The sequence below is a fragment of the Exiguobacterium sp. s152 genome (genome assembly GCF_018618335.1).
GTDB lineage: Bacteria > Bacillota > Bacilli > Exiguobacteriales > Exiguobacteriaceae > Exiguobacterium > Exiguobacterium chiriqhucha.
In genome coordinates this window covers 1-112,655 of the sequence record NZ_JACSLX010000007.1, presented here as the reverse complement: position 1 = coordinate 112,655, position 112,655 = coordinate 1, and the positions used below count along the sequence as shown (strand labels likewise).

121 protein-coding genes and 2 riboswitches (1 of these 123 running past the window's edge) are annotated in these 112,655 nt (G+C 53.9%); of the genes, 40 read left to right on the top strand and 81 right to left on the bottom strand.

Annotated features, from left to right (window positions below; translation table 11 throughout):
• The 3 genes from KNP72_RS12535 to KNP72_RS12525 all read left to right on the top strand — a co-directional run.
• Nucleotides 1-1,027, top strand: the 3' portion of a protein-coding gene (locus KNP72_RS12535; protein ID WP_214719389.1) for a (Fe-S)-binding protein. It extends 236 nt beyond the left edge of the window; the window shows 1,027 of its 1,263 coding nt (coding positions 237-1,263); its start codon lies off the left edge, out of view; it ends in the stop codon at nt 1,025-1,027.
• A gap of 182 nt (nt 1,028-1,209) precedes the next feature.
• Nucleotides 1,210-2,334, top strand: a complete 1,125-nt coding sequence (locus KNP72_RS12530; protein WP_021066129.1) for an ABC transporter ATP-binding protein — start codon at nt 1,210-1,212, stop codon at nt 2,332-2,334.
• Nucleotides 2,331-3,917, top strand: a complete 1,587-nt coding sequence (locus KNP72_RS12525; protein WP_214833667.1) for an ABC transporter permease/substrate-binding protein — start codon at nt 2,331-2,333, stop codon at nt 3,915-3,917. Before KNP72_RS12530 ends, KNP72_RS12525 begins: the two co-directional genes overlap by 4 nt.
• A 63-nt stretch (nt 3,918-3,980) precedes the next feature.
• Here the strand turns inward: KNP72_RS12525 and KNP72_RS12520 are convergent, their stop codons facing one another.
• From KNP72_RS12520 to glyA, 10 genes are all read right to left on the bottom strand, one after another.
• Nucleotides 3,981-5,141 (bottom strand): GGDEF domain-containing protein, encoded by a 1,161-nt coding sequence (locus KNP72_RS12520; protein WP_251129002.1) that lies wholly within the window; start codon nt 5,139-5,141, stop codon nt 3,981-3,983.
• 156 nt (nt 5,142-5,297) lie between these two features.
• The gene (upp, locus tag KNP72_RS12515) at nt 5,298-5,927 is read right to left on the bottom strand and encodes a uracil phosphoribosyltransferase (protein ID WP_021066126.1); all 630 of its coding nucleotides are present in this window, start codon (nt 5,925-5,927) and stop codon (nt 5,298-5,300) included.
• Nucleotides 5,928-6,070: 143 nt separating this feature from the next.
• Complete coding sequence (locus KNP72_RS12510) at nt 6,071-7,420, bottom strand: glycoside hydrolase family 191 protein (RefSeq protein WP_214833664.1); 1,350 nt, start codon at nt 7,418-7,420, stop codon at nt 6,071-6,073.
• A gap of 359 nt (nt 7,421-7,779) precedes the next feature.
• Entirely contained in the window at nt 7,780-9,009 is a 1,230-nt protein-coding gene (locus KNP72_RS12505) for a hypothetical protein (RefSeq protein ID WP_214833661.1), read from the bottom strand.
• 128 nt (nt 9,010-9,137) lie between these two features.
• Nucleotides 9,138-9,866: a hypothetical protein gene (locus KNP72_RS12500; protein WP_251129001.1), complete on the bottom strand. Its 729-nt coding sequence runs from the start codon at nt 9,864-9,866 to the stop codon at nt 9,138-9,140.
• A 116-nt stretch (nt 9,867-9,982) separates the two neighbouring features.
• Complete coding sequence (locus KNP72_RS12495; RefSeq protein ID WP_214719340.1) at nt 9,983-11,221, bottom strand: sensor histidine kinase; 1,239 nt, start codon at nt 11,219-11,221, stop codon at nt 9,983-9,985.
• Nucleotide 11,222: 1 nt separating this feature from the next.
• The gene (locus tag KNP72_RS12490; RefSeq protein WP_214719339.1) at nt 11,223-11,900 is read right to left on the bottom strand and encodes a response regulator transcription factor; all 678 of its coding nucleotides are present in this window, start codon (nt 11,898-11,900) and stop codon (nt 11,223-11,225) included.
• Between the two features lie 72 nt (nt 11,901-11,972).
• Complete coding sequence (locus KNP72_RS12485) at nt 11,973-12,242, bottom strand: hypothetical protein (RefSeq protein WP_214719338.1); 270 nt, start codon at nt 12,240-12,242, stop codon at nt 11,973-11,975.
• 108 nt (nt 12,243-12,350) lie between these two features.
• A complete protein-coding gene (locus KNP72_RS12480; protein WP_214719337.1) occupies nt 12,351-13,277 on the bottom strand; it encodes a hypothetical protein in 927 nt (308 codons plus the stop codon).
• Nucleotides 13,278-13,280: 3 nt separating this feature from the next.
• Complete coding sequence (gene glyA / locus KNP72_RS12475) at nt 13,281-14,534, bottom strand: serine hydroxymethyltransferase (RefSeq protein WP_058764822.1); 1,254 nt, start codon at nt 14,532-14,534, stop codon at nt 13,281-13,283.
• Between the two features lie 128 nt (nt 14,535-14,662).
• On the opposite strand from glyA, the gene KNP72_RS12470 reads away from it, so the two are divergent.
• A complete protein-coding gene (locus KNP72_RS12470; protein ID WP_214833658.1) occupies nt 14,663-15,448 on the top strand; it encodes an alpha/beta hydrolase in 786 nt (261 codons plus the stop codon).
• A gap of 35 nt (nt 15,449-15,483) precedes the next feature.
• On the opposite strand, the gene KNP72_RS12465 is transcribed toward KNP72_RS12470, so the two are convergent.
• The 9 genes from KNP72_RS12465 to rho all read right to left on the bottom strand — a co-directional run bounded on the left by KNP72_RS12465 (nt 15,484) and on the right by rho (nt 22,403).
• Nucleotides 15,484-16,026 (bottom strand): TIGR01440 family protein, encoded by a 543-nt coding sequence (locus KNP72_RS12465; RefSeq protein WP_214833655.1) that lies wholly within the window; start codon nt 16,024-16,026, stop codon nt 15,484-15,486.
• Nucleotides 16,023-16,463: a ribose 5-phosphate isomerase B gene (gene rpiB, locus KNP72_RS12460; protein ID WP_021066115.1), complete on the bottom strand. Its 441-nt coding sequence runs from the start codon at nt 16,461-16,463 to the stop codon at nt 16,023-16,025. Before rpiB ends, KNP72_RS12465 begins: the two co-directional genes overlap by 4 nt.
• 4 nt (nt 16,464-16,467) lie before the next feature.
• Nucleotides 16,468-16,962 (bottom strand): low molecular weight protein arginine phosphatase, encoded by a 495-nt coding sequence (locus tag KNP72_RS12455; RefSeq protein ID WP_251128999.1) that lies wholly within the window; start codon nt 16,960-16,962, stop codon nt 16,468-16,470.
• 40 nt (nt 16,963-17,002) lie between these two features.
• Nucleotides 17,003-18,001 (bottom strand): L-threonylcarbamoyladenylate synthase, encoded by a 999-nt coding sequence (locus KNP72_RS12450; RefSeq protein ID WP_021066113.1) that lies wholly within the window; start codon nt 17,999-18,001, stop codon nt 17,003-17,005.
• Nucleotides 17,967-18,839, bottom strand: a complete 873-nt coding sequence (gene prmC / locus KNP72_RS12445) for a peptide chain release factor N(5)-glutamine methyltransferase (protein WP_214719386.1) — start codon at nt 18,837-18,839, stop codon at nt 17,967-17,969. The genes KNP72_RS12450 and prmC overlap by 35 nt, the downstream gene beginning before the upstream one ends.
• Nucleotides 18,839-19,909 (bottom strand): peptide chain release factor 1, encoded by a 1,071-nt coding sequence (gene prfA / locus KNP72_RS12440; protein WP_214833652.1) that lies wholly within the window; start codon nt 19,907-19,909, stop codon nt 18,839-18,841. Before prfA ends, prmC begins: the two co-directional genes overlap by 1 nt.
• Before the next feature lie 79 nt (nt 19,910-19,988).
• On the bottom strand, nt 19,989-20,600 hold the full coding sequence (locus KNP72_RS12435) for a thymidine kinase (protein WP_214719325.1): 612 nt from the start codon (nt 20,598-20,600) through the stop codon (nt 19,989-19,991).
• 137 nt (nt 20,601-20,737) lie between these two features.
• Nucleotides 20,738-20,980: a type B 50S ribosomal protein L31 gene (locus KNP72_RS12430; RefSeq protein ID WP_021066109.1), complete on the bottom strand. Its 243-nt coding sequence runs from the start codon at nt 20,978-20,980 to the stop codon at nt 20,738-20,740.
• An 82-nt stretch (nt 20,981-21,062) separates the two neighbouring features.
• Complete coding sequence (gene rho, locus KNP72_RS12425) at nt 21,063-22,403, bottom strand: transcription termination factor Rho (RefSeq protein WP_021066108.1); 1,341 nt, start codon at nt 22,401-22,403, stop codon at nt 21,063-21,065.
• A gap of 378 nt (nt 22,404-22,781) precedes the next feature.
• Here rho and KNP72_RS12420 point away from each other — a divergent pair, with 378 nt between their 5' ends.
• Together KNP72_RS12420 and KNP72_RS12415 are read left to right on the top strand one after the other, a co-directional pair.
• Nucleotides 22,782-23,480, top strand: coding sequence for a C40 family peptidase (locus KNP72_RS12420; protein ID WP_214719323.1), 699 nt, complete (start codon nt 22,782-22,784; stop codon nt 23,478-23,480).
• Between the two features lie 141 nt (nt 23,481-23,621).
• Entirely contained in the window at nt 23,622-24,020 is a 399-nt protein-coding gene (locus KNP72_RS12415) for a hypothetical protein (protein ID WP_214833699.1), read from the top strand.
• 10 nt (nt 24,021-24,030) lie between these two features.
• On the opposite strand, the gene KNP72_RS12410 is transcribed toward KNP72_RS12415, so the two are convergent.
• From KNP72_RS12410 to KNP72_RS12370, 9 genes are all read right to left on the bottom strand, one after another.
• On the bottom strand, nt 24,031-24,801 hold the full coding sequence (locus tag KNP72_RS12410; protein WP_131471449.1) for an ABC transporter permease: 771 nt from the start codon (nt 24,799-24,801) through the stop codon (nt 24,031-24,033).
• On the bottom strand, nt 24,791-25,717 hold the full coding sequence (locus tag KNP72_RS12405) for an ATP-binding cassette domain-containing protein (RefSeq protein ID WP_214719319.1): 927 nt from the start codon (nt 25,715-25,717) through the stop codon (nt 24,791-24,793). Before KNP72_RS12405 ends, KNP72_RS12410 begins: the two co-directional genes overlap by 11 nt.
• 101 nt (nt 25,718-25,818) lie before the next feature.
• Entirely contained in the window at nt 25,819-26,787 is a 969-nt protein-coding gene (glpX, locus tag KNP72_RS12400; protein WP_029594665.1) for a class II fructose-bisphosphatase, read from the bottom strand.
• Nucleotides 26,788-26,803: 16 nt separating this feature from the next.
• Complete coding sequence (gene murA, locus KNP72_RS12395) at nt 26,804-28,057, bottom strand: UDP-N-acetylglucosamine 1-carboxyvinyltransferase (RefSeq protein WP_214833649.1); 1,254 nt, start codon at nt 28,055-28,057, stop codon at nt 26,804-26,806.
• A gap of 26 nt (nt 28,058-28,083) precedes the next feature.
• The gene (fsa, locus tag KNP72_RS12390) at nt 28,084-28,734 is read right to left on the bottom strand and encodes a fructose-6-phosphate aldolase (RefSeq protein WP_214833645.1); all 651 of its coding nucleotides are present in this window, start codon (nt 28,732-28,734) and stop codon (nt 28,084-28,086) included.
• A 79-nt stretch (nt 28,735-28,813) separates the two neighbouring features.
• On the bottom strand, nt 28,814-29,644 hold the full coding sequence (locus KNP72_RS12385; RefSeq protein WP_214833643.1) for a hypothetical protein: 831 nt from the start codon (nt 29,642-29,644) through the stop codon (nt 28,814-28,816).
• A 98-nt stretch (nt 29,645-29,742) separates the two neighbouring features.
• On the bottom strand, nt 29,743-30,597 hold the full coding sequence (gene fba / locus KNP72_RS12380; RefSeq protein WP_214759561.1) for a class II fructose-1,6-bisphosphate aldolase: 855 nt from the start codon (nt 30,595-30,597) through the stop codon (nt 29,743-29,745).
• A 157-nt stretch (nt 30,598-30,754) separates the two neighbouring features.
• On the bottom strand, nt 30,755-31,117 hold the full coding sequence (locus tag KNP72_RS12375) for a response regulator (protein WP_251128998.1): 363 nt from the start codon (nt 31,115-31,117) through the stop codon (nt 30,755-30,757).
• Between the two features lie 80 nt (nt 31,118-31,197).
• Entirely contained in the window at nt 31,198-31,548 is a 351-nt protein-coding gene (locus KNP72_RS12370; RefSeq protein ID WP_214833640.1) for a YxeA family protein, read from the bottom strand.
• Nucleotides 31,549-31,660: 112 nt separating this feature from the next.
• Here KNP72_RS12370 and KNP72_RS12365 point away from each other — a divergent pair, with 112 nt between their 5' ends.
• A complete protein-coding gene (locus KNP72_RS12365; protein WP_214833637.1) occupies nt 31,661-32,083 on the top strand; it encodes a hypothetical protein in 423 nt (140 codons plus the stop codon).
• Nucleotides 32,084-32,120: 37 nt separating this feature from the next.
• Here the strand turns inward: KNP72_RS12365 and KNP72_RS12360 are convergent, their stop codons facing one another.
• On the bottom strand, nt 32,121-33,776 hold the full coding sequence (locus KNP72_RS12360; RefSeq protein WP_214833635.1) for a glycerol-3-phosphate dehydrogenase/oxidase: 1,656 nt from the start codon (nt 33,774-33,776) through the stop codon (nt 32,121-32,123).
• 262 nt (nt 33,777-34,038) lie between these two features.
• On the opposite strand from KNP72_RS12360, the gene KNP72_RS12355 reads away from it, so the two are divergent.
• From KNP72_RS12355 to KNP72_RS16040, 3 genes are all read left to right on the top strand, one after another.
• Nucleotides 34,039-35,154 carry an NADH-dependent flavin oxidoreductase gene (locus KNP72_RS12355; RefSeq protein WP_214751033.1) on the top strand — a complete coding sequence of 372 codons (1,116 nt, stop codon included), beginning with the start codon at nt 34,039-34,041 and terminating at the stop codon, nt 35,152-35,154.
• Between the two features lie 265 nt (nt 35,155-35,419).
• Nucleotides 35,420-35,632 (top strand): hypothetical protein, encoded by a 213-nt coding sequence (locus KNP72_RS12350; RefSeq protein ID WP_214833632.1) that lies wholly within the window; start codon nt 35,420-35,422, stop codon nt 35,630-35,632.
• A 114-nt stretch (nt 35,633-35,746) separates the two neighbouring features.
• Nucleotides 35,747-36,415: a helix-turn-helix transcriptional regulator gene (locus KNP72_RS16040; RefSeq protein ID WP_214833629.1), complete on the top strand. Its 669-nt coding sequence runs from the start codon at nt 35,747-35,749 to the stop codon at nt 36,413-36,415.
• 14 nt (nt 36,416-36,429) lie between these two features.
• Here the strand turns inward: KNP72_RS16040 and KNP72_RS12340 are convergent, their stop codons facing one another.
• From KNP72_RS12340 to KNP72_RS12315, 6 genes are all read right to left on the bottom strand, one after another.
• Complete coding sequence (locus tag KNP72_RS12340) at nt 36,430-36,978, bottom strand: GNAT family N-acetyltransferase (protein ID WP_214833627.1); 549 nt, start codon at nt 36,976-36,978, stop codon at nt 36,430-36,432.
• A gap of 42 nt (nt 36,979-37,020) precedes the next feature.
• The gene (locus KNP72_RS12335) at nt 37,021-37,851 is read right to left on the bottom strand and encodes a TVP38/TMEM64 family protein (RefSeq protein ID WP_214833625.1); all 831 of its coding nucleotides are present in this window, start codon (nt 37,849-37,851) and stop codon (nt 37,021-37,023) included.
• 133 nt (nt 37,852-37,984) lie between these two features.
• The gene (locus KNP72_RS12330; RefSeq protein ID WP_214833622.1) at nt 37,985-39,580 is read right to left on the bottom strand and encodes a CTP synthase; all 1,596 of its coding nucleotides are present in this window, start codon (nt 39,578-39,580) and stop codon (nt 37,985-37,987) included.
• Between the two features lie 236 nt (nt 39,581-39,816).
• Nucleotides 39,817-40,296: a DNA-directed RNA polymerase subunit delta gene (gene rpoE / locus KNP72_RS12325; protein WP_021066088.1), complete on the bottom strand. Its 480-nt coding sequence runs from the start codon at nt 40,294-40,296 to the stop codon at nt 39,817-39,819.
• Nucleotides 40,297-40,376: 80 nt separating this feature from the next.
• Nucleotides 40,377-41,273 carry a hypothetical protein gene (locus KNP72_RS12320; RefSeq protein ID WP_214833620.1) on the bottom strand — a complete coding sequence of 299 codons (897 nt, stop codon included), beginning with the start codon at nt 41,271-41,273 and terminating at the stop codon, nt 40,377-40,379.
• Nucleotides 41,242-41,634, bottom strand: coding sequence for an MFS transporter (locus KNP72_RS12315; protein WP_214833617.1), 393 nt, complete (start codon nt 41,632-41,634; stop codon nt 41,242-41,244). The genes KNP72_RS12320 and KNP72_RS12315 overlap by 32 nt, the downstream gene beginning before the upstream one ends.
• Before the next feature lie 224 nt (nt 41,635-41,858).
• On the opposite strand from KNP72_RS12315, the gene KNP72_RS12310 reads away from it, so the two are divergent.
• Nucleotides 41,859-43,157: a methyl-accepting chemotaxis protein gene (locus tag KNP72_RS12310; protein ID WP_214833614.1), complete on the top strand. Its 1,299-nt coding sequence runs from the start codon at nt 41,859-41,861 to the stop codon at nt 43,155-43,157.
• Between the two features lie 40 nt (nt 43,158-43,197).
• Here the strand turns inward: KNP72_RS12310 and KNP72_RS12305 are convergent, their stop codons facing one another.
• The 7 genes from KNP72_RS12305 to KNP72_RS12275 all read right to left on the bottom strand — a co-directional run bounded on the left by KNP72_RS12305 (nt 43,198) and on the right by KNP72_RS12275 (nt 50,286).
• Nucleotides 43,198-45,327: a (Fe-S)-binding protein gene (locus tag KNP72_RS12305; RefSeq protein ID WP_214833611.1), complete on the bottom strand. Its 2,130-nt coding sequence runs from the start codon at nt 45,325-45,327 to the stop codon at nt 43,198-43,200.
• A 90-nt stretch (nt 45,328-45,417) separates the two neighbouring features.
• Entirely contained in the window at nt 45,418-46,134 is a 717-nt protein-coding gene (locus KNP72_RS12300) for a hypothetical protein (protein ID WP_214833609.1), read from the bottom strand.
• Nucleotides 46,135-46,140: 6 nt separating this feature from the next.
• The gene (locus KNP72_RS12295; protein WP_214833606.1) at nt 46,141-46,656 is read right to left on the bottom strand and encodes a GNAT family N-acetyltransferase; all 516 of its coding nucleotides are present in this window, start codon (nt 46,654-46,656) and stop codon (nt 46,141-46,143) included.
• A 133-nt stretch (nt 46,657-46,789) separates the two neighbouring features.
• Nucleotides 46,790-47,218, bottom strand: coding sequence for a hypothetical protein (locus KNP72_RS12290; RefSeq protein ID WP_021066082.1), 429 nt, complete (start codon nt 47,216-47,218; stop codon nt 46,790-46,792).
• On the bottom strand, nt 47,215-47,634 hold the full coding sequence (locus tag KNP72_RS12285; RefSeq protein WP_214833603.1) for a YwiB family protein: 420 nt from the start codon (nt 47,632-47,634) through the stop codon (nt 47,215-47,217). The genes KNP72_RS12290 and KNP72_RS12285 overlap by 4 nt, the downstream gene beginning before the upstream one ends.
• A gap of 186 nt (nt 47,635-47,820) precedes the next feature.
• Entirely contained in the window at nt 47,821-48,480 is a 660-nt protein-coding gene (locus tag KNP72_RS12280) for a Type 1 glutamine amidotransferase-like domain-containing protein (RefSeq protein ID WP_214833600.1), read from the bottom strand.
• A 96-nt stretch (nt 48,481-48,576) separates the two neighbouring features.
• Entirely contained in the window at nt 48,577-50,286 is a 1,710-nt protein-coding gene (locus tag KNP72_RS12275) for a glycoside hydrolase family 13 protein (RefSeq protein WP_285800968.1), read from the bottom strand.
• A gap of 213 nt (nt 50,287-50,499) precedes the next feature.
• Here KNP72_RS12275 and KNP72_RS12270 point away from each other — a divergent pair, with 213 nt between their 5' ends.
• Entirely contained in the window at nt 50,500-50,964 is a 465-nt protein-coding gene (locus KNP72_RS12270) for a GNAT family N-acetyltransferase (protein WP_214833597.1), read from the top strand.
• Between the two features lie 47 nt (nt 50,965-51,011).
• Entirely contained in the window at nt 51,012-51,776 is a 765-nt protein-coding gene (locus KNP72_RS12265) for a MerR family transcriptional regulator (RefSeq protein WP_214833594.1), read from the top strand.
• A gap of 26 nt (nt 51,777-51,802) precedes the next feature.
• Here the strand turns inward: KNP72_RS12265 and KNP72_RS12260 are convergent, their stop codons facing one another.
• The 6 genes from KNP72_RS12260 to KNP72_RS12235 all read right to left on the bottom strand — a co-directional run bounded on the left by KNP72_RS12260 (nt 51,803) and on the right by KNP72_RS12235 (nt 57,642).
• Nucleotides 51,803-52,456: a hypothetical protein gene (locus tag KNP72_RS12260; RefSeq protein ID WP_214719290.1), complete on the bottom strand. Its 654-nt coding sequence runs from the start codon at nt 52,454-52,456 to the stop codon at nt 51,803-51,805.
• An 81-nt stretch (nt 52,457-52,537) separates the two neighbouring features.
• On the bottom strand, nt 52,538-53,095 hold the full coding sequence (locus KNP72_RS12255) for a polysaccharide deacetylase family protein (RefSeq protein ID WP_214833591.1): 558 nt from the start codon (nt 53,093-53,095) through the stop codon (nt 52,538-52,540).
• Nucleotides 53,096-53,114: 19 nt separating this feature from the next.
• The gene (locus tag KNP72_RS12250; RefSeq protein ID WP_021066075.1) at nt 53,115-53,699 is read right to left on the bottom strand and encodes a hypothetical protein; all 585 of its coding nucleotides are present in this window, start codon (nt 53,697-53,699) and stop codon (nt 53,115-53,117) included.
• 12 nt (nt 53,700-53,711) lie between these two features.
• Nucleotides 53,712-54,854, bottom strand: a complete 1,143-nt coding sequence (locus KNP72_RS12245) for a DegT/DnrJ/EryC1/StrS family aminotransferase (protein WP_214719282.1) — start codon at nt 54,852-54,854, stop codon at nt 53,712-53,714.
• A complete protein-coding gene (locus KNP72_RS12240; protein ID WP_214833588.1) occupies nt 54,851-55,693 on the bottom strand; it encodes an NAD-dependent epimerase/dehydratase family protein in 843 nt (280 codons plus the stop codon). The genes KNP72_RS12245 and KNP72_RS12240 overlap by 4 nt, the downstream gene beginning before the upstream one ends.
• Nucleotides 55,694-55,722: 29 nt before the next feature.
• The gene (locus KNP72_RS12235; RefSeq protein ID WP_214719276.1) at nt 55,723-57,642 is read right to left on the bottom strand and encodes a polysaccharide biosynthesis protein; all 1,920 of its coding nucleotides are present in this window, start codon (nt 57,640-57,642) and stop codon (nt 55,723-55,725) included.
• Between the two features lie 420 nt (nt 57,643-58,062).
• Between KNP72_RS12235 and KNP72_RS12230 the strand changes: the two genes are divergently transcribed.
• A complete protein-coding gene (locus KNP72_RS12230; protein WP_214833585.1) occupies nt 58,063-58,815 on the top strand; it encodes a homing endonuclease associated repeat-containing protein in 753 nt (250 codons plus the stop codon).
• Between the two features lie 37 nt (nt 58,816-58,852).
• On the opposite strand, the gene KNP72_RS12225 is transcribed toward KNP72_RS12230, so the two are convergent.
• From KNP72_RS12225 to speE, 4 genes are all read right to left on the bottom strand, one after another.
• A complete protein-coding gene (locus KNP72_RS12225) occupies nt 58,853-59,803 on the bottom strand; it encodes a sodium-dependent bicarbonate transport family permease (protein ID WP_214833583.1) in 951 nt (316 codons plus the stop codon).
• A 193-nt stretch (nt 59,804-59,996) separates the two neighbouring features.
• Entirely contained in the window at nt 59,997-60,365 is a 369-nt protein-coding gene (locus tag KNP72_RS12220) for a Na-translocating system protein MpsC family protein (protein WP_021066069.1), read from the bottom strand.
• Nucleotides 60,366-60,367: 2 nt separating this feature from the next.
• Nucleotides 60,368-61,249, bottom strand: coding sequence for an agmatinase (gene speB, locus KNP72_RS12215; RefSeq protein WP_214719267.1), 882 nt, complete (start codon nt 61,247-61,249; stop codon nt 60,368-60,370).
• The gene (speE, locus tag KNP72_RS12210; RefSeq protein WP_029594637.1) at nt 61,246-62,085 is read right to left on the bottom strand and encodes a polyamine aminopropyltransferase; all 840 of its coding nucleotides are present in this window, start codon (nt 62,083-62,085) and stop codon (nt 61,246-61,248) included. Before speE ends, speB begins: the two co-directional genes overlap by 4 nt.
• A gap of 205 nt (nt 62,086-62,290) precedes the next feature.
• Here speE and KNP72_RS12205 point away from each other — a divergent pair, with 205 nt between their 5' ends.
• Nucleotides 62,291-63,211, top strand: a complete 921-nt coding sequence (locus KNP72_RS12205) for an EAL domain-containing protein (protein ID WP_251128997.1) — start codon at nt 62,291-62,293, stop codon at nt 63,209-63,211.
• Between the two features lie 39 nt (nt 63,212-63,250).
• On the opposite strand, the gene KNP72_RS12200 is transcribed toward KNP72_RS12205, so the two are convergent.
• Nucleotides 63,251-63,388 carry a hypothetical protein gene (locus tag KNP72_RS12200; protein WP_214719266.1) on the bottom strand — a complete coding sequence of 46 codons (138 nt, stop codon included), beginning with the start codon at nt 63,386-63,388 and terminating at the stop codon, nt 63,251-63,253.
• A 138-nt stretch (nt 63,389-63,526) separates the two neighbouring features.
• On the opposite strand from KNP72_RS12200, the gene cls reads away from it, so the two are divergent.
• Nucleotides 63,527-65,050, top strand: coding sequence for a cardiolipin synthase (cls, locus tag KNP72_RS12195; protein WP_353048078.1), 1,524 nt, complete (start codon nt 63,527-63,529; stop codon nt 65,048-65,050).
• Here the strand turns inward: cls and KNP72_RS12190 are convergent.
• The 9 genes from KNP72_RS12190 to ypfJ form a co-directional block, all read right to left on the bottom strand.
• Nucleotides 65,026-65,559, bottom strand: a complete 534-nt coding sequence (locus KNP72_RS12190; protein WP_214719262.1) for a TVP38/TMEM64 family protein — start codon at nt 65,557-65,559, stop codon at nt 65,026-65,028. The two genes, cls and KNP72_RS12190, sit on opposite strands and share 25 nt — an antisense overlap.
• Before the next feature lie 61 nt (nt 65,560-65,620).
• Complete coding sequence (locus KNP72_RS12185) at nt 65,621-66,883, bottom strand: dicarboxylate/amino acid:cation symporter (RefSeq protein WP_214719255.1); 1,263 nt, start codon at nt 66,881-66,883, stop codon at nt 65,621-65,623.
• Between the two features lie 158 nt (nt 66,884-67,041).
• On the bottom strand, nt 67,042-67,545 hold the full coding sequence (locus tag KNP72_RS12180) for a YwhD family protein (protein ID WP_214719253.1): 504 nt from the start codon (nt 67,543-67,545) through the stop codon (nt 67,042-67,044).
• Nucleotides 67,546-67,602: 57 nt separating this feature from the next.
• Nucleotides 67,603-68,655: a DUF871 domain-containing protein gene (locus KNP72_RS12175; protein ID WP_214833580.1), complete on the bottom strand. Its 1,053-nt coding sequence runs from the start codon at nt 68,653-68,655 to the stop codon at nt 67,603-67,605.
• Nucleotides 68,656-68,709: 54 nt separating this feature from the next.
• Nucleotides 68,710-70,083 carry a PTS transporter subunit EIIC gene (locus KNP72_RS12170; RefSeq protein ID WP_214833577.1) on the bottom strand — a complete coding sequence of 458 codons (1,374 nt, stop codon included), beginning with the start codon at nt 70,081-70,083 and terminating at the stop codon, nt 68,710-68,712.
• Nucleotides 70,084-70,095: 12 nt separating this feature from the next.
• On the bottom strand, nt 70,096-70,989 hold the full coding sequence (gene murQ / locus KNP72_RS12165; RefSeq protein ID WP_285800967.1) for an N-acetylmuramic acid 6-phosphate etherase: 894 nt from the start codon (nt 70,987-70,989) through the stop codon (nt 70,096-70,098).
• 163 nt (nt 70,990-71,152) lie between these two features.
• On the bottom strand, nt 71,153-71,608 hold the full coding sequence (locus tag KNP72_RS12160) for a GNAT family N-acetyltransferase (protein WP_214833573.1): 456 nt from the start codon (nt 71,606-71,608) through the stop codon (nt 71,153-71,155).
• Nucleotides 71,605-72,453 carry a MurR/RpiR family transcriptional regulator gene (locus KNP72_RS12155; protein ID WP_021066056.1) on the bottom strand — a complete coding sequence of 283 codons (849 nt, stop codon included), beginning with the start codon at nt 72,451-72,453 and terminating at the stop codon, nt 71,605-71,607. Before KNP72_RS12155 ends, KNP72_RS12160 begins: the two co-directional genes overlap by 4 nt.
• A gap of 107 nt (nt 72,454-72,560) precedes the next feature.
• Complete coding sequence (gene ypfJ, locus KNP72_RS12150; protein ID WP_214833570.1) at nt 72,561-73,418, bottom strand: KPN_02809 family neutral zinc metallopeptidase; 858 nt, start codon at nt 73,416-73,418, stop codon at nt 72,561-72,563.
• Between the two features lie 164 nt (nt 73,419-73,582).
• Between ypfJ and KNP72_RS12145 the strand changes: the two genes are divergently transcribed.
• Complete coding sequence (locus KNP72_RS12145; RefSeq protein ID WP_012727443.1) at nt 73,583-73,771, top strand: 2-hydroxymuconate tautomerase; 189 nt, start codon at nt 73,583-73,585, stop codon at nt 73,769-73,771.
• A 42-nt stretch (nt 73,772-73,813) separates the two neighbouring features.
• Here the strand turns inward: KNP72_RS12145 and KNP72_RS12140 are convergent, their stop codons facing one another.
• Together KNP72_RS12140 and KNP72_RS12135 are read right to left on the bottom strand one after the other, a co-directional pair.
• Entirely contained in the window at nt 73,814-75,400 is a 1,587-nt protein-coding gene (locus KNP72_RS12140) for a Na/Pi cotransporter family protein (protein ID WP_214833568.1), read from the bottom strand.
• A gap of 23 nt (nt 75,401-75,423) precedes the next feature.
• On the bottom strand, nt 75,424-76,719 hold the full coding sequence (locus KNP72_RS12135) for an HD domain-containing protein (protein WP_214833566.1): 1,296 nt from the start codon (nt 76,717-76,719) through the stop codon (nt 75,424-75,426).
• A gap of 100 nt (nt 76,720-76,819) precedes the next feature.
• Here KNP72_RS12135 and KNP72_RS12130 point away from each other — a divergent pair, with 100 nt between their 5' ends.
• Both KNP72_RS12130 and KNP72_RS12125 read left to right on the top strand, forming a co-directional pair.
• Nucleotides 76,820-77,668, top strand: a complete 849-nt coding sequence (locus KNP72_RS12130) for a lipoate--protein ligase family protein (RefSeq protein WP_214833563.1) — start codon at nt 76,820-76,822, stop codon at nt 77,666-77,668.
• Nucleotides 77,669-77,672: 4 nt separating this feature from the next.
• Nucleotides 77,673-78,518, top strand: coding sequence for a DegV family protein (locus tag KNP72_RS12125; protein ID WP_214833562.1), 846 nt, complete (start codon nt 77,673-77,675; stop codon nt 78,516-78,518).
• A 51-nt stretch (nt 78,519-78,569) separates the two neighbouring features.
• On the opposite strand, the gene KNP72_RS12120 is transcribed toward KNP72_RS12125, so the two are convergent.
• Complete coding sequence (locus tag KNP72_RS12120; RefSeq protein ID WP_214833559.1) at nt 78,570-80,519, bottom strand: glycoside hydrolase family 3 protein; 1,950 nt, start codon at nt 80,517-80,519, stop codon at nt 78,570-78,572.
• A 326-nt stretch (nt 80,520-80,845) separates the two neighbouring features.
• Here KNP72_RS12120 and lipA point away from each other — a divergent pair, with 326 nt between their 5' ends.
• Both lipA and KNP72_RS12110 read left to right on the top strand, forming a co-directional pair.
• Nucleotides 80,846-81,745, top strand: a complete 900-nt coding sequence (gene lipA, locus KNP72_RS12115; protein ID WP_353048459.1) for a lipoyl synthase — start codon at nt 80,846-80,848, stop codon at nt 81,743-81,745.
• A gap of 18 nt (nt 81,746-81,763) precedes the next feature.
• Complete coding sequence (locus tag KNP72_RS12110; RefSeq protein WP_214833553.1) at nt 81,764-82,594, top strand: lipoate--protein ligase family protein; 831 nt, start codon at nt 81,764-81,766, stop codon at nt 82,592-82,594.
• Between the two features lie 56 nt (nt 82,595-82,650).
• Here the strand turns inward: KNP72_RS12110 and amyS are convergent, their stop codons facing one another.
• The 5 genes from amyS to KNP72_RS12085 form a co-directional block, all read right to left on the bottom strand.
• On the bottom strand, nt 82,651-84,168 hold the full coding sequence (gene amyS, locus KNP72_RS12105) for an alpha-amylase (RefSeq protein ID WP_251129007.1): 1,518 nt from the start codon (nt 84,166-84,168) through the stop codon (nt 82,651-82,653).
• A gap of 198 nt (nt 84,169-84,366) precedes the next feature.
• On the bottom strand, nt 84,367-84,894 hold the full coding sequence (locus KNP72_RS12100) for a DUF2812 domain-containing protein (protein WP_214719227.1): 528 nt from the start codon (nt 84,892-84,894) through the stop codon (nt 84,367-84,369).
• Nucleotides 84,891-85,223 carry a PadR family transcriptional regulator gene (locus KNP72_RS12095; protein WP_214833547.1) on the bottom strand — a complete coding sequence of 111 codons (333 nt, stop codon included), beginning with the start codon at nt 85,221-85,223 and terminating at the stop codon, nt 84,891-84,893. The genes KNP72_RS12100 and KNP72_RS12095 overlap by 4 nt, the downstream gene beginning before the upstream one ends.
• Nucleotides 85,224-85,337: 114 nt before the next feature.
• Nucleotides 85,338-86,465 (bottom strand): YfbR-like 5'-deoxynucleotidase, encoded by a 1,128-nt coding sequence (locus tag KNP72_RS12090; protein ID WP_214719224.1) that lies wholly within the window; start codon nt 86,463-86,465, stop codon nt 85,338-85,340.
• Nucleotides 86,465-87,496 (bottom strand): ion channel, encoded by a 1,032-nt coding sequence (locus tag KNP72_RS12085; protein WP_214833544.1) that lies wholly within the window; start codon nt 87,494-87,496, stop codon nt 86,465-86,467. The genes KNP72_RS12090 and KNP72_RS12085 overlap by 1 nt, the downstream gene beginning before the upstream one ends.
• Nucleotides 87,497-87,599: 103 nt before the next feature.
• Here KNP72_RS12085 and KNP72_RS12080 point away from each other — a divergent pair, with 103 nt between their 5' ends.
• From KNP72_RS12080 to KNP72_RS12055, 6 genes are all read left to right on the top strand, one after another.
• Nucleotides 87,600-88,058 carry a hypothetical protein gene (locus tag KNP72_RS12080; RefSeq protein WP_021066042.1) on the top strand — a complete coding sequence of 153 codons (459 nt, stop codon included), beginning with the start codon at nt 87,600-87,602 and terminating at the stop codon, nt 88,056-88,058.
• Nucleotides 88,055-88,420 (top strand): hypothetical protein, encoded by a 366-nt coding sequence (locus KNP72_RS12075; RefSeq protein WP_214719221.1) that lies wholly within the window; start codon nt 88,055-88,057, stop codon nt 88,418-88,420. Before KNP72_RS12080 ends, KNP72_RS12075 begins: the two co-directional genes overlap by 4 nt.
• A complete protein-coding gene (locus tag KNP72_RS12070) occupies nt 88,417-89,640 on the top strand; it encodes a glutathionylspermidine synthase family protein (RefSeq protein ID WP_214719220.1) in 1,224 nt (407 codons plus the stop codon). The genes KNP72_RS12075 and KNP72_RS12070 overlap by 4 nt, the downstream gene beginning before the upstream one ends.
• Nucleotides 89,637-90,050 carry a DUF350 domain-containing protein gene (locus KNP72_RS12065; RefSeq protein ID WP_021066039.1) on the top strand — a complete coding sequence of 138 codons (414 nt, stop codon included), beginning with the start codon at nt 89,637-89,639 and terminating at the stop codon, nt 90,048-90,050. The genes KNP72_RS12070 and KNP72_RS12065 overlap by 4 nt, the downstream gene beginning before the upstream one ends.
• Before the next feature lie 61 nt (nt 90,051-90,111).
• Nucleotides 90,112-90,621 carry a hypothetical protein gene (locus tag KNP72_RS12060; RefSeq protein WP_214719218.1) on the top strand — a complete coding sequence of 170 codons (510 nt, stop codon included), beginning with the start codon at nt 90,112-90,114 and terminating at the stop codon, nt 90,619-90,621.
• A 22-nt stretch (nt 90,622-90,643) separates the two neighbouring features.
• Nucleotides 90,644-91,192 carry a hypothetical protein gene (locus KNP72_RS12055; protein WP_214719216.1) on the top strand — a complete coding sequence of 183 codons (549 nt, stop codon included), beginning with the start codon at nt 90,644-90,646 and terminating at the stop codon, nt 91,190-91,192.
• A gap of 61 nt (nt 91,193-91,253) precedes the next feature.
• Here KNP72_RS12055 and KNP72_RS12050 read toward each other — a convergent pair whose 3' ends face one another.
• Entirely contained in the window at nt 91,254-92,354 is a 1,101-nt protein-coding gene (locus KNP72_RS12050) for a globin domain-containing protein (RefSeq protein WP_214719214.1), read from the bottom strand.
• Between the two features lie 190 nt (nt 92,355-92,544).
• On the opposite strand from KNP72_RS12050, the gene KNP72_RS12045 reads away from it, so the two are divergent.
• Entirely contained in the window at nt 92,545-92,985 is a 441-nt protein-coding gene (locus KNP72_RS12045; RefSeq protein WP_214719212.1) for an RrF2 family transcriptional regulator, read from the top strand.
• Between the two features lie 22 nt (nt 92,986-93,007).
• Here the strand turns inward: KNP72_RS12045 and KNP72_RS12040 are convergent, their stop codons facing one another.
• Complete coding sequence (locus tag KNP72_RS12040; RefSeq protein ID WP_214833542.1) at nt 93,008-93,940, bottom strand: ring-cleaving dioxygenase; 933 nt, start codon at nt 93,938-93,940, stop codon at nt 93,008-93,010.
• A 119-nt stretch (nt 93,941-94,059) separates the two neighbouring features.
• On the opposite strand from KNP72_RS12040, the gene KNP72_RS12035 reads away from it, so the two are divergent.
• From KNP72_RS12035 to KNP72_RS12010, 6 genes are all read left to right on the top strand, one after another.
• Nucleotides 94,060-94,269, top strand: coding sequence for a helix-turn-helix transcriptional regulator (locus tag KNP72_RS12035; RefSeq protein ID WP_214833539.1), 210 nt, complete (start codon nt 94,060-94,062; stop codon nt 94,267-94,269).
• Nucleotides 94,266-94,730, top strand: coding sequence for a hypothetical protein (locus KNP72_RS12030; RefSeq protein WP_021066033.1), 465 nt, complete (start codon nt 94,266-94,268; stop codon nt 94,728-94,730). Before KNP72_RS12035 ends, KNP72_RS12030 begins: the two co-directional genes overlap by 4 nt.
• Before the next feature lie 133 nt (nt 94,731-94,863).
• Nucleotides 94,864-96,192, top strand: a complete 1,329-nt coding sequence (locus KNP72_RS12025; protein WP_214833536.1) for an MATE family efflux transporter — start codon at nt 94,864-94,866, stop codon at nt 96,190-96,192.
• Nucleotides 96,176-98,458 (top strand): bifunctional glutamate--cysteine ligase GshA/glutathione synthetase GshB, encoded by a 2,283-nt coding sequence (gene gshAB, locus KNP72_RS12020; protein WP_214833534.1) that lies wholly within the window; start codon nt 96,176-96,178, stop codon nt 98,456-98,458. Before KNP72_RS12025 ends, gshAB begins: the two co-directional genes overlap by 17 nt.
• A gap of 64 nt (nt 98,459-98,522) precedes the next feature.
• A complete protein-coding gene (locus KNP72_RS12015; protein WP_214833532.1) occupies nt 98,523-98,852 on the top strand; it encodes an ArsR/SmtB family transcription factor in 330 nt (109 codons plus the stop codon).
• Nucleotides 98,852-99,352, top strand: coding sequence for an SRPBCC family protein (locus KNP72_RS12010; protein WP_214719199.1), 501 nt, complete (start codon nt 98,852-98,854; stop codon nt 99,350-99,352). The genes KNP72_RS12015 and KNP72_RS12010 overlap by 1 nt, the downstream gene beginning before the upstream one ends.
• Before the next feature lie 47 nt (nt 99,353-99,399).
• On the opposite strand, the gene KNP72_RS12005 is transcribed toward KNP72_RS12010, so the two are convergent.
• Genes KNP72_RS12005 through KNP72_RS11995 form a run of 3 tightly spaced genes read right to left on the bottom strand, consistent with a single transcriptional unit; the run spans nt 99,400 to nt 101,982 of the window.
• The gene (locus KNP72_RS12005) at nt 99,400-100,458 is read right to left on the bottom strand and encodes a threonine aldolase family protein (protein ID WP_214833530.1); all 1,059 of its coding nucleotides are present in this window, start codon (nt 100,456-100,458) and stop codon (nt 99,400-99,402) included.
• Nucleotides 100,459-100,507: 49 nt separating this feature from the next.
• A complete protein-coding gene (locus KNP72_RS12000; RefSeq protein WP_214833528.1) occupies nt 100,508-101,488 on the bottom strand; it encodes a zinc-binding dehydrogenase in 981 nt (326 codons plus the stop codon).
• Nucleotides 101,489-101,490: 2 nt separating this feature from the next.
• A complete protein-coding gene (locus KNP72_RS11995) occupies nt 101,491-101,982 on the bottom strand; it encodes a lactoylglutathione lyase family protein (RefSeq protein ID WP_214833526.1) in 492 nt (163 codons plus the stop codon).
• 117 nt (nt 101,983-102,099) lie between these two features.
• Here KNP72_RS11995 and KNP72_RS11990 point away from each other — a divergent pair, with 117 nt between their 5' ends.
• Nucleotides 102,100-102,405 (top strand): winged helix-turn-helix transcriptional regulator, encoded by a 306-nt coding sequence (locus KNP72_RS11990; RefSeq protein WP_128123565.1) that lies wholly within the window; start codon nt 102,100-102,102, stop codon nt 102,403-102,405.
• A 28-nt stretch (nt 102,406-102,433) separates the two neighbouring features.
• On the opposite strand, the gene KNP72_RS11985 is transcribed toward KNP72_RS11990, so the two are convergent.
• The gene (locus KNP72_RS11985; RefSeq protein ID WP_214719186.1) at nt 102,434-102,814 is read right to left on the bottom strand and encodes a VOC family protein; all 381 of its coding nucleotides are present in this window, start codon (nt 102,812-102,814) and stop codon (nt 102,434-102,436) included.
• A gap of 79 nt (nt 102,815-102,893) precedes the next feature.
• Between KNP72_RS11985 and KNP72_RS11980 the strand changes: the two genes are divergently transcribed.
• Nucleotides 102,894-103,379 (top strand): GNAT family N-acetyltransferase, encoded by a 486-nt coding sequence (locus KNP72_RS11980; protein WP_214833524.1) that lies wholly within the window; start codon nt 102,894-102,896, stop codon nt 103,377-103,379.
• Between the two features lie 9 nt (nt 103,380-103,388).
• Here the strand turns inward: KNP72_RS11980 and KNP72_RS11975 are convergent, their stop codons facing one another.
• Genes KNP72_RS11975 through mtnK form a run of 5 tightly spaced genes read right to left on the bottom strand, consistent with a single transcriptional unit; the run spans nt 103,389 to nt 109,016 of the window.
• Nucleotides 103,389-104,390 (bottom strand): ABC transporter permease, encoded by a 1,002-nt coding sequence (locus KNP72_RS11975; RefSeq protein WP_214833522.1) that lies wholly within the window; start codon nt 104,388-104,390, stop codon nt 103,389-103,391.
• A 1-nt stretch (nt 104,391) separates the two neighbouring features.
• Nucleotides 104,392-105,765 carry a sugar ABC transporter ATP-binding protein gene (locus KNP72_RS11970; protein ID WP_214719179.1) on the bottom strand — a complete coding sequence of 458 codons (1,374 nt, stop codon included), beginning with the start codon at nt 105,763-105,765 and terminating at the stop codon, nt 104,392-104,394.
• Complete coding sequence (locus tag KNP72_RS11965) at nt 105,765-106,841, bottom strand: sugar ABC transporter substrate-binding protein (protein WP_214833521.1); 1,077 nt, start codon at nt 106,839-106,841, stop codon at nt 105,765-105,767. The genes KNP72_RS11970 and KNP72_RS11965 overlap by 1 nt, the downstream gene beginning before the upstream one ends.
• A complete protein-coding gene (gene mtnA / locus KNP72_RS11960; RefSeq protein ID WP_214833518.1) occupies nt 106,834-107,868 on the bottom strand; it encodes an S-methyl-5-thioribose-1-phosphate isomerase in 1,035 nt (344 codons plus the stop codon). The genes KNP72_RS11965 and mtnA overlap by 8 nt, the downstream gene beginning before the upstream one ends.
• Complete coding sequence (mtnK, locus tag KNP72_RS11955) at nt 107,865-109,016, bottom strand: S-methyl-5-thioribose kinase (RefSeq protein WP_214833514.1); 1,152 nt, start codon at nt 109,014-109,016, stop codon at nt 107,865-107,867. The genes mtnA and mtnK overlap by 4 nt, the downstream gene beginning before the upstream one ends.
• An 81-nt stretch (nt 109,017-109,097) precedes the next feature.
• A riboswitch (SAM riboswitch) is annotated at nt 109,098-109,200 on the bottom strand.
• Nucleotides 109,201-109,405: 205 nt separating this feature from the next.
• Nucleotides 109,406-109,507, top strand: a riboswitch (SAM riboswitch).
• 69 nt (nt 109,508-109,576) lie between these two features.
• Between mtnK and KNP72_RS11950 the strand changes: the two genes are divergently transcribed.
• Genes KNP72_RS11950 through KNP72_RS11935 form a run of 4 tightly spaced genes read left to right on the top strand, consistent with a single transcriptional unit; the run spans nt 109,577 to nt 112,542 of the window.
• Nucleotides 109,577-110,734 carry a 2,3-diketo-5-methylthiopentyl-1-phosphate enolase gene (locus KNP72_RS11950; protein ID WP_214833511.1) on the top strand — a complete coding sequence of 386 codons (1,158 nt, stop codon included), beginning with the start codon at nt 109,577-109,579 and terminating at the stop codon, nt 110,732-110,734.
• Nucleotides 110,731-111,381 carry a 2-hydroxy-3-keto-5-methylthiopentenyl-1-phosphate phosphatase gene (locus KNP72_RS11945; RefSeq protein ID WP_214719169.1) on the top strand — a complete coding sequence of 217 codons (651 nt, stop codon included), beginning with the start codon at nt 110,731-110,733 and terminating at the stop codon, nt 111,379-111,381. Before KNP72_RS11950 ends, KNP72_RS11945 begins: the two co-directional genes overlap by 4 nt.
• A complete protein-coding gene (locus KNP72_RS11940; RefSeq protein WP_128123584.1) occupies nt 111,378-111,995 on the top strand; it encodes a methylthioribulose 1-phosphate dehydratase in 618 nt (205 codons plus the stop codon). Before KNP72_RS11945 ends, KNP72_RS11940 begins: the two co-directional genes overlap by 4 nt.
• A 13-nt stretch (nt 111,996-112,008) precedes the next feature.
• Complete coding sequence (locus KNP72_RS11935) at nt 112,009-112,542, top strand: 1,2-dihydroxy-3-keto-5-methylthiopentene dioxygenase (RefSeq protein ID WP_138858691.1); 534 nt, start codon at nt 112,009-112,011, stop codon at nt 112,540-112,542.
• The last annotated feature ends 113 nt before the right edge of the window (nt 112,543-112,655 follow it).

Here is a 112,655-nt window from a genome sequence, read left to right as displayed (position 1 = left end):
CGAACATAAACGTGCGACCGGGCAGATGCCGGTCCGCGAACGTCTCGTCCGCAAAGTCGTCTTTGACGGGCTGTTCTTGAATAAGGCGAAGATGGAGACGGCGACGGGCTTTCTCCGCTTCTATCAACAGTCTGGCGTCCAGACGCTCACTCACAAGCTCCGCATCCTCGATTGGTTCCCGGACCAGCTCCAGAAGATGGAGACGATTTTACCGACGGTCCCGCCGAAGACGGAGCGACGTCGACGTCCAGAGCGAATCCCGGCGACGGGAGCGACAACGGCCCGAGTCGCCTTCTTCAGCGGCTGTTTGATGGACACGATGTTCTATGAGACGAATGCCAACACGATTAAACTGCTCCAAGCGGCGGGCTGCGACATCGTCATCCCGAAAACGCAACAGTGTTGCGGGGCCTTACATGGTCATGCCGGTGAACAGACGGGCGCCGTCACGCTCGCCAAGCAGAATATCGCAGCGTTCGAGGCCGAGGACGTCGATTACATCATCACGAACGCCGGCGGTTGCGGTGCGTTCCTCGTCGGCTATGACCATCTGTTAAAGCACGACCCGGAATGGGCCGAACGCGCGGAACGGTTCACGGCCAAGATTAAAGACTTCGCCTCGACTTTGATTGAGGTCGGCTTCCTCGACCGCGTACCGCTCTCCCTACCGGAGCAGCTCATCACGTACCAAGACTCGTGCCACCTCCGCAACGTGCAAAAAGGGGCACTCGCCCCACGGGTGTTGCTTCAGGCAATCGAAGGCGCCGTCTATATCGAACAGAAGCATGCCGACCACTGCTGTGGCTCGGCCGGCGTCTACAATCTATTGCAACCGGTGATTGCGAACGACATCCTCGAGATGAAGATGGGTCACGTGAACGCCACGGCGGCACAAACGATTGTGACATCGAATCCGGGCTGCCACATGCAGATGCAGCTCGGCATTCAAGAACACGGGACCGACTCGATGCGCGCTGTCCATTTGGCAGATTTACTCGTCGAGGCGATGGATATTCATGTAAACTAACGTATTGAGAGGAAGACACTGGCTACACGTGTCCTCCTCTCTTTTTCATTTCGAATAAAAATGACAATAATAATCCCCGCTTTATCAGAGGTTCAAACTCTTTTTTCGAAAAAAATGTTTACAATCATCTAACAACGGGCATATAAGATTATGTGAAAATAATTATTGAAAAGGGTGACTGCATGATTGAGTTTAAACAAGTCAAGAAAACGTTCAAACAAACGACCGTCTTGAAAGAGATGAATCTCACAATCAACAAAGGTGAGCTCGTCGTCTTTATCGGCCCGTCCGGCTGTGGGAAGACGACCTCGTTGAAAATGATTAACCGCTTGATCGAGCCGACGGAAGGCACGATTATCGTCAACGGCCAAGACACACGCAAAATGGATCCGATCGAATTGCGGCGCCAGATGGGCTATGTCATTCAACAGACCGGCCTCTTTCCGCATATGACGATTCGCGAAAACATTCAATTGATTGCGAGCCTCGAAGGACATGCCGAACAAGACATGGACGCACGCACCGAACACCTTCTCCGTATGGTCGGCCTCGACCCGGACCAATTCATCGATCGCTATCCGAGCGAATTGAGCGGCGGTCAGCAGCAGCGTATCGGTTTCGCCCGTGCCCTCATGAACGACCCGGAAGTCATTTTGATGGATGAACCGTTCAGCGCCCTTGACCCTGTCACTCGAAACGATCTCCAAGAAGAGCTGTTCAATCTTCAAGAAGAAGTGAAAAAGACGATTGTGTTCGTCACCCATGATATGGATGAGGCGATCAAGCTGGCCGATCGCATTTGTATCATGCGCGACGGGGAAATCGTCCAATTCGATACTCCGGAACAAATTCTCCGGAACCCGAAAGACGAATACGTCGAGTCGTTCATCGGGAAGAATCGGATTTGGAACAGCCCTGAATTCATTAAAGCGAAAGATATCATGATCACCGATCCGGTATCAATCAGCGGGAAACGGACGGTGCTTCAAGCGATTGAAATCATGCGTTCACGTAAAGTCGACAGCCTGTTGATCACCGACCGTGATCGCGTCCTCCAAGGACTCATCAAATTGAAGGACGTCCACAGCATTCAAGACAAGACGAAGCGACTCGAGGAAGTCATGAATACGAATTACGCCTTCGTCTCAATCGAGGACTCGCTTCTCGACATTTTAGACGTCATGAACACGAGCGACCAAGGGTACCTCCCCGTCGTCGACGGTTCAATACTTCACGGCTTGATTACACGCAGCAGTTTGCTTTCCGTCCTCAGTGAGCAATTCATGCAAGAGGAGGAAACGCTATGAACGCCATTCAATCATTTTTCGATTACTTCACGAACAATACCGATCAAATCGGGACGCTCTTGCTCGAACACTTACAACTAACGGTGTTCGCCGTCTCACTTGCGGTCCTGTTAGGGGTACCGCTCGGGATTCTCATCTTACGGATTCCGCGCCTCGCGAAACCGATTCTCGGGCTGACGAGCGTTGTCCAAGCCGTACCAAGTTTGGCTCTCCTCGGTTTCCTCATCCCGTTCATCGGAATCGGGTCGACGCCGGCCATCATCATGGTCGTCTTATACTCGCTCCTCCCGATCGTGAAGAACACGTACACGGGCCTCTCGAGCATCCCGGGTGATACGCTCGAGTCAGCTAAAGGGATCGGCCTAACCGACCGTCAGATTTTGAGTAAGATTCAGCTCCCGCTCGCGCTCCCGATCATCATGGCCGGGATTCGCATCTCGGCGGTCACGGCCGTCGGACTCATGACCATCTCCGCGTTCGTCGGAGCCGGTGGTCTCGGCTATCTCGTCTTCGCCGGGATTCAGACCGTTGACAACAACCAAATCCTTGCCGGTGCCATCCCGGCCGGTCTGCTCGCACTGTTGATTGATTTCATCGTCAGCCGCATCGAGTACAAGGTCGCACCGAACGGCATCGTCCTCGCGGATGGCCGGATGAAGAAAAAGACGCGTCGTTCGGCGAAGAAAGTCACGAAACCACTCATCGTCATCGCGACGGCGTTCGTCCTACTCCTCGCCGGTTCGATTTATGCCTTCACCCGTGAAGATGACACGATTGTCGTCGGATCGAAAAACTTTACCGAGCAATTGATTCTCGGGAACATGGTCGCCGACTTGATTGAAGACAAGACAGACCTCGATGTGAAACGTCAATTGAACCTCGGCGGGACCCAGGTCGCTTTCAGCGCCCTACGGACCGGTGAGATTGATACGTACGTCGAATATACGGGCACGTTGTTCGTAGATGTATTGAAGCAAGAAGTCGAGAACGACCCGGACGTCGTCTACGACAAAGTCGTGACACAAGTGAACGAACGTTTCGATATCCGCACGCTCGATCCAATCGGCTTCAATAACACCTACGCCATCGCCGTCAAACAAGAAGACGTCGATAAATACGGTTTAAAGACCATCTCAGATCTCGCTGCGGTGAGTGACGAGCTCGTCTTCGGTCCGACAATCGAGTTCTCGAACCGTGAAGACGGATACCTTGGCTTGAAAGAAGCGTATCCGTTCAACTTCCAGGACGTGAAACCGGTCGACGGCGGACTCCGCTATACGGCACTCATGAACAATGAGAGTAACGCCATCGACAGCTTCTCGACCGACGGCTTGCTTAAACGCTTCGATTTGACCGTCCTCGAGGACGACAAACAGTTCTTCCCGCCGTATTACGCGGTCCCAATCGTCAGTGAAGAGACGCTCGCCGAGCATCCTGAGCTCGCGGACGTATTGAACTTGCTGAGCGGGAAAATCACGGACGAGACGATGCAAGAGCTCAATTATCTTGCTGACGTCGAGAAACAACGTCCGGAGAAAGTCGCCCGCGACTTCCTCATCCAAGAAGGATTGATTGAACAATAAACCTATACGAAAGACGACCCTCCCGTTTGAATCGGGAAGGTCGTCTTTTTTCTGTGTCCGCTTTTAACCTACGTTCGTCGCCTGGCCGACCGAGACGCGGTTGCGCCCACTCTGCTTCGCCTGATAGAGGGCTTGGTCGGCCGCCTCAATCAAGTCGGTCTTATCGCCACTTGGCGTTGGCGCATGTTCGGCGACGCCGATGCTGACACTCACTTTTCGCAACGGGGTGTACATTTCGTGCACGATGTTCAGTTTGAGCACCGCCTGCCGAATCCGTTCCGCGATTTCTTTCGGTTGGCGCGCGTGACGTGGCCGCAGGAGCACCGCGAACTCTTCGCCTCCATAACGTGCCGTCATGCCGTCTTCCCCGACCGCCTTGTCGATCGCGTTCGCCACCCGTTCGAGGCAAGCGTCTCCGGCCAAATGGCCGTATGTGTCGTTATACGTCTTGAACGCATCAATATCAAGCAAAAGGAGCGCAAGCACGTCTTCGGTATCGGTCGCTTCGTCCCACATCCGTTCTAACTTCTCGTCAAAAGCTCGACGATTCCAAATCCCGGTCAAGGCGTCATGGAGCGAGCGATGGATGAGCGCTTGTTTGCTGCGCTCGAGCCGGAACGTATGCATGAACGTCATCAACAGCAACAATGCGATGCCGACGACGATGAAGATGACCCATTTCGCTGAATTCGAGGCAGTTTCACTCCGAAGCGTGGCTTGTTGGATGATGTTGTCGATGTCTTCACGAAGGGCCGCATCGACGTCTCGGAACTGGTTGATATAATCGATGCCACTATAGCGACGCGCGTTCGCGGGGATGACATCCCCCGCCTCGATGAGTTCGATTTGCGACGCATGAAACGCCTCCATTTTTTGAATGAGCGGCAACGCCTCGTCTTGAATCAATTCCTGCATAATCGGATGACGCTCGTCGAGTTCACGAATAATACGAATCGTCTCCTCCAATGATTGTTTCGTCGCCTCATACTGTTCGAGCGACTGCGCGTCTTGGTTATATGTATAGCCCCGAACCGATAGCTCTTGGTCGAGCAATAGCCGAAACAGCTCCGAGACAGCGTTCGAAATCGGGATGGCTTCCTCGACAATCCGTCGATTTTCCTGCTCGATGTCCTGAAACGCGCTATAGCTCCAGACGCTCGTCAAAAACAACGCCATCAAGGAGATGAGTAAGTATCTTTGCAGTAGCGAGAATTTAGTCTTCATCGTGTCTCTTCCCTTATCCCGACGTCGGACCGACTTACGGTCTCTTCCTCTTCTACTATCGGCCGTCTCTTCGATCGTCTCAACTAATTTGAATCGATTGGTGCACATTCCCACAAAAAAGAGAGGATCACCAGGATCCTCTCATCGGGTTCATGCTTATTTCGTTCCGAACAGACGGTCACCTGCGTCACCGAGTCCTGGTACGATGTAGCCGTGGTCGTTCAACTTCTCGTCAAGTGCGGCGAGATAGATTTCGACGTCCGGGTGTTCGGCTTGAACACGTTCCACACCTTCAGGGGCTGCACAGAGGCAAGCGAGCTTAATCGACTTGGCACCGTGCTTTTTAAGCGCGGCAATCGCGTCGGCTGCTGAACCGCCTGTCGCGAGCATCGGGTCGACGACGATGAAGTCACGTTCTGTGACGTCCGTCGGCAACTTGAGATAGTATTCGTGCGGCTCGAGCGTCTCTGGGTCACGGTATAAACCGATGTGACCGACTTTGACGTTCGGCATCATTTTGAGGAAGCCATCCACCATGCCGAGGCCTGCCCGTAAAATTGGGACGATTCCCAATTTTTTGCCGGCAATCATCTTCTGTGTCGATACAGAGACCGGTGTCTCGATTTCCACATCAGTAAGCGGAAGGTCGCGTGTAATTTCATATGCCATGAGTGACGAAACCTCGTCTACGAGTTCACGGAACTGCTTCGTCCCCGTCTCTACTTTACGCATAATCGTCATCTTGTGCTGAATCAATGGGTGGTCATAAACGTGTACTTTGCCCATCATGCTTCACTCCTCTCTCAATCTCTCTTGAGCATTGTACCCTAACTTTTCTGAGAAAGGTAGGGTCAACTTCTGTTTTTTAAGAGGTCAGACGAAACCCGAAGGAACGAAATCGATCCCTCGGAGTTCAGGTGACACATGGTTTAGAATTTGAAGAAATTTAAGAAACCGGCCGTCTTGTGTTTCACTTTTCCGCACATGTTTCCTTTGGCGGCGTGATGGTCGTTAGACGAGCTGTGCTTGCCGGCATGCTTTTTAGCATGTTTTTTGGCATGCTTTTTCGCCTTCTTCTTCTCTTTTTTGTCTTTCTTCTCTTGCTTCCAGTCAGCTTTTTCTTTTTCTTTCGACTCGGTCGGTTTGTCCGTCGAGGCATCTGCTTTCGGAGCTGAGACTGGCTTTGTGACAGGCTTTGTCGCCGTTTCTGTTACAGGCTTCGTCGTTGTCGTCGCAGCCGGTTTCGTTGCTGTCGTTGTAGTTGGCTTCGTTGCAGTCGTTGTAGTTGGCTTCGTTGCAGTCGTTGTAGCTGGCTTCGTCGTTGTCGTTTCAGCTGGCTTCGTCGTTGTCGTTGTAGCCGGTTTCGTTGCTGTCGTTGTAGTTGGCTTCGTTGCAGTCGTTGTAGCTGGCTTCGTCGTTGTCGTCGCAGCTGGCTTCGTCGTTGTCGTTTCAGCTGGCTTCGTCGTCGGTGCTACTGCGACCGGTGCCGGCGTCGTATCCTGTGTACGCGTCACGAGACCTGCGTTCCAGTTCACGTAAGCATCCGCTTCGTGGAAATGGATGAACCCAGAATCTTTGGCGAGCTTGTGGCTGTCCGCGCTAAGACGTGTCGAAATCGTGAGCGTCTTGACCGAATGCTTCGCGTCGACTGCTTGTAATTTCTTAATCATGTTTTGTGACCAAGCGTCGCTCTTGATCGTGTCGGCGTTGAAACTCTCCCACATGATGCCGTCAACGTAAGGTGCCGTTGACGTTTCTAACGTGTCAAAGCCCCAGTTTTGGACCATGGCGATCTCACCATAGCGGGCCCGTGCTTGCTTCAAGAAGTTGACGAGTCCGTCACGTTGCTGCTTGAGCACGGTCGGGTTATTCAAATGTTCGTTATCGATATCACCGACCGTATCCATGAACACGCCATCGATGCCTTTGGCGACGACTTGGTTCTGGATTTCCGTGAGGAGCAACCCTTGGAAGTGCGGTGAGGCGATGTTCGTCAAGTATGAATCCCATTCCGAGTAATGGACACGTTGTCCGTTACGCGTAAAGAAGTCACCTGACTGAAGTTTTGACATGAGACCTGTGTTCCATGTCGCGACTTCCATGACGCTAATATATCCGAGTACTTTTGTCCCGCGTGCTTTGATTTGCTCCACTTGCGCTTTCGTGTAATGAAGCGGTTCAATAATGACGAGGTCATAGTTTTGCATATCTTTCAAAATCGCTGCCGTTGGATGGCCATAATACACTTGATAGTTCTTCACACCGTCGAGTGGGTTCATGGTTTGTGCCCCCGTTTTAGACATGTTCAGACTAACAATCAACAACACTACCATTAGAGACATAATTAACTTTTTCAATTTCACTACCCATTCCTCTCCTGATGACTGACAAAACGTGGTGACGGACGATGATGGTTGAATGGAGTTGTGTCTCGTGGCTCCCCCTTTTCTTATATTCAAATGACGAGAAGGTTAGTGCTGTGTGTTTTATGGATGTATCGGATTCGTGTATGTAATGTTGAACCTTCGCAAAAAAAATTATAGGATAGTTTTTTACGAAAACATAGTGTCAATTTGAAAACAAAAACCCGTCTCACGACATGAAAGTGTCATGAAACGGGAAAAAAATAGTTTTTAGCTTATATGTAAGTGTCCAGTAATTCCTCTAATTCCAGTTGATCAATCAAATAAACCCGCTTCGTCTCGACGTCCATCAGTTGAAGGGTATCTTTCTCTTCCTCGATCCAAACGTCGAACCGTTGCTCGGTCAACTGCTCATATAACGCGAGCGTTCCCCGGCGTTCGCCCGTCGGTGCGGCAGTCGTCGTCTTCACGCGGGACAACAGTTCGAACAGTTCACGCGTATTCGGGCCACCAAGATGAGCCGTCTTCGTCTCCGTCTCGTATGTCGCCAAACGCATCGCATCTTTTTGCTCCGATGTGATCGTCAATTCACCGGCGCCTGGCCGTTGGACGGCCACCCATACCTCAATCACGGTATCATAACGAGTCGATAAGACGGCAGAGTCCTGCTCCGAGACGTCTTCGATCGGCTCATCTGCGAGCACGATTCGCTTCAAGAGCCGCCGTCCTTCGGCATCTAAATTAAAGACGGCTTCCATCGAGTCGATTTGCACGTACTCACCCGAAAGCGAACTAGGTAACACGGTTCGGTCCCGCGCCTGTTCTGTACCCATCTGGAGCGTAATCCGTTGATCGGCCAACTGGGTCAAGAACGCCACGCCTTCATTCTTACCGCTCTCGAAGACGAACAGTCCCGGCTCAATAAACTGTCCCGTCTCGGCACCGTCTTTATAGACGTGATAGGTGACATGAAGCGCGCCACGGTCCGGTGTGTGGTACCGGAATACCGAACCGGGAACAATCGTCTCATGCGTCTCGTTGACCGCGAAGGCGCGCGCCACGGTCGTGACGTCTGGTTCAGGAATGAACGATAGCGTGTTGCCGACATCGACCTCCCTCGGTTCTGACCCCGCCGCGGACTCGAACGCCTCAATGGCATCGGTACGGAAGACGCGCTCATTTTGTTCGTTGCTGTTCAAACAAGAGACGTAACGCTCGTCCCCGCTCCGCCAATATTTGACGGTCTTACTACCTAATTCGTCATAGAAGGGGTGGCGGAATGTGATAGCCGCCAATTCGGCCCGACGCGTCGGCAACACGTCTGTCGGTTGCCGCTCACAGTAATTCAACAATCGCGTCTTCAACGCAGACGTCAACGGAATGTCTCGGTCTTGTTGAATTGCATACGTCGACAGCGGTCGTAAATTGAGCGCATTGATTTCATTCGCTCCGCAGCCACTTAATAGTACGGCAGCCAAACTTATCAGACCAATTGCGTTTTTCATCCCGCCCCCTCCTTTCACATTTATTTGGATTGAATCGCCTAAATTTTTCTTTTTCACCTTATCATACAATAATAATTATTGACCTAGTTAGAAGATTAAACAAAAAATGCCACTTTCGTGGCATTTTTTTAGTCGTCGTCGCGCTCATCATCTTGATCATCGTCACGGTCGTCATCTTGGTCGTCATCATTTTGATTGTCGTTTTGATCATCTTGATTGTCTTGGTCATCCCGGTCATCGTCACGTTCAATCTCTTTCACTTGCTGTTGAAGGTTCAACTCGAGTTTGACACGGTCACCGGCTTTTGGCGCCTCGTCGTCAAGCTCGTAGCGGCTCGCGAGTTTAAACGTCTCTGACTCGCCGTCACGTTCGATTGTCACGTCACGGTCCGACAGGCTGACGAACGTGCCATAGATGTCGAAGTCGTCACTTTCACGGTCGACTTCCTTCACTTCCTCGTTTTGATTGAATTCCAATTTGACACGGTCCCCTGCTTTCGGTGTGTCGTCGTCAATCTCATGACGGGCCGCGAGCGGATACGTCGATTCTTTACCGCTGAAGCTGATCGTCACATCACGATCCGATAAGCTGACGAGGGTACCATACAATTTATAATCATCGTCATCGACCGAACGGACCGGCGTATCGTTCGATGCTGATCCTTCTGACGAAGTGGCTGCTTCTTGACTCGCATCATCTTGCGCATCGTCTGCGGCATCATCGGTTCCGCTGTTCACGCTATCGACCGCGCGTGGAACGATGACCGTGTCCGTCTTGTCGTTCGCGACATACAACCCGATTCCGGCGACGGCTAGTACCGCCAACCCGACTCCTAAAATCCATCCGATTAATTTCATGATGCTTCCTCCTCGTTTCATGTGGTGAACTTGTTCTACATCTTCATCATAGAACGGTGACCTTAGAGCACCACGAGGATTCCATTAGAAAATGATGAGAATCTGCGAAAGTTTTGTCATTTTGTGACGTAGAAGACGCTGCCGTCCGGCGCGTTCGCATAACTGCCGACCGTCCACCCGTTCAAGTCCGCCACTTCCTTGGCGATGGCGAGACCAAGTCCGCTGCCGCTCCGGTCCCGTGCCTCATCGAGTCGATAGAACCGGTCAAATAACCGTGCCCGGTCCTCCTCCTTGAGCGCCGTCCCATGGTCGCGTACTTCGATGCGGTCCGGCGTCATCGTCACGCGTGTGTCAGTCGCATACTTCAAGCTGTTATCGATGAAGATGACGACGAGCCGTTGCAACGAATCGCGATGACCGTGCCACTCCCCCATCGCCTCGATCGGAACATGGATACCGTGCGATCGTTCGAACCGTTCGGTCAATTGTTCGGCCAGCTCAGTCAATCCGATCGCCTCGGTCTCCACTTCTTTGAGCGAAGAGAATCGGCTCAGTTCGAGCATCGGTTCAATCAAGTCCTCGCGCATTTGCCGCGATTCGGTCAAAATGTGGTCGATGGCCTCGTCACGAACGGCCGGGTCGCTCTGTCCCCAGCGCCGGAGCAGTTTGGCGTACCCTTCGATGACGGTGAGCGGCGTCTTCAGTTCATGTGAAACATCGGCGACGAAGCGTCGCTGTTGCTCCATCGATCCTTCGACCCGGGCAATCATCTGGTTGAAGCCGGTCGCGAGCGTCGAGACCTCGTCTCGGTTCGTCCCGACATCGATTGTCTCGAGCGTACCCGACTCGGTGATCCGTTCCATCGTCGACTCGAGACGGCGGAGTGGATCGAGCCCTTGCCTGACGATCCATAGGCTACCGAGGAACGTCATCGCCACCGCAATCAAGAAGATGACGAGAAAAATCGTGGCGAGCGTCTGGAGCGTCTCGCTCACGGCCGCGTCTTGAAACGCGTAGCCGAGCCCGTTCGACGTCGCGATGACGAACCAATCATCGACGAGCGCCGGTTCTCCAAAGTTGACGGGAAAACGCAAACTCTCTTCGGCCTGTCCGCCGATGATGCCCCAATCGCCGTTCGCTTGCCGTTCGAGCACGACACTGTCCTCGTGCAACGACAAGACGGCTTGTTGGTTCCGCTCGTCTTCCTCGAGCAAGCTGAGTGCCTGGCGCAAGACATCATAGCGGGCGTCGACGATCTGTTGACGCGAGACGAGCCAGGCTACACCGAACGAGGTGATCAGGAGGAACAACATGAACCCCGCCATCGCCAAGGCAATCTTCGTCCGTAGCTTCATCTTATTCACCACGCTTCAACATATAGCCGACGCCTCGGACCGTCTGAATCCAAGAACCCCCGAGTTTCTTCCGGACATAGCGGACGTACACATCGACGACGTTCGTGTCCCCGTAATAATCGAAGCCCCAGACGTGCTCGACGAGTTGGTCGCGTGTGAGCACGCGTTCGGGATGTTCGAGCAGATAGACGAGCAAGTCGAACTCACGTCGGGTCAAGTCGACTTTTTGCCCCTCGCAGATCACTTCATGGCGATTGACGTCGACGGTCAGCCCTTCATAAGATAAAACCCGTTCGCTCGTATCGATTTGGACGTGTTGCCGCATCCGTAAGAACGCCCGAATCCGCGCGAGCAACTCTTCCATCTCGAACGGTTTCGTGATGTAATCGTCGGCCCCGAGGTCGAGACCGCTCACTTTGTCGTAGCGGTCCCCGCGTGCCGTCACCATCAATACCGGGAGGAGCGGTTGCTCTTCTTTGACGCGGCGCACGACTTCAAGTCCGCTCATCTGTGGCAGCATGACATCGAGCAACATCAGGTCAATCCCACCGGTGAGCGCCCGGTCGAGCCCAGCCTGCCCGTCATGGGCGACCTCGACTTCGTAACCGGCATGCATGAGTTCAAGTTCAAGTAATCTGGCAATTTTAGCATCGTCTTCAACGACGAGAATCGTAGGCATTCCATTCATCCTTTCTTAAAAAAAACGCCGAGCAGTCCGCCCGACGCATCATTCTAAGTGTTCCCGGATTCCTCAGTCAAAAAACGGACGAACTGCCTCTGGAATCGCTTGTTCGATGCGCAATTCGAGTGAATCGCCCATCCGGTCAAACGTCGTTTCAATCCCTTCCGCCTGAAACGCCAAATCAGTCCCGACTTGAGCGATTTGGTCGAGCCAGGCGTTACCGGTCAAGGTGAATAATAAGAACCCGGCGACACCTGCCGACATGAGTGTCAATGCGAGCGCACCGACGGCCACTCCTCGAATCAATCTTCCAATCTTTCCTCTGCTAGTTGAGCGCATATGTCCCTCTCCCTTATCCTTTTTCTTTACTGTACGGGAGCGAGCTGAGAAAGAGCGGTGAAATTGATTAGAATTTGATGAGAAAAAGGTCACAGCACGGCTGCGACCTCATTCTTCCTCGAGCACCGATTTGGCAATCGGGGCCCAATACGTCCCGTCCATGGCGGCGACTTCGGCGAGCGTCGTCCGGTATGTGTCGTCCCCGGCCTTCTTCTCGGCGATGCCTTTCATCCATAAGACGTCCGCCTTATATCCCGACTCTGGATACGTGTCGACATAGGCGGCATAATCGGCGATCTCTGCTTCGCCAAGCTTGTTGTCGACGAGCAACCGATAAAACCCGACGGCCTGTTCCTGACCGGCTTTCGCCTTGCCGATGAGGAGCGCATCGGCTTCCTCGTACTGTTTGTCCGAGACGAGCGTTTCGACTTCGCCGAGCGGGATGACTTCCGGTGCCTCAGGAGCTTCGGTCGTCTCGTCCTCGGTTTGGAGCGCCTTGTTCGCTTCCTCGAGTCGAGCAACTTCTTGCTCGAGCTCTTCTAACCGTTTCGCGAGCGCCTCGTCCTCCGTCACCGTTTCGACCCGTTCGTTTGATGCGGTCGGCGTCACGGGCGGCGGCTCCGAATCCGGCCAAAAGATGAGTGCGACCAGACCGAGACCAACGACGAGCGGTAGACCGAGCCACGATTTGTTCCATTTGAAGGCGTTACGCCAAGCCGACAAGTCCGCATGACCGGTGACAGCCGGCGAGAACGAACGAAAGCGGCGCTTGGCCGCCTTCTTTCCGTTCGCCTTCACTTCGAGCGCAAGCCCGAGCCGATGAAACGCCGCCGGCACTTTCATTCCGAGAAGCGGTACAATCCGTTCACTTGCCTCGATATAATACCCGTGGTCGAGTAGCGTCGTCACGACCCCGAACTCGTTCGCGACGAGGCGAAACGTCGGGTCATGCTCGCCTTTTCGGACGAGCCATTCCGTCATATCGATGAGCGGCAGTTCCGCAAGTTCCCGATCTGCGAGTGTCCGTACGTCCATTCGTCAGCCTCGTTCAGGATAGAGCGAGAACTTCGACGTCAACGCGCGGACTGCTTCGTGCGCTTCCGCGAGCACTGCTTCATCTTCATGGTTCGTCAAGACGCGTCCGATCAAGCGAGCGACTTCACGCATATCGTCTTCTTTCAATCCGCGCGTCGTCATCGCGGCCGTCCCGAGACGAATCCCGCTCGTGACGAACGGTGATGCCGGATCGAATGGAATCGTGTTCTTGTTGACCGTGATGCCGGCTGCGTCGAGCGCATGCTCGGCCGCTTTCCCGGTGATGTCGATGCCGCGGAGGTCGACGAGGAGAAGGTGGTTATCCGTACCGCCCGATACGATGCGGAGCCCTTCCTCTTCTAGCCCTTGCGCGAGCACCTGTGCATTCTTGATGACTTGTGCCTGATACTCTTTGAACTCAGGTTGGAGCGCTTCCCCGAACGCCACGGCCTTCGCCGCGATGACGTGCATGAGCGGACCACCTTGAATCCCTGGGAAAATCGACTTGTCGATCGCCTTGGCGAACTCTTCTTTACAGAGAATCATGCCGCCGCGTGGACCGCGAAGCGTCTTGTGCGTCGTCGTCGTCACGAAATGCGCGTGCTCGACCGGGTTCGGATGAAGACCGGCCGCGACGAGACCCGCGATGTGGGCCATGTCGACCATGAGGTAGGCATCGACGCTATCGGCGATTTCACGGAACTTAGCGAAGTCGATCGTCCGCGGGTACGCCGAGGCACCAGCGACGATGAGTTTTGGTTTATGTTCTTTCGCGAGGGCTGCGACAACGTCATAATCGATGTGTTCTGTCTCTTTGTCCACACCGTATTCGACGAAATTGTACTGAACGCCTGAGAAGTTGACCGGACTTCCGTGCGTCAAATGGCCACCGTGCGACAAGTTCATGCCGAGCACCGTGTCACCGGCTTCAAGGACTGTGAAATAAACGGCCATGTTCGCTTGGGCACCCGAGTGCGGCTGAACGTTGGCGTGTTCTGCACCGAACAGCTCCTTGGCGCGGTCGCGGGCCAAGTTCTCGGCCACGTCGACGAACTCACAACCACCGTAGTAACGACGGCCTGGATAACCTTCCGCGTACTTGTTCGTGAGCACGCCGCCTTGCGCTTCCATGACTGCTTCTGAGACAAAATTCTCCGAGGCAATGAGTTCGATGTTCTCGCGTTGGCGACCGAGCTCGTGTTGCATCGCTTCAAACAATTCCGCATCCTGTACTTTCAACTTCGTCGTGTTTACCATGTTGAAACCCCCTCTGAATGTCTAAAATCAACACCCCCATCGTAACATATGCTTCTTTTTTTGGGTATCGTCTAATCCACGGGCAAGTCGGGTATCATATGAAAGAAGACGATCAGAGGAGGCTACTTATGATTGAGACAAAACAAATTACCATCACCCCGTTCGAGCGCGAGCGGACGATTCGGATTTATACGCCGGCCGATTACGACACGACGGACAAACGTTATCCCGTGCTCTATATGCATGACGGACAGAACGTGTTCGCCGACGAGGAGGCGAGCTATAAGATGAGCTGGCGCGCCGGCGAGTATATGGACGCCTCGAAGCGCGACATCATCATCGTCGGCATCGACAGCGCCCCCGGTGAGATGCGGCTCGACGAGTACGGTCCGTGGGAGAACCCGTACATCGGCGAGAGCTTGCTCGGTCAAGACGTGACGCTCGGCGGACAAGGATCAGCCTACATTGAATACATCGCCCAAGAGTTGAAGCCGATGATTGACGCGAACTATCGGACGAAGCCGGACGAGACGGCGATGATGGGCAGCTCAATGGGCGGCTTGATTTCGATTTACGCCGCTTGCGTCTATCCCGACGTCTTCAAGCGCGTGGCTTCATTGTCCTCGGCGTTCTGGTTCAACCAGACCGAGCTCGAGCAATTGATTGACGCGAGTGATTTGAACGGCGTCGAACGTCTGTATATGGACGTCGGCCGCAAAGAAGTCGAACAGCCGTCAGCGGACGGTCCGACGAACGAGATGTATCTCGAGTCGAGCGAGCGTGTCTACGCCCTGCTGCGCGACAAGGTCGAACATATCCGCTTCGAGGTCATCGAGGAAGGTGTCCATAACGAGCTCGCTTGGCGCAATCGGTTCCCGATGGTCATCTCATATTTGTTCAGTGAAGAGTTATAACGCAAAAGAAAGCCGGTCGCGCAGACCGGCTTTCTTTATTTTGCTGGATAGTGGGCCCGTGGGCCGCCAATCAATTTCGGTCGCGTGATGGCGAACGTAACGTACGCCTCACCGAGCTGCTTCGCCGACAACCGGACCGGGATTGCGACCGGCTTCAAATGCATGCCGATCAGCGTCGATCCGATATCGATGCCGGCGTCCGCTTGAATCGCTTCGACGACGCACGGGGCGTCGAAACGCTCGTACGCCTTCTCGGCCATCGCCCCGCCCGCCGCGCGGACCGGGACGACCGTCACTTCCGTCAACCCGAACTGTTTCAAGGTCCGTCGCTCGATCGTAAGGGCGCGATTGATATGTTCGCACCCTTGAAAGGCGAGATGGACGCCGGTCTTGTCCCGAAACGCAAGGAACGCCTCGATCAAATCCGACGCCACATCAATCGAACCCGCTTTCCCGATCGTCTTGCCGACGACCTCGCTCGTCGAACAACCGATGACGAGCATCTTTTCCTCATCTAACGGAAACCGTTCATGCAACTCCGTCAATAAGTTCAAAAGCTCCGCCTTCATCGTCTTCACTTCGTTTCGTAAGCGCTCATCTTGTCGACACGGTTCGAGTGGCGTCCGCCTTCGAAGTCCGTATCGAGCCATGTCGCCACTAAGTCGAGTGCAAGACCCGGTCCGATGACGCGCTCGCCCATCGTCATGATGTTCGAATCGTTATGTTGACGCGTCGCTTTCGCGCTGAACGAGTCGTGCACGAGTGCCGCCCGGATGCCTTTCACTTTGTTGGCGGCAATGCCGATGCCGATTCCAGTCCCGCAAATCAAAATGCCACGGTCGAACTCGCCGGCCGCGACTGCTTCGGCGACTGGAATAGCTACGTCCGGATAATCGATTGACTCGGCCGAGTGTGTCCCGAAGTCCTTATACTCGTGTCCAAGCTCTTCCAATAATCCGATGATGTCTTTCTTCAAATTGAATCCGCCATGATCGGCGCCGATTGCGATTTTCATTCCGTCATTCCCCCGTCTTCTTTGGTAGGCGTCTCGGTGGTTTCGTCACCTTTGACCCGTCATTCGTCAATTTTAGCACAAGTCGATTCACGAGTGGTTCGAGTTCGTTTCGGACTTGGCGGTAGACGTTCATCGACCCTCCGAACGGGTCGTTAATATCGCGCTCGAGTCCCGTGACGAACTCATATAATGTGAATGTGCGATCGGTCAAATCCGGATACGTGTCCCGAATCTGTTCACGATGCGCCCGTGTCATCGTCAAGATGACGTCCGACCAGCGTCCGAGGACGTCGTCAAACGTTTGCGTCACGTGCTCGAGCTCAATTCCTCGTTCACGCAACACTTGGAGTGCATTTTCTGATGCGTCAAACCCTTGCATCGTCCGAAGCCCGGCTGAACGAATATCGAACTCGTCCCCCGTCACTTTCGAACGGAGCAGGGCCATCGCCATCGGGCTTCGGCATGTGTTCCCACTACATATGAATAATACGCGTTTCATCGACATCGCGTGATCCTCCTCTATGTCCTTAAGCCTCTTCCTATGGACGGATGACTTTACCGCCAGCCGCCTTGTAGAGGCGGTTATAAACGGCAAGAGCGACTCCCGTCGGTTCAATCCGATTCACGTAAATCTCTTCTACATCCGTCTCATCAAATTTACGCAACGCCTCGTATAGACGCTGGGCCGCCGTCTCCATCGAAGTGCCGAGAGAGAGGGTGACGTCAGCCGGGGTCGTCGCTTCATCGAACACGAGTGCGCCAACTCGCTTGCCCGCTTCCTGCCGCGCCATGACGACACGGACGAGGTCTTCACGTCCCCCTTCGACTAAATACAGGGGTGCGCTCGGGGCGTAATGGGTGTACTTCATTCCTGGTGATCGTGGCGCAGCTGTTTCATCGCTCAAGTTGGCATCGAGAATGACCGGGCCAATAACCGCTTCAATCGCTTCTTTCGTCACGCCGCCCGGACGTAAAATCGTCGCCGGTTCTGCCGTGCAATCGATTACGGTCGACTCGACGCCGATGCCTGTCGGTCCCCCATCCATAATACCCGCGATCCGACCGGTCAAATCATCTGCAACGTGCCGGGCCGACGTCGGTGATGGACGTCCCGAACGGTTCGCACTTGGTGCTGCCAGTCCAAGACCGGACGTGCGGATCAAGTCAAGTGCGGCCGGATGGTCCGGCATCCGCAATCCAATCGAATCCAGACCAGCCGTCACGAGTGACGATGCCCGACCGTTCGACGGTAAGATGATGGTCAAGGCACCGGGCCAAAACGCTTCCATCAAGCGTCTCGCGACCGGCGGGATGGTTTGCGCGAAATGTTCGGCCTGTTCGACCGTAGCGACGTGGACGATGAGCGGGTTATCCGACGGTCTTCCTTTCGCCTCAAAAATCTTTTTGATGGCGACATCGTTCGTCGCATCTCCGGCGAGTCCGTAGACAGTCTCCGTCGGGATGGCAATCACCTCGCCAGCCTTCAAGAGACGTACCCCTTCCTCAACTTCTGTCGGCTTGATCCATTTCGTTTCCATGCGCAATCCCTTCCCTTACGGCGTAGACGATTCGGTCTTTGCCGTTTATATCTTTTAAAATACCCGTTTCTGCTTCAGGATAACGTTCGGACAGGTACGATTTCACAACTTGTCCTTGATTATACCCGATTTCAAATGCAATCAATTGCCAATCGGCACACAGGACGCGCATCGAGTCGGCAATAATCGTTCGATAAAAGTCGAGCCCGTCCGCTCCGCCGAACAAGGCGAGGTGTGGCTCATAGCCCGCAACCGTCTCATCGAGCAGTTCGTCCGCTTCGATATAAGGTGGATTCGAGACGAGAATACGAATCGAGTCGTCGGCAATCGGCGCGAGGCAATCTCCTTCATAGAAAGACACATCCGCCCCGAGCGCGGCTGCATTACGCTCGGCGACAGCGATTGCTTCCCGGGAAATATCGACCGTTTTGACACGGACACCGAGCTCGAGACTGAGTGTGATGGCGATTGCGCCGCTGCCCGTTCCAATATCGACGATGTCATCGTCGGAGACATTATGCACATGCTCGACGACCCATTCAATCAATTCTTCCGTTTCCGGACGCGGAATCAAGACGTCACGATTGACCTCGAACATCCGTCCATAAAACGGGGCATGACCAATCAAGTGTTGGACCGGCTCGCCTGCCAAGAGACGCTCGAACCCGGCGTCAAACGACTTCGCCTCGTCCGTCGTCAATTCATCGGACAAACGGATGAGCAGTCCCGTCCGATCGACGTCAAGGACGTGCATGAGCCACCACTCCGCCATCGAGGCATCACGATTAGCGGCCTCGAGCTCCCGTTCCGCTTGTTTCAGCTTCGCCGCGATTCGCATCAATCGACATCCTCCATCAGACGGGCCTGTTCGTCCATGACGAGGGCGTCGATGATATCTTCAAGTTCCCCCGCGAGGACGCGGTCAAGCTTTTGGAGCGTCAGCCCGATGCGGTGATCGGTCACACGGCTCTGCGGAAAGTTATATGTCCGAATCCGCTCCGAGCGGTCTCCCGTCCCGACGGCCGACTTGCGTTGTGCCGACAGTTCTTGAAGGTGTTCACTCTGCATCTTGTCATACAGGCGGGCCCGGAGCACTTTAAGTGCCTTATCTTTGTTTTTATGTTGTGACTTCTCGTCTTGACACGAGACGACGAGCCCCGATGGGATGTGCGTCAAGCGCACGGCCGATTGGGTCGTGTTGACCGACTGGCCGCCCGGTCCCGATGATGTGAACGTGTCGACACGGACGTCTTTCATATCGATGTGCACTTCGACGTCCTCTGCTTCCGGCAACACGGCGACGGTCGCCGTCGATGTATGGATGCGTCCACCCGACTCGGTCGATGGGACACGTTGGACCCGATGCGCCCCGTTCTCAAACTTTAGTTTCGAATAAGCACCCGTCCCGTTGATGAGGAACGTCACTTCTTTGAAACCGCCGAGTTCCGTGTAGTTGGCGTCAATCAACTCTGCCTTCCAGTTCTGGCGCTCGGCGAAGCGCGTGTACATTTTGTATAGGTCGACTGCGAACAGTGCCGCCTCGTCACCTCCGGCTGCCCCGCGAATCTCGACGATGACGTTCTTGTCGTCGTTCGGGTCTTTCGGTAACAGCAAAACACGTAATTTCGCCTCGAGCGCCTTCACTTCCGGCTCAAGGAGTGACATCTCTTCTTTGGCGAGCTCGCGCATGTCAGGATCAAGCGTGCGGTCCTCGAGCATCGCTTTTGCTTCTTTATACGCCGTGCTCGTCTCTTTATAGTAACGGTACGCCTGCACCGTTTCTTCGAGCTGCGACTGCTCTTTTGAATATTGTCGTAATTTATTCGCATCGCTGAGCACTTCAGGGTCAGCGAGCATCTCATTTAATTGCATATAGCGTTCTTCTAATACGCTCAAACGGTCAAACATGATGATCCGTCCTTTCTCCGTCAAATCGAACTGTCTTCATTATAGCAAAAAACGAACCGCCAAGGGCGGTCCGTTGACGTCAGTCGGCCACTGTATGGCGGACTGGCCGTGGTTTATTAGGGACGTCATGGCAATGACGACAACGCGGTTCGTACGACTCGGAAGCGCCGACCAAGATGATCGGGTCCTCGAAACGGGCAGGCTCTCCGTCAATCAATCGTTGCGTCCGAGAAGCTGGCGCCCCGCATGATAGACAGATGGCCTGCAGCTTCGTGACGAACTCTGCACGCGACAACAGCTCTGGCATCATCGTGAACGGCTCACCTCGGAAGTCCATATCGAGGCCTGCGCAGATGACACGTTTGTCTTCTGACGCCAATTGCTCGATGACGTCGACGATCCCTTCGTCGAAAAACTGAACCTCGTCGATGGCGATGACTTGCGTCTCTTCACGCACCGCATCGTATAAATCTTGACTCGATTGAATCGGCACAGCCACGACTGAGTTGCCGCTGTGGGAGACGACGTTCTCTTCATGATACCGGTCGTCAATTGCCGGTTTGAACACTTGGACAGGGATTTTCCCGTAGTGCGCCCGACGGACACGGCGGATCAGTTCCTCCGATTTCCCAGAAAACATACTCCCACAAATCACTTCTATCCAACCGTAACGGTTCGTCACATGCATCATTCTACTTCGCCCTCTCCTTGGTTAATCGCTTCCCGATTATACCCATCTTTTTCTTGAAGAAAAAGGGTTGACTTCTATCTAGAAAAAATAAAAACCGCCAAGGGCAATCCCTAGGCGGTGTGCATACAAGTTGACGATTAACGTTGGTACTTCTTGTTGAAGCGCTCGATACGACCGTCCGCAGATGCGAATTTCTGGCGACCTGTGTAGAACGGGTGCGAATCAGAAGATACATCGACACGGATGAGTGGGTATTCGTTACCATCTTCCATCGTGATTGTCTCGTTAGAGTAACGAGTCGAACCAGAGATGAATTTGAACTCAGTCGTCGAGTCCATGAATACGACTTTACGGTATTCTGGGTGGATTCCTTGTTTCATTGCTTTTCAACTCCTTCTGCCCTAAGTATTCTTTCAACCTAGAGAAAGTTCACTAGAATATAATAGCACCCGGTTCAAGGATTTACAAGTCCGTTTTCGTTTTTTTCACCGGGCGTCGACTCTTTTTCTTATCGGCTTCAAGCGCCGCAAAAAAGTCGAGGTTCGTTTTCGTTTCGCGGACCCGGCGCAAGAACTGATCGACGAAGTCTGGCGACTCGTTCATCGTGCGACGAATCGTCCAAAGCGAGTCGAGTTCGCCTTTGCCGAGCAGCAATTCTTCCTTGCGCGTTCCCGAACGACGAATGTCGATGGCCGGGAAAATCCGACGTTCCGCCAGTTTGCGGTCGAGGTGCAGCTCCATGTTGCCCGTTCCTTTGAATTCTTCATAGATGACGTCATCCATGCGCGAACCCGTATCGACGAGTGCCGTGCCGAGAATCGTCAAACTGCCACCGTCCTCGATATTACGGGCCGCCCCGAAGAACTTCTTCGGTTTATGGAACGCGGCCGGGTCAATCCCGCCGGAGAGCGTCCGGCCGCTCGGCGGGACGGACAAGTTGTACGCCCGCGTCAGACGCGTGATCGAGTCGAGCAAGATGACCACGTCTTTCTTATGTTCGACGAGGCGCATCGCCCGTTCGAGAACGAGCTCCGAGATGCGAGCATGGTTCTCCGGTGTCTCGTCAAACGTCGAGTAGGCGACGTCTGCGCCAGGCACCGAACGTTGGATATCCGTCACTTCTTCCGGCCGCTCATCAATCAACAGAATAATCAACTCGACGTTCGGATGGTTCGTCGTGATCGAATTGGCAATCTCTTTTAAGAGGGACGTCTTCCCTGCCTTCGGCGGCGCGACAATCAATCCTCGCTGCCCGAAGCCGACGGGAGCAATCATGTCCATGACGCGGACCGACAAATGGTTCGGCTCCGTCTCGAGAACCATCTGTTGTTCCGGATAAATCGGAGTGAGCGCCGGGAAGTAGTCTCGGTTGCGCGTCGAGTCCGTCGTCTCGCCGTTGACCGCCTCGACGCTGAGAAGCCCTTGGAACCGTTCATTCTCTTTCGGCTTCCGGACTTTCCCCGTCACGAGGTCGCCGTTGCGGAGATTGAAGCGGCGGATTTGCGACGCCGCGATATAAATGTCTTCAGACGATTGCGAGTAATTGATGGGGCGTAGGAAGCCAAAACCGCCATCGTTTTGCGACTGTGGGTTAGGCGGAATAATCTCTAGGATTCCTTCGAGGAAATAAAGATCTTTTGATTCTGCCTGTGATTTCAATATCCGGAACATGAGCTCACGTTTACGTGCCTCTCGATATTGAGGCACGTTCACTTCTTTCGCAATCTCATATAACTCTTTCAACGTCTTCGTCTCGAGTTCCCGAAGCGTGTAGTTTTTAGCCGGTTCAGTCGTTTGACTCATTCAAGTCACCTGTCTTTCATGATTCTATATTTCAAAAGTAAACGTTCATTCCTCATTCATCTAATCACACTTCAGTCAAACCGTCACTGTTTGAAAAACGGCTTCATGTCAGTCTATTCCCCTGTTGTTGAAAACATAACAACCTTTTTACTATGTATGTAACAAATAAGTCTCTATTCTCGCATATTGTTTCAAATATGTTACAAGAAAACTGTTTTTGTCTTGTGATTGAAAAATGCCATCGGTCTTGCGCATGATATAGTTTATTTGCACAGGAAACCGGGTAATATCCGCAACTTGTGCTCTAATCTTGTTAACACACATCGATCATATACAGCCACTTAGGGTTTTATTTTAAAAAACGGAGGGAAATATACTATGTTAAAGCGTTTCGCATCTATCATCGTCGCTGCCACTCTCGCTTTCTCGGGTCTTGCTTTCACAACAGGTGAACAAGCAGAAGCCGCTTCTGGAAAATCTGTTTATTCAAAAGTGAATGGCTTGAACATCCGTACAGCACCATCGCTTAAATCGAAAGTATCGGCATCTATGAATAAAGGCCAACGCTATACATACCTCGGTAAAGTTGGTTCGTTCTACAAAATCAACTATAAAGGGACTCACCGTTATATCTCTGCTTCTTCGGCTTACACGTATTTGAAAGCAAATACAGCAACGGCTACTAAAAAAGCATCAGCACCTTCGGCTTCAAACGCTCGTACAAAGCTCGTCGCTGAGTCGAAGAAGTATCTTGGAACACCGTACCGTTACGGCGGAACGACAACTTCTGGTTTTGACTGCTCAGGTTACACAGGTCACGTTTACAAGAAAGCCATCAACAAATCGATTCCGCGTGATTCTCGTTCGCAATACGCAAATTCGAAAAAAGTATCGAAGTCAGCGATTCAAGCCGGCGACCTCGTCTTTTTCTCACACAATGGACGCACGATCCAACACGTTGGAATGGCACTCAGCAAAACACAAATGATCAACTCTGAAACAGGCGGCGTGAAATACGCGAGCTTCACATCAGGTTACTGGGCACCACGTTATGTCGGTGCAGGATCATACCTCTAATTTAAACGACCAAACGACCCGGTTCATAGGAACTGGGTCGTTTTTTTGCGTTCGTTCATCTTCCGTTCATCTTCCGTTCATCTTCCGTTCATCTGGCTTCGTTACGATAAAGCCATCACGTTGAAGGAGTTGTTCTATGCCATGGAAAAGATTTGGAGTCTTCGCTTGATTCGCCTCGCCGCGCTGTTCGGTGTCATCGGGACGGCGCTCGGGTCGCATATGTCGGGTGCCGGCAGTTATGCCTTTCGTCCGATTCACGCCCATATTCTGCTCGCCGGTTGGCTATCGGTTTTCGCCTGGGGAGTCTTCTATCGCTTATATGCGGTCCGGAACCAACTGCTCGTCACGATTCACGGATGGACGGCCGTCATCGGATCAATCGGATTGACGAGCGGGATGTGGTTCTACACGATGAACCCGTTCCAATGGAATGAGACCGTCACCCTTGTGTATTTCATCGTCGGGGGCACAGTCTCGTTAATCAGTTTTATTCTCTTTTTGATTGTGACGTTCATGATCGACCAGGACGAGCGGGACTGAACCCCGCTCGTCATTTTTGTTTCAAGGCACCGCGTGCGTTCGTCGCCGCGAACACGACCATGATGACGCTCATCGCCCCGGCGACGGCGAGTCCGGCCGATAACGCGCTCCAGTCGATCGTCGGTTGTGTCAAGACGGCACGCATCCCTTCAAAGATATACGTCGTCGGATTAAACGTCGCCGCTACTTTGAGCCATTCTGCCTCAATCAACTCTTTCGGGACGAACGTCGTCGACAAGAAGATGAGCGGGAAGAACAAAAGTGTCCCGGCTTGTGCGGCCTGAGCGTTCCGTGTCTTTAACGCGACACCGACCGAGTAGCCGGCAAAACCAAGGCCGAATCCGATGGCAAGCAGCACCGTGAACAAGAAGCCAGGCAGACCGACCGGAATCGACAAACCGAGCAAGAACGCCACCCCGAAAATGAGGAGCGTCTGGACGAGCAGTTGCAACATCCCCGCAATCATCGGGCCGAGCACGATCGCCGTCCGCGTCGCCGGAGTCAGAAGCAAGCGGGCGAAGTAGCCGCTCTCGATATCACGGACGAGCGCTTGTCCCGTCCCCCCGGCGCCACCGACCGCCCCGGACACGATGGAGACTGGCAAGATGAAGTTCAAATAGGCGCTCCCATCAAACTGAGGAAGCGACGCGACGCTCGACAATCCGCTCGTGTAAACGAGTAAGAAGAAGACGGAAATAATCAAGTTCGGGATGAACGAAAATGGATTCCGAATCGTCGTAATGAGGCTTCGTTTCGTGAAGAGCCATGTCTCAGTCCACATCGGGCACACTTCCTTCATATGACTCACCGGTCACTTTCAAAAAGACGTCATCGAGCGACGGTTGCTTCACGGTCAGACGTTCCGGTTGAAGCGACCGTTCATCGAGCTGGCGCACGACTTCCATCAGCGTATGATTGACGAGCTCGAACGCCACGTGTTGCCCGGTCGCCGTATGACCGAACAACGCAGCGGCTGCAGATGCTTCTTGATCGCTGCGGAACGTCATCGCAATCGTCTCGCCGCCGACGAGTCGTTTCAACGCTTCCGCTGTCCCTTCGCTGACGATTTTTCCATGATTAATGATGGCAATCCGGTCGGCCAGTTCGTCCGCCTCTTCTAAGTACTGGGTCGTCAAAAAAATCGTCGTACCGAACTCCTCGTTGAGCCGTCTTACCTCGTTCCAAATCTCGATGCGGCTCGCCGGGTCGAGCCCGGTCGTCGGTTCATCTAAAAACAAGACGGTCGGTCGATGGACGAGCGTGAGTGCCAAATCGAGCCGACGCCGCATCCCGCCCGAATATGTGCCGCTTCTCCGGTCGGCCGCTTCTGTGAGCGAGACGACACGGAGCAGTTCCTCGGCGCGCTTCTCCGCCTCTTGTTTCGTCATCTTGAACAACCGGCCTTGCAAGACGAGCAGTTCCCGGCCGGTCAACACTTTGTCGATGCCGGTCTCTTGCAGGGCGACGCCAATCGACAGGCGGACGTCTTTCTCTTGTTTGACGACATCAAATCCGTTCACCCGCGCTTTTCCCTCGGTCGGCCGGACAAGCGTCGTCAACATTTGCACGGTCGTCGACTTGCCAGCCCCGTTTGGTCCAAGGAAAGCGAAAATCTCTCCTTTCTGGACCGAGAACGAAATCCCATCGACGGCCGCCACGTCCCCGAACGTTTTGACGAGCGATTCCACTTCGATCATTTGTATACACCTCCTGACTCTCTATTCCCGTTCTAACGCATAATAAATATGTAGGAACACATCAAAAAAGCTGTGGACGTAATGTCCACAGCTCGAGAGAATTAAGGTTTCATGACCATTTTCGGTTTTTTCTTCAATGAGTGGATGCCTTCGACGAAGCGGACCGTTCCTGACTTAGCTCGCATGACGACCGAGTGCGTCTGACCACCTTGTCCGGTGAACTGGACGCCGCGGAGGAGTTCCCCGTCCGTCACACCCGTCGCTGCGAAGATGCAATCTTCACCTTTGACGAGGTCGTCTAACAGCAAAATCCGGCCCGTATCGGCGATGCCCATGTCTTGGCAACGTTTCTCTTGGGCTTCGTCTTCAGGAAGCAGGCGACCTTGGAAGTCACCGCCGAGACACTTCATCGCGACGGCCGCGATGACGCCTTCCGGCGCACCGCCAGAGCCGAGCAATAAATCGACGCCCGTTTTCGGGAACGCCGTATTGATGGCTGCGGCCACGTCTCCGTCGGGAATCAACTTGATGCGGGCACCTGTCGCTCGGACACGTTGAATCATCTCTTCGTGACGATCACGATGTAAAATCGTGACGACGACGTCTTCGACGTTCTTGTTCTTCGCCTTGGCGACGATGGCGATATTCTCTTCAATCGAGTTGTCGAGACTAATCAATCCGGCCGCTTCCGGACCGACGGCAATCTTGTCCATATACATGTCCGGCGCGTGAAGAAGGTCACCGGCGTCAGCGACAGCGAGAACGGCAAGCGCTCCCCACGTTCCCGTCGCGACGATGCTCGTCCCTTCGAGTGGATCGACAGCGACGTCGAGGCGTGAGCCATAGCCGTTCCCGACTTTTTCACCGATATAGAGCATCGGTGCCTCATCCATCTCGCCTTCCCCGATGACAACGACCCCTTTCATCGGAATCGTATCAAACACTTCACGCATCGCGGTCGTCGCCGCATCGTCCGCCTCTTCTTTCAAGCCTTTACCCATCCAACGAGCCGAAGATAGCGCTGCCGCTTCTGTGACTCGGACCAATTCCATTGATAAACTACGTTCCACCCGAATTCTCCCCTTTTTACTCGGACACCTCATCGACCCAGACGAGCGCGCCGAGTTGTTTTAGTTTGCCGACGAAATCGACATATGAATCGTTCAATTTTTCCGCATGGATCACCGTGGATTCGCCGTTCGCTTGAAGCCCAGCTAAGGTGAGGGCTGCCCCACTCCGTGCGTCTGCACATTCCATTTCCGCATTGGCGAGCGTTGTCCCGCCGCGAATGACGGCCGAAGCATCCTCGAGCGTGATCTGTGCGTTCATGCGCCGCATTTCCGCGATATGGCGGAACCGTTGGGGGTACAGCTTGTCGGTGACGATACTCGTCCCATCCGCTTTCAACAGTGCGGCCGACATGATCGGCTGCAGGTCGGTCGGATACCCCGAATAGTGGAAGACACGGATATCAATCGGTTTAAAGGCGTTCGCCCGCACCGTGATCGTCTCTTCCCCGACTTCGACATCAGCCCCGTAATCCAGTAGTTTTTGAATGACACCTTCTAAGTGCGTCGGAATGACGTTGCGTACCGTCACTTCGCCTGCGACCGCGCCATAAATCATGAACGTCCCAGCCTCTAACCGATCGGGAATGAGCGTGTGTGTACAGCCGTGGAGCTTGTCGACCCCTTTGATGCGAATCTCGTCGGTGCCCGCCCCGATGACGTGGGCCCCCATCGAAGTGAGCATCGTCGCGACGTCGACGATTTCCGGGTCGATGGCCGCGTTCTCGATGACGGTCGTCCCATCAGCGAGCACGGCCGCGAGCATGGCGCTCACTGTCGCCCCGAACGAACGGAGATCGAGATAAATTCGATTTCCTTCCAGCTTTTCGGCGTTCACATGATAAAGTCCCGACTCGTTCTCGACTTTAATGCCGAGACGTTCGAGTGCTTTCAAATGTAAATCGATCGGTCGTGGACCAATCGCATATCCACCGGGAAGCCCGACGGCTCCTTTCCCAAAACGAGCCGCAAACACCCCGAGCAAATAGACAGCGGCTCGGACTTTACGCGTCTCTGAGCCGAGCAGCGGCATGGCGACGGCATCTTTCGCATGAAGCGTCATCCGCTCCCCGTCCCGTTCAATCGCGACGCCGAGTTCTTGTAATAGACTGAGCATCACTTCGACGTCCTCAATGACGGGGACGTTCTCAATCGTCACCGGTTCTTCCGTCAAAAGTGCTGCGACGAGACAAGGCAAGGCGCTCTGTTTGGCACCGCTAATGTCAACTGTTCCTTCAAGTTTTTGCTGTCCTACGATATGGAGAATTTCCACGAAGATCAAACCTTTCTGCGACAAACTTATTTGGATTGAGCGTTGTTCCAATCCGCTAAGAATTGCTCGATCCCTTTGTCAGTGAGCGGATGTTTCATCATCTGTTCGATGACTTTGTATGGTACCGTGGCGATGTCGGCTCCAAGGAGAGCCGCCTTCGTCGCGTGGACCGGATGGCGAACGGAAGCTGCGATGATTTCTGTATCGATGCCATGGATGGCAAAGATATTGGCAATCGTCTCGACGAGGTCGAGACCATCTTGACCGATATCATCCAAACGACCGATGAATGGTGAGACGTATGACGCGCCGGCCCGAGCCGCGAGTAGCGCTTGGTTGGCGTTAAAGATGAGCGTCACGTTCGTCTTGATGCCGAGCTTTGAAAACGTATTGACCGCTTCCATCCCTGCTGGCGTCATCGGTACCTTGACAGTAATATTCGGCGCGATGGCCGCAAGTTCCTTTCCTTCTTCCACCATACCCGCTGCGTCGAGCGCAATAACTTCCGCGCTGACTGAGAGATCCCCGACGATCTCACAGATTTCGCGTAGCCGTGTATGGAAATCGACGCCTTCTTTGGCGACGAGCGATGGATTCGTCGTCACGCCCCCGATGACGCCCATCTGATGAGCTTTCTTGATGTCTTCCACGTTTGCCGTGTCAATGAAAAAACGCATGTACAATTCCTCCTCGAATGGTGTTGTGATCGCTTACACTTCTTATTATGAGGAAATTGTCATGGAATTGCTACACTCTTTACGTCAAGGCGGCGATGGCGAACATCGATCCGACGAGCAAACCAACGCCGACAAGCGTCCCCACTGCCGTCCATCGCTTCACGTTTTTTTGTTTTGTCTCATACGCTTGATACGGCCCTTCCTTCAAGCGCTCCGATCCATGCGTCTCAGTCCAAAGTCCGACCGCGGTCTCTTCGTCGGTCACGAGGTTGCCTGTATACGTGAACGGGATGATTTCTTCAGGTCGACGGAGCATGGCGAACCGCTCCCGCCGTGTCGCGATGTTCGCCCCGATCCAGTAGAGCCGTTTCGGTGTATAGAAGATTGGCACGCTATCTCCGATAAAATACTGAATCCACTGTTCGAACGCGGCGAGATCGCGTTGGTCGAACAAGATTTCCATTGAATCCTCCTCGGTCATGATGGCGAGCATCGGGCACAACTCGATTGTCCGTCGTCTATAGGGATGCGGCATGGCCGCTTCTGTCTTTCGGACGATGGCCGGGAAGAAGACGACTTGCTTGATGGCGTCGAGCGGGAACGATTGCTCGACTGACTCACCTGGCTCGTGCCGATACGTCGTCCCCTCAATATGTGTCGCGGTCACTTCATAGTACGACTGGTGCCGCTCTTTCCAGAACAGCTGGCGAAACAGTTGCAAGAACCGATACACGCCGTAACCGCCGAGGACGGTGAGTGACAACAGCGGAATCAACCACGGTTTCGGATTCATGAGGATGAGAATGACCGGCAGCGCAGCAAAGGCCAACGTCACACCAATTATAATGACGGGACCGACGATATAGAAAATGCGCCAAAATGATTCTGTCGAACGTTCTTGATACTTCATGCAAACTCCCCCTTTTCATCTATATACGGTACCCTAACCGCTTACGTTTCAATAAAAAAAGCCGGCTCTCGCAAAGAGAGCCGACTGATGTGACAGGATTATGCTTGGTTGCTTGAACCGAACTCACGCATTTTGCCAGTAACGACGTTGTAGATCGCTTCGACACCAGGGCCGATGACTTTACGTGGGTCATATACTTTCGAGTCCGTGTTGAGCTTCTCACGTACGGCACGAGTCCATTCTTGTTGGCACTCTGTGTTAACGTTGATTTTGCTGTGACCGAGCTCGATTGCTTTTTTGATTTGGTGCTCAGGAATACCTGAACCGCCGTGAAGAACGAGTGGAGTTTTAGTCGCTTCTGCGATTTCTTCCATCTCTTTGAAGCCAAGTTTAGGCTCGCCTTGGTATTCTCCGTGTACAGAACCGAGTGCTGCCGCAAGAGCGTCAACTTTCGCTTCTTTCACGAGGCGTACGCACTCGTCGAGGTCAGCGTATTGTACGCCGCCAACAACGCCATCTTCTTCGCCGCCGACTGTGCCGACTTCCGCTTCAACTGAAGCACCTTTAGCGTGTGCGTATTCAACGACTTGTTTCGTCATTTCGATGTTCTCTTCGATCGGATGGTGTGAACCGTCGATCATAACAGACGTGAAACCAGCGTCAATTGCTGCTTTACACTTGTCGAAAGATGAACCGTGGTCGAGGTGGATTGCAACTGGAACAGTGATGTTGTAGTCGTGCATGAGACCTTCAGTCATTTTAACAACTGTTGTGAAGCCACCCATGTACTTCGCTGCACCTTCTGATACACCGAGGATAACTGGTGATTTCTCGTCTTCCGCAGCGCGAAGAATCGCTTGCGTCCACTCGAGGTTGTTGATGTTGAATTGGCCTACTGCATACTTGCCTTCGAATGCTTTGTTAAGCATTTCTGTCATTGATACTAATGGCATAATGACATCCTCCTGTCTGTTCGCTATTGTGCACTTTGGGAAAAATGCCCCCGTGCAATTCGTTCCCATTATAACACACGTCGAAACTTGTGCCTATGCTATTCGGGCATAGAAATGGCTCTGCGCAAGCGTTTACATATGTCATCTTCGTGACGAATTACGTGATTTTGAGGACTTCCTTCACTTTTTCAATCATCCGATAAATATCGAATGGCTTTTCAAATTGCGCGGTAATGCCAAGTCGTTGCACTTCTTCGAGCGTCGATTTTTCCCCGAACGCGGTCATAATCATGACCGGGGTGTCGATGTTCCGTTGGCGCATGTTGCGTAGTACTTCATGGCCGAACATGCGCGGCATGTTCATATCAAGCAATACTAAATCGTATCTGTTCTGTTCGAGCTTTTCCCAAGCGTTCTGTCCGTCGTTCGCCGTGTCGACCTCGATGCCGAGGCTTTGGAACACTTGCGCTAACATCAACCGAATCCCGTCTTGGTCGTCTGCGATCAACATCCGTGACATCCATCTACCTTCTCTCCATAGTTTGCACTAATCTAACCATACCAAATCCGATTTCGTTTGGCGACGGACCTATTTTGAAATCAAGGCAACGGTATCGATACCGGTTCTTCGGTCTGTTCGTCCTTTAACTGGGCCGGTACTTCCGACTCAGGTACCGGCTCGTAGGCCGTCACCGTCCGCTCGTCTTTCACATACAGTTTCAAAAAATCGCCTTCGGCCAGCCGAATCGGCGCCTCGAACGTGATTGGTCGTTTCTTGCCATCTTCATCATAGCCAATCGTTTCATACGTATGTCTCTTTCCTTGGTCGGTGACGTTTGTGCTCGGTACTTTCGTATAGTAGACGTCGGCAAACAGCCGATTCGTATCGACGAACTGCCAACCGAGAAATAAGATGAGGACGACGCCACCGATTGCCCATGCTCGTTTCATCGTAACTCCCCCGCCTTTCTCTTTTCCATCTTTTTCAATACCATTGTCTCCCTATTTCTAAACACCCGGTGCGCTGATATACTGAAAACATGAAACGAACAGGAGCGAAAGCATGAAACCATATTTGTTATACATATTGTTCATCTTGACGATTGGAAGCATGGTCGGACTCGTGGTGAACGTCTTCAGCGAAGACCAAGAAGAGATACCGCTCGCCGCGGCCATCGAGACCGGTCTCGAGGAATTGCCGAAGACGTTCGGCGTCTTATCCGAGACGTTCGATGAGCCCATCGCAGACAGTGACATCGCCCGCATTAAAAAGTTGGTTTCTGATCCGGAACTCGACGAAGCGAACGTGCACGCCCTCGGCACAATCGATGTCATCTTCGAAGGACAACCAACCACACTGACACTCGAAACAGAAGTGGATCGTGAGGACGGCACGTATCTTTATCTGTATTTGTTCGGCGAACCGGACATCGTCGAGGCGCTCGACGAACGCATCATGGCGTATTATGAAGAATTAGGCATATGAAAAGGAACCTCGCCGCGGCGAGGTTCCTTTTATTTCGTTAGTCGACCGTGACAGGTACGACCGCGAGATCAATTTCTTTCTCGACCTCGGCCCGCTCTTCAGCGAGTCGGGCATCCGACCATTTGAAGACATCGGCCATGCAACGGAGCACGCCGTCTTTATGGTTGCGGACGAAGTCGATGTCGAAGAACATCGCTCCGGTGCGACGGACGAGGAAGTCGATGGCCCGAACGACCGACTCTTCTTCGATGCCGTAAATGAGTTGTGCGTAGACGATTTCTGGAAGGTCGTATGCGTTCGTATCCATACGCTCAATGACACGGTCGATGTTCGATCCGTATAGACGGACAAGTTGCTCCGCCTTGTCATCTTCGAGACCAAGGTTTTTCAGTTCAGCTTTCTTCTTCTCCAAGAAGTCTGCGAATCCCTTCGAGCCGCCGACATGACCGCCCGACATCGGCATATGCTTCGTCCGTGACGCAAGGAAGACGACGCCTTCTTCTTGCTTAATCAATTTCGCGACTAGGTCGACGACTGTCTCCGACATCTTCCGGTAACCGGTCAACTTCCCACCAGCGATTGTGATTAAGCCACTCTCTGACTGCCACACTTCATCTTTCCGTGAGATTTCAGACGGATCCTTGCCTTCTTCATAGATGAGCGGACGAATACCGGCCCAGCTCGACTCGACATCATCTGCTGTCACGTTGACGTCTGGGAACATATAATGAATCGCTTCTAAAATATAGTCCCGATCCTCGGTCGTCATGCGGGGATGCGCCTTGTCTTTATCGAAGAACGTGTCCGTCGTCCCGACGTACGCTTTGCCATCACGCGGAATCGCGAACACCATGCGTTTGTCCGGTGTGTCGAAGTAGATGGCTTGCTTGAGCGGGAATTTTGACTGGTCAATGACGAGGTGAATCCCTTTCGTCAAGCGGAGCATCTTCCCTTTGTTCGAGCCGTCTTGTTCACGGAGCACATCGACCCAAGGTCCCGTCGCGTTGATGACTCGCTTCGCATAAATCTCATACGTCTTGCCATCGAGTTGGTCCTCGACGTTCACACCGACGACTTTCCCGTTCTCATAGATGAGACCGGTCACTTTCGAATAGTTCATGAGGATTGCTCCATGGTTCGCCGCTTCCTTCGCGACTTCAATCGTCAAGCGGGCGTCATCGGTCCGGTATTCGACGTAATAGCCGCCACCGACAAGACCGTCTTTTTTGACGAGCGGTGCCTTTTTGATGACTTGTTCCGGCTTCAACATGACGCGGCGTTCGGCCCGTTTCACACCGGCTAAGAAGTCATACACCATTAATCCGAGCGATGTGGAGAACGGTCCAAATGTGCCGCCCTTATGCATCGGCAAGAGCATCTGCTCAGGTGTCGTCACGTGTGGTCCGTTCTCGTACACGATGGCACGTTCTTTCCCGACTTCGGCGACGAGCGCGACTTCGAACTGCTTCAAATAACGCAAACCGCCGTGGACGAGTTTTGTTGAGCGACTCGACGTTCCGGCTGCGAAGTCTTGCATTTCGAGCACGGCCGTCTTCATTCCACGAGACGCGGCATCGAGCGCGATTCCGGCCCCGGTAATTCCTCCGCCGACGACGAGCACGTCGTGACGTTCACCCGTTAACTGTTCATATCGTTTGGCACGTTCTTTTGCTGAGAAATTTCTGATTTCCATCTTGTCCCCTCCTATAATGAATCCGGTTCGATGTATGCAAAAAGAGACCACAACAAAACAAGGCTTCGCCCCCCATGTCGTGGTCTCTCTGTAGTCTCCAACCGGTTATCAACTTTTCTCCTGTATTATACCCCATTTTCTAGCATTCAACCATCGACCCGCTCACGGAGTATGCAACCTGCTCCTCAGAAAGCGTCCTGCTCGCAATTTTAAAAAGAGAAGACTAGACTTCAAGGTATCACCAACAAGGAGGAGTTTTTTTATGAAACGCATGTTACAACCTTTCCAATTCAAAAACGGCGTCGAGCTCCATAATCGGCTCGTACTTGCGCCGATGACCCATTATTCGTCTGAACCGACGGGTGAAGTGTCGGAACACGAACTCGCCTATTACCGAAAGCGGGCGAAGAACGTTGGCCTCGCCATCACGGCGTGTGCTTACGTGACCGAAGACGGCAAAGGGTTCCCGAACGCCTTCGGTGTGAATGACGACAAGTTCATTCCTGGGCTTCGTCAGCTCGCTGAAAGTTTGAGAGCGGAAGGCGCGAAAGCGATTCTTCAAATCTTCCATGCGGGACGCATGTCTCCTCCGGAACTCGTTCCGAACGAACAACCGGTAAGCGCCAGCGCCATTGCACCGGTCCGTGAAGGTGCCGCCACGCCACGTGCCCTTGAGACCGAAGAAGTCGAAGCTATCATCGAGGCGTTCGGCGAAGCGACACGTCGTGCCATCGAGGCCGGTTTTGACGGCGTCGAGATTCATGGGGCGAACACATATTTGATTCAACAATTCTTCTCACCTCACTCGAACCGACGCGACGATCGCTTCGGTGGCGACGTGAACGCACGCCTCACGTTCCCGCGTGAAGTCATCCGCTCGGTCAAACGTGCGGCTGAAGGCGCGGACGATTTCTTAATCGGCTACCGCTTCTCGCCTGAAGAAGTCGAAGAACCAGGCATCACGCTCGACGATACGGACGTATTGATCGATATGTTGCTCGAAGAAAACCTCGACTACCTTCACGCCTCGCTCTGGAACTTCAATATCGGTTCAATGCGGAACGAAAACGTGACGGAGCGGTCGATTGACCGCATTGCTAAACGCATCAACGGTGCCGTCCCGCTCATCGGAGTCGGACAGCTCCAGCGCCCAGGTCAAGTCGAAGACGCACTGAACGTCATCGACCTCGCCGCGCTCGGCCGCGAACTGATCATCGACCCGGATTGGCTAGAGAAAGTGAAAGACGGTCGTGAAGACGAAATCGAGACCGAACTCGACTTGAACAAACAAGCCGAACTCGCCGTCCCCGCTCCGCTCTGGAACGCCATCACAACACGTGCTGGCTGGTTCCCAATCAAAGACCAAGCCGTCAAATAAGTTATCAACCGCAGACTTCATGTCTGCGGTTTTTTGTGGTTTGTGCAATTCATCGAGTAGTATGAGAAATGGGATATGCTGCGGACACAATTTCGTCACATTTTTCATCTTTTTCACCACTTCTTTCGTGTTGACCTAACTTTCCAACCTTTCACCCCCTTCGTAAGCTAAGGACAGGAACCGTTTCCTCGATGAAACTGCGGGCCAAGCCTCGCTTGCACCGCGCCTGTCTGTTTGACCGTCTTTTGAAAGGGGCATATGATGTATGACGAAAAAGCCAATTGATCTCGATGCGTACAACAAACAACTCCATCAGCATCAACAGCGTACGAAAGAAGTCGCTGAAACGTATCGACAAAAAAGTAAGGAACTCGAACACCACCTCGAATCATCCACACGTTCCCGTGAAGAAGCAATCGCTCGCGAAATCGCCGAGTTGAAACAAGCGACCAAACGGAACGTTCCACGCGATAAATAAACAGTTCTGAACTGTACGACGAAAGAAGTGACTCATCCGGTGGAAAACAAAATCAAACGCCAATTTCTGAATCATCTGCATCGTGACAAAAATTTGTTCGATGATTTTCAGCATGTGGATAACTTTTATACACTCGATCAACAGATTGTGAGTGCGCTCCGCAGCGCCCATCCGATTCGGGCCGAGCAGCTGCTCGAGACGCTGACGCTCGACCTATTGAAGCTTCCGGTCTCCGATGAGTACATGAGTGTCCGTTTCTACTACCGCGGCCTCGTTTACCACGTCATCCGTCTGATTCCAGTCGATAACCCAAACGTCCAGACCGCGCTCATTTATGCGAGCGCTCTTCTCATCTTAATCGATGAACTGACGACGACACTCGACTTTATCTATGCCATTCCCGTCATCGTCGACCATTTGACGAAGATGATGGCGTTTCTATCCCCTCCCGTGTCGACAAACCCGAACGTCACGACGACCATCCATTTGATTGAAGACCATTTGAAAGAGTCGGAACTATCGCTCCCGTGGATCGCTCGACAAATCGGGTTATCGAACAATTATTTGTCGGCCCTGTTTAAACAGGAAGTCGGCGAGAGTGTACCTGAACGAATCCGGCGCCGCCGCATCGATGCGTCCATCGCCGATTTACTCGGAACGAATTTACCGATTTGTACCATCGGCGAGAAATATCGCTTCGCCTCGTGCACGGCTTATATCAACACGTTCAAGACGTACAAACAAATGACCCCGCTCCAATACCGCCAATTGTTCCACACGTGAAAAGCGCTAAGCCTCTACCGAGACTTAGCGCTTTTTGTCATCCATTCTTCCCGCAACACACCCATGCGAATCGAATCGTAACGCACGTCGTCGACGACGCGCACCTGACGAATCCGACCTTCGAGTCGCATGCCGATTTTCTCGGCCACTTTCATCATCCGCTCATTGCCCGACCACGTCGTCAATCCGACCCGGACCGTTGGCAACGTCTGAAACAGATGGCCGACCCATAGCTTGAGCGCCCGCGTGCCGATGCCACGATTCCAGCGGTCGGCTTGATGGAGGATGATCCCGACCTCGAGCCAGTTCTGTCCGGCGTCTTCATAATAGAAGGAAACCGTCCCGTAGACGGTCCCATCGACCTCGATGACCCACATGTCGTCACGGCCGACGTGTTCGCCCGCATTCTGACAGTATACCTCATACGTCTGCGCCCGATGTTCAAAATACGGCGCGTCCCATTTCTTGAATTCTGGCGCCTCATCCTTATACATCAATTCCCATAACCGATCCAAGTCGCGTGACTCAATCGGTCGAATCACTAACGCTTCATCACGAACCATACCCTCGTCCTCTCTATCTGTGCTGTCTACTCTTTCAAGCTGTCAGTTCGAATTCCCTTTTTTCCGCTTTCGCCAGACGAGCGCCAAGATGACGAGCAACAGACTCGCCGTCACCGAGACGACGGCGAACGGACTCGCGCCGGTGACGAACAGTTCACCGAGCGACACCGAATAGGCGAGACCGAACGACGTGATGAGCTTCGCGCCGATGGCAATCAAGACGAAGCGCGGGAACGGCACCCGGCTGAACCCGGCCGCGAGACAAATGACCTCATCCGGCAAAATCGGGATGATGAACAAGATGAGCAACACACCGAGTCCATATTTGTCGACGTAACGGTCGTACGTCGCGAGCTTGTCGGCGTCGATGAGGCGCATGACCCGCTCTCGTCCGAACCGGGCAATCCCGTACATGACGAGGATGCCGAGCGTCGTCGCGACGCTTCCAATCAAGGCGGCTCGGAGCGGTCCGAGCGCGACACTGCCAATCGGCACGCTGACCGCTTCCGGGACCGGGAGCGCAATCGGCTGCAGGAAACTGAAGGCAGCGAAGACGAGCATCGCCTGATCCCCATACTCGTCAAGCAGACGTTCGAGTCCGTACGAGTCGTATAAGAAGAGTCCGAATGAGACGTAATAGACGAAGACGAACAAGAGAAACAACGTGAACGTCACTTTGAGCATCTGTTTCAAATAGATGCCAGACCCTTCACGGATGGAACGCAACAACCCGATCGACAGCGCGAGCAACACGATTCCGGTCCACCCGAGCTGATATGGCAACAAGAGCGTCGGCAAAACAACGAACGGCAACAGGCTGAGCGTGATGAGCGCAGCCCCGTATCCTACATAAATCATGGTTCGTTCTCGCATGTCGCATCGCCCTCTCCCTGTTCTACTCTTAGTGTACCCAGATTCAGGCCTTCATGTATCCATCTGAAGCTGTTGCGCATATCAGCCTTTTGTCCGAGAAAAAAGGCCACAGTCATAGACTGTGACCTGCCACTCATTCGCCGAGTGAGGCTTGGATGAAATCGTGGAATAAGCGTTGCGGACGCTCTGGACGCGAAATGAGTTCTGGGTGGAACTGTGACGCGACGAACCACTTGTGCTCTGGAATCTCGATGATTTCAACGAGACGGCCGTCCGGGCTCGTTCCTGAGAACTTGAATCCTTCTGCCTCGAACGCTTCACGGTACTCGTTGTTGAACTCGTAACGGTGACGATGGCGCTCGTAGACGAGCTCTTGGTTGTAAGCCGCATGTGCTTTCGTACCTGGCTCGAGCTTACATGGGTAGAGGCCGAGACGGAGTGTACCGCCGAGGTCCTCGATATCTTTTTGTTCCGGAAGCAAATCGATAATCGGATAGTTCGTCGAAGGATCGATTTCGGCCGAGTGGGCACCATCGAGCTTCAAGACGTTACGGGCGAACTCGACCGTCGCGAGCTGCATCCCGAGGCAAATCCCGAAGAAGGGGACGTTGTTCTCACGCGCATAACGCGTCGCTTCGATTTTCCCTTCAATGCCGCGTTCTCCAAATCCGCCTGGAACGAGAATTCCGTCCGCGTCTCCGAGAAGCGTCTCGACGTTCTCTGCCGTCACGTCTTCCGCGTTGACCCAGTCGATGTCGATGTCGGCGTTGAAGGCGTAACCGGCGTGCTTGAGCGATTCTGCGACCGAGATGTACGCGTCACGAAGTTCGACGTATTTTCCGACGAGAGCGATTTTGACTTTCTTCTCGAGGTGCGTGACCGTGTGTACGAGCTCTTTCCAAGCCGTCATGTCAGCGGCCGGCGTGTTGAAGCCGAAGTAATCGTTGACGAGTTGGTCCATTCCTTGCTTTTGAAGGTTGAGCGGCACTTCGTAAAGCGTCGACGCATCTTGTGCCTCGATGACCGCTTCTTTGCGTGTGTCGCAGAACAAGGCGATTTTCTCACGCATCTCTTCTGGGATATCGTGCTCAGTACGGAGGACGATGATATCCGGCTGAATCCCGTAACTGCGGAGCTCCTTGACGCTATGCTGGGTCGGTTTCGTCTTCATCTCACCGGCGGCGCGGAGATACGGCACGAGTGTACAGTGAACGTACATGACGTTCTCTTTGCCGATATCGTTTTTCACTTGACGAATGGCCTCGATGAACGGAAGCGACTCGATGTCCCCGACTGTTCCACCAATCTCTGTGATGACGACATCTGCGTTCGTCTCGCGACCGGCGCGGAAGACGCGGTCTTTAATCTCGTTCGTGATATGCGGAATGACTTGGACCGTTCCGCCGTTATAATCGCCACGGCGCTCTTTTTTCAACACCGTCGAGTAGATGCGGCCTGATGTCACGTTCGCGTTTTGCGACAAGTTGATGTCGATGAAGCGCTCGTAGTGACCGAGGTCAAGGTCCGTCTCGGCGCCATCATCTGTGACGAACACCTCTCCGTGCTGATACGGGCTCATCGTTCCTGGGTCGATGTTGATATATGGGTCAAACTTTTGAATCGTCACGTTCAATCCTCGGTTTTTGAGTAGACGTGCGAGTGAAGCGGCTGTGATCCCTTTACCGAGTGAAGATACTACCCCACCTGTTACGAAAATATACTTTGTCATCATCATTCTCCTCTCTTGAATGCCACAACGGGAAACGAAAAAACAAAAAAAGCAAAAGTGCCCCCAACGAAATGGAGGACACTTTTGCTGCATCGTTACGTGCTAAACTAGCCCATGACTAATTTACGTCAGAGACGATGCAGTCGTCAAGTCATTATTTTTTTCTTTTTTTCAACTGTCAAAAAAGAAAAAGAGACACGCCTAGCCGGGACAAATGCCCGGCTTTTTGCGGTCTCTTATAAATCATCCTCGTCTTCTAAGTCGAGGTCGTCGTCCAAGTCTTCGTCCTCGAACTCGTCAAGGCCTTCCACTTTTTCGGCTTCATCCTCGGCATCGAACTCAGATGCGTCAAAATCTTCACCTTTTGCAAAGACGTCAAGGTCGTCTTCAATGTCGACGATGCCTTCATCCGTCTCATCGATCTCTTCTTCGAACTCATCGAGCTCACCGCGTTGGCGTGCTTCGATGACGAGATCTTCGTCTGACTTATCGAACGGATACCAAACACGAAGCGCCCAACGGTTAGCTCCCAAGTTGACGAATAGTCCGTCGATGTTCATGTCCGTGTAGAGTTGCGCGATTTTCTCGAGCTCTTCCTCTTCACTTGCGAACGTATAGTTTTGTCTGATCAGCTCACGAATCTCATCAAATGACACTGGTTGCTCGCCAGTCTTTTGAAGAATTTCGTAAACAAAATCGATCAACGATTTATTCATTAAAGGACACTCCTTTTCCGTCACTAGTTAAACATCACTCCTCATTATAAACAAAACCGATATGAAAAAGCTAGAGGAAATTATTTTGGATGTGAATCGGTCAACGGCTTGGCCTGCCACCCGTATAAGCGAACCAATCCGACGTTGATGGACCACGTCACAAGGAGCACACCGAACATCCAGTCACGCGGAATCGCGAACGATACACCCCCATTGATCGTCTGGCCGACGATCAACCCGTACGTCAATAACCCGATCATCAAGGTACTTTGTGCGACGACCATCCCGAACTTTTTCCATAGTTGCATGACGAGCGAAGCGAACTCCTTGTTGTCGCCATAGGCCGCATATAACTGGACATGCCCGATGCTCGAATACATCGTCTGGGTATACCCGCTGACGAACAGGACCGGGATGAAAGCGACCGGATGAAGCAATCCGAAAAAGAAGACGAGCGAGGAGACGAACAACACGACGTACGGATGGCTTGCCCACGTGAACGTCCGATTGAATAGAATCCAACCGAGCACCCCTGCTAAGAACGGCAGGAACACATAGAACACCAAGACATGGAACGAATAGAGGGCAAAACTCGTGAAGACGGCCCCAATCAGCGTCCAACCGCCGAACAAACCGACCGTATACGCTAAAAATTGAACTTGGCGCGTCTGTTTTGCCGTCACATAGGCACGGGTGCGTTGTTGCATCAACACCCAGCCCATATACCCGAGCATAATCAACAACAGGAGGAACACTTCCACAAATCCGCGCATCCCTTCGAGCAGACGAATGAGTCGACTCGTAAGCGTGAATAGCGTCACCACCACGAACGCCCGGACAAACAAAGGGGTCGACAGCGTCCACGTCGCGGTTTTCTCAAACGGCAAACGACGGACGAACCGCCAAGGCAAGAGGAGGCTCAGCAAAAACAAGAGGACGGCCAAGTTATACGAGCGAGACAGCGTATATGCGAACAAGCCGATCCAGGCGATGAGAACGACAACGAGCGGACCGGTCCCTCCCCTTTGCGCTTTGAGGCTTTCCTTCCTTCAATTGCGACAAAATCGTCGTCATGATGGACCCGACTCCAATCGAACCGACCCCGATGAGAAATGCGCTCCATTCAATCGCGGCGGCAAACGGGAGCAAGAAACAGACCAGTCCAATCGCGAGGACGATGAACGCCGTCAAGAAGGTCCGCCTAGAACCGAAACGGCCCATCATATAAATCCAGACCAATAGCCCCGACATGCTCGCCACATAAAAAATCATGAACGGGATTAAGCGGTCGACCCCGTCCCCGAACGCCATGACCGCTAAAAATAAGAGCTGAGGCAAGATTTAGCTGCTGAGCGCACTGACAATCGTCCCTACCACTACCATGTTCCTCATGCGGACACCTCTTTCGTCGAAGTGGTCATAATTGTTTCTCTTCTCCCCTTTCCCGATTCAGGTGGTTCGTCAACCGACTCGAATCGCACATCCGCTTCTCAGTTTTTTCACATTTCAACCGATATAAAGAAGAACGCAATTTTAGCTGTACGATAAAAGGAGAAAATGACATGGCACTCTTTCGTAACTCAAAACCCGCGACGTACGTCGCTTCCATCGCCTTCCCGGAGGTGACGACGATTGCTCGACCGACCGATCCGAATTTGGAGGGACGGGCCCACTATATGGGGTACACCGCTTCTCAAGTGAAGCGACTCCAGGAAATGGCGCCGCTCGTCGAGTCGGTATTAGATGACGTGTTGGAGAACGTGCTCGACCACTTGATGCTCCAGCCCGATATGGTCAAAATCGCCAACGTCTCATCGACGCGTGAGCGCTTAAAGAACGTGTTCGCCGCTTATTTCCGGAGTTTATTGACCGGAAAGATTGATGACAAGTTTCTCGCGATGCGCAAGCGCATGGGTCAGACCCATCACCATTACTCGGTACCGGTCGTCTGGTTCCTCGCGACGTACTCCGCTTTCAACACATTGCTCATCCCAAAAGTCGTCGAAGCGTATCAACACGACCCGGCCGCGATGACTGAATCGCTCTTGGCCCTGTCGCACGCGATGAACTTGGACGCCCAAATCGTCACCGAGCAGTACGTCGACGCCCGCCTCGATGAGATCGAATCGGCGAACCAGGCCCGGGCGGCGCTATTGAGCGATGTCAGCCGTGTCAGCACAGAAGTCGCCACGACGATGGAACAGACCGGCCACGCCATGTCTGAGACGAGCAAACGGGCCCACCAAGTGTTGTCCGAGACCGAGCAGACCGAGAAGATGAGCCGTCACTTGATGACGTTGACGCATACGAACGGCGAGCAAATCGAGCAGATGGAAACCGAATTCAAGCAATCGGCGACGTACGTCGACGCCTCGCTCACTCGCATCACGGCGCTCAAGGACGGCTCGCAAGAAATCGTCAGCATGACACGCAGCATCGAACAGATCGCCAACCAGACGAACTTGTTGGCGCTGAACGCGTCGATTGAAGCGGCCCGGGCCGGCGAACACGGCAAAGGTTTCGCCGTCGTCGCGACTGAAGTAAGGACGCTTGCCGAGAACGCGAAACAACTGAGCAGTCAAATCAACGTCCTCATCCATGAGAATGAAGCGAATATCGCTGCCCTGCTCGACCAGATGGGCCAGATGCATCGGACGAACGATGAGGCGATGCGTCAACTCGGCGCCGTCAAAGCCGGTTTCTCGACCGTCAAAGACGAGATGGGCAATTACGTCCTCTCGTTCGAACGCAACAAGCAAGACCTCGGCCAAATGGTCGAGACGATTTCGGCCATCAACGAGACGACACAAGGTTTATCGCACTTGACGTCTTCCTTATTGGCCACTTCCGAGATGCGCTAACGACAGAACAAGGCACGGTCCGCGGACCGTGCCTTGTTTTTTATTGGACGAGCGGTTCTGGTACTTCGAGCGGAGCGAGGGAGCGATCGAGCAGTTCGACGACATCGAACGTTCCGACCGTCTCATCGACTTCTTTCGCTTTCGTTCCGTCCGAGAGCATCGTCAAACAGTACGGACATGCCGACCCGATGACCGTCGGTTTCGTCTCGAGCAACTGCTCGGTCCGGGCCACGTTGACGCGCGTCCCGACTTTCTCTTCTTGCCACATGAGACCGCCACCGGCGCCGCAGCACATGCCGTTCTCTCGGTTCCGTTCCGCCTCGACGAGTTCGACACCTGGGATGCGTTCCAAGACGAAACGCGGGGCGTCGTAAATACCGTTATAGCGCCCGAGGTAGCATGAATCGTGATAGACGACACGCTCATTCACGGAGAAGTCCGGTTTGACACGGCCCGTATCGAGTAGCTCGGCGAGGAGCTCGGTATGGTGATACACTTTCACACCCGTGAGTCCAAAGTCCGGATACTCGTTTTTGAACGTGTTATACGCGTGCGGGTCGACCGTGACGATTTTCGTGACCCCATACTTCTCGAACAGTTTAATGTTCGCCTCGGCGAGCTCTTGGAACAACAGTTCGTTCCCGATGCGGCGCGGTGTATCTCCTGAGTTCTTCTCTTCATTCCCGAGGATGGCGAATGAGACGCCGGCCTTGTTCAAGACGCTCGCAAAGCTTTGCGCGACTTTTTGGCTACGGCTGTCGTATGAGCCCATCGCCCCGACCCAGAAGAGGAATTCGAATTCTTCGCCGGCTTTCTTCTTCTCTTTCGCCGTCGGGATGACGAGTTCTTCTCGGTCTTTGCGCCAATTCTCGCGCTCTTTCCGGTTCATCCCCCACGGGTTGCCTTGACGTTCGATATTGGCGACCGTACGCTGCGCTTCTGGATCCATCTTTCCTTCCATCATGACGAGGTAACGGCGCAAATCGATAATCTTGTCGACGTGCTCGTTCATGACCGGACATTGGTCCTCACAGTTGCGGCACGTCGTACATGCCCAAATCTCTTCTTCGGTGATGACGTTGCCGATCAACTCATCGGCGACGAGCATGTGTCCGTCTTGGGACGCGGCGGCAATCTCGGCCCCTTGCGTGTTTTGGAACAAGAGCGCCGGCGCCCATGGTGACTTCCGGGTGACGGCGGCCCCTTTCATGTTCATATGGTCGCGCAGCTTGACGATGAGGTCCATCGGCGATAGCATCTTGCCAGTCCCGGTCGCCGGGCAGACGTTCGTACAGCGGCCGCACTCGACACAGGCATACAAATCGACAAGTTGTTTTTGGTTGAAGTCTTCGATTTTATTGACCCCGAAGACGACTTCTTCGTCCGACTCCTCGGCCTCTTCCATCGCCGAGAAATCGACCGGGGCGAGACGACCGACCTGGTGCGTCCGTCCGAGCCAGACGTTGAGCGTCCCGGCGATCAAGTGGGCGTGCTTGCCTTGCGGGATATAAATCATGAAGCTGAGCAAGAACAAGAGATGGAGCCACCAGAAGACGACGAACAAGGCGAAGGCGACACCGCCTGGCACCCAAGCGAACGCCGAACCGATGAGCGTCGCGACCGGTTCACCCCACATCGGAAGTTCTTCCTTATAGACGAGGTAGAACCCGTTCCCGAACAAGACCGATACCATCAGCCCACCGATGAAGATGAGGGCGAGTCCGGCCAAGAAGTTTCGTTTCAACCGCACGAGCTTCTCGATGTAACGGCGGTAGAATCCCCAAACGACCGCGACGAGAATCATGAGCATGACGATTTCTTGCATGAACGTGAAAATCGGATAGAGCGGACCGAGCGGGATATGCGGGAAACGCGTCCCGACAGCAAGCCCTTTCCAGATGAAGTCGATGGCCCCGAACTGGACGAGGATGAACCCATAGAACATCATGACGTGAATGATGCCGCTCTTCTTGTCTTTTAACAATTTCTTTTGGCCGAACACGTTAATCATGACCTGTTCGAGCCGTTCCTTATTCGTTTGGCTCCACTCTGCCTGCTTCCCGAGCTTGATGAACGTATAGCGCTGATAGACCAGCGAGGCGAACAAATACAGTCCATAGCCGAGGACGAGCAAGAATAGAATCCAGTTGACGATTAAAAATGTAGACATCCCCAAAACTCCCCCTTATGAAAACGGATTCAATCTTGAATTCAGTATATCAAACAATGAATGAACAGTCATTCATTTTTATCGAAGGGGTCAAAAATTGAGCACATGCTTCAAGAATAAGAGGATGCCGCCATACCCGACGACCGCGAGGACGAACGTCCGGAAGTGGAGGTTGCGGTCGGATGGAAGTTCGAACTTGACGATATTCAGAATCATCGCCCCGGCGACGAACGCGAACAAGATGGCCTCGACGTGCGAGGCGAGATCGATGAAACGGGAAAAGAAACCGCCGATGAGGATGCCGCCGCTCAACAAATAACGTCCTTGCCGAATGTAGCATTCCCCGTAATGGCGATACAAGTCGTGACCGACGGCAAGGAAGTGGACGCCGAGTGCCGTCGCGTAGAAGCTACGGGCAACGAATGTGACGGATGATGCCGTAACGACGTAAGCCGAGAACGACATATAGGCCGTCAACAGTGTCACTTGGAGCCAGTACGATACGTTCTGGTCAATCGTTTCGTCCTTAAAGTAAGGCGTCCGGACGACACGCATCGTCCCGTAAAAGACGGTAAAGCCGAGCAAGCTGATCACATAAATCTCTGACGGCAAGGCCAGGTCGAGCCATTCGACCCGGAGCGTGTCTTGCCGCTTGTTCAAGGACGGCAAGAGATACATGAAAAAGTACGTGATGGCGATCCCGCTCGAAAATGAGAACCATTTTTGAGACGGTACCCGGTCTCGTGGAAACAGATAGATTCCCCAAAAATTGATCAGTGCTAAATAGACCACGATCCAATTCGCCATCTCACGTCATCCTTTCAGTTCAATCCAAAACCGCTCGACGATCTTCCCGCCTTCCGCTGTGAACGGTGTGTCCGGTATTCCTCCGTTATTCAAGATGACTTGGCGTGACGCCACGTTCGTCCGGTCACACGTAATCAACGCCCGCTCGATCCCGAGTTCCTTCGTCTTCTCGAGCGCGAGCTCGAGCTGTTTCGTTGCCAGACCGCGTCCACGTGCGCTCGGCTTGATGCCGTAACCGATGTGGCCCCCAAAGTTGAGGAGGTTGTCATTCAATTCGTGGCGGATATTCGCCGCCCCGAGCAACTCGTCCCCGTCCGTCAGCCAATACGTCGTGCTCGGCACCCAACTGACGTTGTTCACCCGTATCTCTTTATCACGGATCTGTTTGACGTACGACGCAAAGTCAGACGCATCGCGGTCGACCGCGTTCGGGACGATTGTCTCTTCCCGCTCCCGCCACTCCTGTAAAAATTCGAGTACTTGCGCTTGTTGCGCCATCGTTGTTTTGACGAGCTGTAGCATCTGACGTCCCCCTAATTGATTGGTCTCTTTTCATCATAACGAAGCTGATTCACGTTAAAAACAGACGTTCTAAAGACGAGATGTCGCCTTTTTTATAGAATCATCTAGCAAAAAACCCGCAATCGATTGCGGGTCAGTCTTCTAATCCTAGTCGTTTTGGCATCTGTGGGGCGAGCGTACGGGCCTCGTCTAAACGGCCAGCCTCGACGAGCGTGTGGAACCGTAAAAATTCCTCATGTGTCGCGTCACCGATGGCCGCCAAATAATCGATATAGCGTTCGTACACCGACTTGTCTTCCGGCCGCGCCTCGATCAACGCGACGTAAAGCCGGACCGTATCTTCTCCATAAAGAAGCGGGAACTCATCGTTCAACTGGAGCAACTTGTCGACCGAGTCCATATCGACACCGGTCTCGTTGTCATAGTGCCCGACGACCTGCTCAGCATGGTCCTCGAGGCGGCCACGCCACTCTTCATACTCGTCCTCGTTCGTCTCGAGCATCTCGAACCAATCCTCATTCAACATCTCTTCAATCTTTTTCACGCGTTCTGCAAAATTCATGCGAACTCTCCTCCTTCAAACGTCCATGTGACGTCGACGTCATAATTTCCCGCCACGTCTTCGTTCATCGATAACTCGTAGACGAAGCGGCAACGGCCGTCCGCGACATCGAGTCGCTCTGTCGTCGTCGCCATCGTCATCGACATATATGGGTTTTTATATAGGCTTTGCGTCAAACGTCCTTCGATAAAGGAATGATTCATCTCGATCGGTCCTTTACAGATGAGCGCGAGCCGGCCTGTCGTATATTTGATTGTCGTCGGAACGACACCGTCTTCCCGTTCTTGATCGAACGTCAAGATGAAGCCGGTCTTCAATTCATAATAGAACCCCTCGGCTTGCAGCTCGATCGGTTCCGCAATCTCACTGATCGTCGTCTTTTGGCGCACACGTACGCGTTTCGGTTCAATTGCCATGGTGATTCCCCTTTCCGCTGTCCCATCGTACCATATCTCGCGAACGGTCCGGAATCGGTAACTTTTTCTTTCCCGGTTCGCACGCGCTTCACACGTCGGGCCCGATCAATTTTATATTATGTGCGTGCAAGAAGTCCGCTTCAAGCAAAAGACCGCGGATGTGATCATCCGCGGCCGTTCGTTCCGTTAAAACTTCAGCCAATTCCCTTCCGAAATCACGTCTACACGCCCGTCGACGACTCGAATCGCCGTTTCGTCATCGATGGCATAGCTTGGTCCAGCCAACGTGTCTGCCCATTCAGTTGCATGCTTAGACGTGTTTTCTGGCAACATTTCGTGGTCAAGATGAGGGAAAATCGAGAAATCGACAAAACCTAAAGTCTCATCCCCCTGCTCGCCTGGTGCCTGCCACCCGACGAACTCCTCCCCGATTCGCGGCGTCATCACCATACTGCCGGCACTTAAACCGACATAGACACCCTTCCAGTCCGCCAACAGCCGCGCGACGCCAGACTGTTTCATCCAATAATGCAAGAACAGCGGGTCGCCCCCATTGACCAATAATACGTCCGCCTCGTCAAACGCCGGTCTCCAAATCGCTTCGTCGATACTTGGCAGGGCGCTCAATTCGAGAACCCCGACCGACTTCCACCCTAACTCACACATCGGCGTCGAAAAATCACCGTTGAAAAAGTTCCATGCATGATTCGTCCCGCCTGGCAACGCGTAAATCGCAGTCGGGATACAAAGGGCGTTACACTCCTCAATCGGTTTCCCTAGCAACTCGAGTAACGCTTGTTTAATCCGTTCATTTTTAATCCCGGCCGACGTCAGTAACAGTCTCATTCCAATACCTCCTCGTCTTTTCTATTTATATGAATTCGTGCTCTCTCTTCATTTCCCTGTACGCAAAAAAAAGACAGGGAATGTCCCTGTCTTGGATTAACTCATTTTATAGACGCGCCCCTCGAACGGCTTCAAGTGGACGAGTGTCGTCTCATCATGCGGCTCGAGCGGCATGTTTTGCAAGACGACGTCTTCCGAACGAAGCGTGAGCTCCGTCGCAAAGATGGCTTCTTTCCCCGTCAAGTTCGTCATGACGAGGTATTGCGAGTCACCAAGCGTACGCGTGTACGCGTAAATCTCTGGATGCTCCGGCAAGACGATGTCATACGTCCCGTAAACGAACGTCTCGTCTTGCTTGCGAAGACGAATCATCTCTTTATAGAAGTTGAGAATCGAGTCGTCGTCTTCGAGCTGGGCGTCGACGTTGATGTCCGTGTAGTTCGGATTGATGCCGAACCAAGGCGTCTCTGCGAACGTGAAGCCCGCATTCCGGGCATTGCTCCACTGCATCGGTGTGCGAGTGTTATCCCGTGACGAGTTCCACGTGATGTCCATCATCTCCTCATGGCTCTTGCCATGTTCGAGACCGATGTAATAGCGGTTTCGCGTCGCGATATCATCGTACTGGTCAATCGAGTCGAACTTCACGTTCGTCATGCCGATCTCTTGGCCTTGATAGATGAACGGCGTCCCTTGCATGAGGAAATACATCATCGCAATCGATTTCGCGCTCTCTTTCCAATAGCGCTCGTCATCACCCCATGACGACACGGTCCGTGTCTGGTCGTGGTTCTCGACATAAAGGGCATTCCAGCCGTCTTCTTCGAGACCTTTTTGCCATTTTGTAAGGACGTTCTTCAAATGGACGACGTCGAGCTTCGACTCGGCGTCTTCGCGCCAGAGACCCATGTGTTCAAATTGGAACACCATGTTCATCTTGCCTTCCTTCTCGCCGACCCAAAGATGGGCATCGTCAGGCGACACGCCGTTCGCTTCACCGACCGTCATGATGTCGTGCTTGTTGAACGTCTCATCGCGAAGTTCTTCCAAGTAACCGTGAATCCCGTCGACGTTCATGTGCATCTCGAACGATGGCACGAAGTCGAGGCCTTCTGGGTTCGGCAAATCGCCGAACGATGGATGTTTGCGGATGTGGCTGATGGCATCGACACGGAAGCCGTCAATGCCTTTGTCGAGCCACCAGTTAATCATGTTATAGATTTTCTGGCGCATCTCGGCGTTCTCCCAGTTCAGGTCTGGTTGTTTCTTCGAGAAGACGTGCAAGAAATATTGCTCCGTCGTCTCATCGAACTCCCAGGCCGACCCGCCGAAGATTGACTCCCAGTTGTTCGGTTTCGAACCATCTGGTTTTCCGTCGCGCCAAATATACCAGTCGCGTTTCGGGTTGTCTTTCGAGCTCTTCGATTCGATGAACCATGGGTGCTCGTCCGACGTATGGTTGACGACGAGATCGAGCAACAGCTTCATGCCGCGTGCATGGACTTCCGTCAACAGTCGATCGAAGTCTTTCATCGATCCGAACTCGTCCATGATGTCCTGATAGTCGCTAATGTCATAGCCGTTGTCATCATTCGGCGACTTATACATCGGACAAATCCAGATGACGTCGACGCCGAGGTCTTTCAAATAGTCGAGCTTATCGATGATGCCTTGGATGTCGCCGATTCCATCGCCGTTCGCATCGTAGAAGCTGCGCGGGTAGATTTGATAAGCGACGGCTTCTTTCCACCAGTTTCGTTTCAGTGTTTTCGTTTGTGTGTGTTGGTCACGTTGTAAAAGTTGCATGTCTCAATGATACTCCCTTATCCCTAAACTCACTGCGCATCCTATATACTAATATCAGTGCTGTTGTCTTTATATTGCATTAGCGCAATCGTTTGCACGATGCACTACGTTTATCTTAACAAAAATTCGAAATCAATACAAAGAGTGTTTCAACAGCTTACTCACCGTGTACCCTACACGAATTTGAAATGAAATGAAAGTGAGGCGACTTATATGATCCGTTTGGCCACACAGGCCGATCTTCCCGCGATCGATCAACTGATTTTAATGAAAGCCCAAGCATTTCGGGCAGCCGGAAAAACGCAATGGGTGAAATATTTGGAACCGAGCCGGACCGATTTCGTGACCCATGACGTCACGAACGGGACCGTGTATGTATATGAAACAAATGGAACCATCACCGGGTCGGTCAGTTTGATTCCGCCGACGTCATGGGATGAGAATTTATGGGACGACCCCGGGGTGGCCGTCTATTTGCATCGTCTCGTTGTCGACGACCAGATGAAAGGCCAAAAAATCGGCGAACAATTGATGCGTCATGCGCTCGCAGCGAAGTCGGACCGGATTCGCCTCGACTGCGTCGCCACGAACTCTTTTTTGAACGCCTATTATCCCCGCTTCGGCTTCCGGTACATCGGCGAACGGGATGGTTTTTCTTTGTTTGAAAAAGAGGCTTGACCTTGACGCGACGTCAACGTGTACGCTGAATCCAAGGAGGTGAGGACATGTATACGATTCAACAGCTCGCCACGCTCGCTGGCACGACCACACGGACACTACGGCACTATGACGCGGTCGGTCTGCTTGTTGCCGAGCGTGACACCAACGGGTATCGCCGTTACTCGTCACAGGACGCCGAGCGGTTGCAGACGATTCTGCTGTATCGCTCGCTCGACTTTCCACTCGAGACGATTCAAGTGTTACTCGAAGCCGAACCGTTCGATCGGACCCGTGCCCTCGAGGAGCAAGTGACCGCCCTACGCGCGAAGGCCGCCTATTTCGCGACACTCGCCCAGACGGCGGAATCGACGCTCACCTCACTGAGAGGAGGAATTCCAATGGAAGACAAATCGTTGTTCGACGGCCTGTCGTTTGACGAACTGAAAGCCCATGAAGCGAAACACGAGCCCGAGGTCGTGGAGCGCTGGGGCGAGAGCGAGGCGTACAAGACGTCACGTGCGCGCGCCGACAAGCGCTCGAAAGAAGACTGGGAAGCTCTCAGTCAACAGCAAGTCGACCTCGTCAAACCGCTCGTCGACTTGTTCACTGCCGGTGTCCCGGTCGAAGACCCGCGTGTTCAAGCCGCCGTCCAGGCGAATCACGCGTTCATCAACGATCAGTTCTATGACTGCTCGCTCGACATGTTCAGCGGTCTCGGACAAATGTACGTCATGGACGAGCGTTTCACCGCGTTTTATGACAAGTACGCCCCAGGACTTGCCGTCTACTACAACGACGCTATCCAACACTATTGCATCACCCAAAGCTAAACGGCCAAAGCATCGCGCTTTGGCCGTTATTTCGCCGTTCGACGGTCATACACATCCTCCTTTAACAGCAACTCGATTTGCCGTCTTAGCAGGGGCAATACGGTCGTGAGCTGTAAATACGGGTACGTGGCAAAATTATCCGTCCCGCCGATATAGAGCACGGCCCGGTCGACCACGGACCAGCCCCGCTCGGTCCACTGTTCGATTCGTGCCTCACAGACGTCCGGTTTGGCCCGGAACGCCCAGTATGCCTCAATTTGCCCTTCGGCGATCGTCGGTTTGACTGTCAGCACCGGACAGTCGAATCGGGCGAGGACACTCGGGTCAATCGGTCCCGTTTCATGGGTGACGATCAGTTGTGGATCGAGACGATCGAGCCACATCGTCGTCTTCGCATCGTTTAATGAAGTGACCCGCAGGATGTGATGGAACGGAATCGGCTCGTCGTTCAACGGATAGCGACCTTTCAATTCTCGAATCCGGGCCCGGCTGGATACGCGCATGAGAGGCGACATCGACCGGACATAGGCGTGCGTCAGCCAATGGTTGAGCGATTCGGGTCGATGCTCGCTCGGACCATCTTCTCGAATCACATGGGTCACCCCTAGGTTGCGAATCGCCTGATAGACGTAGGCGGATGTGCGATGTTCCCCGATAAGTAACACGATGGGTCGACCCATGGCGTTTCCCTCCTTCCATTTTCCTATCACAACGCTCATCCGTGACGCTCCTGCGTCGAGACGACGACCGGACGGCACCGGTCAGCCACTTCTTCCATCGATGCCGACCTCTTGAGCTGCCTTGAAATGCGCCGGACTCGATTGGTTACGTGGATAGACGATACTTTGAATCGGGACATCCCGCCGTGCCGCCACACGCTTCGCCGCCTCAAGGTCGGCCTTGAACGCCTCGATGGTCACACCTTCCTCGAGACAAGAGAGATGGCAATACGTATGAGTTCCAATCGTTTGGCCAGGGGTGGCGATGATTTGATCGACGAGTGACTTCCCGAAGTGATACGGATCGGTCGCCTCGTCCGCCCCGACGTGCTGCATCCAGTTGTACGAAGAATATTCGGGATGACGGTACGCCGGCTGAATCGTCGGCAAGTCTTTCAACAGTTCCGCTTTCGTCTCATAGAACAGGAAGCCGACGGTCGCCCACGTCACATGAATCTGATGCGCGGCGAACAAGTCGAGCAGGCTTGGAACGACTTGCCGTACTCCAAGTAGATTCTCGCCATACGCCTCGATCGTCGTGCCGTCAAACGTGCCCCAGTTCAATTCGAAATCTAACGAGATGACAAATGCTCCGTTCATCGCGATTCCTCCTCCATGTTCACTTCTTTCCATCACACGACTCACGAAGCTCCAACTCGGCGAGTGCCCGTTTCCAAGAGCCATACCGTCGCGATATTTTGGCAACACTCGGTCGTTTATGTTGTTTGGCCCATTTCTGATACGTGACGGCGTTGAATGGGACCACGACCCGGCTTGCTTCGAGTAACGATTGGACGATTTCTGCTTTTTCACGTTCTGGTTGGACGGTAAAATGGAGTTCTTCTAAACGCTCAACCGTTTTCACGGCCAGACTCCAAGACCCGAAGTGGGAAATAATATCACCTAGGGAAGGGGCGACTTGACCTTTGGCCCATTGTTGATAGTGGGTGCTCGTCAATCTCCCTTCCTGTTCAAGTGCGAGCCGAAGCGCTGCGATGAGTTCTTGTTGGGTATATTGTTTGCGGGATTCGACGAGCCCGGCCGCTTTTAACGCACCGGTCCATGACCCATAAAAATTGAGAACGTCGAGGAACGTCGGGACGTCTCGGTCTCGGCTCCAGAGCTGATATTGTTTGACAGTGAGGGTCGGAGTCAGAGATGCAGCGGCTCGAAGCGACTGGATAATCTCTGCTTCCCGGTTCATCGTTCGTCCTCCTCAGACACTTTGTTCGGTCACGATTGTACGTGTATCGAGTACCGTCTGGATGACTTGCTGTTGTTCTCCGAGCGTCAAATCAGATCCCGACGGAAGACAGATGCCGTTTTCGAAGAGTCGGCGACTGACGTCTTCTCCGTCGACCGACACGTATTCTGCATCGCGGTAAACGGGCTGTAAGTGCATCGGCTTCCAGACGGGACGCGATTCAATCCCGGCCGTGGCGAGCCGCTGCATCAATGTGTCACGATGCAATTCGGTTTGGTCCAATTGCATGGCCGTGAGCCAACGGTTGGCCCGTGAATATGGGACCTCTTGTTGATACGTCGTCCCAAGTTGCCGGAACATGCGCTCGTAGCGGGCAAAGACTCGACGTCTCGCTTGGACGCGCTGTTCAATCACTTCGAGCTGTCCCCGACCAATGCCGGCCGAGACATTGCTCAATCGATAGTTGTAACCGACTTGTTCATGCTCATAATGCGGCGCATCTTCCCGGGCTTGCGTGGCCAACTTGAGCGCTAACTGTTTCGTTTCCGCATTCGGCACCATGAGCATGCCGCCGCCTGAGGTCGTGATGATTTTGTTGCCGTTGAACGAATAGAAGCCGATGTCGCCAATCGTGCCCGTCATCTGCCCGTGCCATGTCGAACCTAGTGATTCGGCCGCATCTTCAATCAACGGGACACCATACTCGCGGCAAATGTGGCGAATCTCACCTATTTTCGCGACGACGCCGTACAGATGCACGACGATGACTGCTTTTGGAAGTTTCCCTTTCGTCGCCGCTTGGACGAACGCTTTCCGGAGCGCGTCCGGCGACATGTTCCACGTCGTCGTTTCCGAATCGATAAAGACCGGGATCGCCCCGACATAACGGATCGGGTTGACCGATGCCACGAACGTGAGCGATTGACAGAAGACTGTGTCATTTGTCCCGACACCGAGGGTAAGTAGCGCTAAATGGAGGGCGGCCGTGCCTGAGCTTGTCGCCAAGGCGTGAGGATGATCCGCATATGCGGCCACTTCCGCTTCAAACGCATTGACGTTCGGGCCGAGCGGCGCGATCCAATTGCTCGCGAACGCCTCTTCGATATAAGCCATCTCACGTCCGGACATGTGCGGCTTCGATAATAAGATGTTCATTTGATGCCCTCCTTCATCATGTTTTTATACGAGATATACCAGTCGACGACTTGCTCGAGCCCTTCAAACAGCGATGTACTCGGGCTAAAGCCAATCAAAGTATCGAGCGTCGGGATGTCCGACTGCCGGAGCACGGATGTGCGCATCGGCAATGACGTCTTGGCCGATTTGTTGAGGATGTGCCCAATATCGGACAGTAACGTTTGAACGATCACGTAGTCCGAGGCTGGAATTTGAAAGTAGCCGACGGGCGACAGCCCTGTTTGAATCAAACGCAATAGTCGAACGACCGACTCAACGACGTCATCGATATAGGAGACGTTGATGATATCCGTCGCATAATAACCGGAAAGACGGACGCCGCGGTCGACGGCGACAATCGCTTTGGACACGAGTGTCGAGGCGTCATCCCAAGGTCCGAAGACGTCTTCCGTGAATAAGTGGATGGCGGGATCTTCTTCGCTCACTTCCTTTACCGGGAGGTCGAACGTGATGAACGACTCGAGTGGGACTCGTGTCGTATGCAGCGCGATGTACCGCTTCATCAACTCGTATCGTTCGAGCGGGTCGTCGACGGTACGGGTCGAACATAGGATGATGTGGCGTGGTTCATGTCGCTTCAAGATGCTGCGCATGACCGTCTTGTTCGCGAGTGTCGTGCGAATCAACTGAAACTGCGGGTGCGTCAGGACGTAGAGACGTTGTTTGGCAATTCTCGTCTTGTGCCGCCCTTCATCGTCGATTCCGACGACGTCAAACCCTTCCTGTAACAGTCGACGTGCCAGATGGAATCCTTGAAAGCTGGCGACGCCGACGATGAGCACTGTTTGATCGACCATCGTTCTCCCCTCCTCGCTCGTAGTGGCGTTCAGTTCCCATCGGCGAGACGTGATGCGGCGATATGAGGACGCATCCGTTTCACCCCGTGTGTGAACAGCCGTTCGACGTCTCGATCGAGGTCGTCGCTGTTGGCGATGAACAGCAACAGATACATCAACGCGTCACGGTCATCGCGGAACGTTTCAATCAAATGCAAGACAGAGGAGACGGTCTTGAACGACCGGGTCCGACCGACGAAGATTTTTGGGAAGACGTTCGCTTCCGGACCGAGCTCACTTTCGGCCAACAGTTCTTCATACAACTTCTCACCAGGACGAATCCCAGTGACCTCGATTCCAATCTGATCGGTCGTGAATCCGCTCAACTCGATCATCTTTTTCGCCAAATCGATGATTTTGACCGGGTCACCCATATCGAGCACGAACACTTCACCACCTCGCGCTAAGACGCTCGCTTGAATGACGAGGCGACTCGCTTCCGGAATGGTCATGAAGTAACGGGTCATCTCGGGATCGGTGACGGTGACCGGACCCCCGCGTAAAATTTGTTCTTTAAACAGCGGGACGACCGAGCCACGGCTGCCGAGGACGTTGCCGAAGCGGACGACCGCAAAAATCGTATCACTGACACGAGCTTTCTCTTGGACGACCATCTCGGCAATTCGTTTTGTCGAACCCATCACGTTCGTCGGATTGACCGCCTTGTCCGTCGAGATCATGATGAAGCGATTCACTTTGTGCCGGGCCGCGACGTCGACCATATGTTTCGTCCCGTAAATGTTGTTTTTGACGGCTTCGAGCGGATTGTCTTCCATGAGTGGAACGTGTTTGTGGGCGGCGGCGTGATAGACGATGTCCGGTTTATACATCCGGAACACTTCTTCAAGCCGGGCCTCATCCTGCACATCACCGATGACGGGATAAAGCACTGTGTCCGTCCCGAGTTCGCGCAGCTCGCGTTCAATCAAGTAAATACTGTTCTCGCCGTGACCGAGGAGAATCATTTCAGCCGGGGCAAATTTGATGAGCTGACGGCACAGTTCCGAACCGATGGATCCGCCGGCACCCGTGACGAGTACCGTCGCTCCTTCCACATGACTAGAAATTCCAGATATGTCCAACTGGACCGGTTCTCGGCCTAGCAAGTCTTCGATTTTCACTTCGCGGATTTCACTGATGGAGACCTTCCCGGTCGCGAGCTCCGAGATCATCGGTAACGCATGGGACTCAGCACCCGTCTTCTCAATCCGCTTGAGCAAGGCAAGTCGTCGCGCATAGGACAGGCTTGGGATGGCCAAAATCACGACTTCAATCCCGTGCTCTTGGATGATGCGCTCTAAATCGTCCGTTACCCCGAGCACTGGAACACCGTGCACGTAAAGCGACTGTAAGTGCGGGTTGTCATCGAGTAGACCGACGACGCAGAGGACGGTCGTCCGATGTTCTTTCAACTCACGGACGATCAACTGGCCCGAATCACCAGCCCCGATGATGAGCGCTTTTCGTCCGGGATGATTGGAGTGCGGTTTGAACACATCGAATACGTGGTTGCGGGCCAAGAATCGCGTGAACAAAATCAAGTTGAAGGCGAGCAACCCTTGGACAGCGATGATCATGCCGAGCCCTGCCCCGAAGTGGAACTGGTTGTAGGCGTACAACACCAAGTCACTGCTCAGTAAGGCGATAGCGACTTGTTTCATCTCATGGACCGAGGCGTAACGCCAGTCGATACGATGGATTTTTAACACCGTCCCGACGAGACTGAAGCTGATGATTTTGATACCGACCATCATCAACATTTCGCTCGATTCGAGCGCCGCGTACGACGTAATCGTCGAGAACAGCAATTCAAACGTCGCATAGAGCACAAATGAGACGATCAAGATGTCAAGACATAAGAACAGCAAATTCCGTTGATTCTTCCGATACACGTTCACAAGTGTTGCCATGGTAGTTCGCACCTCCAAGAGTCTGAGTTGTTCGTTCGTGGTGTGGGTTGGAATGCGCAAAAGATGCGTCGATGCTAGTAAACTACCCGACTCTTCTCGACAAATTTAAAGATAAAACAAGCTTTTTCTCATGAACGACACAGATGGCAACAAAGGAGTTCACGAAATTATTATCATGATTTCTTTCATATAATGAATAATTGTCGGACAAACGGGAAATGGGAATATACATAACCCGAATTGGGTATCGTTTACATTATCTTGAATTTCGTCTAAAACATCATGTAAGGAGGGAAACATCGATCGCACGCATTCTTTTTGACTAGCTCGTTGACTCTTCAACCAATACAAGCTGTTCATTCACACCAAGAGACCTTCCGAGACGCTCGCTGCGTCTCCCTCCAAAGGAGAGACACCAAGATGAAAAAATGGACACGCCCTCAAATCGTACAAGCGTTGCAGTTAGCTGCTCAAGAACATGCCGAGCTCGATTCAAAACGGTACAGCGTTTGGTCGCAAACCAAAAACGTACCGTCCCTTTCCACCGTTATCCACCAGTTCGGGTCTTGGCGCGAAGCACTCGTCGCCGCCCAAATTCAAATGTCGTTCCATTACTATTCAGATGAGGATATCCTTCAGGCATTGAATCAAGCCGCTGAGGAACTTTCGCTCTTCACGAGCCAAACGTATCGGGAGTGGTCGAAAGTAACACGTTCCCCGTCGCTGACGTTAATCAGCAGCCGGTTCGGCTCTTGGTCAAACGCGCTCCGGGAAGCCAAACTTCAGACGACCGCGGCGAAAAACAATGAAGAACGAATTATCCAAGCGTTGATTGAAGCGACCGAGGAACTCGAACGTCTCACATCTCAGCATTACGCCATCTGGGCCCAAGAGCGCGGCTATCCGACGGTCGCAACCATCGCCCGGAAGTACGGGTCATGGAGCTACGCCTTATTCGTCCTCGATATCGCCCCACCGAAGCGGAAATGGGATGAAGAGGACGTCATCGAGGCGCTCCGCGTTGCTAAGCAAGAGTTATCACACTTCAGCATCCTCCATTATCGGAAATGGGCCGAAGGGCGTAACGTGCCGAGCACGTCGACCATCAATGCCCTATTCGGCAGCTGGACGGCGGCGTTGAAATGTATGGAAGAACAAAAAGTGAATCAATGAAAACAGGCCTGGTCTCGATTCGAGACCAGGCCTGTTTTCAGGTGACGATAGAAATGAACAATGGAATGCCGACGAGCAGATTGAACGGGAACGTGACAGCGAGGGCGAGCGTCAGATAAAAGGACGGCTCCGCCTCCGGAACTGACGCCTGAAGCATGGCCGGGGCGGCGATATACGACCCGCTCGCGGCGAGCGTCATGAAGAGGATCGTCCCCCCGTCCGATAGCCCGGCCATCCCGGCCGCAATGTAGCCGATGACGGCCCCAATGAGTGGGAACGTCATGCCGATGACCAAAAATTTGAGACCATAGGATGGTACCGCCTTCAACTGATGACCGACCTTGACGCCCAGACTGAGCAGGAACAACAGCAACACGCCTGGGAACAAGTCGATGAAGAACGGTTCGAGCGCCGATGTATCCGGCGTGACGATTCCGACGACGAGACCAGCCAACAACAGCAGAATACTCTTGGAGAGCAGGCTGTCACGGATGACCGTGAACGATTGGGTCGGGGCCGCCGTAATCCCGAGGACGCGGCTCTGGTTGTACAAGAGCAGCGCCACGACGAGACCCGGAATCTCGAGCACGACGACGAGCGTCGTCATGAACGGTTCATAGACGATGCCGAGACGTTCGAGCTGGGCCGTCGCGGCGACATACGTCACGAGCGAGACCGAACCGAACGTGGCCGCCATGGCGATTCGTTCCGGGAACGTGAACTTGAGCAGCGCGCCGAACCCGAAAGCGACGAGCGGCAAGATGATGCCGACGACGAGCGTCACTGCTAGCGGGAGCGCCAACTCGTCCATCGACACCGAGGCGAGCCCGATTCCCCCTTTCAACCCGATGGCGAGCAGTAAATACAAGTTGAGCGTGATGCTGAGCGACTCCGGGATTCGTAAATTTGATTTGCCTAGAGCAGCAATCACACCGGTCACGAACAGGAGCACCGGGGCGCTCGTCAATAAAAACGTCAATAGTTCCATACATTTCCTCCTAGACGACAAAAGCGCACACCAAAGAAAGGTGTGCGCTGCATGCCGACGGCTCGAACATGTTCGCTCCGTCTAGCCGACAACTGTCGGATGTGTAGTTGGTCAGCTCCGGGTCAGGACGAAGGGGATGTCTCGCGGACACCACCCATCCTGAACCGTCTCTGCTTCTAGTGTAAAAACGTCGTCACGGCTTGTCAATCCCGTTCTCCCACGGTGCATCGAGTCGAAAGACGATGAGGCGTTCCCCTGTCTTCGTGCTGATGTCCGTATGGAGCGAGACGAGTCGCCGCCCGAGTACGTCGTGCACGATGGCCTCGAGCTGAGGCCGACCGGATTCGACGAGGTTGTTGCGGTACTTCTTCAATTGCTCGCGTCCGGCCGATTTGGCGGCCAGTTCGTACTCGGCCGGGGTCAAGACGCCTTGGAGCGTCACGATCGCCAGGTCGCGGAGCAAATCTGCTTTACACGTCAAGGAACCGCGTCCGAGATACTCTTTCTCCCATTGGGTGATGCGAGCACTCAGCTCCATCTCGAGCTGACCTTTTTTCGGCATCGTTACTTCACGAACCCGATCATCATCTCGCGAAGAATCTTCGCGGCGGCGATGGCCGTCATGTCCGACTGATCGTACGCCGGTGACACTTCGACGAGGTCGGCCCCGATGACGTCGACGTCAGCGTTCGCGATGGCGTGGACCGCTTCAAGCAATTCTTTCGTCGTGATGCCACCGATCTCTTGCGTTCCCGTTCCCGGTGCAGAAGATGGGTCGAGGACGTCGATATCGATCGTGACGTACACTTTCTTCCCGGCGAGCGTCGGCAACACACGTTTGAGCGGTTCGATCACTTCATATTTATACATGTTATAGCCGACTTCTTTGACCCAGTCGAACTCTTCTTTCATCCCAGAACGAATTCCGAACGAGTAGCAGTTCGATGGCCCAATCAAGTTGGCCGCTTTTTTGAGTGGTGTCGAGTGCGACAACGGCTCGCCTTCGTATTCGTCACGGAGGTCCGTGTGCGCATCGAAGTGAAGAATGACGAAATCGTCGCCGTATTGATCATGCATCGCCTTGATGACCGGCCAAGTGACGAGGTGTTCCCCACCCATACCTAGTGGGAACTTGCCTGCTTGAATGACGTCCTTGACGAACGACTCGATCATGTCGAGCGACTTCTGAGCATTCCCGAACGGAAGCGGGATGTCACCAGCGTCATAGACGGCGGCTTCACTCAAATCTCCGTCCAAATACGGGCTGTACTCTTCAAGCCCGATTGAGACTTCACGGATTCGGTTCGGACCGAAACGTGATCCTGGACGGAAACTGACCGTCCAGTCCATCGGCATCCCGTAAAGGACCGTCTTCGCGTCTGCGACTTCTGGCAGGCTCGCGATAAACACTTTGCCTGAATAGGCTTCATCGAAACGTTTAATCATTTCGTCAAGTCCTCCACGAATTTAGGAAGGACGAATGCTGCATTGTGAAGCTTCGGCGTGTAGTACTTCGTCTCGATGTCGTGGAAACGCTCCGGAGCCACTGCTTCCGGGTCATACTGCTTCGAACCGATTGTGAATGTCCACATGCCGCTTGGGTACGTCGGTACGTTCGCTGTGTAGAGCTTCGTGATCGGGAAGATTTCTTTCACGTCACGTTGGACTGTCTGGATGAGCTCTGGCGTGAACCATGGGTTGTCCGTCTGCGCGACGAAGATTCCATCGGCTTTGAGCGCTCTCGAGATTCCGGCGTAGAATCCTTTCGTGAACAAGTTGGCCGCTGGGCCGACTGGTTCTGTCGAGTCGACCATGATGACGTCGTACTCGTTCTCAGACTCGGCGATATGCATGAAGCCGTCGCCGACGATGACTTCAACGCGTGGGTTGTCGAGTTCGCCTGCGATATTTGGTAAGTATTTCTTCGAATATTCAATGACTTTCCCGTCGATGTCGACGAGAACTGCTTTTTCGACTGATGGGTGTTTCATAATCTCACGGATGACGCCGCCGTCTCCACCGCCGACTACGAGCACATGCTTCGGATTCGGGTGCGTGAAGAGTGGGACGTGAGCCACCATCTCGTGATAGACGAATTCGTCCTTATCCGTCGTCATGACCATTCCGTCAAGTAACAACATTGTTCCGAACTCGTCCGTTTCGACCATTTCTAGTCGTTGAAACTCCGTTTGTTCGCTCTCATAAACGTGGTTTACACGGAACGTGATTCCGTAATCTTCTGTCTGGTGCTCCGTAAACCATAATTTTAATTTTTGGTCCATCGATAGAACCCCTTTCTGATTAAAAAGTTGTTCGTATGCGAGTGGCGTTTTGAGGCGCTTCTTATTCATACGATAGGAAGTATACAAAAACTACCCGCAATTTGCACGATTTTTTTATTTATTTGTCCTGCCATGTGAGTTTTATGTGAGTTTTATCCGATAAAGTATAGAGAGAGTACTTTAATCATTCGAAAGGAGGGATCTTATGTGGTCTCCGTGTACTGCCTGCTCTACGAACATCCCATTTTTTGAACGAGGCCTTGTCGTCGTCAACGACACTTTCCATCCGTATGAATCGTTAGATGAATTAACCGCACACCTTTCCACCGTCGAGGAGGACGTCTATTGCGTCGATCAAGTGACGAAATGGCAAACCGCAATCATCTCGGCCAGCAATCTGCTCGAACAGATTGCCAACCGCGATACGATCGAACTCATTCAACACGGTGAATTCGAGAGCCATCTGCAACCAATCGTCCATCTCGATACCGGTGAACGATTCGGTTACGAAGCGTTACTCCGCAGTCGCAATAACGTCTCTCCCGGAGAACTGTTCCGCGCGGCCAACCGTTTCGGCCTGCATTCCAAGCTTGACCAGCGCGCTCGCGCCGAGGCCATTAAAGCGACCTATCATGCCGTCGCCCCGCACGAAAAGACGTTCATCAACTTCTTGCCGTCGACGATTTATAACCCGGACTATTGTCTGCAACACACGTTCGAGATTATCGATCAATACGGGCTCAGTCCCGACCGTTTCATCTTTGAAGTCGTCGAGACGGAAAAAGTACAAGACGTGGCCCACTTGCAGCACGTGTTCTCTACATATAAGAAGCGCGGCATGAAAGTCGCCCTCGACGATGTCGGGGCCGGTTTCTCGACGCTCGATATGTTGAGACGCCTCAAACCGGACTATGTCAAAATCGATCGGTCGTACATCTCGTTTTGCGATCAAGATGCCGAAAAACGGACATTCTTGAAAAATGTACGTCAATTGACCAAATCGATGGACATCACGATTCTGGCTGAAGGCATCGAACGCGCCGAAGAAGTCGATGTCTGTCGTGAACTCGGATTCGACCTCGCCCAAGGCTATTACTTTGGCAAACCGTCCCCGTATTCGCTTTGACGCAATGAAGGCCTAGAGCATACGCTCTAGGCCGTTTTTTTAATCTTCTTCTTCATCCATATCTTCTTGCATTTCCGTATCTTCATTGTTCATCGGTTCTTCGTCTGCTCCCCCGCAAGCCCCGAGAATGATGCCTGTCGCCAAGAGCGACGCGGCCAATGCACCTTTCTTCTTCATCGCTAACACCCCTTTTACGTTGTGTCGTACAGTTACGATAATTCCCTTCGCCCATATCGTGAAACGTAATTTTAGATTAACAATGTGTAAACGGTGGAATGAATTCAGTGATGACAACTGAACAGAAAGAAGGTGTACGTGTTGAAACGACGCGTCTGGCAACTCCTCACCATGATTGTACTCGGCCTCTTCCTTCTCCTCGCCCTCTATTCTGTGGACGGATTGATCCCATTCCTGATTGGTCTTGCGATCGTGGCGCCGCTCCTCGTCGGCTGGCATATTTTATTCGACCAGGTCCAACCGCAGGCCAAGCTTGCTTGGCTACTCGCCGTCCTGTTCATCCCGTTCCTCGGCGCCCTCGCCTGGGTACTATTCGGACGGACACCGCGACGCCACCGTCGGATCAAACGGACCTCGACCGAGATTCGCATGTTCCGCCAAGCGATTGAAGAGGAGCGCGTCGAGACGTCCAACGACGTATCCGATCGTTATCCGCTCACGCGCACGCTCGAAAAACTCGGGGCGACCGGCGCGGATGGCCACACGTCGACGAAACTACTCGTCAATGGCGAGCAAAAATTCGATGCAGTGATTAAAGATATCGAGCAAGCGACCCACCATATCCACGTCCAGTATTATCTGTTCCGGACTGACGAGATTTCGATGAAAATTCGCGACGCCCTGATTAAGCGCTCCAACGAGAACGTCACCGTCCGCTTCTTATATGACGGGCTCGGCAGTCAGGAAATCAATGAAGACTTCATCGAACCGCTCCGCGAGTCGCGTGTCCACGTCCAAGCATTCGACCCGGTCGTCCATCCGCTCCTCGTGTTTAACGCCAACTTCCGTAACCATCAGAAGTTGATCGTCATCGACGGACGGATCGCTTATACGGGTGGCCTGAACGTAGGTGATGAATATCTAGGTAACAATAAAAAACTTGGCTTTTGGCGCGATACGCACCTGCGCCTCGAAGGGCCGCTCGTCCGCGAACTGCAGCGCCTGTTCGTCGAGAATTGGCTATATGCCGGCCATGAGGACGACAAAGAGACGTGGGACTTATTTGCCGACAGCAAACACTTACCGGAATACTTTATCGATGAGCCACAACAAGAAAACGGGGCGACGCAACTGCTCGTCACATCTCCTGGGAAAGACGTGACGATTCGAGACGGGCTCATGGCTCTGTTGATGCAGGCGAAGGAATCGATTTGGATGACGACCCCTTACTTGATTCCGCCTCCCGAAATGCTCGCGCTGTTAGAAGTCGCCGGCAAGCGCGGCATCGACGTCCGAATCGTCGTCCCCGGAAAAGGAGACGAATGGTTCAGTTTCCATGCGACCGAGTATTATTTTGAGCAATTGCTCAAACGGAACATCCGGATTTATAAATACAATCGTCATTTTATCCACGCAAAAACCGTCCTCATCGATGGCAAGATTGCGCTCGTCGGGACGGCTAACTTTGATTTTCGGAGCATGTATTTGAACCATGAGATGACTATCGCCCAGTTCGAGACGTCATCCATTCAAGAGTTGCACGAAGCGTTCTTGAACGACTTCGATGAATCGATTCTCGTCGACTGGTCGATGATGCGTAAGAAATCGAACGGCAAACGCTTCGTCGAAGCGTTCTGTCATATTCTCTCGCCGCTCCTCTGAGACAAACGCCACACGACGTATAAAACGGCGAGCACGGCGACGAGTACGAGTTGCCATCCGCTCGCCACGGTCAGGACGGCCGTGAAAGCGAGCGCCTCCATCAAGAGCGCCGGGACCTTCCCCACCGTGCTTGCCAAGGCGAACGACGGGAGCGACATCCGGCTGAAGGCGGCCGACAGTGTGACGAGACCGGACGGCACGAACGGTAGCAGCCGGAGGCTGAGGACGAGGAACCACGCCTCGACGCCTTCCGCCTCACGGAGACGCCTCAGCCGCTTCCCGTCCGGTGACGTGTAGCGATGGAGCGCCCGGCGATACAAGATGAAGCTGAGTACGGCACCGAATGCCTCACCGACGATAGAGACGGCGACACCCGGTCCGAAGCCTAGAATCTGGACGTTCAGCGCCGTTAAAAACGCGCTCGGTAACACACCGGCGATGGCTATGATGCTGTTTAAAATGATGCTGACCACGATAAACAGCGGGATCGGCAGAACTTCCCATTCCATTCGTTAAACCCTCACTTCATTTGAAAAGGCTGGCCCGGTATGAACCGGGTCAGCCTTTAGGTTATTTTGCGTCCACTTCATCCCACGAGTCTTCATCGACAGCAGGAAGATGCTTCTCTTCGAGTTTCGAGACGACGACCGCACACGCGGCGTCACCTGTAATATTGACCGACGTCCGGAGCATATCGAGGACACGATCGACACCGATGATCAGGGCGATCCCTTCGACCGGTAAGTTGACCGACTGCAAGACGAGCGCGAGCATGACAAGTCCGACACCTGGTACGCCCGCCGTCCCGATTGAGGCGAGTACGGCGGTGATGACGACCGTCACGAGTTCAGCCATCGTCAAATCGGTAGCAAACACTTGCGCAATAAAGATTGTCGCGACCCCTTGCATGATGGCCGTCCCGTCCATGTTGACCGTCGCACCAAGCGGTTGGACGAATGACGAAATCGAGCGCGGAACGCCGAGTTTCTTTTGAGCCACTTCCATCGACACCGGTAACGTCGCGTTCGACGACGATGTCGAGAATGCGAATGTCATCGCCTCGTAGAAGTTTTTAAAGAAAAAAATCGGATTCATTTTCCCGAGGAGGGCGACTGCGCCACCGTACACAACGACCGAGTGCAAGACTAACGTGAAGACGACCGCAAACATGTACCATGCCATCGCTTGAACGGCTGCAAAGCCGATGCCACCGATAGCCGAAGCGATCAAGGCGAATGCACCATACGGCGCGAGCTTCATGACCAAGTGAATCAAATACATCATGACTTGGTCGCCTTGTTTTACAAAGCGTCGCCAAGTTTTCGCTTTATCACCGAGTGCAATCAAGGCAAATCCGATAAATGCCGCGAAGACGATGATTTGAAGCATGTTGCCTTCTGCGAGCGCTTGAATCGGGTTTGTCGGAATCATGTTGACTAACGTCTGCACGATGTTTGATGACTCTTCCGAACCTGATGCATCGAACTCAAGACCTGTCGTCGGGAAATCGCCACGTTCTCCAGGTTTTACAATCGAGGCCACACCAAGTGCCAACACGATGGCGATTGCTGTTGTCGTTAAGAAGAACAAAATCGACTTCGTACCGACGCGTCCAAGTTCTTTCGGATCCCCGAGACCCATGACGCCAAGAATGATCGAGAAGAAGACGATCGGGACGACTAGCATTTTAATCAAGTTTAAAAATACGGTTCCGACCGGCGATAGAAGATACGTGTTCGTCACATCGTAAATGTTGCCTGGCAATCCAGCCAATCCTAAACCAACGGCCACCCCCAACAGGAGGCCAATCATAATTTTCTTAGTTTCACTCATCGTGTCACCCTTTCTCTTTTACACAGTGTGTTTAGTATAGCATAATGCTGAATATTCATACAATTACGCCAATGTCACAATTCTGTAACATGTTGGCGATAATGAGTACGTCTCAAACGAAAACAAAAAAGATTGGAGACCAGGACGGTCCAATCTTTTCACTCGGCTTGAAGACGCGCGAGTTCGGTCTGAAGTTCGGTCGAATGCTCCCAAATTTCCGGACGATGTGCTTGTAGGAACATCGCGAGCACGTTCCGTGACGGTTCGTCCATCATCTCGATGAGAATCCGGCCTTTCAGAGATTTATCCATTTGGTTGACGTGATACGGCAATAACTTGTAACCACGGCGCGCCTCGAGGTCAATCGACATGTCACAAGCCGCGACACCCCCGTAATAGAACCCTTCCGGCTTCCGCCCGACCGTCACCCAGACGATCCAGTACGGTTTACCATTCGGCACCGCTTCTGGATCCGTCAAAAATTTGATGCGTTTCTCGATCGCTGATTTAGCATGCATGGCTCCCATATCGATGACCGCGGTCCCCGCCTCGACATCGATGATGACGGGAGACATATTGTTCAAACTGAGCGAACCGACCCCAAAACCGCCGTGGCCATCGGTCGAATCGTCAGCGACGATGTTAAAATTAATCTCTTTCATGGCATTCCCTCCCTCTCTACTGTACACAAAGACGAGGGAATGTGGCAATCCGGAACGTCAGCACCACTCGATTCGAAACTTCGTACCCGGTCCAATCGCCTGGATGAGCGGCCGGTCTGCCTCGATGACGTGCCCCAGGACGTTGACCCGTTCGTCGGCCACTAAATCGTGTTTTGTGATTTGCAGCTCGCCGGCGTAGCGTCCGTACTTCGCATTATCGACCGTGATCGTTCCGAGCGGACGCGGTCTTGCTGCCATCGGCTCGAGCAAGCGGTCCCCCGGACGGCCATAGCCCCTCGATTCGACCGAACGGACGACGTCACGTGCCGGGTCCATCCGGTTCGTCTGGACACGATAGAAGGCGGCCTCAATCGTCGTCTCCGCTTCGGCCCGCAGGACGAGCATCTCGTCGGCGTGTGAGGCGAACTGTTCTATCGTCTCGTCGGCGAGTCCCGGATCGCCGATCAAGATACGGTCGACGGAATCCTCGAGATCTAAATAACAAGCGAACGTCGACTGCTTGCGATGGTCCTCGAGCGTCGGCAGCCGTTCGAACAGCGGTCCACGTAATGTCCCGTCCCCGGGAATGAACGCCTGGACGCTCAAACCTTGCCGCTTCAGCCAGTCGTTCTTGGCATCGAACCAGTCTCGGTCAAGCCCCGTTTCCGGTCGCGGATAGAAGTTGTGCCACGCCTCGACATTGTCCTTCACGAGGCCGTGTTGCTTCATCTCTATAAGTTCCGTTTCAGAGAGCGTGCTCGCGTTCAAGGCGACCGTCATCCGGGTCGACAAGTCGGCGACTTGTTTCGGGGTCACCCCGTAATCGACGCGCAGCCCCGTCACGCCCCATTCGGTGAGCGTATGGGCATCGTCCCACGTCTTGCCGAGCGCGGCGAGCGACATCGGTGCGATATCCGCAAACAGTTCCATGTCGAGTTTTCGTGCGAGCGTCCCGAGATCACGGAGCCGTTCCGTATACACCGACGTGTCGTCCTCGGGGATATGCAGTGACGTGAACATCGAGGTGAAGCCAATCTCGCGCATGCGTCCGATCCATATCTTGAACTGCGGTGTGAGCGGTTCGCTCAAATAAACCGATAATCCTTTCATCAGAAAACCCTCCTCATCAAATGAAAAGGCGACTCCAAAGAGCCGCCTCGGTTGTTAAATCCCGTCTGCCATTTCTTCTTTGAAGCCGAAGAAATACGTGAAGATGAAGCCAGCAGTATACGAAATGACAAGACCTGCGATGTACGTCAAGTACATGCCGTTGTCGATGAGCGGCGTGAGCGAGAGACCTGAGACCCCGATCCCGAGTGCTGCCGTCTTCATCGTCGCTTGGAAGGCACCGCCGACCGCGGCCCCCATACAAGCCGTCAAGAACGGACGGCCAAGTGGGAGGGTGACCCCGTAAAGGAGCGGCTCGCCGATTCCAAGGAATCCGACCGGGATGGCCCCTTTGATGATGTTACGAAGACGTTGGTTGCGCGTCTTCACGAAAATCGCGAGCGCTGCCCCGACTTGTCCGGCCCCTGCCATCGCCAGAATTGGCAAGAGTGCCGTGTTACCGACCGTGTTGAGCAATTCCAAGTGAATCGGTGTGAGTCCGTGATGCAACCCGACCATGACGAGCGGCAAGAAGAATCCAGCAAGGACAGCCCCTGCTACCGGTCCACCGACTTCAAGCACAGCGTTCAATCCTTGCATGATTCCGTCTGACAACACACCAGCGACCGGCATGATCGCATAGAGCGCCGTGAAACCGACGACGAGGACCGTGAGAAGCGGTGTAAAGATGATATCGACTGCCGTCGGCATGAAGCGACGCACGTGTTTCTCGATATACGTCATGAGCCAAGCGGCAAAGATGACCCCGAACAGTCCACCCCGCCCGACGACGAGCGGTTCCCCATAAATGGTGATGTCCGCGAGCACCGGGTTGAAGAGAATCCCCCCGGCGATGGCACCGAGTACCGGCGTCCCACCGAACTCTTTGGCCGTGTTCCAACCGACGAGGATGGCGAGATACGCGAACACTGTGCTACCGAGCAATAAGAGGATTTGCATCCACGTTTCGGTCGGGTCGACGCCGGCGTTCTTCGCGAAGTTGGCTCCCCCGTTAATGATACCTGAAGCGACAAGCCCTGGAATGAGCGGAATAAAGATGTTCCCTAAGCGACGCAAGAAGCGCTTGAACGGCGACTTCTGTTTGTCTTTCACTTTTTGACGTTCGATGGCCGCCCGTTCGTCCGGCGTCAAATTCGCATCGACCGACTCTTCCCCGATGGCGAGCCCCGTCTCACGGCTGAGATGGTCCGCCACGCGGTTGACCGTCCCCGGGCCAACGACGATTTGCAACGTCTCGTCATCGATGACACCCATGACACCATCGATTTGTTTCAATGCAGTGAGATCCGCTTTCGTCGGATCTTTGAGCGCTAAACGCACACGTGTCATACAGTGCGCGAGTTGACGAATGTTATCTTTCCCCCCGACATGCTCTAATATCGCATGTGCAAGAACCTCTTCTTTCTTCATCTCGAATCCCCCTTATAATGCGTCACGGACGAATCCGTTCGCACGCTCTAATCGCTCGACTGCCTCCGCATGCGGGACGTCGGCTAAAATCATGACAATCGCCGTCTTGACGTGACCACCGGATGAATCGAAATAACGCGCGGCCGTCTGTTCGTCGACCCCTGTCGCTTCCGCAATCATCCGTTTGGCCCGCACTTCCAACTTTTCGTTCGTCGGCTGCACGTCGACCATCAAGTTTTGATACACTTTCCCTACCCCAATCATCGACGCCGTCGAAATCATGTTGAGGACGAGTTTTTGCGCCGTCCCTGCTTTCAATCGGGTCGATCCGGTCAATACTTCTGGTCCCGTCTCGACTTCGATTTTAAACTCGGCGTGGTCGCTGATTTTTGAACCTTTGTTACACGATAGCGCGGCTGTCGTCGCGCCGACCTCACGTGCGTAATCGAGTCCGCCGATGACGTACGGTGTCCGTCCGCTCGCGGCAATCCCGATGACGGTGTCGAACGCATTCAAGTGAAGCGCTTTCAAATCATTGACTGCCAAATCCTTGCTATCCTCTGCTCCCTCGACCGCTTTAATCAACGCCCGTTCGCCACCTGCGATGAGTCCGACGACCATGTTCGGTGACACGCCAAACGTCGGCACACATTCCGCCGCGTCTAAGATTCCGAGCCGTCCGCTCGTCCCTGCGCCGATGTAAATCAAACGTCCGCCTTGTTTGAAGGATGCGATGGCACGCTTCGTCACTTCGGCAATGACCGACAGTTCTTCTTGAATGACGTGTGGGACCGATTGATCTTCCTCATTCATCACTGCGAGGAACTCCTCGACCGCCATCTCGTCCAAGTGCATCGTACGTTCATTTCGTCTTTCAGTAGCCAGTTTGTCTAACATCGCCACCATCCTTTCTTCTCTCTAATTTTATTGTACTAACTTGAAATTAAAAGTCAAACTTATTTAAAAAAATAAGGAAATAAAATTTCATTATAGGTCAGGCGTATACATGTATGCATATAGATTTGTAGACATCTATAGAAAAACGCCCGGCCCTATTGGACCAAGCGCTTTAGCTGATGATTTTTTTCAACACGTGGACGTGATCGCCCCGTGCCGTGATGGAATCTTTTTCATAGACGTAGCCTTGCCGTTCCCAAAAGCGACGCGCCCGCTCATTGTGAGGTAACACTCCGAGTCGGAACACGGTCTGGAACGGACGCATCTGTTCCCGTTCCAGCTGTTCATAGAGACGCTGTGCGAGGCCGGTGCCGTGGTGTTTCTCCTCGACGACAAATAGTCCGAGCCAAAGCGAGCCGTCGACCGGATGCTTCTTCAGCAAATCGGCGACCGCGATGACGTCCCCGTCCGTAAAGACGAGGCTGACGGTCTCTTCGGCTTCAAAGTCGGTCAGATTCTCGTCCCGAAACGTCTCGGGTGTCTGTCCGTTTAACGCGGCGAACGACCGTTGTCGCAAGAGGAACGTCGCCACCGCATCGCGCCACGTTGCGTCATAGACGTGAATCATCGGCGCAACTTCACCATCTCGTCACGCGCCTCGGCGTAGCGATCAATCAATCCCTCGCCTTTGCGGTGCAACAGCCCCATATAAAGTGTGTCGATAATCGTCAACTGCGTCATCCGCGACGCGATGCTCGCGATACGGAAGTCCCGTTCAACGCTCGGCGTGCAGAGTCGGACGTCCGCTTCCCGATAGAGCGGTGACTTATCGAGGTCCGTGATGGCGACGACCGGCACCCCTTTCTTCTTGGCGAAACGGACGAGTTCGAGCACGTCTTTCGTCCGGCCCGACGTGCTGATGGCGACGAAGACGTCGTTCGGTCCGAGATGCGGGATGAGCGACAACATGTAATGGAAATCTTGCGATGTCTGGGCCGCATAGCCGAGCTTCGTGAATTTATATTGCGCGTCGTACGCAGCCGTCGACGAGCCGCCGACTCCATAAAATACGACTCGGTTGGCTCGCGCGAACGTATCAATTGCATGCTCGAGCTCACGCTTGTCCATCGCCTCGGCACATGCCTCGATGGCCATCTTGTTCACATGGATGACTTTTTGGAACGAATCGTACGGTGTATCTTTCTGCTGCAACACGTTGAAGTCGGTGAGCGTCGTCTCGGTGATCGCCAAGTCTTTGACGAGGGCAAGTTTGAACGCCTTGAAGCTATCGATGCCGACGACACGCGCAAAGCGGACGATACTCGCCTCGGACACGTCCGTCTTTTGAGCGAGCTCTTTCGTCGTCATATTTGGGACGAGCGTCGAGTGGGATAAAATATAGTCGGCGATTTTTTTCTCCACGGACGTCATCTCGCTTTTGGCGAATTCGATTTTTTTGAGTAAGGATTCCATCGGGTCATCCCCTTCCTACTTCTAGTTTCTGTTTCCATGATAGCGGATTCTTTCTTCACAAGCCAACTTGGACATGGAAAAAGTCAAGCCATCGCTTGACCTCATGGTTATAAATTTTTGGCGTTGAACGTATCGCTGCCTTGAATCGTCCCGTTTTGGAACCCTTTATCGAACCAACGTTTCCGTTGCTCGGACGTCCCGTGCGTGAACGAATCCGGCGTCACATAGCCGCGTGCCTGTTTTTGAAGCGTGTCATCCCCGATTTGATGCGCCGCATTCATCGCCTCTTCGACGTCACCTGCCTCGAGATAGTCCATCCCTTGGGCGTGGTGGGCCCAAACTCCCGCATAGTAATCGGCCTGGAGTTCGAAGCGAACCAAATATTTGTTGAATTCGGTCTCACTCATCTCGTTGCGGAGCGGCATAATCTCGTCCGTCGTGCCAAGCAACGTCTGGACGTGATGCCCGACCTCGTGGGCGACGACGTACGCCATCGCAAAGTCACCCGGTGCGTTGAACTGTTGACTGAGGTCATCATAAAAACTTAAATCGATATACAGCTTCTGATCACCCGGACAGTAGAACGGTCCGACGGCCGACCCGGCAATCCCACACGCGGATTCGACTTGGTCTTTATAGATGACGAGCGTCGGCTCCCGATACGTCAATCCGTTTTCGGCAAAGATATCGGTCCACACTTCCTCGGTGTCCCGCAGCACGACCGACACGAAATCGGCCATCTCTTCTTCACGTGCTGAACCCTCATACGTTCCAGACGACTGTTCTGGTTCTCCGAGTCCGATATTGTTGACGATATCGCCCGGATTCCCTCCATTGAGCAATGTGAAGACGATAACTAAGATGAGACCGAAGCCCCCACCAATCCCTGCGATGCCTTTCCCTCCGACACGTTGTCCCCGTCGATCCTCGACGTTCCGACTTGCTTGTCTGCCCTTCCATTTCATGCGCCTGTTCCTCCTACGACTAGTCTGTCTTGTTCCTTACCCGGTTTTCACATATTTCGCACCTGCAAATTTAGGGGGCGTCGCGTACGGAGTCGACTTTATTCTTCCCAGTCTGCGCGACTTTCTCTAAAATGAAAGAGAACGAACTAAAAGGAGGAAATGTGATGCCATACGTAACTGTCAAAATGCTCCCAGGTCGCACGGTCGAACAAAAACGTGCGTTGATTGAAAAAGTGACGGACGCCGTCTCCGAGACGACGAACGCCCCGAAAGAAAACATCACCGTCTTCATTGAAGAGATGGACGCGACGCACTACGGTCAAGCCGGCGTCATGCACGCGGATAAGAAGTAAACACAGCGACCGCCCTTCCATCTCGGAGGGGCGGTCGCTTTTTCAGTCTTCCAAATTCACTTCAAACCGCTCGCTCGGGACAGTCGGTTTAATGAGATGACGCGTCGCACGCCAAATGTGATAGCCGATTCGGTCCAGCCAGAGGAGGGCCTGCACCTTTTGAATCGTCTGATCCATCTCGAGTTGATTAGCCGCCGTCTCCTCGAGCAGTTCGGCCCGGTGCGCCTTCCTGTATTCAGCTAGCTGTTTCGAGGCCGTCTTCCACTGCCGCGACTCTTCCGGGGGCGTGTGATGGTTAAGCGTCTCGACCATGTCGAGTTCATGCAAGACGAGCTGACGCGCGACCAGGAAGTCCGTATCGCGGAGCGCGTCGACCGGGTCGACTTCACGCATGACGAACAGCCACCGCTCCAAGTGGTCGATTGTATGGAGCAGCGACAGATGTTGGCCGTAATCGTTGCGTCCTCGCCCTTCTTCCAATTGAATCGTGCTCAAAAAGACCCGGACATCGCTAAGTGTCTTCTCGACGAGTTGGAGCTCATCGTCGCGTTTACGGGCCTCGGTCAGTAACAGTTGCGTCTCTTTGGCCAAATAGCGCTCAATCTCAATCAATGATCGCCGGGCCGCCTCGAGCGCAACCGTCGGGATGCGGGCCATATTCGGGTCGAGGAACCGGGTCAGCTTTTCCGCCCGGCTCGGGATCCACTTGAGCAATTGACGACTGAACGCCTGATGGAACGGCAGGAACGTGAACACCCCGAGCAAATGGAACGAGGTGTGGAACAAGGCGAGCCGCAACAGTTCGTTCCAATTGAGGCGATCGGCCACACCGTTCACGACACCGAACAAGAGCGGGAACGTCAGCCAGCCGATGAGTAAAATCGAGCCGTGGACGAGCACGTGCGCCAAGACGATGCGGCGGGCCGACTTCCAGCCTCCGATTGACCCGATGGCGACGACGAGACTCGTCCCGGCGCTTTGTCCAAGCACGAGCAGACAGGCTTGGGCGAGCGTCACCGTATCGGTCGCGAGCGCCGTCATCGTCAAGACGAGACCAATGCTCGAGGACTGTAATAGGACGGTCATCAGTAATCCTGTCCCAAGCAGTGCGAGTTGATGCAACGGTGTGTCCGCTTCCCAACCAGCGAATGAGAACGTGACGACGTCGCGCATCGCCTCTTGGAGCGTGCCGATGCCAACGAAAATCAAACCGAGTCCGACCATGAGCATACCGATGCGCTTGACGCGCCGTCCAATCAAACGTAGCGCCATACCGACCCCGATGAGCGGGAGCAACAGCTCGCGAATATCCACGTTATAACCTAAGAGCGCTACAATCCATCCGGTCGTCGCACTGCCCGCGTTCGCTCCGATGACGAGTGTGAGCGCTTGGGTGAATGTCAACAGACCGGCGCTGACGAAACTGATCGTCATGAGCGTCGTCACGGTCGATGACTGGAAGAGTGTCGTCATTGTGGCTCCGAGAAACGCACCTGACACCGGTCCCTCTGTCAACAGATTCAAGCGTTGCCGGAGCCGCTCCCCGGCCATGTTTTTCAACGTATCCGTCAACAGCATCATCCCGAGCAAGAAAATCCCGATCCCGCCGACCAATGTGCCAATCCCCATGGTGTCACTTCCTTTTCAACGATTCACTCTCCCCGTAACGTTGACAACATCCATGTTTTTTCTGACGCGTAATCTTTCAAATTGAGGAGCACGTCCTCAGGATAATAGATTTTCTCGTCTGACTGGCGCGAGTTCAAAATCGATTGGACGAGCATCGATACTTCTGAGATTTCGCGACGGTCGCCGTCGTTCATTTGCAGGTAGATGCCTTCGTATTTGCCATGCCCTTTATACAAGTCGTACGGCAGTTGACTGAGCTGGTCCTCGAGTAAGTAGTAGCGGGTCGGCAACCCGATTGACTCCATCGTCGAACGCAAGCGGTCCATGTAGCGGACGCGGTTCGCTTCCGGGAAATTCTTATACTTCAACAGGCGGCGGTTGACGAACCGGCTCGCGAGATCGGCCAAAATCGGGTCCGCCTCGTCCATCCATTCTTGGAAATAGAAATAGACGATTGTTTCATCAAGCTTCAAGTAATGCTCGAGCGTCATGTCCTCATGATTGAAAATCGGCAAGAAATGCTTCGGCGTCATCTCGAAGGCGTAGCCTGACTCGTACAGCTCTTGCGCCCGCTCGAGCACGGCTTTGAGCAACAGGTCGCTCGACCGCGTCGCCGGGTGTAAATAGACTTGCCAATACATTTGATAGCGCCGCATGATATAGTCCTCAATCGTATGCATGCCCGACTGTTTGACGACGACTTGGTCCTCATCGGGACGCAACACCCGAAGCATGCGCTCGAGGTCGAACTTGCCGTAACTGACGCCGGCGAAATGGGCGTCACGGAGCAGATAGTCCATCCGATCGACGTCGAGTTGCGAACTGAGGATATTGACGAGCAGTCGGTTCGGATGTGTCTTATTGATGATGGCCGCCACTTCTTCCGGGAAGCCGACCCCCATCTCAGACAGCACTTTGTTCACTTCCGTGTCCCCGAGGATGATCCGTTCGGTCCACACCTCGTGACGGACGGCGAAGACGTGCTCGAACGCGTGCGAGAACGGACCGTGTCCGACATCGTGCAGCAGCGCCGCCGCGAGCATCAACTCCCGGTTGCGATCATCCCACTCCGGATACTCATGGAACTGATCGATTAGCTGTCGGGCGATTTCGTAGACGCCGAGCGAATGATGGAAACGCGTATGCTCGGCCCCGTGGAACGTCAAAAACGACGTCCCGAGCTGCTTGACGCGACGTAACCGTTGAAACTCTTTCGTATTGATCAATTCCCAGACAAGATGATCATAGACGTATATATAACGGTGAACCGGATCTTTGAACACTTTCGATCCTGACAATTGACCTCGTGACGTATACATGACGTTGCCCCCTACGTTTCATTAATGATTGGATTCGACTTCTAGCGCGTCGTTCCTCCCATGTTATAATGGGAAGGAAATTATTTATTGAAAAGGAATTATGTATATGACCCATCCATTATTACGACAACCGACCTACCGTGTCATTGACCAGTCTTCTCTCGGTCCGGCGTTCCAAGCCGAGCAATCGTTCGCGACGGACGATACGCTCTGTGCCTCGACCGCGACGTCAGGTGCCGTCCTGCGGGCCTGGGTTCATCTAAACACGGTCGTGCTCGGAATTCAAGACGCCCGTCTGCCCCACTTGGCAGATGGCATCCGTTTGCTTCATGAACACGGCTTCCGTCCTGTCGTCCGCAATTCAGGAGGACTGGCCGTCGTCTTAGACGCGGACGTGTTGAACTTATCTTTGATTTTACCCGAGAAAGACGGGATTCAAATCGATAGCGGCTACGAGGCGATGACGTCACTCATCCAACTCATGTTCCAAGATGTGACGACCGAGATCGTGCCTGGCGAAATCGTCGGCTCATACTGCCCGGGCAGCTTCGATTTGTCGATTGACGGCAAGAAGTTCGCCGGCATCTCACAGCGCCGTGTCCGTGGCGGTGTCGCCGTCCAAATTTATTTGAGCGTCCGCAAGAGCGGGAGCGAACGCGCCGCCCTCATCCGTGATTTTTATGAGCGCGCCATCCAAGGCGAAGCGACGCGCTTCACGTATCCCGAAATCGTCCCGGAGACGATGGCGTCGCTCGAAGATTTGCTCGGGATCCCGCTCACTATCGATGACGTGTTGCGTCGCGTCTACACTGTCCTCGGTGGCGTGAGCCGGCTCATTCCAGGCTCGCTAGATGCGAACGAACAAACGACGCTCGCGACCCAGCTCGACCGGATGTGGAAACGCAACGAACCGATTCGCGACATTGAACAACAATTAGCAGAGGAGTGACCGCATGTTTAAAATCATAACCGATACCGGAGCCGATTTGACCCAAGACCAAGTTATCGAGTACGGCCTCGAGGTATTGCCGCTCGGCGTCATCATCGACAACGAGGAATTTTTAGACGGGGAAACGATTCAACCGAAAGACGTGTACGACGCGATGCGGAACGGCAAGACACCGAAGACGTTCCAAATCGAGGCGGCCCGACTTGAGCGTTGTTTCCGCCAACATCTCGAATCAGAAATCCCGTTCCTGTATCTCGCTTTCTCGGGCGAGCTCTCGGGTACCTATCAGACGGCCGTCATGGTCGGCAACCTACTTAAAGAAGAATACCCGAACAGCACGTTCCATATTCTCGATACGCGTGCAGCGTCCGTCGGCCAAGGGCTGTTCGTCAAGACGGTCGCCGAATATGGACAGGATCATACGTATGAAGAGACGGTCGCCTACGCGACGTCGCTCGTCGGCAAAATCCGGCATTTGTTCACGGTCGAATCGCTCGAGTATTTGATGCGCGGCGGCCGTGTCTCGAAAGCGAGCGCGTTCATCGGGGATTTGTTGACAATTTTACCGCTTTTGACAGTCGAAGACGGCAAACTCGTCCCAATCGAGAAGGTGCGCGGTCACAAGAAAGTGTTACGCCGCATCGTCGAGTGGATGACCGAGTCGAAACCGCTCGTCGAGGGTGGGCATATCTTCATCGGTCACGGGGACGACCCGGTCAAAGCCGATCAGTTCGAGGCGTTGTTACGGGAACATGTGAACCCGGCGAGCGTCACGAAGACGATTGTCGGTTCGGCCATCGGGGCGCACACAGGCCCAGGCCTTCTCGTCGTCGGCTATTTCGAGGCGTGACAATCAAACGAAAAACCGCGAGTACCCTCATGGGGCGCTCGCGGTTTTAGTTTACTTGTTCCAGTTGCGGAATCCGTCACCAAACTCGAGGTGCAAGTCGTCTCCGAACACGCCGTTCTCAAACGTCGGTACGTCGACCGGGAGTTTGCCCGCCGGTTTAACTTCACCGAAGATGGCGCGAATGCCGGCCGGGAGGTTCGGTCCTGCCGATTTGGCATTGCCCGCCTCTGAATCCGGTCCGTTCGGGTCACCTTTGAAGCCGTAGATGATGAGCTGGGCCGGTGCATCCGGCTGAACCGCCACATCGTACGGGTTACGCAGGCTGAGCAAGACTGACTTCTTGCCCGTCTCGTTGGCGTAACGGAACACTTCGGCCGGCACGTAGTTGTCAGCCGAAGTCGATTTCAGCTTGGCGCTGTTGTTCACGTTCGAGCCGACGATGATATAGTCGGCCGCGTCGAGTTTTTCTTTCAATGCCGGGTTTTGATCCAAGTGCTTCGTCGATGCCGTATAGTTCGCGGCGATGACATTCACGTCTTTCATGTTGCCGGCGTTCTTCTCGAGCGACTTGATCGTCTTGATCATGCTGTCCGTCTGGTCTTTCGCCGGTGACAAGACGAGGACCGTCTCACCTTTTTTCGGTTTGAACGGAAGCGTCTTGTCATCGTTTTTCACGAGCGTGACGGCCGCCTCGGCGATTTCACGTTCTTTCGCTTTATGTTCGGCACTGCCGACGACCGCATTCGCCTCAGCGAGTTTCGCCTCGAGCGTCGTCGTGTCGACCGATTCTTGCCAAATGCCGCGTTCCGCTTTGAGCGTCAAAATCCGCTCGACCGCTGCATCAATCTTCTCTTCTGACAGGCGTCCATCCTCGACGGCTGCCATGACGTCTTCAAAGATCGTCTCGAGCTTCACGACGTCCGCGTTTGACCGTAAAATCGTCGGCATGAGCGCGATATCCACGCCCGCATCGAACGTCTTGATGACCGCTTCGGCTTCCGTGAAGTTATCGGCAATCGCCTGCATGTTCAAGGCGTCCGTGATGACGATCCCGTCATAGCCCATGTCTTCCCGTAACACGCCCGTGATGACGTCGTCCGAGAGCGTCGCCGGGAGCGGGAACGTGCCGCGCGGTGAGTTCACGACCTCATCTTCGATTTGTGGCATCCCGATGTGTGCCGTCATGATCATGTCGATGCCTTCGGTGATGGCTCGTTTGAACGGTAACAACTCGAGACCGCGCAAATCTTCGAGCGATTTGTCGACGATCGGAAGTCCGTAATGCGAGTCGACCGCCGTGTCACCATGACCTGGGAAATGCTTCGCCGTCGCGGCGACGCCCTGGTCTTGGATTCCTTGTGTCATCGCCGAGCCAAGCTCGCCGACGAGTTCTGGGTCGCTCGAGAACGAGCGCACGCCGATGACCGGGTTAGCCGGGTTGTTGTTGACGTCTAGCACCGGACCGAAGTTGACGTTCACCCCGAGCGCGTTCAACTCCGAACCGATAATATTCCCCGCGTCGTATGCGTACTGGCTGCTCCGTGTCGCCCCGAGCGCCATGTTACCCGGCAAGTTCGTGCCCGTTCCGAGACGTGTCACGATTCCACCCTCTTGGTCAATCGTGATGAAGAGCGGTACGTCGTTGCTTTCGTCTTGTTTGACGACTTCTTGGAGGTCGTGGACGAGTTTCGTCGTCTGTTCGGTCTCGGTCACGTTTTCCGCGAACAAGATGACACCCCCGAGGTCAAACCGATCGACGACGCGCGCCACATCTGTCGCGAGTGCCGTATGGTTCGCCCCGTTCCATAATCGGAAGTCTGGCATGATCATTTGACCGAGCTTTTGTTCAAGCGTCATCGACGTGAGCTTGGCGTCCACACGCTGCTCGATTGATGGTGCTGGCGTCTCCTCCGCTACGACCGCAGTCGCCATCGGGACCGATGAGACGAGTAGCGCTGTCGTTAGCCCCAGTGTCGCCGTCCAGTTCAATGCTTTGTTCATGTTCCCCACTCCTTTTTTGAAAGTTTCCCCGACCCCCAAACAAAAAGGCATGGAGGAAGAAGCGTTGCCTCACCAACGCTCGTTCACCCCATGCCTGATCGTATCAGTTACATATGGTCCTTATTCAGGTGGTCAACATCAGTATAGCAATTCAAAAAATGGGAAACAACACTTCACATGAAAGCGTAACCATTTTGAAATATATATTCTGTTTTGAAACACATTCAAGCTGTATTGGCAAAGCCAATAATTTCGCTGGTTCGAATTCGACCGCATCTTTGGTAAACTCTTTTTGTTAGGGGTTAACTTTCAAAAAGGGGGAAATCATCTTGGCACGAGGGGAACTGCAACGAAAGCCGGAATGGTTAAAGATTAAACTGAACACGAACGAGACATACACTGGTCTCAAAAAGATGATGCGCGAGAAAAATCTACATACGGTTTGTGAGGAAGCGAAGTGTCCGAACATCCATGAATGTTGGGCCGTCCGCCGCACCGCGACGTTCATGATTCTTGGAAGCATCTGCACCCGCGCCTGCCGCTTCTGCGCGGTTACGACGGGCAAGCCGAACGAACTCGACTGGGAAGAACCGAAACGCGTTGCCGAGTCGGTCCGCCTCATGAACCTGAAGCACGTCGTCATCACGGCCGTCGCCCGCGACGACTTGAACGACTACGGAGCGACGGTATTCGCCGAGACGGTCCGCGCCGTCCGTGCCATGAACCCGGAGACGTCAATCGAAGTGCTCCCGTCCGATATGATGGGTGACTTCTCGGCGCTCCAGACGCTCATCGATGCCGGCCCGGACATCATGAACCATAACTTGGAGACGGTCCGTCGTTTGACACCGAGAGTCCGCGCCAAAGCGACGTACGACCGGACGCTCGAATTTTTAAAACGGTCGAAAGAACTGAACCCGGACATCCCGACGAAGTCGTCCATCATGGTCGGACTCGGCGAGACGAAGGAAGAGTTGATTCAAGCGATGGACGACCTCCGGGCCCATCACGTTGACATCCTCACGCTCGGCCAATACTTGCAGCCGACGAAGAAGCACCTCGACGTCGAGCGCTACTACCATCCAGATGAGTTCGCCGAGCTGAAAGAGATCGCGTTGGCGAAAGGCTTCTCCCACTGTGAGGCCGGACCGCTTGTGCGTTCCTCGTATCACGCGGACGAACAAGTCCACAAGGCACGTCGTCACACGATGTTGCCAATCGACTAAGAGAAAGAAGAGACGTTTATGATTGGAACGACATGGCATTTGCTTCATACCGCCCCGCTGTCCCCAGCCAAGAATATGGCTATCGATGAGGCCATCGCCGGCTGGGTCGCGCGCGGTGACGTAAAACCGACACTCCGTTTTTACGCCTGGGCCCCGCACGCCATCAGCGTCGGGCGCTTCCAACGGGCGACGCGCGATCTCGACCGCGACGCGCTCGCTTTAAATGGGATCCCGGTCGTCCGTCGTTTGACCGGCGGACGGGCCGTTTTGCACGCGGACGAGCTGACGTATAGCGTCATTCTCCCTGAGACGATGCCATCCTTGCCGACGAACGTCATCGAGAGCTATCGCCTCCTGACCGAAGGGGTGCGTCGCGGGTATCACGCACTCGGCGTCCCGGCCGAGTTCTCGGTGCCGTTGACCGAGGCCGACCGTGAGGCGCTTCGAAAACCGAAGTCGGCCGTCTGTTTTGACGCCGCCTCGTACTATGAGCTCGCCGTCGACGGGAAAAAGATTGCCGGGAGCGCCCAAGTGCGCCACCAAGGTGCCGTCCTGCAACACGGCTCAATCCCATTGTCGATTGACGATGACGTCTTGTTCGACTGCTTCAATCTCGAGGCCGATGCGAAGGCGGAGGCCAAAGCCCGCTTTGGTGACAAGGCCGTCTCCTTGAACGAGACGCTCGGTCGACCGGTCGCCTTCGACGAGGTCGCGGCGGCGTTCACGGACGGGTTCAGTGACGCGTTCGACTTGACGTTCGAACCGCTTACGTTCACCGAGGCGCAGCAACAAGAGATTCAGGAGCTCGTCGCCAAATATGAGAGTGACGAATGGGTCTGGAAACGCTAAATTCAAACAACACCCGATCGAAGTGAGGGGATCCTCTCTTCGATCGGGTGTTTTCGTTATTGTTGCGTATAAATCGAGACCGAGCCTCCGTTGACGAAGAACTGACCCCAGCCGTCAGCATTGATCGTGACGAGACGGGCGTTGTTGTTCGTCATGTCTTTCCATACCTCGCCGGCGTTCTGCTTGCCGACGTACATCCACTTCGAGCCGCCCGGACCGTCCGATAGAATCGTCGCGAGACCCGATTTGGCACGGTCGGTCACACCTTCACGTGTCCAGCCGATGACGTCCTGATGATCGAGGTAGTCATGCTGCGTCCCGTAGGCGAAGTCTTTTCGTGCCTTCAAAATCGGTTGGAGCGTGCCCGACATGTTCGGGATTTCGCGGTTCGTCGTCCCTTTCGTGCCGTAATAGTCTCCATAGAAGAGGGCCGGATAACCCTGACCGCGCGTCATGATCGTCGCGTAGGCGAGCGGTTTGAACCAGTTGGCGACCGTCGACTCGAGCGACTGGCCCGGCTGTGAGTCGTGGTTATCGACAATCGTCACGGACAGCGACGGATGCTGTTCGGTGACGGTGCCTTTCAGGATGTTGCGCATATCGTAATTCCCGCCGCCGTTACCAGCCGCTTGGAAGTTGTAATGGAGCGGCACATCGAAGACGGAATGCGTGTAGCCCGTCTTATACAGATAGTCGTTGATGGCACCGAGGTCGTTCTTCCAATACTCGGCGACCGTGAACATCTCTTTCCCGGTCGTCTGGCGCACGCTCGTCACCCACTCCTTCAAATACGAGTGGCTGATATGTTTGACCGCGTCCAACCGGAAGCCGTCGAGCCCGAGCGAGTCGGCGTACCATTTACCCCAGTTCTTCATCTCTTGGCGGACCTCAGGATGCTCGAAATCGACGTCGGCATACATAAGATAATCATAGTTGCCGTTCTCGTTCGACACGTCCGTGTCCCACGCCTTGCCCGTGCTCTTAAATTTATAGATGCGGCTCAAGCTGCGTGACTGATCCCAATCGGTGCCGTCAAAATGGTACCAGCGCCATTTGAATGGCGAGTATGTATTGTTGCGCCCCGCGAAGTTGAACCCGGTCCAGGCCGAGATGCCATACTCACCGGACGTTTCTTGGTTCCGGTTCGACGGATTGACCTCGATTGCCTGAACGGATTCGGTATAATCGGCCCCGCCCTTGTGATTCATGACGACATCGCCGTACACACCGATTCCTTTACCGCGCAAGTTCGAGATGGCGGTCTGGAGCTGCGCTTTCGTCCCGTACTTCGTCCGGGTCGTCCCTTTTTGGTTGAATTCGCCGAGATCGTATAAATCGTACGCCCCATACCCGACATCGTTCTGTGACGTGCCTTTGTACGCCGGCGGAATCCACACCGTCGTCACCCCGATGTCTTTCAAGTGCTGCGAGTCATTCGATAGTCGGTTCCAATGCAGCCCGTCGTTCGGGACGTACCATTCAAAGTACTGCATCATCGTACCGTTTTGCGGCGTCGTCGCCTGTGCGACCGGTTGCCCGGCGAGCAGTGCAATCGCGGTGACACCAGCCGTCATCGCTAACCCTTTCCGTCTTTTACCCATGCCCGTTCCTCCTCTTCAAAATGAATGCAAGCGATTTCATTAATTATCATGCCCGATTCTATTTTGGTTGAATAGAGGATTTCCATAAAACAGTTCTCTGCGCCTAACTATTTTTTTCTTGAATAGTTCAGTCGACCAAAACAAAACGGATGGCTTGTGCCATCCGCCTAGTCATTCATTCCGTTCCAAACGTTTTCGCTTCACGAGGTATCCGAGATAAGGGAGTCCGGTAAAGACGAGGCCGATGACGACCAGCGTCTGCAACACCAAGATGATGGCTTCCGCCGTCTGTGGCCAATCCAATTGCAACATGAACACGAATCCGAGTGATAGCAATAGACAAATGAGCGCCGCCCGGCCCATCGTCCGCTCGACTTGGCCGTATTTCTCTTCGGTCGTCTGGCGATCGGTATAGAGAGGCGTCGCGTCCGGACGACCTTTGAACACATGAATCTCTTCACCTGTCGACGTGACATGCTCCCAGCCGCTCGCGGCGAACAGCTCGAAATATTCCGCGTCCGGTTGTTTCCGATAATCGAGACTGTAGCGCACATCCATCGGTTCGCCTTCAACGAGCGTGTAGCCGAGCGGCGCGAACTTCTCTAAATGCCAGCCTTGAGCGGCCATCCGTTCCAATTTTTTCATTTCCCGTTCTTCGGCGAACGCCAGTCCCCAACTCGACATATATTTCCGTTTCATCGCTGTCCCTCCCCTTCTAAAATGAAGCGTGCATCATCGACGATCGCTTGCCTGCGTTGCAAGTCTTCCGCCACGAGCGCACGCCCCTGTGCCGTGATCACATAACGTTTCTGTTTCCCGTCCCCGTCAATCGGCTCGATCAGCTGTGCGTTCACGAGTTTCTTGATGATTGTGTACATCGACGCCGGCCCGATTTTAATCCGCCCGTTCGTCAACTCGTCGACGAACTGCATAATCAAATAGCCGTGACGCGCCTCGGTCAAGGCGAGCAGGATATAGAGCATGCTGTCGGTCAATTCGCCGAGCTCGATCGTATCATTACGCGGCATCCCGCCACCTCCTATATCATTCATTGATATATCTTACCCTTAATATATATCGTTGAATGATATATGTCAATGAATGATATAAAAAAAGCCGCAGACAATTTGTCTGCGACCTGGTTAACTGGTGACGTAATCTAAATCATGCAAGATGTACGCCAAGAAGAACAACATGCTCGGGTTCTCGTAACGCATCTGCACTTTACGGAGTTGCTCGCGATACGTGACCTCATATTCGGCCCCGTTCATCTTCCGCTCCATGTTCATCTTGATGAGCGCGTCGAGCTTGTCCATCATGTCGACGAGCATGCCTTCATACGTGTCATCTTTCGAATCGGCCATATAGCGCCGGAACGCCGGCTGCATATAGCCCGGGAGGAGCGACAAGAGCGCCTCGCTCTCGGCCCGTTCATACGCCTCGAACGCCGCACCGGTCTCGGCAGTTGAATGTTTCACCGGGCCGAGCACGTCCCCGGTCACCCCCTCGACGAGATCGTGACAGAGCAGGCGCGCTGTCAGCTCGGCGACATCGACATCGACGTCATATTTCTCACGCTCGAGCAATCCGCTGAACATCCCGAGCGCGGCCGCCCGGAAGCCATGGATGGCGTCGTTATCGTCAATCGTGTTGAATCGGCCTTTCCACCGCCGGACACTGTCCATCCGCATGACGTTCTCGATGAACGTCGCCACGTCTGTCTCCGCTTCGACTTGTTCATACAGCCAACGGACCGATTCGAGCGGATGTTCGCGCAGGGCCGCTTTCATCTCTTCTAGCTTGGCGACGAAATGGGGCGAGCCGTGGCCGACTTCCCGACGAACGAACAGCATCGCGTCGAACGAGTCGATTCCATCGACGAGCCGTCCTTCGAATGAGTCGTCCTCCGCTTCGACGAGGAAACGATAAAAATGCGGCCGGAGCGACTGCGACAACAACTCGACGAGTCCGAGACTCGCCGTCCGCTCCATCCGTTCGATATGTTCTTTGAGCGTCGGTTCTTTTTTCGTCCGGTGCATGATTGGACCGGTCTGCACTTCGTTCATATCATGGAACAGCGCCTTGCCGAGCACGTCGAGCAAGTTGACGTCCCGTCCTTTGTTCTCTTCGTAGTATGCCGCGATCAAGCTGAAGACAGCGACGCGGAAACTGTGGCTTGCCGCGTTGTCATGATAATGCGGCGCATACTCGTCCCATCGTTGCACGTTCTGCATGCGTGTCATCTTGCGGATAAACGTTCCGTTATACATCAAATTCCTCCTTGGTTCAGTCGCTCCCACGAGTCATCGTGACAGACGATGTAAAGCATATCGCTCGCCTGAAGCGGTGTATCGAGCACCGTCGCGTAATCGAGACGGTCGTTGACGGCGATTAACGTGACGCCTTGATGCAACAAACTTTCCGCAGCGTCCCGGATGGTCGTCCATTCCGGTTTCGGTGCGAGCGCCTGGATGTTGCCGCCTGACTGTTTACTAAGCAGCTGACGGAAAATCGATGTCGTCCCCGGCTGCAGCGTCGCTTTCGCCATGAGGAGTGACACCGAGTCGTTCGCGAGAATAAAGTCGTCGATTCGGACGTGTTTGAATTTCGAGATGTTCCGTTCCTCGCACACCTCGACGACCGTATGCAAATCGACGCCACGTTCAGACGAGAGCGCTTCGACCGCTGACGCGATGAGCAACGATTTCCCGTCAGCGAGGAGTGTCTCCGTGATGCGGGCATCCGCGAAGATGGCGACCCGGCGCGCCTTTAAAATATTGGCCTGCAAGAGTACGGCCTCATCCGACGCGTCACCGTGGACGAAGTGGACATTGTCGTGGTCGTACGCTTCTTCCTTCAACTGATCGATTAAGACGATCTCAGCCTTTGGCTCATAGACGAGCACTTCATCAATTGCCTTTTTCGTCTTCGGCGACCAGCCGATATAGACGTAATGCCCTTCTCCTCGATACACTAACTTCCCCTCCCGTTTTAACCGTTGAAACGTCGCGCCGACTTCAACGAGTTTTCCAATCAACGCCCCGATAATCCCGATCCCGAACAGGAACAAGAAAATCCCGAGCCAACGTCCCGCGACCGATGTCGGGAAAAAGTCACCGTATCCGACGGTCGTGAGCGTCGTCATCGTCCACCAGAATGAGTCGAACATCGACGGGAACGTCTCCGGCTCGAGCACAAACCCGAGGACGGTACCCGTCAAGATGATGACGAGCGATGCCAAGACGACGTTCAAAAACGATAATTTCGATAATCCGCGCCAGACACGAAAAAAGATATGCACAGAAAAACCCCTCCTTTTCCTATATACTAGAGACAACTTACTTGATTTACGAAACCACCTTACGTTCGGTTCCGTATAGAAAGAAAAAAGAAAGGACGACGTCATGAACTCAATCGTTTTGGAATATCGACTTTATAAAAATGAACTTTCATTCGAGCCACTCTACCATTATACATCGCTCGGCCTCGATGAAGTACTTGCCCGTCGCGAATGCGAATTTTTCGTCAAGGACGGCATGACCTACAAGCAACGCTCATCGGCGCTCGAAGGCGAGCAATACTTCTTGATTTACGTCGACCGTTACACGGAAGGCCCGGTCGACAAGCATGAGACGACCGACATCAAAGTCGAGATCCGGACGCTCGACGACCGGTTCGACAATCCGATGCTCGAGGCGTATTACGTCGACCGTCATCTCGACGCCCTTGCCATGCTCGGCAGCCAATATTTGTACGTCGCCGGCAAAGAATATGAACGTGACTCGGCCGAGACGGATGAGGATCGCGGCGTCTATGTCATTTACGTCACCCCTACAGGTTATACATTGGAGGAATCAACATGAAGACAAGCAAAAAAATATTGAGCGGTCTGTCGGCCGCAGTGTTAACCGCTTCGCTCGCGGCGTGTGGCACCGACGAAACCGAGCAAGCGACGTTACCGGAAGAACCGACGGGCTACGAATGTGACGATTGGGACTGGGATGATGAGACGGAGTCATATTACTGTGACGATGAGCGTTCTCCTCACTTCGGCAGCTTCTTCTTGCTCGGCAGCCTGTTCAATTCAAAGAGTGCATTGAAGAATTCCTCGTCTTATAAAAATTACCGTTCGAATGGCGGCGCCAGCAGCATCACCCCGAACAAATCGAACTCAGGCTCTAACTCGGGCCTCGGCAGTGGCTCAAAAGGCGGCTTCGGGGGATGAAGCGCGACGCGTTGTTCGGCCAAATCCCTTTCTTTTGGCCTGACTTGAACGACGAGGAGTACGCCCTTTACGACTGTCTCGCCATGTCGGGTGACACGGTGAGACAAATTCGGAAGGCGACGCGTGACGTCGATACGATTTTCCGCAAGGCGAATCGCCTGCTGCGCACGCTCCCGGACGACACGCTCCGTTTGCTCGGTTACCCTGAGGCGAGCTTGCCGTTCCTCCGGGACAAGTCACTGCCGCAAGAGACGATTATCGGTCGCTATGACTGGATCGTCAAAGACGGCACCATCAAGTTGATGGAATTCAATGCCGATACACCGACGTTCATCAAAGAACTGTTCGATGTGAATGGCTATGTGACGACAGAATTCGGGCTCGACGACCCGAACGCGGCGTCGACCGAAGAGCTCAAGGCCGAACTTCGAAAAGCCGTCATCGCAGCGTGGCAACGACTCGGTCGGGACGGGACACCGAAAATCGTCTTTACGGCCCACGATGACAACATCGAGGACAAATGGACGACGCGCTTCCTTCAAGAGACGCTCGATTTGCCGTCCGAATTCGTCCCGCTCGACCGATTGCTCGTCGAGGCGGACGGCGTCTTCACACCATCTGGGGAAAAAGTCGACGTGTTATATCGTCAGACGTACCCGATCGAGCATCTGGTCGACGACCAGGCACCCAATGGTGATTTGATCGGCATCCGCCTGCTCGAACTAAACGCGGCCAAACGCGTCTCGGTACTCAATCCGCTCTCGGCGTTTCTCATGCAGTCTAAAGGCGTCCAAGCGCTCATTTGGGAACTGTATGAGGTCGATACATATTTCGACGAAGCGGAACGTTCCATCATCGAGACTTATTTTTTACCGACGTATCTCGAGCCTGATCCGTTTATCGGCCAGAGCGCGTACGTGCAAAAGCCCGCCTTCGGCCGGGAAGGCGACTCGGTCATCCTCTATGACCAAGCCGGCGTCCCGTTCCATAAAGAGGCGCTCCAGACGTACGCGGACGAGACGGCGGTGTATCAACAGTTCATCGAGCTGCCGACCCGTCTGACGAACACGGTCAACGGTCCGCTCGAGACGCACTACATGGTCGGCTGTTTTTGTTTGAACGGCCATCCGTCCGCCCTCGGCGTCCGCGCCGGCAGCATGATCACGAACAACCAGTCTTACTACTTAGCCATCGGCACAACAAAGGAGAATAACTTATGACGTTCATCACGCTCGATTCCATCTTGAGCTTCCTCGCTCACCTCGGCACAGGGTTTGGCCTGATTTTAGCCGGACTCGTCGTCTTCGCCCTTACGACGAAGTATTCGGAACGTAAATTGATTAAAGAAGGTAACGTCGCCGTCGCCTTGAAACTTTGGGGGAAAGCAATCGGACTCGCCATCGTCATCTACACGGTGTGGGCGAACAGCGTCAACCTGCTCGACGCCTTCATCTGGGGACTCGTCGGGATTCTTGCCCAAGTGCTCGCCTTCTGGACATTTGAATACGTCCTGACACCAGGCGTGAACTTAGAGAAAGAAGTCGAGAACGGCAACCTCGCCATCGGGATTAGCCTCTTCTCCGCCTCACTCGTCGTCGGCATCATCGTCGCCGCGAGCTTGACGTACTAATCAAACAGCCCATGCGCTCAGGATTGAGGCATGGGCTGTTGCTATAGAAAGGAAGAGACAAATGTTCAAACGAAAAATTATCGGAGTGTTGCTAGCTTGTATCGCACTTATCGCCTTGATACAAAACGGACCTACATTTTTAGAGAATCGAAAGCTTGATCGCTATTTGGCTGATGACGGTTTTCACGCCTATACATTCGATCAATTTGATGAATCAAACCTCGCCCTGTTCACAAATGAGAACGAGACAATGCTTGGACTCGCCGAGATGAGTGGTGACGGGTATGGTGCCACAACTGTCGAGACAGTCGATGCAGCTCCGTTCGACTATATCGAGCTTGAACATGAAGGCACTTATTATTGGGGGGTGCGTCTCAACAACAACCCTCAAAAAGTGGCTTCTCTCCGCATCATCGGAGAGCGTATGCAAGGAGAACACGTCCTCAATCGTCCCGAAGAGGATACATTTTCTAAATATCATATCTTGAAATTACATAACGTCCCTCAAGAAGATTGGACGATTCAAACGTTAGACCAAAATGAGCAAGTCATTGACTCGATCGATTTCTGAAAACTGAACAAGGAGAGGCAAAATGTCAAAACGTAGACTCGCATTATTCCTTACAGGTATGATCATTATCATCGCCATTTCAGTCACGGCCGGTATCCGGTCTTATAACGACGAACAACGAAAACAAGCATCCGAACAGGTACAACAAGAATTGAACGACCAGATGACTGCCCAAGGGTGGTCTGCTTACGAATACCATAAATTAGAAGGATCGACCGTCACGCTATTCACGAACGCAGACGACACGATTCTCGGTCTAGGCATCATGAAAACGAACGGTGAGTTTAGTAGCTCGACCCGTGACACAATTGAAGAAACACCATTCGACTGGGCTCATCTTGGCAATGGAACAGACGAATACCTTGGGGTTCGGTTGAACAATCAACCCGAAGACGTCGTGTACTTGCGGTTACAGAATTCCGATTGGAGTAAAACCTACATGGTCAACGATCCTCGAGACGAAGGATATATCAGGACTTACTTGATTACTCTAGAGAAGACGCTACTTGGCGACTGGACAATCGAAACGCTCGACCGCGACAAAAACGTGATCCACGCTGAGCAACTATAAAAACCGCAAACCGATAACCGGTCTGCGGTGATACGACGACTGCTTTCGCGGTCGTCTTTTCTTATGCTTTGGCGAGTACGGCCGATGGACCGAAGAACTCGTAACGGGCTTGTGGAATTGTTTGGACGACCGTCTCCATCATCGCGGTCGGACCGCACGTGTAGACGTCGTGTCCGTCGACATCGAGTGCTTCGAGCTGTGTCGCACTCATGCAACCTGATACGTCATCGACGTGTGTGATGAGCTGGAGACCAGCGTTCACAAGTTCATCGAGCTCTTCACCGAGCGGACGGAGGCTCGTGCTGCGGACAGCATGGAGCAACGTGACCGAACGGCCTTGACCGAGTGCCGTCTTCGCCATGTTGAAGAGCGGCGTGATACCAATCCCGCCAGCGACGAGTGTGAGCGGACGATCCGATGCTTCGAGCACGAATTCGCCAGCCGGGGCACTCACTGGAATCTCCGTACCGACCGTCTGCTCGTGGAGCCAGTTTGAGACGAGCCCTTCCGCTTTCGGCGCAATCCAGTAACCGTCTTCTGTCGTTTCGACGACGCTATATTGACGGTGGTGCAAGATGTCTTCCCCAGCGATACGGGCTTGAACCGAGATGTATTGACCTGGGATGGCCGTCCCGACGACTCCGTCGTTCGCTTTGATGTGGAATCGTTTCACTTCCGGTGTGTCTTCAATCACTTCAGCAACCGTGAACGGTTTGAAACCGATCCATGGTGCATCATCGTACATTTGTTTCTCGAGCGAGATGAAGACGTCAGCGATGACACCGTATGCTTTCGCCCAAGCGTCGATGATATCCGGCGTCGCTGCTTCACCGAGCACATCTTGAATCGCTCCGAGTAAGTTCTCGCCGACAATCGGATAATGTTCTGGGCGGATGTTCAAGCTCTTGTGTTTATGGAGTGCCGGTTGGATGGCCGGAAGGATCGCTTCGAGACGATCGATATGGACGGCTGCTGCGTAAACGGCGTTGGCAAGCGCCTCTGGCTGCCGACCGCGTTTTTGATTCGTATGATTGAAAAATTGACGGACCTCTGGGTTGTTTTCGAACATGCGCTTATAGAAGTGACTCGTGATGGCGACACCGTGGTCTTTCAAGACCGGTGCGGTCGCTTTGACGATATCCATCGTTTGTTGATCTAACATTTTATTTCCCCCTTTTTGAAAGTTCATGTTCATTATGTGAGGTAAGTCACTTCAAAAGCAATATATAAAATACTTGTTTAAATACAAGTTCAAATTTCCGCCTTGAATCCGCCACGCTTTTTTCACATCTTCCATCGTCGCGCTTTCGCGAGATGTCTTGTACAATGAACGAATGAAGAGGTGAATCATCATGCGGCTCACGCAAACGTGCGACTACGCACTCCGAACACTCATGTATAGCGCCACGTTCTCCCATCGTCTTGTGACGATTCAAGAAGTGGCGGACCAATATCAGATTTCAAAGAACCACGTCATGAAAGTCGTCTATGAGCTCGGGAAGCACGGATATCTGGAATCGGTACGCGGCCGTGGCGGCGGCTTCCGGCTCGCCCGCCCGATGGAAGACATCAATGTCGGCGACGTCGTCCGGACGATTGAACCGCTCGAGCTCGTCGAATGTTTCGGCGAAGGACGATGTGTCATCGCCCCCGCGTGCGACCTGCGGAGCGTCTTGAACGAGGCGATGCTCGCGTTCCTGCACGTGCTCGACCGCTATACGATTGCCGACCTCGTCGCCAACCGGACGAACGAACTGGCTATGTTGCTAGGCATACAAAACCCGACGGACTGAAGTAGTCCGTCGGGTTTGTCTGTTATAGCGGTTTTAATTTGGCCTCAATCTCGGCTCGTCGCGGCTCGAGAAACGGCGGCAGCGCCAAGCGTTCCCCGAGTGACTCGACCGGCTCATCCGTCGCAAATCCAGGGCCATCCGTCGCCAGTTCCACCAAAATCCCGCTCGGTTCGCGGAAATAAATCGATTTGAAATAATAACGGTCGATTAGGCCCGAATGACTGATACCGAAAGAATCGAGCCGCTCGACCCAACGCGCCATCTCGTCATCATCCTCGACGCGAATCGCGACGTGGTGGACACTGCCCCGGCCCGGCCGCTCCGACGGTAAATCGGGACGGTCGACGAGATGAATCTCTGTAGCCACACCCCCGTCGCCCGTCTCGAACACACGAACCGATTGCCCGTTCCGTTTGAACTCAGACGCGAAGCGATAACCGAGCACGTCCGTCAGTACGCGTTCCGTCTTCTCGATTCGCCGCACCGTCCACTCGCTGAACCCGAGGCCGAAGATGGCGACGTTTGCCGGTACCGGTCCGTTTTTCCACGGCGTCCCTGACCCGCCCTCGACGAGACAGAGCCGTTGCCCCTCCTCGTCCTCGAAATAAAGAGTCGGACGACCGAGCACATCCTCTAACGGAGCATGGAGTACACCGAATTCGGAAAATCGTTCCAGCCAGTACGACAATGCGCCGTTCGGCACCCGGAGCGCCGTCCGCGAGATGCTGCTCGACCCTTTATACGTTTGCCCGAGAAAAGGCAGCTCGAAGAACGTCAAATCCGTCCCCGGTGTCCCCGATTCATCTGCGTAAAACAAGTGATACATCGATGGATCGTCTTGGTTGACAGTCTTTTTGACGAGTCGCATCCCGAGTACCTCCGTATAGAATCGCAAGTTCTTCGACGCGTCCCCTGTCATCGCCGACACGTGATGTTGTCCTAAAATCGCCTTCATCCGACTTCTCCCCTTTCAACTTTGATTATATTGTACCATCCACAAATAAGTAAAGTTAGCTTTACATTAAGTAAAGTTTACTTTACACTAAGGATAGAAACAAGAAATGAGGTGGCGGCATGCCATTAATCAATCGCGTCAAAGAGTTGCGGGCCCAGCATCAATTGACCCAAGGCGACTTGGCGGCCAAAGTCGGTGTGACGAGACAGACGATCATCTCGCTCGAAAAAGGGAGCTACACGCCGTCGCTTCTGCTGGCGATGCAAATCGCCCACGTGTTCGAGGAACCGGTCGAATCTATTTTCACAATCGAGGAGGAAACAAATTGAAACACGTCGTCATCCAATCCATCTCCAGCATCATCTTGTACGTCCTGATGGCATTTCTGTTCAGTTCGTTCTTGTCTGACGTGTCGACCGTCATCGAGACCGACCGATTTGAAATTGAGTTTAACTTATTGCCGCTCTTGCTGTTAGTCGGCTTCTTTATCATTTGGACAATCTATTCGTTCAAGACACGCCCGAACCAAAACTTAAGCTTTGGCCAATGGTCGGTCCGGATGACGGAATTTAGCGAAGTCGACGAACGCGAGCAGATCATCACGGCGAAAGCGACGAAAGCCGCCTACGTCTCGTTCGGGATTACTGTGCCGCTCCTCATGGCGTCATTCATGTTTTATCCGCTGTTCGAGAACGCGCTCCCCGCCTATCCGATTTACGCACTAGCCTCGACACTCATCATCTCGACACTCGTTTATATGACGACTTGGATCCGCGCCTATACCCATTAAGGAATTCACATCGAATTCCTTTTTTTGTGTCGATTTTTCGTCGAGTCGTTCCCTACGATTGCGAATTCAGTCACGTCGTGCTTATATATAACTAAACGGTTATATACTAAATGTATTGAAGGGGTCTTTCATCGTGAAAACCATCGATTTGACGACCGGTCAGGTTCAACGCGTCATCGTGGCGCTTGCCCTCCCGCTCGTCGGCAGTTCGCTTTTACAATTCACGTATAGTCTCGTCGATATGTTCTGGGTCGGTGCGCTCGGTAGCGACGCCGTCGCCAGCATCGGCGCGGCCAGCTTTTATATCATGCTCGGTCAGGCCATCCAATCGTTGATTGTGGTCGGCGCCGGCATCAAAGTGTCACAAGCCGTCGGACGGCGGGATCAGGCGTTGATTCAGCGCTACATCCGGGCTGGGAGGCGGATGAATCTTGGTCTCGGCCTGTTGTTCGTCACCGTCCTCGCCGCGTTCGGCCAGGCGCTTATCGGCTTTTTGAACATGGACGCACCGGCTGTCGAGCAGTTGGCGTACAGTTATTTGCTCGTCAGTGCACCGATGCTCATCTTCTCGTTTTTCAACTTGTTGTTCGCCCGACTGTTCAGCGCTTATGGCAATACGACGACGGCGATGCGCATCAACGCGACCGGGGTCACGCTCAATATGATTCTGTCGCCGCTCTTCATCTATCCACTCGGACTCGGCGTCGTCGGGGCCGGTCTGGCGACGCTCGTCGCGAACGTCGTCATGTTCGGCTTCTTCTGGTACCGGGCCCGCGTCTTGTTCGATTGGGAGGAGACGGTCGAACCGAATCGCACAGACTATAGAGAAATTCTTCGCCTCGGCTTCCCGATGGCGACCCAGCGCGTCTTGTTCACCGTCATCAGTATTTTCCTCGCCCGCATGATCGGTTCATATGGGACCGAAGCAATCGCGGCCCAGCGTATCGGGCTTCAAATCGAGTCGATCGCCTATATGATGATCGGCGGATTGAACGGTGCTATCGCAAGTTACACGGGGCAAAATCTCGGCGCCCGCAAAGTAGACCGGGTCCATGAGGGGTATCGGGTGACGACCCGGCTCGGCATCTTGTATACCGGGTTAATCACACTCGTCTTCCTCTTCGTCCCAGACGTCCTGATTGGGCTGTTCGTCGATGACCCGACAACGATTGAAATCGGTGCGAACTATTTACGGATCATCGGGATTTCGCTCATCTTCGCCTCACTTGAGATGATTGGGAATGGCTACTTCTCGGGACTCGGGCTACCGAAAATTCCGGCGACGATCTCAATCGTCTTCACCGTCGCCCGCATTCCGCTCGCGCTTGCCCTCGAGCCTTATCTCGGTATCGATGCCATCTGGTGGAGCATCGCCCTCTCGAGCATCATCAAAGGGCTCGTCTCTGCCTTCTATGTCCGACTAATGAAAAAGGAAGTGAGTTCCCTTGCAGAAGCAATTTAATCAACTAACTAAACAATTGTTGCACGGGCGCTTCGCCATCGAGCGTGAAATGCTCCGCGTGACACCCGATGGCACGCTCGCCGCTACGAAGCACCCGACAGCACTCGGAGACAAAGCGACGCACCCATATATTACGACCGACTTCTCGGAAAGTCAGATCGAACTAATCACCCCGACGTTTCCGACCGTCGAAGCGGCGCACAATTTCTTAGAAACACTGTACGACGTCACGGCACTGACCATCGGCGATGAACGGCTTTGGCCACAATCGATGCCGTGCGCGCTTCCTGACGGCGGGGTCATCCCGCTCGCAGATTTTGGAAGTTCAGGCCTTGAGGCCGGTCGCTATCGGGAGCATCTGCTCCAAAAATACGGGGCGAAAAAACAGCTCATCTCGGGTATCCATTTCAACTTCTCGTTCGCAGACGAGTTGATTGCCTCCCTCTATGAAGGGTCACCCGAACGATACGACCGTTTCAAGAACGACCTGTATTTAAAACTCGTCCGCAACTACTTACGGACACGCTGGCTCGTCGTCTATCTGTTAGGCGGGACTCCGGCCGTCCACACGAGCTATGAAGAACGCTGCGTCAGTCAAATGCAGGCGCTCAGCGAAGATGTGTATTCGAACACGACGGCGTTATCGTACCGGAATAGTGACTGCGGCTACACGAATGTCGAGCCGCTCTATCCGGACTATTCAACGCTTTCGGACTACACCGCGAGCGTGCGCCGCTTCATCGCCCAAGGTGACATCGCCAACCCGAACGAGCTCTACTCTCCGATTCGACTGAAGACGTCACGAGGAGGCAATGACTTGGAACGACTCGAGACGAACGGCATCGATTACATCGAGATTCGCAATATCGATTTGAACCCGTTCGAGAAGACCGGCATCGCCCTGTCCGATTTGAAGTTCTTGCACGTCTTCTTGCTCTACTTGACGTTGAAAGACGAGACACGATTTGCGGATTGGCAGGCTGAGGCGTTCCACAACCAGCAACGCGTCGCGAAAGAAGGGTTATCCCCGACGCTCACGCTCATGCGGGACGGCGAGGCGGTGGCGCTCCAGACGTACGCTCGCGATTTGCTCGACGAGATTGAAGCGTTCAATAAACATCACGACCTCGAGTTCGACGCGATTTTCGCCTCCGTCCGTGAACGAATCGACCATGTCGAGGCGACTTACGCGTCACGCCTCACCTCCGCTATGATGACGGATGGCTATACTGACTGGTCGCTCCGACAAGCGGAACTGTTTTATCAAGACGCGTACGCCAATCGGTTCCGGGTGCACGGCTACACGGATATGGAACTATCAACACAGATTTTGATGAAAGCAGCCTTGAAACGCGGTTATGCGGTCGATGTCATTGACCGCGACGACCAATTCATCCGCATCCGGCACGGCAACCAGACCGAGTACGTCAAACAAGCGACGAAGACGTCAAAAGATAACTACGTATCGGTTCTCATGATGGAAAACAAGACGGTGACAAAACACGTACTCGCCGAACATGGCATCCGCGTTCCCGGAGGGGTCGAGCTCCGCACTGAATCTGATTTACAGGACGCCTGGTATACGTTTGGGGACGAGCCGATTGTCTTGAAACCGAAATCGACGAACTTCGGCATCGGCATCCACATCTTCAAGGACGGGACGACGTTCGAGGAAGCGCTTGAGGCGTTCCATCACGCTCTTACGTTTGACGACGTCGTCCTGCTCGAGACGTTCCTGCCCGGAAAAGAATATCGTTTCCTCGTCATCGGTGATGAGGTCGCGGGCATTTTGCACCGCGTCCCGGCAAACGTGACCGGGGACGGTGTATCGACGATTCGTGAGCTCGTTGCCAAAAAGAATGAGGATCCGCTCCGCGGAAAAGGCTATAAGACGCCGCTCGAAAAAATTGACATTGATGACATCGTCGTGGCATTCCTTCGTCCACAAGGTAAGACGCCGGACAGTGTCCTTGCAGATGGAGAACTCGTCTTCCTTCGTGAGAACTCGAACATCAGCACCGGGGGTGACAGTATTGACTATACGGACCGGATCGCCGATTCATACAAACGGATTGCGGTCGAGTCCGCCCGAGCGATTGGCGCCACAATTTGCGGCGTCGACATGATGATTCCGTCGATCGAGCGTGAAAATGACTACGGTATCATTGAACTGAACTTCAATCCGGCCATCCATATTCACGCCTTCCCGTACGAAGGAAAGGAACGGCCAATCGGCGAGACCGTGCTCGATTTACTGTTCGATTAACCAATATTCCTAGTTTGGAATATTCTAAAATGGGAATATTTTAAGTAAGAGGACGGTGACGAGGATGGAAGAAAATTTGAGTCCGTTGTTTCACGCGTTGGCCGACCCGAATCGCTTACGAATCATCGAGTTGTTGAGGCAAGAAGCTTTAACGGTCGGTGCCATCGCCGAACGACTCGACATCAGTCAACCACAGACGTCCAAGCAACTGCGTGTGCTCTATGATGCCGGACTCGTTTCGGTGACCATCGAAGCCAATCGGCGGCGCTACGCCCTGAATCGGCAGGCACTTGCCCCGATAGATATTTGGCGTTCACGGCTCGAGGCAGAGACGGCTCGGCTCGATCGGTTGGAAGAGTTTTTGCAACAGTCAAAACGAGAGGGGAAATCCTAATGGAAACGCTCAAATCGTACGTCGAAGGCAACACGTTAGTCGTGGAACGGAGTTTTAACGCGCCGCGCGCGCTCGTGTTCGAGGCATTTTCGACACCGGCCCATCTTGAAGCATGGTGGGGACCCGCTGGATGGAAAACGGAGGTTCGCACGTTCGAGTTCGAACCCGGCGGCACGTGGCATTATTGCATGACGTGCGTCGACAAAGAGCAAGGCGACTATTACGGCATGGAATCCTGGGGCAAATCGACGTTCCTCGAGATTGACCCGCATCGTAAAATCGTCTATACGGACGCCTTCTCGGACGCGGACGGCCACGTCAATCCTGAACTTCCCGTCATGACCATCACGAACGAATTTGTCGACATCCCGAACGGCACGCTGTTCATCAGCCGCTCCGAATTCACGGACGCCGAGTCGCTCCAACAAGTCGTCGACATGGGAGCCGTCGAAGGTTTCGCCTCGCAGCTCGACCGTCTCGACGCCATCGTCTCCAGATAACAGCAAGCACCGCTCCTCGATTGAGGCGCGGTGCTTTTTCGAATTCTTCATCGCTCTAATTGTTCGAATAGTCGATCGAGTTGAGGTGCATCAATCGCCTTAAACGCATCTCCGACACTGATTTCGGTCGAACAATAGCCGTCATGGGGTACGAGGTAGCCCGTTATGCCGATTCCGGTCGCGTCTTGAACGGATTGAATCCGGGCCGAGACTGCCTCCACGTCCCCCTCAACATGAAGGTGGAACATATTCGTCACCGGGACGTCCGGTGTCGTCCACACCCTATCGATCGCATTGAAGCGGCGCGCCAGTTCCTTCGCCTGTTCGTAGTAGCTTGCCATCCGCCTTTTCCGAAGCTCATAGTAATAGTCGGCCGGGATAATGTACGGATACAGTCCAATCAAATCCCCGCCATAGCGACGTTTCCACACTCTCGCCTCGGCGCAGAACGCTTTCGGTCCGGCCAAGATGGCTCCGGCAATCCCGCCGATGCCTTTGTAGAATGAGACGTAGACGCTGTCGAACAGTGCACATACTTCTGCTGCCGTCTTCTCGTAATACGGGAGCGTCTCGAATAATCGTGCCCCGTCGAGATGCAGACGAATCCCCCGCTCCCGGCACAAGTGACTGATTGCCTCCAGTTCATCGAACGGTGGCAAATAGCCCCCGAGTTCCCGTTGCGGCAACTCGATCAACAGGCAGGCGATATCGGGCAACTCCTGCACTTCCTCGAGCGTCATCAACCGCTTGTCATCTCCAATCAAGATTGGCTCAAGGTGATGCAGCTCCTTCAATCCGTCCTGCTCATGAATCTCCAAGTGACAGAGCGGATGATAGGCGACGTTTCGATTTCCGGTCTCGTCCGCCCAAATCCGTAACGCAATCTGCTGCGCCATCGTGCCGCTCGGAAAGAAAATTGCGTCTTCCATACCGAGTTCTTGCGCCAGTTTTTGCTCGAAGCGCGCGATGATTTCACCCGTCCCGTAATGGTCGCTCGCCTGATTCGGGTCGACCTCGGCGAACGCTTGCTGCAAGACGCCGACGTTCCGTCGACCGTGGCCGTTCAATTGATGCGACGTCTGTTGATATGATGTCCGTAACTCCATGTCATTCCCTCCACAACAAGCCTCCTGTCCATAGACAGGAGGCCATCAGTTAGTCGCGCATGCGGACGATTAATTTGCCGCGTACTTTTCGTGTTTGGAGCTGTTCGAGACCGTCTTTCAACCGTTCAAACGGCAAGACGTCCGTGACGAGATCGTTCAACTCGCCCGCCTCGAGCAACTTCATTAATTCTTCAGCCATATACGCCAAATTGCGGATGGCACGCTCATCCTTACTCGCATGGGCCGCGCCGAGGGCGACCTCATGAATGGATGGCGACAACGTAAAGCCTTTCACGTTTGACGTATCCGGTGGACCGGCGATATAAGCGAGCTGTCCACTGAATGCGAGTCGATCTAAATCGGCCGTCGCCACATCGCGTCCGACTGTATTCAAAATCAGGTCGACACCACGGCCGTCTGTCTCTTCCATGATTTTCTCCGTCACGTCCTCAACGTTGTAGTCGATGGCGACATCGGCACCGAGTGATGTGACCCAGTCAAAGTTTTCCGGCGATGCTGTCGTGAACACTTTAAGCCCAAGTTTTTTGGCAAGTTGAATCGCATAGCCACCGACTCCGCCCGCACCAGCATGGACGAGAATCGTCTCTTTGTCGCGCGTGTTCAGTTTCTGCATGATAGCCTCATACGCCGTCATACCGGCACAAAGGATGGCTGCTGCTGCCTCATCGCTAACTTCCGGTGGCACGACGGCGCAAGCACGCGCATCGACGACCGCATACTCGGCGAAGCCGCCGTTGTTCCCGAGGCTCGTATGGACGGCGACACGTGAACCGGTAATGATATTGGCGAGACTCGAACCGACTTCGACGACTTCCCCGACCAGATCGACGCCAAGAATGTGTGGATACGACCAATTCGGATTGCCGTTCGTGCCGACTTTATAGTCGACCGGGTTCAATGCGACCGCTTCGACTTTGATGAGCAGTTCGCCCGCGCCTGGTGTCGGACGCTCTATCTCACCGATATGGAGATGTTCTAATCCAGGTTCATCAAGTAACCACGCTTTCATGCTCAATACGCTCCTTCCGAATACGTCAGTTCATACGAATGTGAATAGATTTCGACAAGATTGCCGAACGGGTCTTCACAGTACACCATCCGATACGGCTTATCGCCCGGGTAATATTCCCGAATCGGCATCCGTTGTTTCCCACCATGGGCTACGATTTTCTCGACGAGTCCTTCGATGTCCGGATCTTGGACGCAGTAGTGGAAGATGCCTGTCTTCCAAAACTCGAAATTGTTCTCCGGCTTCTCATTGTTCGGAAACTCGAACAACTCAATCCCGATTTTGTCACCGGTCGACATGTGGGCGATTCTGAAACTGCCCCAGCCCGGTCCGAATACGTCCGTACACATGACACCGATCGGCGAGTCGTCTTCGACGACGTCTGACGGCTGCATGATGGTGTACCAGCCCATCACGTCCTCATAAAATTTGACTGCTTCTGCCACACTCGGGACCGATAGTCCGATATGTGAGAATGTACGTGGATATGCCACTGTCATCCGCTCCTTTTTGTTTGCTCAATTTGATGGATAACGATACGATACCTTCATCGAAGCAATAAAAAAAGTACGCACATTCAAGTAACTACCCGAAAGCGAGGCGAATTGAACATGACGACCCCGTTCCCCGTCAATAAGGCGCTCGACATCATCGGCGGTAAATGGCGGCCTCAAGTGTACTGTACGCTCGAGAACGGCCCGCGCCGCTTTTCTGAGATTCAACGCGCCATCCCTGACGTCAGCCGTAAGGTGTTGACCGATCAACTGCGCGAGCTCGAACAGCTCGGTATGGTCCGCCGCATCGACTATTCGACCGAGAAACAGCTTCACGTCGAATACTCGCTCACCGAAGAAGCGTTCAGCCTACAACCGGCGATGAAGGCGCTCTGCTCTTGGGGCGAGACACGAGACGAATAAACCCTCGCCGGATCCGGCGAGGGTTTTGTCATGCTGCGAACAAGCTGATCAGATTTCCGTCCGGATCGATGACGATGGCGTAACGTTGTCCCCAGAACGCATCCCACGGTTCGCGATGCGAGGCATAGCCGTGCTCGACGATTGCCTCATAGCGCACATCTAGTTCATCCCGACTGTCGCATAAGAAGGCGAGTTCGACCCGATGCCCCGTCGCCGGGTTCCATTCCCCGTACACCGATTCGGCCACTTCGACCGTGTCGAAGGCGAGCCGGACCCCGCCGTCATCGACCTCGACATGCGCTTCCTCATTACTCGATTCCGGAATCGACAGACCGAGCATCCGATAAAAGTCGAGCGCCCGCGTCATATCTTCAACGACAATCCCAATCATGTCTAGCTTGATTCCCATGTGATCACCTCATTTTCCAAGTTGGTGGTGCTATGATGAGTGTAGCACTACATCCTGCCCGTGAAACGAGGAAATACAAATGACCCATCACTTCGCTATCCTGACCCAGTCACAGGCGGAAACGATTGCCTATACGTGGCATTACGAAGACGACTATGCGTTTTATGATATGGAGGCCGACCAGGACGATTTGGCCGAATTTATAGACGCTGAACAGCGTGGACAGTCGGTGTTCGCCATCACGTTTGACAGTGAACTCGTCGGGTTCGTGAGCGTCGCGCAAACGGATGCTGAAACGGTCGATATTGGTCTCGGCATGAAACCCGATTTGACCGGCAACGGGAGCGGGCGGATGTTCGTCACATCGATTGTAGACTTCGTCAAAGGGACATACTCGCCTCATCGCATCACCTTGTCCGTCGCCGCCTTCAACGTGCGGGCGATCCGTGTCTATGAGGCGTGCGGGTTCACGAGGACCGGTTCATTTCAACAACCAACGAACGGGAGCACGTTCACCTTCATCCAAATGGAACGTCAAGAAAGTCCTCAGAACCAAGCGTTCTGAGGACTTTTCCTATGTGAGCTGTTTCTTTTGGATGTATGACAAACCGAGCGCCGCGATTAAAATTGCGCCTTTGACGATGTCTTGTGCGTAATACGGCACGTCCCACATCGTCAGCCCGTTCAACAAAATTCCAATCAAGACGGCACCGATTAACGTGCCGACGACGTTCGGTCGTCCGGTGCCGAAGACGGCGTAGCCGATATAGGCGGCCGCGACCGCGTCCATGAGGAGTGGTGCCCCGGCTGATACTTGTCCGGTACCGATGCGTGACGCCAAAATGATGCCGCCGATGGCCGCGAACAGACCGCTCAACACATACGCGTACAACTTGATGCGCGTGACGGCGATGCCGGAACGGCGGGCCGCTTCGACGTTCGAGCCGACGTAATAAAATTCGCGTCCTGTCTTCGAATACGTCAAAAATAGATGCGCCCCGGCGAAGAAGAGAATCATCAAGATGGCGACGAACGGGACAGGTCCGATTGAACCTTGGCCGATGAAGAGGAACGACGGGATAAAACGTCCCGGTGCCGTCCCTCCTTCAATCGGCATGTTGTCGTAGATTGAAAAACCTTTCGTATACGTCAATTGGACCCCGTTGATGACGTACATGATGGCGAGCGTCGCGAGCAAATCCGGTAACCGGAACTTGATTGTCACGAGCGCGTTCAACAGCCCGACGAGTACACCGAGCGCAATCGGGACGAGCAGGGCGACGAGCAGTTCTTGACTATGTAACACGAGGCTCGATGCCGCCCCGATTGTTGCGAGGCTCGCCGTCGAGCCGACCGATAAGTCGAATCCGCCGACGATGAGCGAGAATGTCACCCCGAGGGCGAGCAGGGAGACGATCGATACGGATTTGATGATGTCGCTAAAGTTCGCGTACGTCAAAAACTGGTCGTTCGTCACACCGAAGACGGCGATGAGTGCGAGAATCGCGAACAGCGTTCCGTATTGACCGATGCCACTGAAACGTTTCGTGCGTTGTTTGATGACGAGTTGGGCCATGTTAGACGCCTCCTTTCTGTTGCCAACGGCCGCGGTCGAGCCAGAGCGTCCGGTTGGCGACCAATTCTAATTCATGCGGTTCGCTCGATGTGAAGATGACGGTCTTCCCGTCTTTGGCAAGGCGGGTGACGAGTTCATAAATGTCCCGTTTCGCCGTCACGTCGACACCTTTCGTTGGTTCGTCGAGCAGATAGACGTCCCGGTCCTCGAGGAGCCATTTGCTGAGGACGACTTTTTGTTGATTCCCGCCGCTCAATTCTCGGACCGGTTGCCCGACCTGGTCGTATTTCACTCGCAGCGAGGCCAATACGCGTGTGATCGCGTTCGCCTTCCCTTCAATCGCGAGGACGTTCCATTCAATCGAATCGTCGAGGAAAAGCCCCTGTTTCCGGCGTTCTTCTGGTACGAGGGCAAATCCGGACCGGACTGCCTGACGCGGTTCACGAATCTTGAGCGGTTTCCCGTCCAACGTCACTTGTTGTTCGACACCGGAGAGACCGAATAGCGCCTCGATCAACTCCGTCTTCCCGCTCCCGGTGACGCCGCCAATGCCGACGACTTCGCCTTTATATGCCGTGAACGACAACTCGGTTCCGAACGTCGGTAACGTGAGGTCGGCTTGAATCCGGATCTCGGTTTCCGGAACGGCTTTCTCTAACGCTTCTGCCATGTCGGATCCGCTCAAATACGTATGGATATCCCGTTCTGACAATGCCTGAAATGGCCCTTCGTAAGCGATGCGCCCATCCCGGAGGAACGTCGTCGTCGTGGTGACGCGCGACAGTTCATCTGACCGGTGAGTGATGAGAAGAATGCCGACGCCTTCTTCTGCGAGCGATTGCAATAACGTAAGCAGTGCTGCCGCGTCATCTGTCGACAGTGCGGCCGTCGGTTCGTCGAGCAAGAGGTAAGCCGCATCACTCGCGAGCGCCCGGGCAATCAAGACACGTTGTTTGACACTGAGCGGGAAACGCCCGACCGGTTCGGTCACGTCAATCTGTAATCCGACGCGTTCCAAATAGACAGCTGCTCGCTGTTTTAGTTCGCGAGGACGAATCCGTTCGACCGCCTGCCACGGCACGACGTTCTCATAGATCGGTAAATCGAGATAGAGAGCGTCATCGACTTCTTGCGACACCGTGATGACCCCGCGGCGAATCGCCTCGGCCGGTGTGAGTGTGACCGCCGTCTCGTCGAGCTCGACCGTCCCAGACGTCGGGATGATGGCGCCACTCAACAGCTTGACGAGCGTGCTCTTCCCGGCTCCGTTCAAGCCGAGCAAGCCATGAATCTCGCCACGACGGAGCGTGAAGCTGACATCTTCGAGCACGGTGACGTCGCCGTAACGTTTCGTGACACGTTCGAGCCGTAACATCAGTCTGTCCCTTTCATCCAGTCCGACCAGGCCGCGTCTGATGCGCCCCAGTTCGGGACGTATTGGCCGAGGTCGTCCATCGTCACTTTCTCGTCCGGCAAGACGTCACGATCGACGAGATACGGATCGACCGAATGAATCGACGGCGTCTCTTCACCCGCTAATTTTTGATACGCGTACCGGACTTGGATGCGTCCGATTTCAGCCGGATCGGTCGCCGCCGTCACTTTCCACGGGCTGCCGTCCTCTTGCATGAGTTGAAGGTCTTCGTCACTCAAATCGATGCCATAGACAGCGATTTCATCACGTCCGGCTTGTTTGATGGCACGGCTCGCACCCTTAGCGAACTCGTCCCACATCGCGAACACGGCATCAATCTCGCCTTCCGGATATTTCTTCAAAATCGCTTCCATCTGGCTCTGTGTATCGAGCGCCGTATTATTCGTCGCCGAACCGAACTTGGCGACTTCCGTAATGCCTGGGTAGCGTTTCAAGAACGCATCATAAATCGTGTGGCGTCGTTCCATCGGTGTGAAGCCGCCGACCCAAATCGTGACGATGTTGCCTTCACCGTCCAAATCTTCGACGAGTGCCTTGAGGGAACGCCAGGCGAGCGAATAGTCGTCCTGGTCGATGACCGTCACGCCTTCGTTCGTCAAATCGTTGTCGAACGCGACGACTTTGATGCCTTTGTCGAGTGCACGTTGGACCGGTTCTTTCAACGCATCGGCGCGGCCATGGTCAATCAAGATGACATCGACGCCTTGCGTCGTCGCCGTGTCGACGTAGCTCGCCATCTTCGACAGATCGTTGTCGGCGTTGTACACTTTCACGTTGCCGCCGAACGATTCGACCTGTTCCGTCACCCCATTGATATACTGCGACGAGAACGTGCCAATCGACATCTGCATGATGAGGGCGACATCGATATCTTTCGGCAACGTCCCGTTCGATACCGAGACGGGTTTGGTCTCTGCCGTCTTCTCGGCCGGCTTCGATGGGGCCGCTTGCTCGTTCGTGCAACCGACGAGCGCCAAGACGAATGTGAATAACAAAATCAATAGTTTTTTAGACATGAATCGTTCCCCCTACATGATGTGTGATGGCGGCCTCTGTCGGTTCGAACACACCCGCCTCGGTGATGAGTCCGGTGATGAGGTCCGGTGTGGTGACGTCGAACGCCGGATTGAAGACGGTGATGCCGACGGGTGCCGTCGGTTGACCGCCGATATGTGTCACTTCTGACGGGTTCCGCTCCTCGATTTCAATCGTGTCATCCGCCGTCAAATCGAACGTCGAATGCGGCGCCGCGACGTAGAACGGAATGCCGTAATGTTTGGCAAGGACGGCGAGCTGCAACGTCCCGATTTTATTGGCGACGTGACCCGTCCGTGTGATACGGTCGGCTCCAACGATGATGGCGTCGACTCGTTTTGACTGAATCGTCCAAGCCGCCATATTGTCTGTGATGAGCGTCACGTCGATATCGGCCCGGTCGAGTTCCCAGACAGTGAGGCGTGCCCCTTGCAGGAGCGGCCGCGTCTCACAGGCGAAGACGTTGAAAGATACGCCCTGTTCTTTTCCGACGTAAAACGGCGCGAGCGCCGTGCCGTATCGCGATGTCGCGATGGCACCGGCGTTGCAAATCGTCAACACGTTCCCTCCGGCCGGCAACACCGTCAGTGCATGCTCGCCGATGGCCCGATACGTATCGACGTCCCGGTCGTACAAAGCGATGGCGCGCCGTTTGATTTCCTCGGCAATCGCCTCAAAGTCGTCCCCGACATTTAAATCAAGGAGCGATTCAATCACGTTTTGCAAATTGACCGCTGTCGGCCGGGTCGCAATCAAGCGGCGTCCGACGAGGTCGAGCCGACGCGTGAAGTCCGGGTCATCGATTAACCGGCCCGCCTCTTTGGCGAGGACGAACGCTCCGAAATAAGCGATGGCCGGGGCGCCGCGGACTTGGAGCGTCTCGATGGCATGTTCGGCCTGTTCAAGCGTCTCGATTGTCACGTAACGCTCTTCGTGCGGCAACAACGTCTGATCCAATACGATGAGTTCGTCCGTTTGCGAATTAAAGCGGATGTTTTGGACCGTCATACGCGCACCCCCGACAAAAGCGTCACCAAGTCGTCAATCGATTCGACGCTGTGGCGTTCTTTGATGAGCGCCGTCCCGAGGGCAAGCGCGTCACGTTTTCGTTCGAGCCGCGTCGCTTCCGGCAACGTCTCGAGATCGGCGACACCGGCGAGTCCGACGGCACGGCGAATGAGTTCGCAACCGGCGTAGCCGATCGTGTCGCTGAAGATCGTCCGCAACAACTCGTCGACAAAACCGTCCGTGTTGAACGGTTCGACGGCGCGCTCAAAGTTGGCCCGGAACGTCTTCTCAAACGTCTCCCACACCGTCAAGACGTCTGTGAAACGTTCGAAGCGTTTGAACGGGTCATAGAACGTCGACAGCGTCAAATGGGCGATGATTTGGCCCAGGTCGAAGCCGAACGGTCCGTAAAATGCGAACTCTGGATCGATGATTTTCGTCTCTTGTTGGGTCGCGAAGATGCTGCCCGTATGTAGGTCACCGTGCAGAAGCGCCTCATGTTTCGTGACAAATCCGACTTTCAGTTTCGTCACCTCGACCTTCAGTGCCTGGTCTTGCCAAAGGCGTTCGACATCTTCTCGAAGCGCCGCCTCGATGTTGTTCGACTCTGCGTCTTTGAACGGGTCGGTGAAGATGAGCTTCTCGGTGATGTCACACAGTTCCGGATTGTAATAGTCACGTTCAATCCGCTTCTTCGCAATTGGTCCGGCCGCATAATCCGACGTCGCGAACAGCGTCTCTCCTAAAAATTCACCGACATGACGCGCGAGTTCCGGATAGCTCTCCCCCTTCAAATAACCGGTGCGGACAATCTCATAATCAGACAGATCTTCTAAAATCGTGTAGGCGAGCGTCCGGTCGCTGCCGAGGACGTCCGGGACGAAACGCGGCGCCACGTTCGCAAACTCACGGAGTGCCAACTGTTCAATCCATGCCCGTTCGAGCGTAAGCGGCCAGCTCTCGCCGACAACTTTGGCGTATGGGAGCGCCTGTTTGACGATTAGGCGCTGTTCGCCTTGGCGAATCCGAAACACGAGATTCAAATTACCGTCCCCGATTTCCTCACACTCGGCGATTCCGTCTTGCAAGTATCCTAGTTGACGGACGTGCTCGACGACGGTCTGTTCTGTAAATGGTTGATATGACATGATGTTTTCCCCTTCCTGTAAGTTGCCCACAAAAAAAGCCCCTTTCTCCGCGAGAAAGAGGCACAGCCAAAATGGTTGTTCCTCTCATCTGTCAGACATTCGTCTGGTGGATGTAGCACCGTGCCTAGTGGTCGGTTGCTGCGGCGTCATCGGGCCAATTCCCTCTGCCAACTCGCGATAAGAGTGGTTTATTCGATTCGGTGAACTTATGTGATGAATATTACGGACTTGACGTCACAATTGTCAACGTCATTTTCTCCGTGCACCTCCGTCTTTTTTTGTGCATATATGGAAACAACTCCCCAAAATATTTTTTTTGGAAAAAAAGGAATTGACGACGTGACGATTCTGTGCAAAAATTCAATTAAATTTCACAACTTCAAATCACATTCTTATCAAGAGCAGACGGAGGGACGAGCCCGATGATGTCGCAGCAACCGACCAGAGATGGCACGGTGCTAATTCTTGCAGCGAAAGCTGAGAGATAAGAGTTCATTTTTTATGATGACCTCTTGCCTCGGCATGGGGTCATTTTTTGTTTGCCTGGAAGGAGGAACCATATGAGTATCACTGCCACATATGAAATCAAACGAACGGACGCGGTCGCGACCGTCGCCGACAAAATCGCCCTCGAGCTGACCGTCGGTACTTGGACGGAGCTGCCTCACTTAGAGCAAGAGCAGTTACAGGCGTACCGGGGTGAGGTCGTGTCGACCACACATACGGATACGACGAGCCGCTTCACGATCCGCTACCCGTTACATAATGTCAGCCCTGACTTTTCATCCATCTTGACGACGACGTTCGGGAAACTGTCCCTCGACGATTCAATCCGGTTAATCGATTTGACGTTGCCCGAGACGCTCGCGCCTCATTTCAAAGGCGCCAAGTTCGGCGTCGAAGGGATTCGCGATTTGCTCGGTGTCCATGATCGCCCGCTCGTCATGAGCATCTTCAAAGGTGTCATCGGCCGTGACCTCGCGTTTCTCGAGCAGCAACTCCGCGATCAGTTTGCCGGAGGCATCGATATCGTCAAAGACGACGAAATTTTATACGACAACCCGCTCACCCCATCGCTCGAACGGGCCCGCATCGGAGCGGCCGTCATTCAAGCGCACTTTGAGGCGACCGGGAAGCGTGTCCTCTATGCCATCACGTTGAGCGGTCCTGTGTTCGCTCTGCGCGACCAGGCACTCCGGCTGATTGAGGCCGGTGCGACGGCGCTTCTATTCAACGTCTATACGTACGGTCTTGACGCACTGCGCGAACTTGCGAACGACCCAGACATCCGTGTGCCGATTTTGGCTCACCCGGCCTTTGCCGGCGCCTTGACCGGGTCCATCAGTCATTCGCTCTTACTCGGTAAACTCCCACGCCTCGCCGGGGCCGATTTGACGCTCTTCCCGTCTCCGTACGGTTCGCTCGCGACACCACGGGACGAGGCGTTCGCGATTCGTGACTTGAGCGCCGAACCGCATTGGTCGAAACCAATTTTACCGGTCCCGTCAGCTGGGATTCATCCGGGGCTTGTCGCCGATATCATTCGTGATTTCGGGACAGATGTCGTCATCAACGCCGGCGGTGGCATTCATGGTCACCCGGACGGTGCAGCCGCCGGGGCCCGTGCTTTCCGCCAAGCCATCACTCACGTCCTCGGTCACACCGAAGGACAGACGGACGAACTCGATACCGCGTTAAAGGCGTGGGCGTCGCGATGACGATCCATATCCTGTGCGACTTCGACGGGACGATCACGGCGGAAGACAATATCATCGCCTTGATGAAAGCGTTCGCCCCGCCGGCTTGGGTCGAGTTGAAAGATGCGGTCCTCGAACAACGGATTTCAATCCGCTCCGGCGTCGGTCAACTGTTTCAACTATTGCCGAGCGCGGCTGCCCCGGCTTACCGTGATTATTTGTTGGAGCGGATCACGCTCCGCCAAGGGTTCCCGGCATTTTTAGAACAAGTTCGGGCCCACGGCTGGAAGTTTGACGTCGTCAGCGGCGGGATGGACTTTTTCGTCCATCCAATTTTAGCAGGCCACGTCGACCCCGAGCATATCTACTGCAACGTCGCCGACTTCTCTGCTGAGACGGTAACCGTCACGTGGTCGCACGCTTGCGACGAACAGTGCACGAACGATTGCGGCTGTTGCAAGCCGACGCTCGCTCGCCGCATCGTCAATCCCGCCGACCGCTTAATCGTCATCGGCGACTCGGTGACCGACTTCGAGGTCGCGAAGCGTGCCGACTTCGTCTACGCCCGAGGTCAACTCATCACGCTCTGCGAAGACGCAGGCATCCGTTACGCCCCGTTCGAGACGTTTGACGACATCACCCATCATTTGAAGGAGGTGGCCGTATGAGCCTTACGGCACGTTGGCTTGAACTGGCCGAGATTAAAGACGAACTCGCCGCCCGCGACTGGTTCCCCGGAACGAGTGGGAATTTGGCGATTCGCGTCTCTGACGACCCGCTCGAATTTCTCGTCACGGCGAGTGGACGCGATAAACGGAAACGAACGCCAGACGACTTTGTTCATGTCGATGCGGGCGGACGCTTAATCGGCGAACAGACAGGAAAACCATCCGCCGAGACGCTGCTACATGTCGAAGTGTTCAATCGGACGGATGCGACGTGTTCGCTCCATGTCCATACGGTCGACAATAATGTCATCTCCGAGCTCCATGCCGCCACCGGCGAAGTCGTCTTCACCGGTCAAGAAATCATCAAAGCGCTCGGCTTCTGGGACGAGGATGCGGTCGTCCGCGTACCGATTATCGAGAACCATGCGGACATTCCGACTCTTGCGGCCGCTTTCGCCCCTCACATTCACGCAAACGCCGGTGCCGTCCTCATTCGCAATCACGGCATCACCGTCTGGGGCGAGACCCCGGCCGCGGCCAAACGCTATTTAGAGGCTTACGAGTTTTTGTTCAGCTATACATTAAAACTACGCGCCCTAGGCGTCCATTCATAAGGAGGAACCAACCATGGCAACTGTCTATTTCCAACAAACCGAAGAGCGTTACGTCGATCAAACTGAAGTGAGCGCCTTTTTAGAGTCTCGCGGGATTTTATATGAGCAGTGGGACATCACAAAGCTCCCGGAAAACCTGCAAGAAAACTATCAGTTGACGGACGAGGACAAACAAGCGATCTTGTCGACGTTCCGTGACGAGATTCGTGATGTATCGGAGCGCCGCGGCTATGAGACGGCAGACGTCATCTCATTGTCAGACGCGACGCCGAACTTGGACGAATTGCTCGTCAACTTCCAAAAGGAGCACCATCATACGGATGACGAGGTCCGCTTCATCGTCAGCGGCCATGGCATCTTCGCCATCGATGACGCCGAGCGTGGCTACTTCAACATCGAGCTCAACCCCGGCGACCTCATCTCGGTGCCGGTGAACACGCGCCACTACTTCACGCTCCAAGACGACCGCAAAGTCGTCGCCGTCCGCATCTTCGTGACGACAGAGGGCTGGGTGCCGATTTACGAGAAACAAGACGTGAAGGCATAAAAATAGGTCTCTCGCATTTGTGCGAGTGGGCTAACCTAAATTTTTGAGACAATATAAAAACACCTTCGCAGTGGTACACTTAAAAAAAGTGCTAGCATCGGAGGTGTTTTTGC

Coding starts and splice junctions, on each gene's coding strand:
- KNP72_RS12530 (WP_021066129.1), top strand. CDS start 1,210: ATGATTGAGTTTAAACAAGTCAAGAAAACGTTCAAACAAACGACCGTC.
- KNP72_RS12525 (WP_214833667.1), top strand. CDS start 2,331: ATGAACGCCATTCAATCATTTTTCGATTACTTCACGAACAATACCGAT.
- KNP72_RS12520 (WP_251129002.1), bottom strand. CDS start 5,141: ATGAAGACTAAATTCTCGCTACTGCAAAGATACTTACTCATCTCCTTG.
- upp (WP_021066126.1), bottom strand. CDS start 5,927: ATGGGCAAAGTACACGTTTATGACCACCCATTGATTCAGCACAAGATG.
- KNP72_RS12510 (WP_214833664.1), bottom strand. CDS start 7,420: ATGAACCCACTCGACGGTGTGAAGAACTATCAAGTGTATTATGGCCAT.
- KNP72_RS12505 (WP_214833661.1), bottom strand. CDS start 9,009: ATGAAAAACGCAATTGGTCTGATAAGTTTGGCTGCCGTACTATTAAGT.
- KNP72_RS12500 (WP_251129001.1), bottom strand. CDS start 9,866: ATGAAATTAATCGGATGGATTTTAGGAGTCGGGTTGGCGGTACTAGCC.
- KNP72_RS12495 (WP_214719340.1), bottom strand. CDS start 11,221: ATGAAGCTACGGACGAAGATTGCCTTGGCGATGGCGGGGTTCATGTTG.
- KNP72_RS12490 (WP_214719339.1), bottom strand. CDS start 11,900: ATGCCTACGATTCTCGTCGTTGAAGACGATGCTAAAATTGCCAGATTA.
- KNP72_RS12485 (WP_214719338.1), bottom strand. CDS start 12,242: ATGCGCTCAACTAGCAGAGGAAAGATTGGAAGATTGATTCGAGGAGTG.
- KNP72_RS12480 (WP_214719337.1), bottom strand. CDS start 13,277: ATGGACGTACGGACACTCGCAGATCGGGAACTTGCGGAACTGCCGCTC.
- glyA (WP_058764822.1), bottom strand. CDS start 14,534: ATGGTAAACACGACGAAGTTGAAAGTACAGGATGCGGAATTGTTTGAA.
- KNP72_RS12470 (WP_214833658.1), top strand. CDS start 14,663: ATGATTGAGACAAAACAAATTACCATCACCCCGTTCGAGCGCGAGCGG.
- rpiB (WP_021066115.1), bottom strand. CDS start 16,463: ATGAAAATCGCAATCGGCGCCGATCATGGCGGATTCAATTTGAAGAAA.
- KNP72_RS12455 (WP_251128999.1), bottom strand. CDS start 16,962: ATGAAACGCGTATTATTCATATGTAGTGGGAACACATGCCGAAGCCCG.
- KNP72_RS12450 (WP_021066113.1), bottom strand. CDS start 18,001: ATGGAAACGAAATGGATCAAGCCGACAGAAGTTGAGGAAGGGGTACGT.
- prmC (WP_214719386.1), bottom strand. CDS start 18,839: ATGCGAATCGCGGCGAAGCTGAAACAAGCGGAACGGGAGCTCGAGGCC.
- prfA (WP_214833652.1), bottom strand. CDS start 19,909: ATGTTTGACCGTTTGAGCGTATTAGAAGAACGCTATATGCAATTAAAT.
- KNP72_RS12435 (WP_214719325.1), bottom strand. CDS start 20,600: ATGATGCATGTGACGAACCGTTACGGTTGGATAGAAGTGATTTGTGGG.
- KNP72_RS12430 (WP_021066109.1), bottom strand. CDS start 20,980: ATGAAACAAGGAATCCACCCAGAATACCGTAAAGTCGTATTCATGGAC.
- rho (WP_021066108.1), bottom strand. CDS start 22,403: ATGAGTCAAACGACTGAACCGGCTAAAAACTACACGCTTCGGGAACTC.
- KNP72_RS12420 (WP_214719323.1), top strand. CDS start 22,782: ATGTTAAAGCGTTTCGCATCTATCATCGTCGCTGCCACTCTCGCTTTC.
- KNP72_RS12415 (WP_214833699.1), top strand. CDS start 23,622: ATGGAAAAGATTTGGAGTCTTCGCTTGATTCGCCTCGCCGCGCTGTTC.
- KNP72_RS12410 (WP_131471449.1), bottom strand. CDS start 24,801: ATGTGGACTGAGACATGGCTCTTCACGAAACGAAGCCTCATTACGACG.
- KNP72_RS12405 (WP_214719319.1), bottom strand. CDS start 25,717: ATGATCGAAGTGGAATCGCTCGTCAAAACGTTCGGGGACGTGGCGGCC.
- fsa (WP_214833645.1), bottom strand. CDS start 28,734: ATGCGTTTTTTCATTGACACGGCAAACGTGGAAGACATCAAGAAAGCT.
- KNP72_RS12385 (WP_214833643.1), bottom strand. CDS start 29,644: ATGAAGTATCAAGAACGTTCGACAGAATCATTTTGGCGCATTTTCTAT.
- fba (WP_214759561.1), bottom strand. CDS start 30,597: ATGCCATTAGTATCAATGACAGAAATGCTTAACAAAGCATTCGAAGGC.
- KNP72_RS12375 (WP_251128998.1), bottom strand. CDS start 31,117: ATGTCACGGATGTTGATCGCAGACGACCAAGACGGGATTCGGTTGATG.
- KNP72_RS12370 (WP_214833640.1), bottom strand. CDS start 31,548: ATGAAACGAGCATGGGCAATCGGTGGCGTCGTCCTCATCTTATTTCTC.
- KNP72_RS12365 (WP_214833637.1), top strand. CDS start 31,661: ATGAAACCATATTTGTTATACATATTGTTCATCTTGACGATTGGAAGC.
- KNP72_RS12360 (WP_214833635.1), bottom strand. CDS start 33,776: ATGGAAATCAGAAATTTCTCAGCAAAAGAACGTGCCAAACGATATGAA.
- KNP72_RS12355 (WP_214751033.1), top strand. CDS start 34,039: ATGAAACGCATGTTACAACCTTTCCAATTCAAAAACGGCGTCGAGCTC.
- KNP72_RS12350 (WP_214833632.1), top strand. CDS start 35,420: ATGACGAAAAAGCCAATTGATCTCGATGCGTACAACAAACAACTCCAT.
- KNP72_RS12340 (WP_214833627.1), bottom strand. CDS start 36,978: ATGGTTCGTGATGAAGCGTTAGTGATTCGACCGATTGAGTCACGCGAC.
- KNP72_RS12335 (WP_214833625.1), bottom strand. CDS start 37,851: ATGCGAGAACGAACCATGATTTATGTAGGATACGGGGCTGCGCTCATC.
- KNP72_RS12330 (WP_214833622.1), bottom strand. CDS start 39,580: ATGACAAAGTATATTTTCGTAACAGGTGGGGTAGTATCTTCACTCGGT.
- rpoE (WP_021066088.1), bottom strand. CDS start 40,296: ATGAATAAATCGTTGATCGATTTTGTTTACGAAATTCTTCAAAAGACT.
- KNP72_RS12310 (WP_214833614.1), top strand. CDS start 41,859: ATGGCACTCTTTCGTAACTCAAAACCCGCGACGTACGTCGCTTCCATC.
- KNP72_RS12305 (WP_214833611.1), bottom strand. CDS start 45,327: ATGTCTACATTTTTAATCGTCAACTGGATTCTATTCTTGCTCGTCCTC.
- KNP72_RS12300 (WP_214833609.1), bottom strand. CDS start 46,134: ATGGCGAATTGGATCGTGGTCTATTTAGCACTGATCAATTTTTGGGGA.
- KNP72_RS12295 (WP_214833606.1), bottom strand. CDS start 46,656: ATGCTACAGCTCGTCAAAACAACGATGGCGCAACAAGCGCAAGTACTC.
- KNP72_RS12290 (WP_021066082.1), bottom strand. CDS start 47,218: ATGAATTTTGCAGAACGCGTGAAAAAGATTGAAGAGATGTTGAATGAG.
- KNP72_RS12285 (WP_214833603.1), bottom strand. CDS start 47,634: ATGGCAATTGAACCGAAACGCGTACGTGTGCGCCAAAAGACGACGATC.
- KNP72_RS12280 (WP_214833600.1), bottom strand. CDS start 48,480: ATGAGACTGTTACTGACGTCGGCCGGGATTAAAAATGAACGGATTAAA.
- KNP72_RS12275 (WP_285800968.1), bottom strand. CDS start 50,286: ATGCAACTTTTACAACGTGACCAACACACACAAACGAAAACACTGAAA.
- KNP72_RS12270 (WP_214833597.1), top strand. CDS start 50,500: ATGATCCGTTTGGCCACACAGGCCGATCTTCCCGCGATCGATCAACTG.
- KNP72_RS12265 (WP_214833594.1), top strand. CDS start 51,012: ATGTATACGATTCAACAGCTCGCCACGCTCGCTGGCACGACCACACGG.
- KNP72_RS12260 (WP_214719290.1), bottom strand. CDS start 52,456: ATGGGTCGACCCATCGTGTTACTTATCGGGGAACATCGCACATCCGCC.
- KNP72_RS12255 (WP_214833591.1), bottom strand. CDS start 53,095: ATGAACGGAGCATTTGTCATCTCGTTAGATTTCGAATTGAACTGGGGC.
- KNP72_RS12250 (WP_021066075.1), bottom strand. CDS start 53,699: ATGAACCGGGAAGCAGAGATTATCCAGTCGCTTCGAGCCGCTGCATCT.
- KNP72_RS12245 (WP_214719282.1), bottom strand. CDS start 54,854: ATGAACATCTTATTATCGAAGCCGCACATGTCCGGACGTGAGATGGCT.
- KNP72_RS12240 (WP_214833588.1), bottom strand. CDS start 55,693: ATGGTCGATCAAACAGTGCTCATCGTCGGCGTCGCCAGCTTTCAAGGA.
- KNP72_RS12235 (WP_214719276.1), bottom strand. CDS start 57,642: ATGGCAACACTTGTGAACGTGTATCGGAAGAATCAACGGAATTTGCTG.
- KNP72_RS12230 (WP_214833585.1), top strand. CDS start 58,063: ATGAAAAAATGGACACGCCCTCAAATCGTACAAGCGTTGCAGTTAGCT.
- KNP72_RS12225 (WP_214833583.1), bottom strand. CDS start 59,803: ATGGAACTATTGACGTTTTTATTGACGAGCGCCCCGGTGCTCCTGTTC.
- KNP72_RS12220 (WP_021066069.1), bottom strand. CDS start 60,365: ATGCCGAAAAAAGGTCAGCTCGAGATGGAGCTGAGTGCTCGCATCACC.
- speB (WP_214719267.1), bottom strand. CDS start 61,249: ATGATTAAACGTTTCGATGAAGCCTATTCAGGCAAAGTGTTTATCGCG.
- speE (WP_029594637.1), bottom strand. CDS start 62,085: ATGGACCAAAAATTAAAATTATGGTTTACGGAGCACCAGACAGAAGAT.
- KNP72_RS12205 (WP_251128997.1), top strand. CDS start 62,291: ATGTGGTCTCCGTGTACTGCCTGCTCTACGAACATCCCATTTTTTGAA.
- KNP72_RS12200 (WP_214719266.1), bottom strand. CDS start 63,388: ATGAAGAAGAAAGGTGCATTGGCCGCGTCGCTCTTGGCGACAGGCATC.
- KNP72_RS12190 (WP_214719262.1), bottom strand. CDS start 65,559: ATGGAATGGGAAGTTCTGCCGATCCCGCTGTTTATCGTGGTCAGCATC.
- KNP72_RS12185 (WP_214719255.1), bottom strand. CDS start 66,883: ATGAGTGAAACTAAGAAAATTATGATTGGCCTCCTGTTGGGGGTGGCC.
- KNP72_RS12180 (WP_214719253.1), bottom strand. CDS start 67,545: ATGAAAGAGATTAATTTTAACATCGTCGCTGACGATTCGACCGATGGC.
- KNP72_RS12175 (WP_214833580.1), bottom strand. CDS start 68,655: ATGAAAGGATTATCGGTTTATTTGAGCGAACCGCTCACACCGCAGTTC.
- KNP72_RS12170 (WP_214833577.1), bottom strand. CDS start 70,083: ATGAAGAAAGAAGAGGTTCTTGCACATGCGATATTAGAGCATGTCGGG.
- murQ (WP_285800967.1), bottom strand. CDS start 70,989: ATGGTGGCGATGTTAGACAAACTGGCTACTGAAAGACGAAATGAACGT.
- KNP72_RS12160 (WP_214833573.1), bottom strand. CDS start 71,608: ATGATTCACGTCTATGACGCAACGTGGCGCGATGCGGTGGCGACGTTC.
- KNP72_RS12155 (WP_021066056.1), bottom strand. CDS start 72,453: ATGGAATCCTTACTCAAAAAAATCGAATTCGCCAAAAGCGAGATGACG.
- ypfJ (WP_214833570.1), bottom strand. CDS start 73,418: ATGAAATGGAAGGGCAGACAAGCAAGTCGGAACGTCGAGGATCGACGG.
- KNP72_RS12145 (WP_012727443.1), top strand. CDS start 73,583: ATGCCATACGTAACTGTCAAAATGCTCCCAGGTCGCACGGTCGAACAA.
- KNP72_RS12140 (WP_214833568.1), bottom strand. CDS start 75,400: ATGGGGATTGGCACATTGGTCGGCGGGATCGGGATTTTCTTGCTCGGG.
- KNP72_RS12135 (WP_214833566.1), bottom strand. CDS start 76,719: ATGTATACGTCACGAGGTCAATTGTCAGGATCGAAAGTGTTCAAAGAT.
- KNP72_RS12130 (WP_214833563.1), top strand. CDS start 76,820: ATGTATATGACCCATCCATTATTACGACAACCGACCTACCGTGTCATT.
- KNP72_RS12125 (WP_214833562.1), top strand. CDS start 77,673: ATGTTTAAAATCATAACCGATACCGGAGCCGATTTGACCCAAGACCAA.
- KNP72_RS12120 (WP_214833559.1), bottom strand. CDS start 80,519: ATGAACAAAGCATTGAACTGGACGGCGACACTGGGGCTAACGACAGCG.
- KNP72_RS12110 (WP_214833553.1), top strand. CDS start 81,764: ATGATTGGAACGACATGGCATTTGCTTCATACCGCCCCGCTGTCCCCA.
- amyS (WP_251129007.1), bottom strand. CDS start 84,168: ATGACGGCTGGTGTCACCGCGATTGCACTGCTCGCCGGGCAACCGGTC.
- KNP72_RS12100 (WP_214719227.1), bottom strand. CDS start 84,894: ATGAAACGGAAATATATGTCGAGTTGGGGACTGGCGTTCGCCGAAGAA.
- KNP72_RS12095 (WP_214833547.1), bottom strand. CDS start 85,223: ATGCCGCGTAATGATACGATCGAGCTCGGCGAATTGACCGACAGCATG.
- KNP72_RS12090 (WP_214719224.1), bottom strand. CDS start 86,465: ATGTATAACGGAACGTTTATCCGCAAGATGACACGCATGCAGAACGTG.
- KNP72_RS12080 (WP_021066042.1), top strand. CDS start 87,600: ATGAACTCAATCGTTTTGGAATATCGACTTTATAAAAATGAACTTTCA.
- KNP72_RS12075 (WP_214719221.1), top strand. CDS start 88,055: ATGAAGACAAGCAAAAAAATATTGAGCGGTCTGTCGGCCGCAGTGTTA.
- KNP72_RS12070 (WP_214719220.1), top strand. CDS start 88,417: ATGAAGCGCGACGCGTTGTTCGGCCAAATCCCTTTCTTTTGGCCTGAC.
- KNP72_RS12065 (WP_021066039.1), top strand. CDS start 89,637: ATGACGTTCATCACGCTCGATTCCATCTTGAGCTTCCTCGCTCACCTC.
- KNP72_RS12060 (WP_214719218.1), top strand. CDS start 90,112: ATGTTCAAACGAAAAATTATCGGAGTGTTGCTAGCTTGTATCGCACTT.
- KNP72_RS12055 (WP_214719216.1), top strand. CDS start 90,644: ATGTCAAAACGTAGACTCGCATTATTCCTTACAGGTATGATCATTATC.
- KNP72_RS12050 (WP_214719214.1), bottom strand. CDS start 92,354: ATGTTAGATCAACAAACGATGGATATCGTCAAAGCGACCGCACCGGTC.
- KNP72_RS12045 (WP_214719212.1), top strand. CDS start 92,545: ATGCGGCTCACGCAAACGTGCGACTACGCACTCCGAACACTCATGTAT.
- KNP72_RS12040 (WP_214833542.1), bottom strand. CDS start 93,940: ATGAAGGCGATTTTAGGACAACATCACGTGTCGGCGATGACAGGGGAC.
- KNP72_RS12035 (WP_214833539.1), top strand. CDS start 94,060: ATGCCATTAATCAATCGCGTCAAAGAGTTGCGGGCCCAGCATCAATTG.
- KNP72_RS12015 (WP_214833532.1), top strand. CDS start 98,523: ATGGAAGAAAATTTGAGTCCGTTGTTTCACGCGTTGGCCGACCCGAAT.
- KNP72_RS12010 (WP_214719199.1), top strand. CDS start 98,852: ATGGAAACGCTCAAATCGTACGTCGAAGGCAACACGTTAGTCGTGGAA.
- KNP72_RS12005 (WP_214833530.1), bottom strand. CDS start 100,458: ATGGAGTTACGGACATCATATCAACAGACGTCGCATCAATTGAACGGC.
- KNP72_RS12000 (WP_214833528.1), bottom strand. CDS start 101,488: ATGAAAGCGTGGTTACTTGATGAACCTGGATTAGAACATCTCCATATC.
- KNP72_RS11990 (WP_128123565.1), top strand. CDS start 102,100: ATGACGACCCCGTTCCCCGTCAATAAGGCGCTCGACATCATCGGCGGT.
- KNP72_RS11985 (WP_214719186.1), bottom strand. CDS start 102,814: ATGGGAATCAAGCTAGACATGATTGGGATTGTCGTTGAAGATATGACG.
- KNP72_RS11980 (WP_214833524.1), top strand. CDS start 102,894: ATGACCCATCACTTCGCTATCCTGACCCAGTCACAGGCGGAAACGATT.
- KNP72_RS11975 (WP_214833522.1), bottom strand. CDS start 104,390: ATGGCCCAACTCGTCATCAAACAACGCACGAAACGTTTCAGTGGCATC.
- KNP72_RS11970 (WP_214719179.1), bottom strand. CDS start 105,765: ATGTTACGGCTCGAACGTGTCACGAAACGTTACGGCGACGTCACCGTG.
- KNP72_RS11965 (WP_214833521.1), bottom strand. CDS start 106,841: ATGTCTAAAAAACTATTGATTTTGTTATTCACATTCGTCTTGGCGCTC.
- mtnA (WP_214833518.1), bottom strand. CDS start 107,868: ATGACGGTCCAAAACATCCGCTTTAATTCGCAAACGGACGAACTCATC.
- mtnK (WP_214833514.1), bottom strand. CDS start 109,016: ATGTCATATCAACCATTTACAGAACAGACCGTCGTCGAGCACGTCCGT.
- KNP72_RS11950 (WP_214833511.1), top strand. CDS start 109,577: ATGAGTATCACTGCCACATATGAAATCAAACGAACGGACGCGGTCGCG.
- KNP72_RS11945 (WP_214719169.1), top strand. CDS start 110,731: ATGACGATCCATATCCTGTGCGACTTCGACGGGACGATCACGGCGGAA.
- KNP72_RS11940 (WP_128123584.1), top strand. CDS start 111,378: ATGAGCCTTACGGCACGTTGGCTTGAACTGGCCGAGATTAAAGACGAA.
- KNP72_RS11935 (WP_138858691.1), top strand. CDS start 112,009: ATGGCAACTGTCTATTTCCAACAAACCGAAGAGCGTTACGTCGATCAA.